Source organism: Candidatus Ozemobacteraceae bacterium (assembly GCA_035373905.1).
Lineage (GTDB): Bacteria > Muiribacteriota > Ozemobacteria > Ozemobacterales > Ozemobacteraceae > MWAR01.
The window spans coordinates 1-95,434 of the sequence record DAOSOK010000018.1 but is presented as its reverse complement, the minus strand read 5'-3'; the positions used below and the strand labels follow the sequence as shown (position 1 = coordinate 95,434).

The following is a 95,434-nucleotide window of genomic DNA, read 5'->3' as shown; positions in this document are numbered from 1 at the left end:
GGGCCCCCGTCAATTCCTTTGAGTTTTAATCTTGCGACCGTACTCCCCAGGCGGAGTGCTTAATGCGTTTGCTGCGGCACAGAGGGAGTCGATACCCCCTACACCTAGCACTCATCGTTTACAGCGTGGACTACCAGGGTATCTAATCCTGTTTGCTCCCCACGCTTTCGCGTCTCAGCGTCAGTTGCAGGCCAGTCACCCGCCTTCGCCACAGGTGTTCCCCCCGATATCTACACATTTCACCGTTACACCGGGGATTCCAGTGACCCCTCCTGCACTCCAGTCAGGCAGTTTCCAGCGCAGTGCCACGGTTGAGCCGTAGCATTTCACACCAGACTTACCCAACAGCCTACACGCCCTTTACGCCCAGTAATTCCGGACAACGCTCGCCCCCTACGTATTACCGCGGCTGCTGGCACGTAGTTAGCCGGGGCTTATTCGCTTAGTACCATCAAATCCACGTGGTATGAGCACGCGGACCTTTTTCCCAAACAAAAGAGGTTTACAACCCGAAAGCCTTCATCCCTCACGCGGCGTCGCTCCGTCAGGCTTGCGCCCATTGCGGAAAATTCCTCACTGCTGCCTCCCGTAGGAGTCTGGGCCGTGTCTCAGTCCCAGTGTGGCCGTTCGCCCTCTCAGGCCGGCTACCCGTCTTCGCCTTGGTGGGCCTTTACCCCGCCAACTAGCTGATAGGCCGCAGGCTCATCCATTGGCGCGAGACTTTCGCCCCGCCTTTGGCCCCATCCCTCCCGGGACGTGGTCTCATTGGGCATTAGCTCAAGTTTCCCTGAGTTGTTCCCATCCAAAGGGTAGATTACCTACGTGTTACTCACCCGTTCGCCACTATCCTGTCCACAATATTGCTATCACGAACAGAACCGTTCGACTTGCATGTGTTAGGCACGCCGCCAGCGTTAGTCCTGAGCCAGGATCAAACTCTCCACGAAAATTATTCAAAAGCGTTTCTTTGCAGATCCGCCTTCTATCAACTCATGGAGTTTTTATCCCGAATTACTTCGGTCTAACAAACTCAACTTCCTCGGCGCAATCTTGCGACCACGCCCGGAAGCCCACTTGGCGTCTTCCTTGGTCCCTCGATCTTATTCTCAATGAGCCCCGGTCTTTCGATCGGTACCTCGGGGGGTGCGCCCCGTTGGTAGGGTCTATAGTAACACCTTCGGGTCTTCGAGTCAACACCCTTTTTCAAAAAAAGTTTTTCACCCCATCAAACCCTGTGTTCAAGGCCTTCCGCAGGTCTGACGAAACAGGAACACGTTCGATTTTGTGTACCGCCCGTTCAACCTCCCGGCTGGTTTCTGATTCAGGCTTCCGGCATGGCCGGTGGAGCCTCCCTGTATTTGATCATGACGACAGAGGTGCTCTTCTCAGGATGGAAGAAGTAGTACACTTCATCCATCAGGCGCTTCAGCAGGAAAATGCCTCGCCCGCCCTTACCCCATTCTTTCACTTCGGCGAGCTTCTCGAAATACTCCGGGTTGAAGGTGATGCCGCCGAAATCGGTGACCTGGAGGATGCAGCATTGGGCGTTGACGGTCGAGCCGACCTCGATGACCGGCTGACCGCGGAGGCTGCCATGATCGATTGCGTTCATCATCGCCTCTTCGAGGCCAAGCGCAATGTTCATTTTCACGCGGGGGCTGTATCCGAGAGTCTCGAGCTTGCTCCCGATCCGGTCGCGGACCTTCCCGACTTCGCTCAGCAGGCAGGGTACGCGCACGACCTCGTCGAAAGCGTATCTTCTGATGCGGGTTGAATCGTTGAGCGGAATCATCTCATATTACCCCAGGGGAAGCGCGACTTTGATCGACGTCTCGTCGTCGCTGTCGCGGCAGATCGTGATCGTACCCTTATGGGCATGAACCATGTGTCCGAGGAAGGCGAGGTCGAGGTCGAGCGATGTGCTTTCCCCCGAAATGATGCGGTCGACCTGAGCGTTCCAGTCGAGAGCGTCCTGACGGATATGTTCGGAAATGCCCGCGCCCTGCATGCCAACGAATAGGTCGATACGTCCGACGGACGGCAGGGCATTCCAGATGAATTTCTCGCCATTTTTCAAGGTGCGCTTCGCCTGCATGAACAGTGTCTTGAACATCAGGGTCATGCGGGAGCTGTCGAAGCGCCCTGCGATCTGGCCATGGGAAAGCAGTCCCGAATCTTCGAGGCGGATTCCGATGCGCTGGAAGCCGCGCTCGAACCTGGCTTTCACCTTGCTGTAGATGTCGGTAAGGCTGCAGTTTCCCCGTTCGAGCCTCAGAGGGCCGCTCTTCAGTTCTGTCAGCGAGATGAGATGCCGCATCGATTCTTTCTGGCGGCGCAGCAGTTTTCGCGATTGAACCGGATCCTTCTGCTTCCAGGCTCGTCGAATCAGCTTCGCATGCTTATGGAGCATCAGGGCGTAGAACTGGGAAAACCGCCGGTCGATCGCGCGCTGATCAGAGATGTTGCGGATCGATACGATCACTTCCGCAGGGTTGCCGGCCGTTCCCGGGATCGTGACAAAGCGGTTCGAAAGAATCATCTCGTGCGGTTTGAGCAGAACCACTTCGGAGGAACCGGAGGTTTCGCCGCTCCGGATGACGTTGCTGACGTAGGTGGCGAGCGCGTAGTTCTGTCTGCCGTCGGGGAAGAAGAGGCTTTCGACCGCCTGGTTGTACAAAACCGGGTTGCCGGACATATCGACGACCATGATGCCGTCGGTAAGAGCCTGAAAGATTCCACGCACCCGACTGGACTCGATCAGCAGGTTTTTCTGGAGGCGCAGCCGTTCGACGGTGACCGACGAATGGTCGGCGAGCACCTGGAGCGCTTCGAGATCGGTCTCGTCGAATTTGGGGGCGCCGACGCGGTTGTACACCTGGAGGGTTCCGATGATCTCTTCGCGAACCTTCAGCGGCACGCAGGCCAGGGAGCGATGCTCGAGGTTATGGACAGGCGGGGCGTTGATGCGCGTAACCGGGCTCACGTAATCGCCGCATTCTATACGGCGCCCTATACCGTCTTGGGCGACTTTGCCGGGGATCCCGGCGCCGAGGGGGACGACGACGTTCCCACGGGCAGCCTGGTCTTCGCGCGTCGAGCCGACGAACCGCAGTTTCGAGCCCTCGATGAGAGCGATCGAGGCGTGCTCGGCGTCGGTCAGGCGTCTCGCGGAATCGACCAGCAGGGCGAAGACGCCCTCGAGGTGCTCCTCGACGCAGATCTGCCGCCAGGTATAGATGAGAATATCCACCTGCGCGGGCGTCAGGGCCGCACCGTTCTTCCTGTCGACAGCTTCCTGTGTCATGGCCGGCCATCGGTTCCTTTATGTATAGCTCTCACTATTACCGAATCTCTCTCGGGATATCCTGCCAGCGTTCGCGTCGAGGAAAGACAGGTCATGCAACGACGGCCCTGCCTGCCGGCGGGGCCGCCCGTCACGTCATTTCTGCGCCAGAAGTTCCTTGATCTTGTCTTCGAACAGCTTCAGGTCCTGGGGACGATAGCCGGCGTGAACCATCGCGATCTTCCCGGCCTTGTCGATAACGACGGAACTGGGCGTGAAGGAGAAGCCGTATTTCTCGGGCACCGAGAAGATCGGGTCGAGAAGCACAGGGTAATTGATGTTGTTGTGGGCAGCCCAGGAGACCAGCATCGGTTTTCCGAGGAGATCAACGCCGATCGCGATGATTTCGATGCCGGGGTATTGCTCCTTGAGGGTTTTGAGCGCTTTGGCTTCCTGGAGGCAGGAGTAGCAGGCGCTCTGAATGAAGAACAAAATGATGGGTTTGCCGGAGTAATCCTTCAGGCTTTCCATCTTGTCGGTGACGAGGTTCGGAAGCGAAAATTCCGGAGCGGGGTCGCCGACCTTCAGTTCGATCTCGGGTTCGATCGCGGCACCGGCGTCTCCGCCGATGTTGACCATGCTGGAAGGATCCTTGCTCTCGGCGGCGTTCACCGCGAGAGGGCCACTCATCATCATGCCGGCAGCGATTCCCGCGCCGAGAAAAGCTCGAATGATCCGCTTCTTCATCTTCTCTGCTGCTCCTTGAACCGATTGTTGGGCGAAGTCTAGCACAAGCACCCACCCCGGTCAATCCCGGCGGGGACAAATCGGACACCGGAACAGGAACCGGTCCGCAGATGGCGCAGATGAAATTCCGTTCAGTGATTCAGCGAATCTCCCGTTCGCCCTGAGCTTGTCGAAGGACGAGGGTCTCTCGTGCTTCGCGACAGGCTCAGCACGAACGGGAACGCGAAACTGGCATTTTGTTATACAGGGCTCAATAATGCGGATGCACTTGCCCTGCGACGAGGGCATCGTGCGATTTTGCCCTTTGTTGTGGTAATATGTGCCGTTGAGAAAAATACCTCCGGAGGAATGGAATGAACCTCTTCATCAGGAATATCAGCTACTTCTGGGCCGGTGGTGACGAACCTGTCCTGGAAAACGTCTCGCTGCTCGTCGAAGGCTCGAAGATCGCCGCCGTCGGATCCGCATCGGAGCTTGCGGAGAAGGCCGGCACCGCCAGAAGCATCTCCGGCGAAGGAATGATCGTGATTCCCGGCCTCGTGAACACGCATCATCACTTTTATCAGACGCTGACCCGCAATTTTCCGAAAGTTCAGGACGCCGAGCTGTTCGAGTGGCTCGTCAACCTGTATCCGCTCTGGGCGAAGCTGACGGCCGACGATTTTCACCTGTCAACGACGGTCGCGGCACTCGAACTCCTCAAGAGCGGCTGCACCACGGCCGTCGACCATTCGTATCTGGTTCCCGCGGGCCAGTCCCATCTGTTCGAGAGCCAAGTCACGGCTGCGAAGCGCGCCGGCCTCCGGTTTCACCTGTGCCGCGGCAGCATGTCGCGCTCGAAGAAGGACGGCGGCCTGCCGCCCGATTCCGTCGTGCAGACCGAAGCCGTCATCATGGAGGAGACCGACCGGCTGGTGAAGAAGGTTCACGAGGCGCAGTCGGGCGGGATGACGCGCATCGTCGTGGCGCCCTGCTCCCCGTTCTCTGTGACGAAGGAGCTGATGGTCGAGGCCAAGCGGTATGCCAACAGGAACGGCCTCAAATGTCACACGCACCTGGCGGAGACCCATGACGAGGACGACTTCTGCATCAAGATGTACGGCTGCCGCCCCTTCGAGCTGATGGAACAGCTGGAATGGATGGACAACAACTCGTTCTACGCGCACTGCGTCCATATTTCCGGCACCGAGATCCCACGCATGGCGAAGGCGCAGGGCGGCGTCGCCCATTGCCCGACCAGCAACATGCGACTCGGCTCGGGCATCGCGCCGATCGTCGAGTATCAGAAGGCCGGGGTTCCCGTCAGCATCGCGGTCGACGGCTCGGCCAGCAACGACTGTTCGAACATGATGCTGGAAGTTCGGAACGCCCTTCTGTTGCAGCGCGTGAAGAACGGCGCCAAGTGCATCACGGCGAAGGACGTGCTGAAGATGGCCACGCTCGGCGGTGCGAAGGTGCTCGGCCGTGATGACATCGGGTTTCTGAAGGCCGGCATGGAAGCCGACTTCGTCGGTTTCAGGCTCGACTCGCTTCGGCAGGCCGGCAGCTCGACCGACCCGCTGGCGGCGCTGGTCTTCTGCGCGGTCGATAACGTCGATCTCTCGGTCGTCCACGGCGAGCTGCTCATCAACGCCGGCAAGTTCACCCGCTTCAGCGACGACGAGTTGTCCGAAATCGTTCGTCTGCAGAACCGCCGCAGCCGCGAGCTGTATTTCGGCAAAGCGTAAAATGCTGGTGTCGGGGCGGGATTCAAACCCGCCTCGACGGAAACACGTGGCGTTTTCCGAAACCCATAGTTTTTGACAATGGGCGGGGGGTGTGGTAGATTTCGGCCGTTCCTCTCTTGAGAAACGAGAGAACGGTACGATAAGGAACGGGATGACGGTGTCGGGCTTCCACACCATATTCTCCATGCTATGAACAGGAGCGGCGAACGTCTGTGACGGATCGCCGTTTATCGTTGTTACGAGGGATACTTTTACCCGAGGTGAACGGATGAAGATCATCGGACATGCTACGGTAGCGACGCTCGGCACCAACCACCAGGTGATCGAGGACGGCGCGGTCGCTTTCGACGAGAAGAAGATCCACGGCGTTGGAACGACGGACGAGCTGAAGAAGCGCTTTCCCAAGGCGAAATTCGAAAGCGCGAACGGGCTGCTGCTGACGCCCGGCCTGATCAACGCGCATATGCACCTGTATTCGACGTTCGCGCGAGGTATCGCCCTGAAGGACGCCCCGCCCGAGAACTTCGTGCAGATCCTCGAGCGGCTCTGGTGGCGGCTCGACAAGGCCCTCAAACCCGACGATCTGTATCTGACCGCGATGATCCCGCTTCTCGAAGCGGTTCGCTCCGGCGTCACGACCCTGATCGATCATCACGCCAGCCCTCACGCGATCGGCGGCTCGCTGAACACGCTTCAGCAGGCGTTTCGGAAGTGCGGCGTCCGCGGCTGTCTCTGTTACGAGGTTTCCGACCGCGATGGCGCTTCGCGGCGTGACGCGGGCCTCGAGGAGAACGCGAACTTCATCCGGGGCATCAAGCTCGACAGCGAGCCCGACATGGCCGCGATGATGGGCCTGCACGCGAGCATGACCATCGAGGATTCGACGCTGGCCCGGGCCGCCGAACTGGCCAAGGGGCTCAAGGTCGGGTGTCACATCCACGTCTGCGAAGACAAGGCCGACCTCGAGGATGCCCGCCGGCGCGGCTTCCGTTCGGTCGTCGACCGTCTGCACCGGGTCGGCCTCACCGGCCCCGACAGCATTTTCGCGCACTGCGTCCACGTCGACGAGATGGACATCCACACGCTGGCGCTCACGCGCACCAACGTGGCGCACAACCCGCGCTCGAACATGAACAACGCGGTCGGCTGCGCAAACATCGAGTTGATGATGCGGGAAAAAGTGCCGGTCATGATGGGCACGGACGGCATGTCCCCGTCCCCGCTGCCGGATTTCGCCCTGGCGAACATCCTGCACAAGCACCAGGCCGGTGACCCGCGCAAAGCATACGGGGAAGTATGGAAAATGTATTCCCAGAACAACCCGGCCCTGGCCTCGAACATCTTCAAGACGCCGATCGGCGTGCTTGAGGAAGGCGCCGCCAGCGACATGGTCATCTGGAACTACCTGCCTCCGACCCCGATCAACGCCGGCAACACGCTGGGCCACATGCTGTTCGGCCTCACCAGCGCTACGGTCAACACGACGATCTGTCGCGGCAAAAAAATCTACGACGACGGCAAACTCACCTTCCTGGCCGACGGCGAGGAAGCCGAGATGTGCGCAAAGTCGCGCGAACTGGCCCGTTCCCTGTGGGAACGGTTCTGAATACACCAAGACAAGGAAAGCGAGCACCACATGAAGATCGACAAGGGCATGATTGAAAAGATCCAGGCCGAAGTCAAGAAGCATGAGCCGGCGATGGTCCAGTTCATGCGCGACATCTGCGCGATTCCGAGCTACGAATCGAAGATCGGCGATGTCGTGAAGCGCATCAACGACGAGATGAAGAAGCTCGGGTTCGACGAGGTGTTCGTCGACAAGATGGGCAACTCGGTCGGACGCGTGGGCAACGGCCCCGTCAAGATCGTGTTCGACAGCCACATCGACACCGTCGGTATCGCCGACCCGACCCAGTGGAAATGGGACCCCTTCAAGGGCAAGGTCGAGAACGGCATCCTGTATGCGCTCGGCGCCTGCGACGAGAAGGGCTCGACCCCCGGCATGGTCTACGCGCTCAAGATCCTGAAGGACCTGAACCTGCTCGACGGCTATAGCCTGTACTATTTCGGCAACATGGAAGAGGAGTGCGATGGCATCGCCCCGCATTCGCTGGTCGAGACCGAGAAGATCAAGCCGGATTTCGTCGTCATCGGCGAGCCGACCTGCATGCGCATCTACCGCGGTCACCGCGGCCGCGTCGAGCTGAAGGTGACGACCAAGGGGCGCACCTGCCACGCATCGGCTCCGGAACGGGGCGACAACGCGATCTACAAGATGACCCCGATCATCGACGAGATCAGCAAGATGTCGCACATGTTCAAGGACGACCCGTTCCTGGGCAAGGGCTCGGTCGTGGTTTCGAAGATCGAGTGCAAGACTCCCAGCCTGAACGCCGTTCCCGACGAGTGCACGATCTACCTCGACCGGCGCCTGACCTTCGGCGAGAACGAAGAGTCGTCGATCAAGGAGCTCGAGTCGCTGCCCAGCATGAAGAACGGCAAGGTCGAAGAGCTGTTCTACGATACGCCCAGCTATACCGGCTTCGTCTTCCCGGTCAGCAAGTATTATCCGCCGTGGGCCCTGGATCCGAAGCATCCGCTCGTCCGCGCGGGCATCGAAGCCTACAAGGCCTGCCACGACGACAAGGAACCGGTCGTCGACAAGTGGGTCTTCTCGACCAACGGCACCTACTGGATGGGCAAGGCGAACATCCCGTCGATCGGCTTCGGCCCCGGCAACGAGGTGCATGCGCACACCGTCAACGACCAGGTGCCGCTCGCCGAGGTGGTGAAGTGCGCCGAGTTCTACGCCATGCTGCCGCTGGCGCTCAAGAAGTGACGTCTTTATAGCCATAGATATCTTTCTATGACACCGAAAGGAAAACAGGAACCCATGACCGAACAACCGAAGACCAGCAAACTGGCCGTCGTCGCCGTCGGCGGCAATTCCCTGATTCAGGACGAGAAGCGCCAGAGCGTTCCCGATCAGTATCAGGCCGCGTGCAATACGATGGTTCACATCGCCGACATGATCGAGGCCGGGTACAACGTCGTCGTCACGCACGGCAACGGGCCGCAGGTCGGCTTCATCCTGCTGCGCAGCGATCTGTCGATCTCCCAGATCCATCCGGTTCCGCTCGATTCCTGCGTGGCCGACACCCAGGGCGCGATCGGGTACAATTTCCAGATGGCGCTGGCGAACGAGTTCAAGAAGCGCGGCATCAAGAAGGACGTCGTGACGGTCGTCACGCAAGTCGTCGTCGACAAGGACGACCCCTCCTTCCTCAAGCCCACGAAGCCGATCGGCAAGTTCTACAGCGAGGCCGAGGCTAAGTCGCGCAAGGAGAAGGAAGGCTGGGACATCATGGAAGACGCGGGCCGCGGCTGGCGGCGCGTCGTTGCCTCCCCCCTGCCCCAGGAAATCGTGGAGGAAGACTCGATCAAGGCGTTGGCCGACCGCGGCTTCGTGGTCGTGGCGGTCGGCGGCGGTGGCATCCCGGTCGTTCGCGACGAGAAAGGCATGCTCAAGGGCGTTGCTGCGGTCATCGACAAGGATTACGCATCGGGCCTGCTCGCCAAGAATCTGAAAGCCGATGCGTTCATCATCTCGACGGCCGTCGAGAAGGTGTATCTAAACTTCGGCAAGCCCGACCAGAAGGCTCTCGACAAGTGCACCGCGCTCGAACTCGAGAAATACATCGCGGAAGGTCACTTCAAGCCGGGCTCGATGCTTCCCAAGTGCAAGGCGGTCCTGAACTTCCTGCGCGCGGGCGGCAAGCACGCGATCATCACGAACCCCGAAAACCTGGCCCGGGCCGTCAAGGGCCAGGCCGGGACGCACATCTACCCGTAATCCGCTTCCAGTCCGGCCGGGGGAAGCCCCGGCCGGCTTTCTTTCCAGACATCGAGGAGAACACCATGTCGAAATACGCAAAGAAGTTCGAACTCAAGATGCGCAAGGACGTGCTTGCCAATACCGTGAAGCGATGCCATGAGAAGCACATCCTGATCCCGACCTACGCCCAGATGAAGAACCCGAAGCTGATTCCCGAGAAGGTGCTGAAAAAGCTGAACGGCGTCGGCCTGTGGGACGTGAACCCGATCAACCTGTTCCGCATCAACTGGCACAACGACGTGAACAGCGGCACGTTCGGCGGCGTGAATTATTTCGAGCTGCCCTCGAAGATCACCGGCGTGAAGGCCCGCATCGTCGGCCTGATCGGCAAGTATTTCCCGACCGGGGCCCACAAGGTCGGCGCGGCGTTCAGTTGTCTCGTTCCGCGGCTCGTCAGCGGCGAGTTCGACCCGACAACCCAGAAGGCCGTCTGGCCCAGCACCGGCAACTACTGCCGCGGCGGCGCCTACGACTGCGCCCTGCTCGACACGCCCGCGATCGCCATCCTGCCCGAGAACATGAGCAAGGAGCGGTTCGACTGGCTGCGCAAGATCGGCACCAGCGAGGTCATCGCGACCCCCGGCTGCGAGTCGAACGTGAAGGAGATCTACGACAAGTGCTGGGAGCTGATCAAGACCCGCGGCGACAAGGTCGTCATCTTCAACCAGTTCGCCGAGTTCGGCAACTATAACTGGCACTATCATGTCACCGGCGCCGCCGTCGAAGAGGCGTTCAAGGCGATTGCGAAGCCCGGCAACAGGCTTGCCGCCTGGGTTTCCGCGACCGGCTCGGCCGGGACGATCGCGGCCGGCGATTACCTGAAGACCGTCTTTCCGCACAGCAAGATCATCGCTTCCGAGGCGCTCCAGTGCCCAACCCTGCTCTGGAACGGGTTCGGCGATCACCGCATCGAAGGCATCGGCGACAAGCACGTACCGTGGGTCCACAACGTCCGCAACACCGACGGCGTCGTGGCCGTCGACGACGAGAACTGCATGCGCATCCTGCGCCTGTTCAACGAGCCGGAAGGCCACAAGGCGCTTCGCGATGCGGGCGTTTCCGAGGACGTCATCAAGATGCTGCCTCTGATGGGCATCAGCAGCATCAGCAACATGCTCTCGGCCATCAAGACCGCGAAGTTCTTCGAGATGGACGAGAATGACGTGCTGTTCATGCCGTTCACGGACGCCGCCGAGATGTATGCCTCGCGCGTGACCGAGCTGCAGCAGTCGCACGGGAAATACAGTTCCACCCAGGCGGTCATCGACTGGGAGCGGTATCTGCTCGGGGAGAGCATCCAGCACGTGCATGAGCTCGGCTACCACGACCGCAAGAAACTGCACAACCTCAAGTATTACACCTGGGTCGAGCAGCAAGGGAAGACGTTCGAAGAAATCAACCAGCTATGGGATCCCGAGTTCTGGGTCGAAGCCGCTGCCCAGGCCCCGAAGTGGGACAAGCTGATCGAGGAGTTCAACGCCCAGACCAAGGTTCTCGACACACTCTAATCGCATCTGTTACCATGAAAGCCCCGGAATCATCCGGGGCTTTCTTGGTAACAGATGAAGTTTGAAGTTCGAAGAGTGAAGTTTGAAACGATGGTGGCAAGCCGGTTTTGCGACCGGAAATTTTCAAGCATACAAATATAATAAAGATATATATCATGGACAACAGGGGATGCAGGTTGCCGTATACGCTGGCGTTCAGGCTGCCGGCGGAGAGCAGGCGGCTGATCGCGACGTGGCACCGCCGGCTGAACGGGCTATGCGTGAAGTTCGACCCGATCGACCTGTCGCACCTGACGATCAAGTATCTCGCGTATCCGAACGAAGGCATGACGGAGCAGGATGTTCGCCACCTTCTGCCGCGCATCGCCGAGATCGCCAGGCCGTTTCTTCCCATGAAGGTGTTCGTGCGGGGGCTGGGCCTGTTTTCCTATGCCGCCGAAAAGTCTCCGCTCGTCTATCTCAAGGTGCTTCCGAGCAGGGAGTTGCAGGAGTTTCATGAGGCCGTCAGGCTGGGGCTCGGAAAGGCGATCGACCCGTTTCCCCACGCCGACGCCGAGAACTTCAAGCCGCACATCACGCTCTCAAAGCAGGTCGGGAACGGCGATCTCGACCAGCTGAACCAGCTCATTCACCGGTCGCACAAATCCGCGAAACGCATGTTCAAGCTGAGCGACCTTGTCGTTTTCACGCCGAACGACGTCTACCAGGTTCTTCCAAAGCTCTCCCTGCCGAAATTCGACCGGCGAAATTATTGACCCCGTCTTTTTTACCCCGCCAGGACAAAGCGCCGTCCGTCATCTGTGTCTCATCGGCATCGGGGGGATGTTCGGCATATTCAGCCTGTTGAGCCGCTTCAAAGCTTCGGCGTGCCCCTGGCTTGCGGCCTTTCTGTACCAGTCTGCAGCGATGAAGATATTCTGTGGAAAGCCGTCGCCCCGCTCGTACATCATCCCGAGGTTCATCTGGGCATCGGCATTTCCCTGCTCGGCGGCGCTCCGAAACAGCTCGGCGGCCTTGCGGAAATCTCTTCTGACACCGAGGCCGTTCGCATACATGGCCCCGAGCCTGTAGCGGGCGATCGCAGATCCCTGATTCGCGGCCAGCTGATACAGCTCGCGGGCCTTTGCGAAATCTTGCGGAACCCCGTCTCCAAGCTCGTACATGAAACCGAGATTTGTCTGGCCCATGGGATTCCCCTCTTCCGCGGCGCCTCGAAAGAGCTCGAACGCCTTCGCGGTGTTCTTCGGGACACCGTTCCCATCTGCGTACAAGACGCCGAGTTTGACCCGACCACCCACGTTGCCCTGTGCCGCGGCTTGCTGATACAGGGTGAATGCCTTTGAATAATCCTGCGGCATGCCGTCCCCGAGTTCGTACATCTGGCCGAGATTCACCTGCCCGTCGGCATCTCCCTGGTCCGCTGCCTGCTGAAACAGGCGCGCGGCCTTGGCCAGGTCCTTGCCGACCCCGGTCCCGTTCGCATACAGAACGCCCAGCTTCGACAACGCATGAACCACCCCATTGTCTGCCGCCTGCTGGAACAGTTCGATCGCCCTGCCGAAATTCTGCGGCACGCCGTTTCCGGTTTCATACATCACACCAAGATTTTCGAGAGCGACGGCATGCCCTTTCGCCGCCGCCCGTTCCAAACATTCCTTCGCTTTCGCGGGATCCCCGGGTATTCCAAAGACTCCGCTATATAATACTCCCAGTTTTCCCCAGGCTTCCGGCAGGTCCTGGTCAGCGGCTTTCCGATACCATTCGAGGGCCTTGGACATATTGCGAGGCATTCCGTCGCCACGCTCACACATCAATCCCATGTTCATCTGGGCATACGGATGGCCTGCCAGCGCGGCACGTTGATATAACTCCGCGGCGGCGGCGAAGTCCTGTTTTACGCCTTCCCCATATACATACATGCCGCCAAGACTGACCTGAGCATCTCTTTCGCCCTGTTGAGACGCCTTCTCATACCATTCGGCTGCGCTGGAGAAATTCTTCGCGACTCCGAATCCGTCGTGATAGCAGTTTCCAAGCCGATACTGTGCCCTGGCCAGGCCCTGAGCCGCAGCTTTCCGGTACCATTCGAAAGCCCTGGCGGGATTCCTTGCCACCCCATCGCCATTTTCATACCTGTTCCCAAGTTGTTCCTGAGCTCGGGCGTCCCCCCGTTCAGCCGCTTTTTCCAGGGCGCTTATCGATCCTCCGGTCAGATCCTCCGTCGCAGGCTGTTCCCCCGCGGGATTTGCGGAAACAGGCTCTTCGGGCGGGCGCCGGGAAGGCGCGGTTCCGGGGACGAAACTGAACGAGTCGACCAGGCTCGTATGTTCCCACGGTTTCTGCATGTTCCCGGTGTCGCGCAGGACGCCCCGGCGCACGTTCCGGAACATGGATTCGATTTCCTGGCCGGGCACCGTCAACTGCTTCACCAGGTTCGCGAGATACGGGGAGTTCCCGCCCTGGCTGCCGTCCTGCGCGACGTCGCCAGGCGAGGTCGAGTAGGCGATGATCATCTGGTCGCCGGCCTCCATTTTCGCGAGGCCGCCGCTGATCGAGCGCGAACTCCTGACGATCGGATTGTTCCGGCACGCATCGAGGATGATGATGTTCACCCGCGCCCGGGCCGCCTGCATCGCGTCGATGACCCGGCGCGCCTCGAAGCACTCGTAGGAAATCTGGGACTCGGTCGAGGCCTCGGCATCGACGGGAACCAGGAAATTCTCGCCCTTGATCTGCAACCCGTGGCCAGAAAAGTAGAACAGGCCGGCGTCCTTGCCGGCGAGATTTTCCTCGAACGCCTTCAGGGCCTCGATCATCCCCTTTCGTGACTGGTTCTCGAGCAGCTGCACGTCAAACCCACACGATTTCAGGGTCGCAGCCAGCAGCCGCACATCGTTCAGCGGATTCGCCAGCGGCGCAAAGCGATACGCCGCGTTCCCGATCAGCAATGCGACGCGACGCATCTGCCCCGTTTGGGCGAGGTCCGGTTGCGACGAGGCGGATGGCGTGACCCACCGGCGCGTTGGTTTCGAAGCTGCCGCGGGTTGTTTCGCGAACGCGCCGTCGACGGCGAGCAGGACGCAGAAAGCAGTCAGAAGAATTCCTGCCAGGATGGAACGGTTCATCGTCATTTCGCCTCGAGAGCGACTTCGACGCGGCGATTCTTCTGGTGATCAGCCTCGGTGCGGGCATCCGGCACGACGGGCCGTTCGAAGCCGAATCCGTTCGTCCGGAAGCGGCCCGCGGGGAAGCCGGTGGCTTTCATCAGGCGCCGCTTCACCGATTCGGCCCTGCGCCTCGACAGCCTCAGGTTGTATTCCGGATCGCCCCGGGAATCGCAGTGGCCGTTGATGACGATGATGCCCAGCGCAAGCGTCTTCACCGCCTCTTCCAGCGCGGCCATCTGCAGTTCCGCTTCCGTCGAGATTCCGTCGCTGTCGTATTCGAAGGGAATCGGCAGATCGACGCCGTCAGACCGAGGAACGACCCCCGTGCCGCGCTTCAACTGCAGGCCGGCGGCGATCTGATCCCGGTCTTTGAACAGGAACTCGCCGTCGGAGGTGAAATATTGGGGCATATTTTTTTTCAGCGTCGCGATCCGGCTCTTCGTCTCGGGATCGCCGGGACTGTGAACAAGCCCTTTCCGGTAGTATTCCCAGGCGGTTCCGTACCGTCTTCCTTCATAGGCGACATCGCCGAGGCCGAACAGCGCCTGTGCGGCTGCCGGAGCGTCGCCCGCCGCTTCCGCGATCTCGAGCGCGGCCTGGAACAGGCGGACGGCGTCATCGGTTTTTCCCTTCTTCTGATAGGCCGTCGCCAGATTGATCGCGGCAACCGCATAGGTCTCATCCGCCTCCCAGGCTTGCGTGAAACACCGGATTTTCGCATCGACATCCGCCGCCCGCAGACCCTGTTCGACGAACGAGATCGCCATTGTGCGATCGGCGCTCACAGGAGTCGATGCAATACTTATCAATATACATACGACCATCGGTCGCACGAAACGGCACGACATGGCTCCTCCCCGGCTCTCCGTTCCCTGCGCGGATCACCCCGACTGCGACCTTCGTCATCTTCGGGCCGAAGGCGGTACGGCGCAAAGGACGTGTGGTGTTTTCCTCTCGAACGAATGCGTCTGTGTACGATCAGGGTAACAAACCCGGAAAATCGTGACAAGAGCACCGAGGGGGCGAATTTCTGGTAGACTCTTCGCAAGAACAGAGATTTCGGGAGTGAGACGATGAGAGATTTCCGCCTTCCTGCGCTTGCGAGGATCTGCGCATTCATTGCTCTTTTTCTGAGCCTTTCGGGCATCGCCCAGGGTGCCCGTCTCAAGGCTCTTCTCGTGGGCATCAACGCGTATCCGTCATCCCGAGACCGTCTCGAGGGCTGCGTGAACGACTGCCTATTCCTGAAAAAAATCCTCATCGGCAGGTATGGATTCCGGGATGCGGACATCGTCACCCTCCTCGATGCCGAAGCGACGGGAAGAAAGATTCTCGAAACATTCGCAGTGCATCTGGCGAAAGGCACGGATCCAGGAGACACGGTTCTGTTCTATTTCTGCGGGCACGGATTCCGTGTCGCGGACCGTGACGGCGACGAACCGGACGGGCAGGACGAGAGCATCGCCCCCTGGGATTACGAGCGAAACGGGCTCCTGACAGACGATCTCCTCGACCGGTATTTCGCCACGCTCCAGGGGCGGAAATTCTTCTGCGTCATCGACTCCTGCTTTTCCGGATCGGCAAACCGCAGTCTGAGCTTTTCGGATCAACCCGCCGGGCTGACCAGGGTGCTGAAAGCGCCGGTCCTGCCCCCGTCCTCCGCGGAGAATGCGTTGCAACCACAGGCTTTCGGGCTGGAGCCGCCGGCGGGGAAAGGACCCTGGCCGGGACACGTCTTTTTCGGAGCGGCACGCGATTTCGAGCCCTGCGCGGAATGCCTCGACGTCGAGGAGGCTCCGGCGGGAGTTCCCTCCGGGCTGTTTTCGGCCATGCTGCGCTCAGGTCTGAAAGGACCCGCCGACGCCGACACGAACGGCATCATTACATATCGAGAACTCTATTTTTACGCCAAAAACCGCCTGAACGCGGCCGGGTTCAAGCAGATTCCACAATGTTCTCCGGCCCCGGAGGACGGCACGTCGACGATCCTGGACACTCCCGTTCCGGGCTCGAAGCGCGCCCCCGAAGGGAAGCCGCCTGTCGTGCGGGGAACGACGGTTTCATACGCGCGCATCTGCAAGCCGTATGACCGGGCGAAGCTGAATCTCTTTCTCGCCGGGGGGCAGTCCGCCCTGCTCGCGGGCGAACTCTCACGTCTCGATTTTCTCAATTTCGTGGGGCCCGATTCGACGCGTGATCTGATCGGTCTTGTCGACCGTTCCAGGCGCGGTCAGCGAGTGATCTTCGCCGATTCCGCCGGTCTGGAAGTGTTGAAGGCGGACGCGCAAACCGTCGAGCAGCTTGCAAGCGAACTTGGCAAGCCTCTCAAGGCCGCTCTGCTTCAGAAAAGCCTGTTCGACCTGTCGGTTCCGGAAACCCCCTTCCAGGTCAATCTTCGCACCAAGGGCGGCAAAACGACCTTCAGGAACCGGGAAAAGCTTGTCTACTCCTTCGCGGTTTCGCATGACTGCTATATTTTTATCGTCGGCATCTCCCCGGACGGCTCGGTCAACATGCTGTTCCCCAATCCCTATTCGGGCGGGAACCATGTCACGGCCGGCACCTACGACCTGCCTGGGCCGTCAGACTCTTTCGATTTTCAGGCCCAGCCCCCTTTTGGGCGCGACGTGATCAAGGCGATCGCCGTCCGAACCGAGGCTGACGCGCGCAGAATCGGACTTCCCGTCAAGCCGGGTGCGTTCGTTTCGGAAACGGCGCGGTCGCGGGAACTTATCGCCAGTCTTTCCGGCGAGATCGTCGGGATCGGCCGCGGCAACTCCGGCGACCACCCCGGAGGCATCGCCGTCGCCGACCTCAGCTACCTCACCATCCCCTGACGTCCGTTTCCTCGCCGCGTTGCGAAAGAGGCCGGGATATACTACCTTGGAAAAAACCCATCATCAGAGGATCAGGCCATGAAATCACTGGTTCGCGAGTTTTCACCGGGCGCGTTGATATTCAGGGAGGGCGAGGTCGGCAATACCGCGTATCTGCTGACCGAAGGTCAGGTCGAGATTTCGGTTCAGCAGGGCGAAAAGAAGTCGATCCTGGCCATCCTGAAGCCGGTGACCGTGTTCGGCGAGATGGCGCTTCTATCGAAGGACCAGAAGCGAACGGCTTCGGCGACGGCCGTCGGTGCGACCAGGGTCGCCGAGATCGGGCGCAAAGATTTCGAGGATTTCATGGAGCAGTCTCCGAAGCTCGTCAACGCCGTTCTCACGAACCTGGTCGAGCGGCTGAAGAAGACCTCCGACCTGGTCAGCCGAACGCCCGATCTCTTCGTCGGGGTCGCCGAGATTCTGCACCTTCTGATGCAGCACTCTGTGAGGGGCGTCAAATACATGCCCAGCATCGCGATGATGCGGCTTCCGGACGTGGTCAAATCCTGTGCCGAAGCGTTCGTGGTTCCTCAGGATGAGATCAGGAAGATACTCAAACAGATGGAAACCCTTGCGCTGATCGAGTTCAAGATCGAAAACGACCAGCACTACATCGATATCCTGCCCAAGACGGATTTCCTGGAGCGTTGCCGCAAGATCAGCGAGACATTCCTGCAGATCGCCGCATCTCATCGATAAGGCTTTTCCCAGGCCAGGAACGGCATGAGCCAGCAGATTGCCTACGCCTTGTTTTCGGACCTGCGTTCGCCGGATCCGGCAATCCGGTTCGCCGTTCTGACGCGCATCGAAAGCATCTCCTGGACGGACGAACTGAAAGTGGCCTTCTCGGTTCTGGCAGAAGCCGAGTCCGACCCGGCAACCAGGCTCCACATGCATCTGATCCTGGCCCGCGTCTCTCCAGACCGCGCGAAAAGGATTCCTCCTGACCGCATCCAGGCTGAACTCGAGCGGCTTGCCGGGGATCCCGGCCAGGATCCGATCCGGTTCGTCCTGCTGCTGGAAAGCCTGCCGCGGGAACAGGGCCCGGCCACCGTTTTCACATTGAAGGATCACCATTGGGAAACCTATCCCGTCGAGGTTCTTCCCTTCGTGCTGCGATTTCTGCGCACATTTGGCACTCCCGACCTGGTGAAGGACATCGAGGATCTCTGCCGCCATCCCAATCCGCGCGTTCTGGCGGCGGCCGTCGAGACACTCGAGCGTCTGGCTCCTGAAAACCTGCAAAGCCTGATCGTTCCATTGCTCACCAATCCCAATTACGAGATCCGGTCGCGCGCGATCAAGGTCCTGTACAAATGGGATCCCGAAGAGGCACTCCGCCACTTCGAAGGCATGCTGTTCTCGGATGATCCGCAGGATCGGCACGCGGCCATGTTCCATGCCTATTTTTTCCCCTTCGATCGCATCGAGCCGCTGCTGCTGAGGTTTCTCGGGGCCGAAGATGACCCGACGCTGCTGACGCGGGCGGGGTATCTCTTCCAGGTGAACCCGACGTCCGACCCGCCCATCGCCCTTCTCGAGGTCATGGAAGGCTGTCTGGGCGACAAGCGGCAGATCATCGGAAGTATTCTGAAAGGCGTTCTGGAAGCCCAGGGCAAGTTCCTCCAGGCAAATCCGCAGGATCTTCTCGAGCAGCTCAAGACGAACTATCGCGCCAAGAAGGCCCGGGAGCTGATCGAGCAATGCCGCCTGAAGTGGCCCTCCGCTGACAACGCCCGGCGGGAAGACATTCTCGGCCGTCTCCGCGATCTTCACCGGAAGGGCTACGAGGAAGCGGCCGCCCTGTTGAAAACCCTGACCGACCAGGCGGCGCCGCCCTCCCCGCCCCACGCTCCGGAACCAGACCTTGCGAAAATCCCTCTTTCCGCTCTCGCCCCGGAACGCCGCCAGGAGCTGTTCAAAGCCTCACCCGACCTCGTCGTTACGAGACTTTCGGAAATCGAGAGCGCCTGGAACTCCCTGACCGCGCCGGAGAAAGTGCTTGTCCTGCGAGAACTGGTTTCCCGGATCGATGGCAAGCACCTGCTCCCAGCGCCGGGCCGCTTCCGCCGCCTGCCCGTTCTTGGAATGCAGAAGAGCAAGCAGGTTCAGCAAGCCGACGTCTCGCGGCGCGGCTTCCAGAGACGGCTGAAGCAGACTGATGCCGAGCTCGTATCGTTTCATTTTGCCGCAGAGGGCAGCCGCGGCTATTGCCAGCTCGCGATTCGCCCCTCGATCGAGCGCACGCTGGTAGACTGCGAGCGCCTCGGCGGCCTTCCCGGCCTTCTCGAGACGTCGGCCTTCCTCGAGCCCGCTGGAATCAGCGGCCAAAAGGACGCCGGCCCAGACCGAAATGGCCAAGACAGCCGGGAGGAGAAGGATCCGTCTCATGACTCTGCCTCCACCGCTGGGGCTGATATCGCACAATCAAGAACCCCAGGCTTTGATGCTTTTCTTTCAGGATATCAGATAGAACGCCGGGATTCACGCCGTCGCGAGGAGGGCGTCGAGTTTCCTGATCTGTTCAGGGAGGTTGAAACGTCTGTCGTTGGAAACCTGGGAGTCGAGAATCATGACCGTGATGGTTCCGCCGGACCCAGGCGTTCCGTGCACGGCAACTCTGGCGGGGAGGTCCAGAAGGGTCACGTCCCCAGGCTGCTGGAGGTCGGGAACGCCCTCGATCTCGAAGATGGTGTTCTTCAGGGACGCCTGGTTCTCGCGGGGGACCGTCTCCAGACGGATTCCGAGATGCTCCATGATCTTCAGCAGGTGCTGCTTGTCGCGGTAGGAGAGCCGGGCCTCGTAGCGGTCTTCTTCCATGGAAAGGTGAGACGTGCCGCCGGGTTGATCGGCGGCGATGATGTGTCTGAAAAAGGCTTTCTTCGCTTTCACGGGCGCCGCGGCCGCCTGCGGCGAGAACCGGCTGATGAAATCCCGGATATGTGCCGACGAGCGCAGGGCATCGAGAATCTTCGCCTCGTCGTACGAACGTTCGTGGCCGAGCGGCGTGGCTTCACTTCCCTCATACAACAGGGACAAGATAGCAGGGAACGCTTCCGCCAGCCGCTCGAAATCGCTCATCTCCACGAAGAGCCCGGAACCCTCGGCGACGATCAGGCGAAAGACCGGTATCTCCTGCGAAGAAAACGCGCGTTCCATCTTCGTCTGGACGGCTTCGAGCCTCTTCCTCCGCTTGTTCGATGTCGCCAACTTCTGCAACTCGGGCCAGAGAACGATCCCGTCATGCGATGCGGTCATATATAATTAACGCTTTGTTATTCCCGGGCCGGCGTCATGAAAAGAGTTCGATGCCGCGGTCGAGGAACCTGAGCTTTTCGCGAAGCTGTTCCACGACCTCGGGGTCGGCGTTTTCGTCGGCTTCGACCTGGTCGAGCGTCGCCTTCAGCCGGTCGCGGCTGCGGATCATGGCCTTGAGAAGGGCGCCGTCGGCCTTGATTTTCACGGGCTTCACGACCTTCTTCCGGGCGAACGACACGACCTTGCACACGTCGTTCGGGTTGTCAGGCGGAACAACAACCAGATCGACCTCCTGGCCTTCCCGCGGGTCGGCCAGGTCCTTCTCGGAAATATACAGTTCGCGGGAACCGTCGTCCGGCACGATGGCCGCCACGCCTCCGGTAATGCGATCGATCACCCCGGTCAACTTGAAAAGTTTCATGGATTCCCCCCCATGAGTCGTTTTCTTCAAGATACTCCGACCAGCCATGAAATGTCATTCCCCACGGGTTCTGCGTTTGCCCTCCCCGCATCGGCATTCCTCCCTCCCGGCTGCCGGCACGTTCTGTTCGCGCAACGGGCATGGTATAATCCTTGCTGTAAAATCCGAAGAACTCCAAAGGGCATCTGCTCCGCCTGGCATCCTATCGAATCGAGGGCATGAATGATGAATCGCACGGACAAATTGTTCTATGCGGGAGCAACGATCCCCCTCTTCATGCTGGCATTCAATTTCCTCGCCGGCCTTCTGGGAAAGACCGACGACTGGTGTTACACCAATGTGGGACTGTCACCTCAGTCCCTGCTTCTGCTGACGGCCGTGTTCATCGCGTTCCTGCCGCGTCTGGGACGTTTTTGCATCATCATGCTGAAAAGGTTCTATTCCGAGAGCTATCTCCTGATCAAGGCGATTGCCGTCGTCTTCTTCCTCGCCTGCCTCGTTGCGGCCTCCATCCCGAATTTCCGGAAAGCGCGCGAAGGGGGATTCGCCGTCGGCGGCGCCAAGGATATCAACACGTTCCGACAAAACGTGTCCTACGGGAATCTGCCGAACGAAACCGACATCACGTATGAAGGTCTGTTCTACGACTATTCCTTCAATACCCTCGAGGGCTCCCAGGCATCCGCGACCTCGGAATCGGCCGCCAGCGGCACGCCCGAGGGCCTTTTCAAGCCGTCCTGCTCCTGGGCCGTGCTCAGGAATCCGCTGACGGAAAGTCTCGACAGCTTCGTCTCGGTCGGCCTGCGCGCGAATCTCGACACTTCGAGCATCAAGCGGAAAAAACTGAACCTCGTCGTGGTGCTCGACATCAGCGGCTCGATGAGCTCCGGATTCCATTCCTACTACTACGACCAGTCGCTTCCCGAAAACGAGCGGAACCGCATCATGGAAGATCCGGATCGGAACGCCACCAAGATGCAGATTGCCGCGAAGTCGCTCGTCGAGATGCTCGGACACCTGAAGGACGACGACCGCTTCGGCATGGTCCTGTTCAACAGCGGAAGCTTCGTCGCGAAGCCCCTCCGCGCGGTCGGGCAGACCAACATGCCGGCCATCAAGCGCCATATCCTTGATATCGTGCCGTGGGGTGGTACTTTCATGGAAGCCGGGATGCGCCTGGGCCGCAGCCTGCTGGCGGGGGTCGAAAACGCCGATCCCGAGCAGTATGAGAATCGTATCATCTTCCTGACCGACGCCATGCCCAATATCGGCATGATCAGCCGCGACAGCCTGCTCGAGCTCGCACAGACGTATGCCGCCGAGCGGGTCTATACGACGTTCATCGGGGTCGGCATCGATTTCCAGACGGAGCTGGTCGAGCACATCACCAAAATCCGCGGCGCCAACTACTACGCCATTCACAGCCCGTGGGAATTCAAGAAGCGCCTCGCGAAAGAGTTTGATTACATGGTCACGCCGCTGCTGTTCAATCTTCGCGTAACCCTGCATTCCGACTCGTTCAGCATCGACGAGGTCTACGGCTCACCGGAGGCGGACCAGGCCACGGGCCTGCTGATGAAGGTGAACACGCTGTTTCCCGCCCCGCTCGAAGATGACTCGGTGAAGGGCGGCATCATCCTGCTCAAACTCAAGCGAACCAGCCCGGGCAGCGATCTTCGACTGACCGCTTCGTATGAGGATCGCTCCGGAAAGGTCTATCAGACGACCGTGTCGGCGCCGGCCCCGGCGGATGATGGGGAGTGGTGCGCCGCGCGGGACGTTCGCAAGGCCGTCGTCCTGACCCGTCTTGTCACCCTCATGAAAGACTGGATCCGCACCGAGCGCGGGCAGCTCGACGGGCGTCCAGAAAACGAGGCCCGTTCCCCAAATTATTGGGAACACACCTCGTCCACGCTGCGTGTTTCACCGCAAAAGCTCGGTGAGATGAAGCGATTCAAAGAGTATTTCGTCCAGCAGTCGCAATTGATCGGCGATCCGGCCCTCGATCGCGAGAAAGAACTCCTGGAACGGATCATAGATCAGGGGCAGTCAGCCGCCGACAAAACCAAACGGTAAGAGCAGCATCCGCTGATTGACCTGGCGCTTCGGGATGGATACCATTGCCGTATGAAGCCTTCCGCTGTATCCTTTCCCTTCGAACACACGCCGATCCGCTCGATCCCCTACGTCGTGCTCGATCTCGAGACGACCGGTTTCGCGCCGCCCATGGCCCAGGTGACGGAAGTCGCGATGATCTCGATCACGGGAGACGCCGAGGAGCGGTTCGAGACGCTGGTCGACCCGGGGGTGCCGATTCCCCAGAAAATCATCGAACTGACCGGCATCACCAACGAGATGGTCCGCGGCAAGCCCACCATGCGGGAAGTCGTGCCGATCATCGCCGGAATCCTCCAGGGAAGCGTGTTCGTCGCGCACAACGCCCCGTTCGACTGGGCGTTCATCAGTCACGCCTGGCGCGAGTATTACCAGGTGCCGCTCCAGATGCCGTCGCTGTGCACCCTTCGCCTGTCGCGCCAGTTTCTCGGGCTCGCGACGAACAAGCTCGGCATCGTCGCCCAGCATTTCGGCGTGAAGCTGAACGACGCGCACCGCGCCATGGGTGACACGCTCGCCCTGAAAGGCGTCCTGAAAGAGTTTCTGACGCTCCTCGAGCGGAAAGGCATGCAGACGGGAGGCGATCTGCTCCGCGCCGGGCTGATCTTCCCGACGACGCCGCCTGCTCGCTGAGTCGGGCCCCGCTCCGACGCCCGATGAACGTCAATCCGTTCCCGCGTCATGCCTGGCTTCTCGCCGTGTCGTTTCTGACGCACCCAGAGGGGCAACCTTGTCCGCCATGGCCGGAACTCGGCTCCAAGTGGCCGTTCATGCTGCATCTCGCTACTGGCACGAGGATTGCTCAACACCAGTGTGCCCCGCATTCGAAGCGATCGATCGGTACCCCGCAGACGCCTCTTCATATTGAACTTATTCCGACCTCACATTATTCGTTCTCCGTCTCGCGGGTGGCGGCCTGATCGCAGACTTCGACGGCGGGAGAGACACCAGGAGGAAAGGCCATGATACGCACGATATCGCTCTTGATGATGCTGGTCACGCTTGCGTTCACAACGGTTCCCGCCACGGCGCTGCACCTGTATGGCCCGCAGGGTCAGCTTCCCATGCTCGAACAGCGCGTCAAGGTGACGATCGACAACCAGGTCGCCGTCACGAAGCTGGAGCAGAGCTTCATCAACACATCCGACGTCACCCAGGAGACGAGCTACCGGTTTCCGCTGAACGAGAAGGCGTCGGTGCAGGAGTTCGGCCTGACCGGCCCGAACGGCATCCGGCAAGTCGGCGCCATCGAGGAGAAACAGGACGCCCAGCAGATCTACCAGAACGCCCAGAGCACCGGCATGATGCCGGCAATGGCGCAGCAGGCCGATCCGAACAGTTTCGAGACGAAGGTCGGCGCCGTCCCCGCCGGCGGCAGGGCGAAGATCGACCTGACCTACAGCGAGGTGCTCGACTACTCGAACGGTATCATCACGTATAATATACCTATGAATATTTCCAGAATCCAGCAGCAGAACCTCGACCTGGTTTCGGTCGTGATCGACATCCGCGACCAGAAGAAGATCGTCGGCGTCAAGACCCCCTCGCACCCGGCCCAGGCACGGCGCATCGACGACAATCACTGGCAGGTGACGTTCGAGCGTTCGAAAGAGCTGCCGGCGGCCGATTTCCAGATACAGTACGAAGTCACGGCCCAGCGGATGGGCTTCAACTTCCTTTCGACCCAGCCCGACAAGGGCGACAAGGGCTTCTTCATGATGATGCTCGCCCCGCAGGAAGTCGTCGACGCCGGCGACATCGTCGCCCGCGACATCGTGTTCGTGCTCGACGTGTCGGGCAGCATGAGCGGCTACAAGATCAAGCAGACGAAGGCCGCCTACAACTTTTTCATCGACCACCTGAACGCCGACGACCGGTTCAGCGTGATCTCCTTCTCGGATACGACAAGCGTCTGGAAAGACACGCTCGTCAGCGCCGACCCGTCGAACAGGGCTGACGCCAAGCGGTTCGTGTCCGACCTCGACACAACGGGCGGAACGAACATCGATGAGGCCCTGAGATCCGCCGTGAGCTTGTTCGGCACGACCAAGTCCACGAAGGCCATTGTCTTCCTGACCGATGGCGAGCCCACGGTCGGCATCACCAATCTCAACGCCATCGCCGCGAACATGAAGGACCGGAATACCGCCGGCATACGCACCTTCGCGCTCGGCGTGGGTGATAACGTCTCCACGCAACTTCTCGACCAACTCGCCCTCGAGAATCGCGGCGAGGCGCTCTACGTGCACGAAAACGACACTCTCGAAGCGAAGCTGACGGGGTTCTACGAGACGATCAGCAAGCCCCTGCTCGTGGACCTCGGCATCGACTGGGGCGGTATCAAGGTGTCGGAGCTGTATCCCAAGACGATTCCGAACATCTACAAGGGCTCCCAGGTCGTGATCGTCGGCCGGTATGAGGGAGACGGCATCGCGAGCCTGACGCTGAAGGGCACGCTCAACGGCTCCCTGCAGAGCTATCCCGTTTCCGCCGAGTTCGTGAAAGAGAGCGATGCCAATAAATTCGTCGCCCGCGTCTGGGCGAAGACCAAGGCCGACGATCTCATCAGGGAGATGCGCGCCTACGGCGAAAATCCCGAGAAGAAGGCCGAAGTGATCCGCCTCAGCAAGACCTACCAGTTCACCACCAGCTACACCTCGTTCGTCTCCGTCTCCCCCGAACAGGTCGCCGCCGCGAAACCCGCGCACCAGCCCTGGCAGCAACAGCAGGCGAACGCCTGGAACCGCCAGTCCCGCGTCACGCCGTCCCAGGCGCCTGCCCCGGTCTCGATGCCCAGCTACGCCGCGACGCCGGTCATGCCTCCCCATGCAAATCAGGCCCGGCCTCCCGTCACGGTCGTCTCGCGCCAGGAAGCCAAGCCGATCGGCACATGGGGCGTCTCTGGCTTCTTCCCGGCCGCGGTGCTCGTCCCCAACTTCCGGAAAGCCCGCGAGCAGAGCCGCGAAAAGGCGTGCTACGCAAACATGCGCGTCATTCTCGGCGCCGTCGAGATGTATAACATGGACCACGACCCGATGCTTTGCATGGTCGATGACCAGGTCATCGACGGTCTCCAGCAGAGTAACTATCTGAAGGGCGGCATCAACAGGCCGGAAGCCGGCTGCGCTTACCTGAGTTCCGGCGACCTGACGGGCGGCGGCGTCATCTACTGCGCCATCCACGGAACCGTCGAACCCTCGAACCTGGGAAACATCAACATCAATTACCAGGACGGGACTCCCTGGGAAACGAAACTGTGGAACAATGTCCTGCAGCCCATCGTCAGCCTCGCCATCAACATTCCGATCTTCCTCATCGGCCTGTGGCTCACCTGGAAGATCATCACCCTCCCGTTCGTGTTCCTGAAACTCCTCATCTGGGGCCCCGACGCGGAAGAACCGGCCACGGAACCGGCCTCCAGCATCCCGGTCAGTCGCACGGGGCCGGTGAACGCCGAACCACTTGATTATGACGCCGTTTCCAGCCATGATGAAAACGCTGGGGAAACCCCCTGGGAATTGTCTGAAATCGAAGACCGTGATCCCGACGAGGGAAAGAAGAAGGAATGACCTTCTCCTGACGGCCGCCATCGGAGGTTCGCATGCCACAGAATGACCGACACCCATCCCGGACACCAACCAGGAACGCCGGGACAACCGCCACGCCCACGTCCGCTCCGATTGCGGCCGTTCATCCCGCCCCGCGGTCTCCCGCGAAAACCGCGACGGTTCCGACCGTCGCGGTTTCGCCCATCCGCGAACATCGCAACGCCGTGGCCGGAACGCTCGTGTCGCTGGCGGGATTCCTGGTGAACCTTTATATAATATTCAAAATATATGGCGGCACCATCGACGACCCCGAGCGGAGTCTGGTGTTCATCGTCTTCCTGACGACGCTGCTCGTCTCGCTGCACCAGCGCGATCCCGGCTGGTTCTTCGGCGGCCTCGCGGTGTTCTACGTTCCCCTGATCGCTCTCAAGGCCGGAATCGCGATTCCGACGCTGGTTTCCGCCGGAGCGGCCTTCGTGGCGGCCGCCGCCATGGGCTGGATCCCGACCCACCGCCTGTTCACCGTCGCCGGCGCGGCGGGGCAGAACCTGGGCGCCGTCGTCGACCGGAGCAGGGTCGTGAAGCGCCTTCTCCAGGCCGCCGGCGGAAAATCCGGCGGGGAATCCCTCACCGACGCCGATCTTTCCGAGTTCACGAAAGTCGAAGCAGACGCGGCGCGGGTCCGGGGCTTTTTCAACGGCTCCGACCCCTCTCTCGAGAAGATGCTCGGCGGCACGGCCGAGCAGATCGACGGCCTCCTCGGCGACCATGCGCGCCTTCTGCTTCGCTCGGCCCACCTGTGTTCCGTCATCGCCCAGACCGACCTCCCCGGGCTCGAACGCGAGCGCGACGATCTCGAGAAGGAAGCCGCCTCCGCAACCGACGAGGTCGTGCGCGCCCAACTGAACGAGGCCGTCGAGATGAAGCGCCAGCGCATCGCCGAACTCGGCAAACTCGATGTCTGCCGCCAGCGGATCAAGGTCCAGCGGCTCCAGATCATCGAGACGATCCGGGGCACGTTCGACCGTCTCAACGCCCTGAAATTCTCCGACATCCAGACCCTCCAGTCGTCATCGGACGCGATCTACGCAGGAATCAAAAACGTGCGTCAGGACCTCGCCGCCCTCGAAAGCGGAATGCAGGAAGCCGAACTCTTCTCCAGAGGCGATCAGCAGCCCTGAGGCAGGATCCCCGGAATCGTTCCGCCCGTGGTATACTGGATGCCGCCATACTCTGACAGAGAGGGGATTTCCTACGGTGTCTGCGCCTTCCGCGGCGGGAAAACTACCGTGGTATCGCCGGCTGGCGGCTCGCGTCGTCCTGACGGCGATTCTGGCCGGCCTCGTTCCGATGCTGCTCGTCGGCGGGGCGCTCGTCTGGCGCCTCCATGACGAACTGGTCGAGCAGGCGATCAGGACGATGCAGACCCGAACGGCCGCCATCAGGAACGGCATCGAATCCGTCATCGGCGGCTACGAACGGCAAGCCGCCCTCCTGGCCCAGACCCCTGAAATCCAGCGGTTCGACAGAGCCGGCCAGATGGATTCCCTGTACCGGTTTCTCGACCTGAACCCGGTCCTGTACAGCATTTTCGTCTACGACGCGAGCGGCACCATCACGAACCTCGCGTTCCGGAACCGCGACCAGGCCCTCGACGAGCATTTCATCGGCAGGACGCTCGTCGGCGCGAAAAGCCCCTCGCTTCTCGCCGCCCAGGAAGCGTTTCTCACCGCCGTCCGGACGGGAAAAACCTCGTTCGCCGGGCAAATCGTCACCTCTTCGGGCGCCGATTCCCTCGTCATGCAGGTTCCGATCTTCGATTTCGCGACCCTGCGGCGCGTCATCGGCGTGCTCAGCTGCGCGATCAACCTCGACAGCCCCGAACTCATCGACATCTTCAAGAACTACCCCCTCGCGTCGGGCGACGTTCTTCTGCTCTGCGACCGCACCGGCAGACTCATCACGTCTCGCGGACAGCATCTTCCCGAAGGCCTGACCGGCATCGCCACTGGAGCAAGCCCGGCTTTTTCCGACGCCCCCGTCGACATCACCCTGGAGCTCGACGGCCGCCCCTATCTCGGGGTCGTCACCCCGATGAACGTGCTTCACGGCTATCTTCTCGCGGCCCGGCCGCGCGAAGAAGTGCTCGGACCCCTCAGGCACCTTCTGGGCGACCTTGCCGTCCTGCTCAGTCTCGGCCTCGTTCTGGCGGCCGGGTTCGGCGCCGCTCTGGCCTTCCCGCTCGCCGGCCATCTGAACCGGCTGTTCGTCGGCATCCGCGAGGTGGGCAACGGGGCCGTCACCCACCGGCTCCCGGTCGAAGGGAACGACGAGCTCGCGGAAACGTGTCAGGCATTCAACGACATGACCGCGACGCTCGAAAAGCACCGGCTCATGGATGAAATATGGCACCGCGAATGGAACGGGCCGGGAAACGGGACGAACACGCCGTGACCTCGCCGGCCCCCGCGCAGGCGGCTCACCCCGCGCCGCCCCCTTCCCGCTCGCGTCTGGTCTGGCTGCTCGCCGTGTTTTTCCTCGTCCAGAAGGGGACGAACAACGTCCTCTACCTGACCTGGCTCGCGGGACTGCTGAAGCATCTCGGCTCCGCGATGCTTCCCTGGGCCTACCTGGCCGGCAACGTCTCCTTCATCGCCCTGCAGTATTCGTTCGTTCGCCGCATGGCGGGCCGCGAAGGTCACTGGATGCTCTCGGCCCTCTCCCTGCCCGTCATCGGCTTTTCCGTCGTCACCGCCCTGGTGGCCGGCTCCGACGCAGGGCCGGTGCTTCTCGCCGGCGTGGTGGGGGGCATGGTCGTCGATCTTCTGACCAACCAGGCGTTCGCCGCCATGGCGAACCAGCTTCTCACCCTCCAGGAGGCGAAGCGCCGCCTGCCGGCCATCTACGGCGCCGGCAGCATAGGCTATATATTGAGTGGTATTATAATGAAGACAGTACTCGATTTCGCCGGAATCGAACCACTCGTCTGGCTGAACACGGCCGTCCTCTGCATCGGAGCGTTCGTCCTGCAGCAGATCGGGCGGCACGATCACGGCCGCCCCACCGCCGAACACCCCGCCGCCGGACATTCCGCTCCGGAAGCGGACGCGCCGCCCCCCGCCCCGTCGTTCCGCCAGCCGCTCGCCGCGCTGCTCCTGGTTTCCTCGGTCCTGATCGTCTTCAACCGGTTTCTGATCGATTACCTGTTCTCCGCCTCGGTGACCGCTCACTTCGGCGACGCGACCGCCATCGCGTCGTTCCTCGGCCTGTTCGGGGCCGCCGCCGACTTCACCGTCGTCATCCTCCAGATGACGGTGATGAACTGGGTCTTCGCCTCGATGCCGATCGGCCGCATCCTTCTCCTGACGCCGTTTCTTCTTACGGGACTGTGTCTCGCCGCCTCGGTTCACCCGGCTCTTCCCGTCGTCGCGGTCACCCAGTTCGTCGTCCTGCTCAACAGCAAGAATTTCACGGTTCCCGCGACGACCCTTCTGCTCGGCGCCTTCCCCGCAAACGCGCGCGGCAGCTACCGACGCGACATATCGACCGTCTCCTCGGCGGCGAGCATCGCCGCGTCCGTCGTCCTTCTGGTCGCCAGAGATCTCGTGCCGATCGGCGGCCTGTTCGTGCTCGCGGCTCTCTGTTACGGCGGCCTCCTTCTTGTACACCTCCGCCTGGATCACGGATATGCGGCGACCCTGCGGGAGACGCTCGCAGGCACGGGAGCCGCGCCCGACGACGAAACCCTTCGTTCGATCGGGTTCCTGCCTGAAGACGAACGCCTGCTCCGCCTCCGGGAACTCCTCGTCCACGACGACCCGCAGGTCCGCTTCGAAGCGGTCCAGGAAATCGAGCGCCTCCCGGACGATCCGCTCCGCCAGCTCGTGTTTCCACGCCTCTCCGGTGAAACGAACCCCCGCTGTCTGACGGCACTGGCGCGGCTTGCCGTCGACCGTTTCGGTCCCGAGGCCGTGTCACATACCGCGCGCCTCCTCCAGACGGTCGACGACCCGCGTCTCCAGGCCGACCTGCTCGAGGCTCTCGGCCGGACGAACGGGGGGCTTCCCGTCGAGGAACTCGCCGCCATGTATCTCGAACACGACCACCACCGGGTCCGCGGAAGCGCCGTTCTCGCCCTCCTCCGGCTCGCCCGCGACGCGAGCGGCATTGAAGCGGCGCTCGGAACGCTTTCCCGCATGGCCCGCGCACAGGAACCGCCGTCCAGAGCGGCCGCAGCAGCCGTCATGGGGGAAACCGCCCTGCCTCTCTTTCTCGATTCGATCGAAACGCTCGCGAACGACCCCGACCGCGACGTTGCCCTGATCGCCATCCGCTCGCTGGGCAGGCTTCCGACTTCGGGCGGACTCGCGGCGCTCGGCAGGCTGAGCGGTCACGCAGACCCGGCCCGGGCCGGTCTCGCGAAACGATTCATCGAAAATTCCTCGCGCGAGCGGCTTGCCCGCATACGCTCTCTCATGGACGGCCTCACCGCCGCCGAGCGGCAGAAACTGTCCCACACGATCCGCTCGATCGGCGCAACCGCCGGGCTCGACATCGTCGGCCGAATCCTTCGCCTCGACCAGCCCGAAGCGCGGGAAGGCCTCATGCGCCTGCTCGACCAGGCGTCTCCCGACACCCTCGAGATGTTGCGTGCCACGCTCATCGGCCGCGCACAGCCGGACGAGACGCCGTCCCTCGAGCCTGTCTGGAACTGGTGCCGCGTGCCGCAAGCCGACGAACTCCCCGGATGGGCAGCGGCGATTCCTTTGCTGAACCGCGTCATCACCTCCACCCAACCGGATACGCCCGGACGCAGAGCCGATCCGGGCGCTCTCACGCTCCTGCACCTGATTCTCCGAGAAGCCGAGCTGCTCGTTTGCATCCGAAGAGGCGACAAAGCCGGCTGGTCTCCTTCCGATGCCGAAACGGCGGTTTCCCGATGGAGCGATCGGGCATTGATGTGCTGCCGCATGGTTCTCCTGGCAACTCCGAGACCGGAAACGATCCTCTCAGCGTTCGACCGGCTTCGCAGTTCTGATCCGTTCACGAGCTCGGTCGCCCAGGAGCTTCTCGAGACGAATCTGCCCCACGAAATAAGCGAACCGCTCCTCCGGATCCATCTCCGCCTGAAAGAGCTCGGCGGAGTCCCGGGCCCGGCACTGGAGGGGCAGGCGGCTTCGCCCCTCTCTTGCGAAGAGGAATCCCTCCTTTTCGCCTATCTGCGACCGCAGGAGAACCCGACATGACTTCGCCTCCGATGAAGCTCCCCTTCCAATCGAAACTTCCGACGTTCAGCCGCTCCTGGCGATCGCGCCTCTGGCTGCTGATCGTACTGCTGGTCGCCGCGGCGGGATTTTTCGCCTCGAGCCCGAAGCGTCCTCTCGTTCCGGTGACCCTCCTCGTGAATCCCAACCCGCCTCTCGTGTTCGGCGTGATCCCGTTTCTCGGTCCCCGCGCCTTGAAGACCCGCATGGAACCCCTGCTCACGTATCTTTCGAGAAAACTCGGCCGCCCCGTCGAGCTGAACGTCGCTCCCGATTACGAGGCCCTCGCCCGGCTGATGGACGAGGAGCGCGTCTCGATCGCCTGGTTCTCGCACGCTTCATACGAGCATCTGGGGTTCGGCAAGCCGTGGAAGGTGATCTGCCGGCCAGTACAGAACGACAGCGTGGAGTATTTCGGGAAAATCATCGTCCGCGCCGACAGCCCGTTCCGGACGATCGGGGACCTTGAGGGCCGTACGTTCGCCTATGTCGAGCGCAACTCCGGGTCGGGCTTTTTTTTCCCGAACAAGCTTTTCACATCACTCAATATAGATCCGCTCCGGTTTTTCGGAAAGGTCGTTTTCACCCACAGCCACGTGACCAGCATCGAAGGCGTCGTCCGGGGGGTGTACGACGCGGCCGCCGTGTACACGATCACGCCCGACAGCGGCACCGCCTCCATGGCCGAACGGGTGCGGTATATCGCCACGACGGGCCCGATCCCCTACGATCCGCTCGTGGCGCGCGCCAACCTGCCGCCCCACCTGGCCGCATCGATTACCTCCGCCCTGCTCTCGATGCACCTCGACCCCTCCGCATCAGGGGAAGTCGCTCAACTCCACCAGTGGCGGGGACTCAACCGCTTCGCATCGGAAGAGGAAGTCCAGTCGCTTCTTTCAAGGCCCCCGGCGCCGGCCGGCGGCGCCTCCGGACCGCTCCTCCCCTCATCACCATCCTTCGCATCGGAGACACGGCATGACTGAACACCGACACGCATACGACTCGCTCGCCGAGATGCTCGCCCGCTGCGAAGAGGACCGAATCAGGGGCCGGCACGACGGATGGGGCCAGGCCTGCATCGCGATTGACCACCCGCAGGACCAGAAGAACATCGGAAGCGCGCTCCGGGCCGCAGGCTGTTACGGCGTCTGCCTCGTCGCCATCTGCGGAGCCCATTACAAGAAGGCGTCGACCGACGTCGGCCACCAGTATCGCCGAACCCCCCTCCTGGAAGTCGACGACCTGCGGATGACGGTGCCCTATCACTTCGTGCCGGTCGCCGTCGAACTGGTCGAAGGCGCGGTTCCCCTGCCCGAATACCGGCACCCCGAGCTCGCCTACTACGTGTTCGGCGGCGAGCACATGACGCTCGGGAAGCGCACCCTCTCCTGGTGCCGCGACACGATCTACATCCCGACGAGGGCGAGTCTGAATCTCGCCGCATGCATCAACGTCGTGCTGTACGACCGCCTGTGCAAGTGCGCGAACGGCGCTCAGCCGTGGCTTGCCCCGAAACCCGGGAAGGGAAAGGACGTTCCGCCGTCGACCTGAACCGGTCCGCGCCGCGTCAGTTCCCGAGCGCCTTCATCCGCTGCGGGAAGTCCGTGAAGATTCCGTCCACGCCAGCGCGTATCAGTGCCATCATCTCGACCGGGTCGTTCACCGTCCAGACGCAGACCTTCAGCCCCGCCTCGCGGGCGGCACGGATGACGTCTTCGCGCACGGCCCCGGTCCGATGCCAGGCGAGACTGCCGATGCCCACCACGTCGGAACCGGGATTGAAGCCATCGGCGCCGATCTGCCCCACGAGGTAGCCCGCGAGCGGAAACACGGGCTGATCGCACAGCGCCGCAATTTCAATATCAGGAGCTATTGTTTTTACGTGAGCCAGGAGTTCGTGATCGAACGACGAAAGAACCGTCGTGTCGGCGATACCGGCGGCGCGCACCTCGGCGATGACTTTTTCGGCGAGCTCATCGTAGAACATCGGAAAATTCTTCAACTCGACGTTCACCCGCACGCGCCTCGCGGCCGCGAACCCGAGCACCTGCCTCAGCGTCGGGATATGTACCCGGCCGCTTCCGAACCGCTTCAGGTCGGCGGCGGGAACGGCGCCGGCGGCGATCTGCCCGAACGGGTCCTTCTCGACGAACCAGCTTCCCGCGTCGAGCGTCAGCAGCTCCGCTGCCGTGAAATCCCCCACCCGCCACGGTTTCCGATCGGGGAACCACGTCGCGACATCGCTGCATCGTTCCAACGTGTCGTCATGCACCACGACCGGCACGCCGTCCCTGCTCAGATGCACGTCGAGTTCGATCATGTCGGCGCCGAACCGCTCGATGCCGATCCTGAACGCATCGAGCGTGTTTTCCGGCGCAACGCTCCTGGCTCCCCGATGGGCGATGCAAAGCACGGGCCGTTCCTGCGCCGTCTGGGCGAAACAGACGCCCGATAAGGCGATCGAAAGCAGGCACCCGGCAAGAAGACGAATCATCATCGTGGCCTCCCTGAACGTCGTTCGAACTTGGCCCAAGTATACTACTCCTCGTCTCACATAATGCGACAATCACTCGCATACTCGATACCGTTCGTGCTGAGCTTGTCGAAGCACGAATGCACTCGCCCTTCGACAAGCTCAGGGCGTACGGCTGTGCCATGTCGGTCTGGAGAAATTATATTTTACTCGTGATAGCTGTTGCCCGACATATGAGACGAGTAGTCTCGCATAAGGAATGCGACTCAAATCGATACCGTGTTACCTGAATCCTGCAGATGCAAATCGATGTTCCGTTCGCCCTGAGGCGTCGAAATGCGAGAGGGTTATGTCGAACGGGCGGTTATGTTCACACGAACTGCTATACAATAAATCATCGGATATACGCGCTGCCGAAGACGGCCGCGGTCATGGCCAGGCCGACGGCGTAATCCGCTGCGGACAGCCGATAGACGCGGTATTTCGTCCGGCGGCCGGTCAGGCGGTACCCGCGCGACTCCATGGCGACGGCGAGCATGTGCGCCCGGCGGATCGCCACCGTGAGGGTCGGCACGAGAAGCGGGAGAATGGCCACGACAGCCCCGCGCCAACCGACGTCGAACCGGGCGCCGCGAGCCCTCTGCGCAAGCCTGATCCGCTCGATCTCCTCGAGCATGACGGGAAGGAACCGCACGGCAACGACCATGACGAGGGCCGGCTCGCGCACGCTGACGCCCAACAGCGCCAGGGGCGTGAAGCAAGTCTCCCAGAAGGACATCAGTTCCGCCTGCGTCGATATCGCGACGTAGATCGTCGCGAACACGCAGACGCCACACAGCCGCAGGATGTTCTCGGCCGCCGTTGCGAGGGCATCCTCGCCACCGGTAGCAACGTTGAGCGCCCCCACGAGAAACACGAGGAACCAGATTCGGCGAAGATCCCTGAGTGCGTCACCAACCGGGGCGCCACCGACAAGGGCGATCAACAGCGGGCCGGTAAGCCAGAGCCACGTCAGGCCGATATTGCCTGGAACGACCGAGAGCATCAGGATGATTCCCAGCGCGACGCATCCCTTCACGATGGGATGGAGCCGATAGAGCCAGGTGTTTCCGGTTTCCGAAAGGACTGAGCTCGGTTCCTGTCGATCCGGAATCGACGCTTCCGGCTCGGTCGTATTCCCCTGCCGTGTCATTCCATCGCTTGTTTCCGATACGAGACCTGGCAGGGGAAAACGTCCCGGCGCCGAGCGCATCGCCTCGATGAACGCGGCTCCGCTCCCGAACCAGTCAGCCGCAGAGCCATGCAGGAACAGCACGGAAGCGGCGTCGGCAAGCAGTTCCTCAGGATCGTGGGTGACGCAGATCACGATCCGTTCGCGCGCGAGCCGGGCGATGATCCCGCTGACCCGGCGCCGCCCTGCGGCGTCCAGCCCTGCGAGAGGCTCGTCGAGCAGCAATAGGTCCGGGTTTGCGATCGTGCATGCCGCGAGGGCGACCCGGCGCATCTCCCCGCCGGATAGCTGCAGGGGCGACCTGTGCCAGAAGATGTCTGACGAGATCCCCCACTCCTCAAGCCACGCCCTGCCCACATCTGCGGCACGTGTCACCTCGACGCCTTTCTGGCGCAGGGCAAAACAGACCTCCTCGCCGACGGTTTCACAGAAAAACAGCCGTTCGGGGTTCTGAAACGCAAGCCCGATGCGCCCTTCCGGGCTCCACGCTGAATCGCCTCCCGCCGTGATTTTCCCTTCGAGCGGCCGAAGAAACCCCGCGAGAGTCATCAGCAACGTGGTTTTCCCGCTTCCGGACGGACCGACGACGAGGTTCACGCCGCCGGACGGAAACGTTCCGCCCAGTCCTTTCCGGACGACGTTCCGAGCGTATCCGATGGAAAGCCCGGCACAAGAGAGTCCGTCGAGTTTGTTTCCACCTCCGGAAGGAATCTCGGGCCGATCGGCGGGCGGCGCCGCCGCAATGTTTCCATCCCTCCGCCCCTCGCGAAAGATGAGAAAAGGGTCATCATCGGCCGGGGCGGCGTCTGCTGATATACTTGCAATAATATTATTTAGAGTATCGTTTGCAACGACCCTGCCTGCTGCGAGAACCATGACGCGGTCCGACCGTTCGATATCGGAACGGTGCTGAGATATGACGAGAAGGCCTATCCCCCTCTGCGACCTGATTTCATCGAGATGCCGCCAGAGCGATTCCCGGGCCCAGGGGTCCAGCTGTGAGGTCGGCTCGTCGAGGACGATGAAGCTGGGCCCGGAGGCGAGAACGGCCGCGAGAGCCGCCTTCTGACGCGTTCCGCCGGAAAGGGTATGCACTGGCTGGTCCAGATACGCGGTGAGACCGAGCCTCTCCGCTTCCGTCGTGATCCGCCGCTCGATCTCCCCCGGCTCGAGGCCGATGTTCTCGAGCCCGAACGCGATATCCTCACGGATCGTCGTACCGACGATTTGATGATCGGGGTCCTGGAAGAGCAGCCCCACCCGCGTCTTCTGCTCTTCCGTCTGGTCCCGCGTGTCGGTCCCGTCGACCGTGACGCTTCCGCTGAGCGGCAGCAGCAGTCCTTTCGCGAGGAGAGCGACCGTCGATTTGCCCGAGCCGTTGTTCCCCGCGAGCCCGACGCATTCTCCGGGGCGCAGACAAAACGAAACCTCCCCGACGATGATCGGGGAGGCTTGTTCGTCAGTTCCGTAACGGAAGCTGACCTGCTCGAAGCGGATCATTCAGAGGTCCGCCAGGAGGCCGGTCAGGCGTTCTCCCGCTTGGTGAACTCGATGATGCACATCTCGGCCGCGTCGCCGCGCCGGTAGCCGGTCTTGTAGATGCGGGTGTAACCGCCGTTCACGTCCTTGAACCGGGGGGCGATGCGCTTGACGAGCTTGCTCAGCAGACCTTCGAGACGAAGGATGCGGGGACCCTTGGCGCGGTCGCCTTCGGAAGCGAGATATTCGGTGATGATCTCAGGCTTCGGATTGGCCTTCGGATCGGCGAGGTATTTCTCGACCCTTTCGCGGGTCTCCTTGTTCAGGTTGGAGATGAACTTCTTGATCGCATCGCGACCGATCAGTTCCTTGTCGTGCCAGCTGTGGAAGAACTTGAGAAGCTCGGGGTTCTTCTCGGCGTTCTCGCCCTTCGCCATGGTCACGGCGCGCTCGATGACGCGCTTCATGTCCTTGGCCTTCTGCAGGGTGGTTTCAATGCGCTCGTATTTCACGAGCGAAGAGCAGAGCGAGCGCAGCAGCGCAGTTCGCTGATGGGACTCGCGCCCGAATTTGCGTCCGATTTTACTGTGTCTCATTCGTCGGTTCCTCCGCCGTTTTCGTCACCGGGAAGCTGAAGGTTGAACTGGGAGAGTTTCTCGCGAACTTCCTTCAGGGATTTCTTCCCGAAATTCTTGATCTCGAGAAGTTCGGTCGTCTTCTTCATGACCAGGTCGCCCAGCGTGTTGATGCCGGCCTTCTTCAGGCAGTTGCGGGACCTGACAGAGAACTCGAGATCCTTGATGAGTATGTCATGGTGCCCCTTCTGCGGGGTTTCCTTCTTCTGGGAAGAAACCATGACGAGGTCTTCCTTCTTGCCGGGCTTCTCGTCTTCGTCGCCCTGTTCCTCCTCGACCTCTTCCTCAAGTTCGATGTCGGTGAAGAGATCGATGTGGGCCTTCAGGAACTTGGCGGCGAGCTCGATGCACTCGGAGGGCTCCATGCTGCCGTTGGTCCAGACCTGAAGGGTCAGTTTGTCGAAGTTGATGTCCTGTCCAACGCGGGCGTCATCGACGTTATACATCACCTTCGTGACCGGCGAATACTGGGAATCGACCAGGATCAGGCCGATCGGCTGGTTGTTTTCCTTGTGCTGATCGGCCAGATGATAGCCGCGGCCGCGCTTGAAGGTGATATCCATACCAAGGGTTATATTTCCCGTGACATGGGCGATGTGGACGTCCTTGTCGATGATGGTCAGGTTGTCGTTCTCGGCGATGTCGGCCGCGGTGACCTGGCAGGGCCCCTTCACTTCGAGCCGCACGGTCAGCGGTTCATCCTGTTCCAGGTTCACGACGAGCTTCTTGAGGTTGAGAACGATCTCGGTGACATCCTCGACCACGCCCGGAATGCTGCAAAACTCGTGCAACACGCCGTCGATCTTGACGGAGGAGACGGCCGAGCCGGGCAGCGAAGCCAACAACACGCGCCGGAACGAGTTTCCGAGCGTCTGGCCGTATCCGCGCTCCAGGGGCTCGAGAACGAGCGTGCCGTGGTTCTCGTTGTCCGGATCGGTCGTGTACGTTACCTTGGGACGATTGATTTCGATCACGCAGGTGCCTCCTTGAGCCGTTACCGCGAGTAGTACTCGATGATGAGCGATTCCTGAATCTTCGGATCGAGCTGAGCGCGCTCGGGCAGAGAAACGAACTTGCCCTTGCAGTTCTCGCGGTCGACGTCGAGCCAGGGGCTGGTTTCGCGGCTGATCGAGGCTTCCATGATGTCCTTGATGGTCTTGCGCAGCGAGCTGTTCTCGCGAAGGGCGATGACGTCGCCGGGGCGCAGCTGGTAGCTGGGGATGTTCACGCTGCGGTTGTTGACCGTGAAGTGGCCCTGGGTGACCCACATGCGGGCCTGGGCGCGGGAAATGCCGAAGCCCATGCGAAACACGACGTTGTCCAGGCGGGTTTCGAGCTCGTGCAGCAGGTTCACGCCGGTGTTGCCCGACTTGCGGCTGGCGATCTCGTAATACTTCTGGAACTGGCGCTCGAGAATCCCGTACATCTTGCGGACGCGCTGCTTCGCGCGCAGCTGGATCTCGTAGCCGGTCTGCTTCTTGTTGCCCATGCGGTCGGAACCGTGCTGGCCGGGAATCTTGGCGCGGCGCTTGATGGAACATTTGTCCGTGAAGCAGCGGGCGCCCTTGAGGAACAACGCGTCGCCTTCGCGGCGACAAATGCGGCAACTGGGTCCTGAATAGCGAGCCATATCGTTCTCCTTCTCAGACGCGGCGCCGCTTCGGAGGGCGGCAGCCATTGTGCGGAATGCCGGAGACATCCTTGATGAGGGTGACGTTCAGTCCGACAGTCTGAAGTGCGCGCACGGCGGATTCGCGGCTCATGCCGGGGCCGGCGACGTACACTTCGATCTCGCGCATGCCGAATTCGAGGGCCTTGCGTCCGACCACTTCGGAGGCGACCTGTGCCGCATACGGAGTTGACTTGCGGGAGCCGTGGAAATTGTTCGCGCCCGCGCTCGACCAGGCAAGCACGTTGCCGGTCATATCGGTGATCGAGATGATCGTGTTGTTGAAAGTCGACTGGATGTGCGCCTGGCCCTTGGCGACGATCTTTTTCTCACGCCGCTTGGCCCGGGACTTTACTTTGGGTCCGGTTTTAGCCATATCTGCTAACGCTCCTTGTGGATCCTATGAAGATTACTTGTTCTTGACGATGGACCGGCGGGGGCCCTTGCGCGTGCGGGCATTGGTGTGGGTGCGCTGACCGCGGACCGGAAGGCCCTTGCGGTGGCGGAGGCCACGATAGCAACCAATATCCATCAGGCGCTTGATCGACATCGACACTTCGCGGCGGAGGTCGCCCTCGACGCGGTAGTTCTGTTCGATGGCCTGCTTGATGAGACTGATCTCTTCTTCGGTGAGATCCTTCACGCGCTTGTCAGGACTGATCTTCGTCTTCTTGAGAATCTCACGGGACCGGGTCAGGCCGATTCCGTAGATATAGGGAAGAGCTGCTTCGATGCGCTTTTCCCGGGGCAGATCAACGCCGGCGATACGAGCCATTCTGATTTCCTCCTGTCAGCTCAACCCTGGCGCTGCTTGTGCCGGGGATTCTCGCAGATGACGCGGATGATTCCGCGCCGCTTGATGATTTTGCACTTTTCACAAATTTTCTTAACCGATGCCCGAACTCTCATGACTGCCTCCTGCAACAGTACGAAACGATGACGTGGGGAGTTTATTTGAACCGGTATACAATGCGTCCGCGCGACAGGTCGTAGGGCGTCAGCTCCACCGTCACCTTGTCGCCCGGCAGAATACGGATGTAGTGCATCCGCATCTTCCCGGAGATGTGGGCCAGAACGACGTGACCGTTCTCCAGCTCCACTTTGAACATGGCATTGGGAAGAGGCTCCAGCACCTTCCCGCCGACCTGAATGGTATCCGCTTTGGTCATTCCAATGACTTCCTCCAAGATTACCTGACCGGCAGATTGGTCAGCACGCGGGGGCCATCGCTGGTCACCGCAACCGAGTGTTCAAAGTGAGCCGAAAGACTTCCGTCTGCGGTCACAACGGTCCACCCGTCGTCCAGGACTCGAACCGCATAGGCGCCCATATTCACCATGGGTTCGATCGCCAGCACCATCCCCACTTCCAGCCGCGGTCCGACATGGGGAGGACCGAAGTTCGGGAGCGCCGGTTCTTCATGGAGCCGATGTCCGATGCCATGCCCGACGTAATCGCGCACCACGGAAAAACCGCGATGCTCGACATACGACTGGATGGCGTTCGAGATGTCGCCGAGCCTGTTCCCGGGGCGGGCCTGCTTGATGCCCTCCCACAGGGACTTCTCCGTGATCTCGAGGAATCGAGTGACGGCGTCGCTCGTCTTCCCGACCGGCAGGGTCACCGCCATGTCGGAAAACAGCCCGCCGCGCTTCAATCCGATGTCAAGGCTGATGATGTCGCCGTCCTGCAGCTTGCGCTTCTTCGAGGGAAATCCGTGTACCACCTGCTCGTTGACGCTGCAGCACAACGTCGACGGGTAACCGCGGTACCCCTTGAACGCAGGAACGGCGCCGGCCTTGCGTATCGCATCTTCGGCGAATCGGTCCAGTTCATAGGTGGTAACACCGGGATTGACCAGTAGTTTCACACCTTCGAGAACGGTGGCAAGGATGCCCCCGTTCTCCTGCATCACCCCGAGTTCCGCAGGGGTTTTCAGCGGAATCAAGGCTGTTTGAGAGAGTCAATTATACCACGAATCTTCGAAAAAATCATCTCGATTTTCCCGCTTCCTTCAACTTTGTGAAGGAGCTTGCGAGATCCGTAGTATTCGATCAGCGGCGACGTCTGGTCGTGATAGACCTTCAGCCGGTTCGAGATAACCTCGACCGTGTCATCCTTCCGCTGGATGAGCTCGCCGCCGCACTTGTCGCAGACGCCTTCCCGTTTCGAAGGCGTGAACTTCACGTGGTAGGGGGCCGAGCACCCCTTGCAGGTACGCCGCCCTGTCAGACGCTCGATGAGATCTTCGTCGGGAACGGTGATGGCGATCACGCCCGTGACGCCGCCGATCGTTGCAAGGGCCTTGTCGAGCTCCTGCGCCTGGCCGACCGTTCTCGGAAACCCGTCGAGGATGAACCCCTTCGCACAGTCCGCGTCCTCGATGCGCTTGAGCAGCACCGAAAGGACGAGCTCGTCGGGAACGAGGCCGCCCGATGTCACGAACGACTGCACTTTCTTTCCGAGTTCGGATCCGCTCGCGATCGCCGCGCGGAGCATGTCGCCGGTTGACACCTGCGGAACACCGTAGGTGTCAACCATCATCTTCGCCTGCGTGCCCTTCCCGGCGCCCGGAGGCCCCAGGAAGATCAGGTTCAGCCGCTTGCTCACCGCAGGCCCCGCTTCTTCATGAAGCCCTCGTAGTGTCGGGTGACGAGGTGCGATTCGAGCTGGCGCATGGTGTCCATCGCGACGCCGACAACGATCAGCAGCGCGGTTCCGCCGAAGTAGAACTGGACGTTCATGACCTTGATCAGGATGTTCGGGATCACGGCAATGATCGCGAGGAAGATACCGCCCGCCAGCGTGATGCGGGACAGGGTCTTTTCGAGATAATCGACGGTCGGCCGGCCAGCGCGGATGCCGGGAATGAAGCCGCCGTATTTCTTCATGTTGTCCGAGAGATCCTGGACGTTGAAGGTGATCGCGGTGTAGAAGTAGGTGAAGAACAGGATCAGCGCCGCGTAGATCACGAGGTAGCTGTAACTGTTATAGTTGAAAATATTCAACAACCAGAACACGATCGGATTCTTCACGATCTCCTGCATCGAGTCGAGACTCTGCACCCAGTTCGCGATCATCGAGGGGAACAGCAGGATCGAGCTCGCGAAGATGACCGGAATGACGCCGGCCTGGATGACGCGCAGCGGGATGAAGGTGTTCTGCCCGCCGTAGACGCGGCGGCCGACGACGCGCTTCGCATACTGGACCGGGATCTTCCGGACGCCGTCCTGGACCGTGACGATCGCCATGATGACCGAAACGATGATGATCAGCAGGAAAATCATCTTCACGACGTCATGGGCGTTTCCGGTGAACAGGGCGAACTGGTGAACGATGGCCTCGGGCAGCGAGGCGAGAATGCCGGCCGTGATCAGGATCGAGATGCCGTTCCCGATGCCACGGCTCGTCATCTGCTCGCCAAGCCACATGATGAAGGCGGTACCGGCCGTCAGCGTCGTCACGGCCATAATCTTGAACCCGAAGCCGGGATTTGAGACGACCTGGTACCGCTCCAGCATGAAGCTGATGCCGAACGCCTGCAGAGCGCCTATCAAAACCGTGCCGTAACGCGTATACTGGCTGATCAGCTTACGGCCCTCTTCGCCCTCTTCCTTGGCCAGGTGCTCGAGATACGGAATGACGTAGATCAGGAGCTGCATGATGATCGAGGCGTTGATGTAGGGCGCGATACCCAGGGCGAACACGGAGAACCGGCGCAGAGCACCGCCGGAGAACATGTTCAGGAAGCTCATCAGCTCAGACGTCGGAAGATTCTGGGTGAGCAGCTTCGCATCGATGCCGGGAGTCGGGATGTGCGTCCCGATCCGGAACACCACGATCATGCCGAGAGTGAAAAGGATGCGATTCCGGAGTTCCGGAATCTTCATCGAGTTTGCTAGGCTCTGGAACACGTTCAGATCACCTCGGCCTTGCCACCGGCCTTCTCGATCTTGGCCTTGGCGGATTCGGAGAACTGGTGAGCCTGGACGGTGAGCGACTTGGTGATCTCACCACGGGCAAGGATCTTGACGGGGGCCGTCAGGTTCTTCACGAGGCCCTTGTCGCACAGCAGCTCGGGGGTGACCTTCGTCCCGGCCTCGAAGATGTCGAGGGAGGCGAGGTTCACGACCGAGAAGACCACGCGGTGCGGGCTGTTGAAACCGCGCTTGGGCAGAAGGCGGGTGAGACGCATCTGGCCGCCTTCGAATCCGGCGTACGGATGCGGTTTGCCCGAGCGGGCGGTCTGGCCCTTGCCGCCGCGGGTGGATTCATTACCGTGGCCCGAACCCTTGCCGCGACCGATGCGCTTGCGTTTGTGGGTCGAACCAGCTGCTTTTTTCAGATTGGCGAGACTCAACATGGTGACGATCTCTCCTTACTTTACTTCAAGCCAGCGCTGCATCGCAGTGATCATTCCGAGAACCGCCTCGTTGGCGGGCAGAGTGACTTCCTGCTGGACGTGGCGAAGGCCAAGCGCCTTGATGGTGGCTTTCTGGCGCACGGTTGCCCCGATGGGGCTCTTGATGAGTTTGACGGTTACGTTCTTGTTCGCCATGATGCTGTCTCCTTACCCCTGAATGACCTGGGTCGGGGTGACGCCGCGCATCTTCGCGACATCCGGCACGCTGCGCATCGACTTGAGAGCCTGAAGCGCGGCCTTGGCGACGTTCACCGGGTTGTTCGAACCCACGCGCTTGGAAAGCATGTCCTTCACGCCGAGAGCTTCGGCAATGGCGCGGACGGCTCCGCCGGCGATGACGCCGGTTCCGGGGGCGGCGGGCTTCATGATGACGGAGGAAGCACCGAACTTGCCGATGTAGGGATGAGTCAGCGTGCCCTTGTTGAGCGGCACGTTGATCAGGTGCTTCTTCGCCTGCTCGAGGCCTTTGCGCACGGCATCCGGAACGGCTTTCGCCTTGCCCAGAGCGATGCCCACGCGGCCCTTCTGGTCACCGACGCAGACAAGAACCGAGAAGCCGAAATGCCGGCCGCCCTTGACGGTCTTGCTGACGCGGTTCACAGCGATGATCTTTTCTACGAACTCGTTCTCGACCTGCTCGCGGTCTCGGTCGCGGCGGGGACCGCGGTGATCGCGGTCGCGGCGCTCGCGGGGTTCGCGGGTCTCACGAGGATTAGCGGGGGTGTTGATCGTCATTTCATCTGCTCCTTAGAACTTCAGGCCGCCCGCCCTGGCACTCTCTGCCAGTTCCTTCACGCGACCGTGATAGCGGAATCCACCCTTGTCGAAAACCACGGCGGTGATGCCCTTGGCCTTCGCGCGCTCGGCGATCTTCTCACCGACGGCCTTGGCGCCGGTCTTGTTCCCGCCGTTTACCTTCTTCTCGCGCATCTCCTTCTCGTTCGAGCTGGCGGCGACCAGGGTCGTGCCTTTCTCGTCGTCGATGATCTGCGCGTAGATGTGGTTGATGCTGCGGAAAATGGCCAGTCGAGGCCGTTCCGCCGTGCCGGAGAAGTAAAAGCGGCTGCGCTTGTGGCGCCGTTCCCGCATTTCAGTCTTGTGGCTGACGCTACTCATCGTTCCCTGACTCCTTCAGTATGCTGCGGCATTACGCTGCGAGCTTCTTGCCTTCCTTGATCCGGACGACTTCGCCGGCGTATTTGATGCCGGTGCCCTTGTAGTGCTCGGGCGGTCTGATGTTCCGGATGTCGGCGGCGACCTGTCCGACGATCTCCTTGTCGGGGCCGGAGACGACGATCTTGTTCTGGCCTTCGACCTTCAGGGTGACTTCCTTCGGAGACTCGAAATCGACCGAGTGCGAATACCCGACGTTCAGGGTGACCTTGTGAGCACCCTCGGACTTCGCCTTGTAGCCGACGCCGACGATCTCCAGCTCCTTGTTGAAGCCGGTGTGACAACCGGTCACCATGTTCTGGAGAAGGCTGCGGACAAGCCCGAACTTCGCGCGAACGGCCTTTTCGCTGTTCTCGGGAATCGAGCAGATCAGATGGTCTTTCTCTTTCGCGATCGCGACTTCCGGGCACAACTCGCGCTTGAGGGTGCCCAGCTTGCCTTTGACCGTGACCACGTGGCCGTTGATGGTGACATCAACGCCCTGCGGGATGATAACGGGTTTCTTGCCAATGCGTGACATTCGTCTTCCTCCTGCTTACCAGACCTCGCAAAGGACTTCGCCGCCGACGCCGAGCTTGCGGGCTTCTTTGTCGGTCATGATGCCTTTGGAAGTGGAAAGAATGGCGACGCCGAGACCGCCCAGAACCTTCGGGACGGTGGCGACAGGCGAGTAGATCCGGCGGCCGGGCTTGGAAACGCGGCGCACGCCCTGCAGAATGCGGGCCTGCTTTTCGCCGAACTTGAGGAAGATCTTCAGATTGAACTTGTTCTGGAACTTGTAATACCTGAAGTCCCGGATGTAGCCTTCGCGCTTGAGCAGCTTCGCGATCTCGATCTTCATCTTGGAAGAAGGCATCTCGACGCTTTCCTGCTTCACGACATTGGCGTTCCGGATGCGGGTCAGCATGTCGCCGATAGGATCAGTCATGCTCATGATTCCGTCTCCTTACCAACTGGATTTCGTAATGCCCGGAATCTGACCCTTGGAAGCCAGGACCCGGAAGCAGATGCGGCACATCTGGAAATCACGCATGTAGCCGCGCGGGCGGCCGCAGATGTGGCAGCGATTGTAGTGACGCGTGGAAAACTTCGGTTCTCTCATCCATTTCTGGACCAACGAGGTCTTCGCCATATGGAACTCCTAACTCCTCAGCTCTTCTGTGCCTTGCGGAACGGCATGCCCAGCAGAGTGAGAAGCTCTCTGGCGTCGCCGTCGGTGCGGGCGGATGTGACGATCGTGATGTTCATGCCCTGGACCTTCTCGACGGAGTCGTACTTGATCTCAGGGAAAACCAGCTGCTCCTGCAGCCCCATGCTGTAGTTGCCGCGGCCGTCAAACGCCTTCGGCGACAGTCCGCGGAAGTCGCGGATGCGGGGGGTGACGATGGTGAACAGCTTGTCGAGGAAATAGAACGCGCGATCGCCGCGCAGCGTTACGCAGCATCCGATCGGCACGCCCTCGCGCAGCTTGAAGTTCGAGATCGACTTGCGCGCGCGGGTGACGACGGGTTTCTGGCCTGCAATCTGGGTCAACTCCGCCACGGCAGCATCCAGAAGCTTGCCGTTCTGGGTGGCGGCTCCGACGCCCATGTTGAGAACTACCTTGGTGATCCGCGGTACGGCCATCGGATTCTTGTGCTGCTCCAGAAGCTTCGGAGCAACTTCCTTCAGATACTTCTCTTTCAGCCTTGGAATCGACTTGGTCCCCGAAGCGGGGGCACCTGAACTGGTCTTTGCCATGCCGAACAACTCCTTTGTGTGACTATATTTTCAAAGACGCGACTTACTTGCGGCCGATGGGCTCGTTGCAGAGCTTGCAGATGCGGGAAGTCTCGCCGTTCTGAACCACGATGGTGGCCCGGGTGACCTTGTTGCACTTCGAGCAGACGAGCCCGACGCGGGACAAAGTGACAGGTCCTTCTTTCTGGATGATGCCGCCCTTGCCGATCTTCTTGCTGGGCTTCTGATGCCGTTTCGTGTAGTTCACGCCCTCGACATACGCTTGGCCCTTCGACGGATTGACCTGCAGGACGCGGCCCTTCTTGCCGGCATCGTCGCCGGTCAGAATGACGACCGTGTCATCCTTCTTGATGTGCGGCTTCTCGACCGCGCGCTTTGCCTTGACAGTCTTCAACATGATATGTCCGTCCTCCGCGCTCAGATGACCTCAGGGGCGAGCGAGACGATCTTCATGAACTGCTTCTCGCGAAGTTCACGAGCGACCGGCCCGAAAATGCGGGTGCCCTTGGGGTTGTTGTCGTTGGCGATAATGACGGCCGCGTTGTCATCGAACCGGATGTAGCTGCCATCGGCGCGCCTGTACTCTTTTTTCGTGCGAACGACGACCGCGCGCACGACTTCCTTCTTCTTCACGGTACCGTCGGGAAGAGCGTCCTTCACCGAGGCGATGATGATGTCGCCCAGGCTCCCGAAAGTTCTCGTCGAGCCGCCCATGACGCGGATGCACAGGAGTTCCTTGGCACCCGTGTTGTCAGCAACACGAAGTCTTGATTCTGCGCAAATCATTCTCCACTCTCCTTGGCTTCCTCGACATCAGCGGCCTGACCGTGGGCGATCACCTCGCGGACGATCCAGTGCTTGGTCTTGCTGACCGGCCGGCACTCTTCGACACGAACCATATCGCCTACTTTACAAATGCTTTCCTCGTCGTGGGCGAGGAAGGTGGTGCTGCGCTTGATGTACTTTTTGTACCGGGGATGCTGAACCATGCCCTCGATCCGTACTTTCACGGTCTTCGCGGTGTGTCCCGCGACGACGCGACCTACGCGGCTCCGGCGGTGTGACTTGTTGTTTTCCATTGTACCCTCCTGCTATTAGAACGGCAGCCGGCCGGCGTTCAGCTCGCGCTGTAGAGCCTGGATCCGCTCGAGTTCGTTCAGCTTCGTGCGCTTGGTTTCCTTGAGAGAGGCGATTTGAGAAGCTTCATTTAACCCCATGGAGACGAGTTTGTCAAGGAACTTCTTCCTGATCTGGAAGTTCTCGTTCCGGAGGCGCTGGTTGGAAGCGCGCAACGCGGCTTCGTCTTTCGCCCCGCGGCTGGTCTTGATGCGCTCGGAAAGCTTATTGCGGATCGTCTTGAGAAGCTCGCTAACCTTCTGGTCGACATCGGCGCGGATCTCGCGCTTCACCTGATTCGCCTTGCCCGACAGGGTCTGCTTGAGCATGGCGATCTTATCGGCGAGCGTGTGGGCGCGCGAATCGATGCCCTTCTTCTGGAGCATCGCCTGATACTCGTCGGCCAGCTGCTTCTTGATCGCATCGGTGCGGAGCTTATTGATGAAGGTCTGCACGCGGGCGATGTTGCGGCGGACGAGCTTGATTCTTGACGGATTGGCCAGCTGACCGGTCACGACCTGGAAGCGCAGGTTGAACAGTTCTTCCTTGAAGTGGCGGTACTTTTCCTCGAGTTCGTGCTCGCTGAGCTGGGTGAAATCTTCACGATTCTTCATGGCGTATCACCTTTTCACTTACTTACTGGTTGGACACGACGTGCGTGCGGATCGGCAGCTTGTGGCCGGCCTGGGACAGAGATTCGATGGCGATGTTCGCGGGAACGCCTTCGAGCTCGAACAGAATGCGGCCGGGCTTCACGACGGCGACCCAGAACTCGGGGGCGCCTTTTCCCTTGCCCATGCGGGTTTCGAGGGGTTTCTTCGAAACCGGCTTGTCGGGGAACACGCGGATCCACATCTTGCCCGCGCGCTTGACGGTGCGGGTGATGACCTTACGGGCCGCTTCGATCTGGGCGGCGGTCATCCAGCAGCACTCCAGGGCCTGAAGGCCGAACGTGCCGAACGCCAGATAGCTTCCGCCCTTGCTCATGCCGCACATGCGGCCGCGCTGTTGCTTGCGGTATTTCGTACGAGCCGGGATCAACATGGTTCTTCAGCTCCTTCGTCGACTCAGAACGTGTTCTCGCGGGCCGGTGCGGCTTCGACCGGAGCGGTCCGGCCAAGCTTCTCGCCCTTGAACACCCACACCTTGACGCCCACGCACCCGAAGGTGGTGATGGCGGTTTCGGTGGCGTAATCGATGTCGGCACGCAGAGTGTGCAGAGGCACGCGGCCTTCGCGAACCCATTCCACGCGGCTGATTTCAGCGCCGCCGAGGCGGCCCGAGCAGGTGATCTTGATGCCTTCCGCGCCGGAGCGCAGGCAGCGGCCGATGACCTGGCGCATCGCGCGGCGATGCGAAATGCGCTTTTCGAGTTGCATCGCAACGTTCTCGGCGATGAGCTTGGCTTCGCTGTCAGGATGCTTGATCTCCTGGATCGCCAGGAACACCGACTTGTTGGTGAGCTTCTCGAGTTCCTTCTTCAGGATCTCGACGCGCTCGCCGCCGCGGCCGATGATGACGCCGGGCTTGGCGGTGAAGATCGTGACCTTCACCTTGGTGTTCGACTTGCGCTCGATCTCGATGCGGCCGATGCCCTCGCGGGGAAACTGCTTCTTGTCGATGAAGTTGCGGATCTTCACATCCTCGTGGAGGAAGTTCGCGTAATCACTGCGCTTGGCGAACCACCTGGAGTCCCAGGTGCGGGTGATGCCGAGCCGGATGCTGATAGGATTGATTTTCTGTCCCATTGTCAGTTTCCTCCCTGGGCCTTCGGGGTCTTCGGAGTCTTGGCCTTGGCGGCGGTCTTGGTTCCGGCCGACTTGGTCGATTTCGCCTTCTTTTCGCCGGCTTCAGCCTTGGCTTCCTTGGTGGCGGCGGTTTGCGTAGCCTTGATGATCTTGCTCATCTGGACCTTCTCGCGAAGGACGATGACGGCATGGGCCGTCCGCTTGCGGATGCGGCAGGCGCGGCCGCGGGCGCGGGCCATGAAGCGGCGCATGGTGGGGCCGCCGTCGACGAGCACCTTAGCGACGAACAGGCTGTCGGCCTTCAGCTCGTGGTTGTTGCTCGCGTTCGCGATGGCGGACTCGAGCAGCTTCTTGAGGATCGGGGCGCCGCTCTTGGGCATGAAGCTCAGGATGCCGAGCGCTTCGTCCACGCTCTTGCCGCGGATCTCGTCGGCGATCAACCGGAGCTTGCGCGGGCTGATGCGTACGTTGCTGATGCGGGCGCGGGGAATGTCGACGAGGTCGATCAGCCGCTTCTTCTCGGCCCAGGTCAGCTTCCCGACCAGCGGGTATTCCTTGACGTAGCGGATCTTGGCGTCTTTGTCCTTGCCGTGGGGATGCGTGATCTCCTGCTTCTTGCTGTAGAGGCCGGCCTGGGTCAGAATGCGCTCGATCTTGGCGTGGCTGTTCTTGGTTTCCAGCCCCTTGATCATGCGCATGCCGTTGAAGACGTCAACGTTATCTGGAATCGTGACTCCAACAATTCGCAACATGTCTGTGGATCTCCTTCGATTACTTCGGGGCCGCAGCCTTTTCGCCGGACGAGTGACTCTTGAATGTCCTGGTGGCGGCGAATTCGCCGAGCTTGTGGCCGACCATGTTCTCGGTGATGAACACCGGAACGTGCTTGCGGCCGTTGTGAACCGCGATCGTGTGTCCGACCATGGTCGGGTAGATGGTGGAGGAGCGCGACCAGGTCCGGATCTGCCGCTTCTCGTTGGCGCGGTTCATGGTCTCGATGCGCTTCATCAGGCGTTCTTCAACAAACGGGGGCTTCTTGCTCATGGTCGTTCTCCCTTATTTCTTCCGGCGAGAGATGATGTACTTGTTGGAGGCGTTCTTGCGCTTGCGGGTCTTCATGCCCTTTGCGGGCTGGCCCCACAGGGACACCGGAACGCGACCGCGGCTGTTCTTGCCTTCACCGCCGCCGTGCGGGTGATCGCAGGGGTTCATGACCGCGCCGCGGACGAACGGGCGCCAGCCCTTCCAGCGGTTACGGCCGGCTTTTCCCATGCTGATGTTCATGTGATCCTGGTTGCCGACGGTTCCGACAACGGCGCGGCACTCGAGCGGGATCTTGCGCATTTCACCGGAGGGCATGATGATCTGGGCGAAACCGCCTTCCTTGCCGGCCAGCTGGCAGTGGGCGCCGGCCGAGCGGGCGATCTGGGCGCCCTTGCCAGGCTTCATCTCAATGTGGTGAAGGGTCGAACCGAGGGGGATGTCCTTCAGTTGCAGGCAGTTGCCCAGAACGATGTCCGAGTGCTTGCCGTTCTCGATGATCTGGCCGACCTTGAGGCCCTCGGGGGCGATGATATAGCACTTCTCGCCGTCCTTGTAGCTGATCAGCGCGATGCGGGCGGTGCGGTTCGGATCGTATTCGATCGTCTCGACCCGGCCGGGGATCCCGTCCTTGGTCCGCTTGAAGTCGATGATGCGGTAGAACCGCTTGCTGCCGCCGCCGCGATGTCGCTGCGTCACGTGACCGTGATGGTTGCGGCCGGCCGCTTTCTCGAGCCTCTCGGTGAGGGGCTTGTAGGGTTTGTCAGTGGTGATTTCCTCGAACCCGTAGCCTTCCATGACGCGGCGGGACGGGGTCATCGGGCGATATGTCTTGATGCTCATTGTTGGCTCCTCTTACTCGTCCGCCGTCAGGCGATTCCTTCGAAGAAGGCGATCGAATCAGCCGGATTCAGCGTGACGACGGCCTTCTTCCAGGAGGAGGTGAAGCCGGTGCTCATGCCGCGGCGCTTCGCCTTCGGATGCACGTTCACGGTGTTCACCTTCTCGACGCGCACCTTGAACAGGACTTCGATAGCGTCCTTGATCTGGTGCTTGTTGGCGGTCTTGGCGACGCGGAACTGGTAAATCTTCTCACCCATGCGTTCGTAGCTCTTCTCAGAGACGATGGGCTGCAAAATGATGTCCTGCGGGGTCTTCATTTGTTCAGCGCCTCCTCGAGGGTCTTGAGGGCCGCGTCGCTGATCGCGACATGGCCGTATTTGAGCAGATCGACCACGTTCACCTGCAGCGGCGTGACGGCCTTCACGTTCTTCATGTTGCGCACGGCGCGGCGGGTGGCTTCCGTCATCTCGGCGACGACGAGCAGCGTGTTCTCGATCTTGTGGCTCTCCATGAACTTCACGACGTCGGCGGTCTTGCCGCTGTCGAACGTCAGGCCCTTCACGATCCGGACGCGGTCATTCGCGGCCAGCTCGGTGAGAACGCCGCAGAGAGCGCGATCAACGGTCTTGCGAGTCGGGCGGATGTCGAACGCGTGCGGCCGGGGGCCGAACGTGCAGCCGCCGCCAGGCCACAGCGGAGAGCGGGTGCTGCCCACGCGGGCGCGGGCGGTGCCCTTCTGGCGCCACGGCTTGCGACCGCCGCCGCTGACTTCGCTGCGGGTCTTCGTGTTCGTGGTTCCCTGGCGCTCGTTGTTGAGCTGGGCCTTCACGACGTCGTTGATGGTCTGGGGATGCGACTTGTTGGCGAACACGGCATCGCTCAGCGTGACGGAGCCCGCCGACGTCCCCTGCATGTTATACAATTTGGCTTCCATGATGTCCTCCGTTACTGCGCGCGCCGGATGATGACGAGGCCGTTGCTGGCGCCCGGGATCGAGCCCTTCACCAGTAGCAGATTCTTCTGCTCGTCGACCTTGACGATCTTGAGGTCCTTGACGGTGCGGCGGACGTTGCCCATCTGACCGGGAAGCTTCTTTCCCTTCCAGGTGCGGCTGGCTTCCTGGCCCGAACCGGTCGAACCGGTGGCGCGGGAGCGATCCGATGCGCCGTGGGTGATCGGCTGTCCATTGAAGTTGTGGCGCTCCATCGCGCCGGAAAAACCCTTGCCCTTGCTGGTGCCGGTAACGTGAACCGTCTCGCCTTCCTTGAACATCGAAACGTTGATCTCGGTGTTCGGCATGATGGCTTCGATCTCGTCGGCAGGCAGGCTGCGGACGAACCGGAACGGTTTGACCTCGGCCTTTTCGAACATACCCCGGAGAGGTTTGTTCAGCAGGCGGGCCACGGCTTCCTTGCGGATCTCGCGGTAACCGACCTGAACGTTCTTCTCACCCTTGCGGATGACGGTGCAGGGACCGGCACTGATGACGGTCACTGGCACGACATCACCATTATCCGTGAAAATTTGGGTCATACCCAGTTTGGTTCCCAATATTGCCTTGACGCCCATTGCTTTCCTCCTTTTCCTCAGGAATTACAGCATCTTGATCTCGATGTTGACGCCCGAGGGCAGGTCCATGTTCATCAGAGAATCGACCGTCTGGGAGGACGGACTATACAGGTCGATATTGCGCTTGTGAATGCGCATTTCGAACTGCTCGCGCGAATCCTTGTTGACGAAGGGCGACCGCAGGACCGTATACTTACGGATTTCGGTGGGCATCGGGATGGGGCCGGAGATCCGGGTCCCGGTGCGGCGAACCGTGTCGCAGATCCTTGCGACCGACTGGTCCAGCAGGCGATGATCGAACGCCTTCAGGGACAGCCGCATCTTCTGTTTGGCCATATCGTGATATCCTCCTTGGATATTTTTCCATCATTAAACCGTGGGTAAGAAGTTTCAGTATACCAGAAAAATCAACCTGCCGCCAGTTGTTGGGGCTGAAGCCGTCGCCCGGTCATTCCGAGAATTTTCTCGGCGACCGAGTCGGGGACCAGATCGTAATGGGAGATTTCCATCGTGAACGTCGCGCGGCCTTGTGAGAGCGACCGAAGCTGCGTCGAGTATCCGAACATGTCCGACAGGGGGGTCTGGCAATCGATGACACGAACATCTTCTCGCATCTCGACATTCAGGACCTTGCCGCGACGAGCGTTGATATTGCCGATGATATCGCCCATATACTGGTCGGGCGTCTCGATCTCCACCTTCATGAACGGCTCGAGAAGCACCGGTGAAGCCTTGACGAGCGCATCCTTCGTGGCCTCGAACGCGGCATTGCGGAACGCGAGATCCGAGCTGTCGACCGCGTGATACGAACCGTCGAGCAGCGTCGCCTTCACATCGACCATCGGGAAGCCGGCGATCACGCCGTCCGCCAGCGCATCCTTGACGCCCTGTTCGACGCCCTTGATGTATTCGCGGGGAATCACGCCGCCGACCGTCGCGTTGATGAACTCGAAGCCCTTACCGCGCTCAATCGGCTCGATAGTCAGGACGACATGACCATACTGGCCGCGACCGCCCGTCTGTTTGACGTACCGACATTCGCCCTTCGCGGATCGGCGGATGCCCTCCTTGTATGCGACCTGCGGCCTGCCGATGCTCGCCTGGACCTTGAACTCGCGGATGATGCGATCGACGATGATCTCGAGGTGAAGTTCTCCCATTCCGGCGATGATCGTCTGGCCAGTATCCTGGTCGATTTTCGCCTTGAAGGTCGGGTCTTCCTCCATGAGGGCGTTGAGCACCATTCCGAGCTTGGCAAGGTCGGCCTGGGTCTTCGGTTCAATAGCGACAGATATGACGGTTTCGGGGAACTTGATCGACTCCATCAGAACCTGGAAGTCGCCGCTGGCGATGGTATCGCCGGTGCCGACCCGTTTGAGGCCGACCGCTGCGACGATGTCGCCGGCCTTCGCGGACGCGAGGTCCTGGCGCTGGTTGGCGTGCATCTGGAGCAGGCGGCCGATACGGTCTTTCTGGCTTCTCGTAACGTTCATGACCTGCGTCCCTGCGTCGAGCGTGCCTGAATATACCCGGAGATATACCAGCTTGCCGATGTGGGGGTCAGTCATGATCTTGAACACGAGAGCCGCGAACGGGGCCTCGGGATCGGCCGGAACTTCGATCTCTTCGCCGGTTCTGGCGTCGGTGCCGCGAGCGGCCGGAATGTCGAGGGGAGACGGCAGGTAGTCGACGACGGCGTCGAGAAGGGCCTGAACGCCCTTGTTCTTGAACGCCGAGCCGCAGATGACGGGGAACAGCTTACCCTTGATCGTGGCTTCGCGAAGCGTCGCCTTGACGATGGCCGGGTCTATCGGCTGGTCCTCGAGATACTTCTCGAGAATCTCGTCGTTGTAGGTCGAAAGACACTCGAGAAGGTACCCACGAGCCTCTTCGGCCTGGTGTTTCAGACTCTCCGGGATCGGCTGAATCTCGAACTCCGTTCCCTTGTTTTCAGGGTCCTCGGGCCACACATGGGCTTCCATCGTGACCAGATCGACGTGACCGATAAACTTGGCCTCTGCACCGATCGGAATAACGATCGGCACAGGGCGGGCCATCAACCGTTCCTTGATCTGTTTCACGACCTTGGCGAAGTTGGCGCCGACCCGATCCATCTTGTTGACGAAAGCGATGCGGGGAACACCGTATTTATTGGCCTGCCGCCAGACGGTTTCGGACTGCGGCTGTACGCCTCCGACGGCGCAGAACACCACGACACCGCCGTCCAGGACACGCAGCGACCGCTCAACTTCGGCGGTGAAATCCACGTGCCCGGGTGTGTCTATGATGTTGATGTCACAATCCTGCCAATGGCACTTCGTGGCGGCGCTCGTGATGGTAATGCCGCGCTCCTGCTCCTGGACCATCCAGTCCATGGTGGCTGTGCCTTCATGGACTTCGCCCAGCTTGTAGCTCCGACCCGTGTAGTAGAGAATGCGTTCGGACGTGGTCGTCTTGCCGGCATCGATATGTGCTATGATGCCGATGTTGCGCACCTTTTTCATTGATTCACGGGCGGTCATGATGGATTTCCTTCAGCCGGAGCAGCGGCTTTACCAGACACGGTTCACACGCGATAATGCGCAAAAGCCTTGTTGGCTTCGGCCATGCGGTGAACTTCATCGCGCTTCTTCATAGTAGCGCCGGTATTTTTGACGATTTCGACGAACTCGCCGGCCAGACGGTCGGCCATCGACTTTTCCTTGCGGGCCCGGCTGAAGCCGAGGATCCAGCGGAAAGCGAGAGCGATCGCGCGGTCCTGCTTCACTTCGACCGGCACCTGGTAGTTGGCGCCGCCGATGCGCTTGCTGCGGACTTCGACGATCGGTTTGGCCATGTCGATGGTCTTCTTGAACAGCTCGAGAGGATTCTCGTTGTTGTTCGCCTTAGACAGCTTCTCGACGGCGGTGTAGAAAATGCGGGTGGCGATGCTGCGCTTCCCGCGCTCCATCAGATTGTTGATGAAGCGGGTAACGAGCTTGGAGTTGTAGACGGAATCAGGCGTCAGATCACGCTTGACAACATGTCCTCGACGAGGCATCTTCTGTTCTCCTTACTTCTTGGGCCGCTTGGCGCCGTATTTCGAACGAGCCTGCTTGCGATTTGCAACACCGGCGCAGTCGAGAGTTCCGCGAATGATGTGGAAGCGCACGCCGGGGAGATCCTTGACGCGGCCGCCGCGAATCATCACAACGGAGTGCTCCTGCAGATTGTGACCGATACCGGGGATGTACGCCGTCACTTCCACCTTGTTGGTGAGGCGGACGCGGGCGATTTTGCGCAGAGCGGAGTTCGGCTTCTTGGGCGTCGTGGTCTTGACGACGGTGCAGACGCCGCGCCGCTGCGGACAACAGGACAGGGCCGGCGACGATGACTTGTAACGCACAGCCTGCCGCGCCTTCCGGATGAGTTGGTTGATGGTCGGCACGATGAACACCTTCCTTCTAGAGTATTTCCCAGTTTTTACCCGAGAAACCGATGATTTCTCCACTAATGATGGAGGTAAGTGCTGATATTATCACACCTCAAACGGCATGTCAATGCTCTTTTTCTCGTTCCCGTTCATCTCGGGCCTTTCGCAGGCCCCCTCCATCCCGCCGTTTCAGAGTTGATCAGTGTTTTGCCCGGTACCCGAAATCCGTACCCCGGAAGCGAAGCGGCGGGTCCGCCAGAACGCGAACCCGCCGCTTGGAATCATGCCGGGATCAGCTTTCGTCTCTCGACTCTTCCGCCTCGGGCTTCTGGAGGAACAGATCCTGTTCGAGCTGCTCGAGGCCCTCTTCGCCGAACATCTCCTCGGGTGCCGTCTCGGCCTTCTCGATCTCGACCGGGAGATTCTTGAAGGTGATGTTCTTGAACGCGGAGATGCCTGTACCGGCCGGGATCAGCTTGCCGATGATCAGGTTCTCCTTCAGGCCGCGCAGGCAGTCGACCTTCGACTTGATGGCGGCCTTGGTCAGAACGCGGGTCGTTTCCTGGAACGACGCGGCGGAGATGAAGCTGTCCGTCGTCAGCGAGGCCTTCGTGATGCCCTGGATCATCGGGTATCCCATCGGCGGCCGCTTCTTGGCCTGGTTCATGGTGTGAACCAGCTCTTCGAACACCTTCACGTGGATCGTTTCGTTCGGCAGATACTCGGAGTCGCCCGGATCGGTGACGACGACCTTGCGGAGCATCTGGCGCACGATGATCTCGATGTGCTTGTCGTTGATGCTGACGCCCTGGTCGCGGTACACGCGTTGGATCTCGTCCATCAGGTAGCGGCGAACGACGGGCAGTCCGACCACCTTGACCAGCTTCTTCGGGAACACCTTGCCTTCGGTCATCGAGTCGCCGGCTTCGATATACTCGCCGTCGTGAACGACCAGCCCAGTGACGCCGTGCTGGACGCGGACGGGCTTCTCGACGCCGGTGATCGGATCCTTGATGGTGATCGAGTTGCCGGTGATGTTGACCACGCCAGACTCTTCGGAGAGAACGGCTTCCTTCTTCGGGCGCCGCACTTCAAACAGCTCGGCAACGCGCGGCAGACCCTGGATGATGTCCGTCGTTTTCCGGAGGGCCAGACCCCACTTGGCCAGGATCTCGCCCCTCTTGACCTTGTCGCCGTCCTCGATGCGCAGTTCGGCGCTTTCGAGGATCTGGTGTGCTTCGCCGGGCTGGACGATGATGCGCTCGATCGTGCTCTTGGACTTGCCTTCCTTGGAGACCTTGCGTTCGAGCATCGCGACGCCCTTGTTCGTCGCGGTCATCGCGGCGAGTGTCTGGCCTTCGCGAATCTTGTCGCCGTCCTTCACGAGAACGGACATGGCGCTCGCCATCTCCTTGGTGATCTTGTAATTCTTCTCGCGCGGCACGCGCTGGCGGATCCGAATGCCTTCGCCGCCGCCGGTTTCCTCGGCGGAAAGCGATTCGTAGCTCTCGAACGGGATCGGAACGATCGTCAGCTCGCCGTCCTTCACGACGGTGCGCGGGAACTTCAGGTTGAGCGTGGCCGGGAAACTGAACTCGACACCCGAATATACCAGGATCTTCTCGATGATCTCCTCGCAGATGACCTTGTTATATCCGTAGATGTAGTTCACCTTGCCGGTGATCTCGCTGACGATCGGTTCGATGTCGGTGATCAGCTTGTCGCCCGCCTTGATCGGCTGGCCGTGCTCGACGACGATGTTGCCGCCTTCAGGGACCGGGTAGGTCAGGGTCTGCTCTTCGCCCTTCAGGATGATCGCTTCCTGCTCGCCGGAGGTGATGTACACTTCGCGGATGCCGTCGCGGTTGTCGTCGATGATGCCCATCAGGTCCTCGTCGATCTCCGTGCCGGCAGCGGCGAGAACCACGTTGGTGTCGCGGTTGAGCAGTTCGCGGGCCAGTGTCGCCGATTTGAGCAGCGACAGGTCGTCGCTGATCAGGTTCACGCGGCGCTCGCCACTGACCTGGCGGATGTCCACGACGCCGTCGATTTCAGCCTGGACGACGAGCTTGGTGGTGAGTTCGGCGCCCTCGTTGACATCCTGGCCGTTCGGAATCTTGCAATTCTCTTTCGGGCGGAGGATGACGCCGCGAGGAACGAGATACTCGACTTCGTTCTTGACGATGACGCGCTTGCGGTCGAGCGTCTTGTTGGCGGCGCTCTTCTCGTTGATCACGCGCACGACGCCCGAGATCGGGGCGATCAGGCTGAGGCTCTTGTTTTTCTCGTCGATGGCCGCGGCCATCTCGCCCTTGAACTCGTACTCCTCGACCACGTCGCGCGAGATCTTGATCTGGGTCCCGTTGTTGCTGATCGCGCAGATGCCGTCGAGTTCGGAGACGACGGAGAGCAGACGCTCGCCCGGCATCACGTTATCACCGTTCTTCACGTTCAGGATCATGCCGCCGGACTTCTCCGTCACATCCTTCGGGCTCTTCGTTTCCTTGACACCCTTCGGAAGCGGATATTCCTTGATGTCGCCCTTCTTCACATCATCGGGATAGATGAAGATCATGCCGTTGTCGTTGATGACCTGCTTGTTCTTCACGCGGATGTTGTCGTAGCGGGCAACACCTTCGATGCGAGCGATGGCGGCGTGCTGTTCGGCGGAGCGCTCGGCCAGCACGTTTCCGGCGTGGATGATCTCGTTGTCTTCGACCTTGAGGGTCGAGCCCTGCGGGATCTTGTAGTCCTCGATGATGAAGTCCTTGCGCTCCTGGTCGAACTCCTGGGTCAGGATGCGGATGACGGCGTTCTCGGACACGACCATGCCGTCCTTGACTTCGACGTCCTCGAAGATGACTTCGCCGGTGTACCCGGATACGAAGTTGTTCGGATTGTATTCGGCGACAGGCTTTCCGGCCGTGACCTTGTCGCCGTTCTCGATGCGCATCTCGGCGCCGATCGGGATCTGCAGCCGATCTTTGCGGCCGCCCTTCCCTTCGATCGTGAGGTGGCCGCCGACGACGACCGTGCGGATATTGCTTCCGAACTCGGTCTTGTCGAAGGTCTCTGTGCCGGAGCCAATCTCGAACTTGGTGCGATCGGAAACCTTGGCCAGGCGGAGGGTATCGAACCTGGCTGTGCCGGCGGTGCGCGACTTGACGTAGGAGCGCTGTGCAAGAGCGACGCCGCCAAGGTGGAAGGTGCGCATCGTGAGCTGCGTGCCGGGTTCGCCGATCGACTGGGCCGCGATGATGCCGACGGCTTCGCCGACATCGACCAGGCGACCGGTCGCAAGGTCGGCGCCGTAGCATGCCTGGCAGATGCCGCTCTTCGCGCGACAGGTGAGCGGCGAGCGGATCGTCATGGTCGCGCGGACCTTCAGTTCGGTGATGCCGGCATCCTCGACGCGCCGCAGGACATACTCGGTGATCGGGCGATCGGGCCGCAGGATGATGCGGGTCGTCTTCGGATCGATGACCTGGTCGGCAACGATCATGCCGGGCTTGATCTTCGAAAGCGGGACGAGATACTCGACATGGTTTTCGATTTCGGCCGCGATCTCGTCGGTGCAATAGAGGCCGCCCTCGAGCTTGACACGCTCGCCGGCGAGCTCGAAGCTGATGACCTCGTTCGTGACCGGATGGCAGATCGGCTTGGCCAGCACGCGGCCGGCAAGGCGATAGCGGATCGGCACCATGATGTCGTCGACCATGATGTTGTTCGACGTGCGGGTCTGCCGGATCGGCCCGATGTCGACGCCGTGCGAGGTGCGGCAGTCGAGAATCGTGATGACGACGTCCTGAGCGACATCGACGAGACGGCGGGTGAGGTATCCCGAGTCGGCGGTGCGGAGAGCCGTATCGACCAGACCCTTGCGGGCGCCGTATGTCGAGATGAAGTATTCGGACTGGTTCAGGCCTTCGCGGAAGTTCGATTTGATCGGGAAGGCAAGAATGTCGCCGCGCGGATTCGACATAAGGCCGCGCATGGCGGCCAGCTGACGGATCTGCTGCATGTTGCCGCGGGCTCCGGAGAACGCCATCATGTAGACGGGGTTGAACTCGCCGATGTTGGCGGTCGATTCGAACGTCTGGAGCAGATCGTCGGAAACGTCTTCCGTGGCTTTCGTCCAGATGTTGACTTCGGCCTGCTTGCGTTCGTCGCGGCTGATCTCGCCCCGGTCGAAGCGTTCGCGAACCTTCTCGGCCTTCTTGTCGGCCTGGTCGAGAATTTCCTTTTTCTTCGGCGGGTTGACCATGTCGACGATCGAGATGGTCAGACCGGACCAGGTGGCGTATTTGAAGCCGAGGGCCTTCAACTGATCGAGGGTCACGCCGACGACATCGAGCGGATACTCGATGAACAGGCGCTTGATCAGGTTGCTGACTGTTTCCTTCTTGACCTGGACGTTCTGGAACTGGAACAGTTTCGGCAGGGCATCGTTGAAGATGACACGGCCGATCGTGGTGCGGAGGTAATTATTCTGCTTTCCTTCGGACTTCGCGAGCACGGGATCGATCTTTTCGGCCGGGAATGCGCCGCGATGGATATAGATCGGATACTGAAGGTTGAACTGGCTGTCATGGCAGGTCGAAGCCGCGTTCATGGCTTCGGCGGTGCTGAAGAACACCGGCGCATTGTAGACCATGATCGTATCGACATCGCACTTCTCGATCTTTTCGACCACTTCCTTGGTGTCGAGAATCGTTCCGACGTCGAGAACCGTGGTCTGACCCTTCTTGATTTCTGCAGCGAGGCGCAGATTGAACGGACGGCCCGGGTTGAGCAGCGTCTTTTCCCATGTCGTCCCCTTCTCGCGGCGAATCTCCATGGTCGGGTAGCCAGGGCAGGCGTGCTCTGGCTTCTCGATGGTCAGATAGAACAGACCGATCGTCATGTCCTGTGTCGGGTGGCAGATCGGGCGGCCGTCGGCGGGCTTGAGGATGTTGTTGCTCGACAGCATGAGCATGCGGGCTTCGATCTGCGCATCGAGCAGCAACGGCACGTGAACGGCCATCTGATCGCCGTCGAAGTCGGCGTTGTAGGCGGTACAGACGAGGGGGTGAATCTGGATGGCCTTGCCTTCGATCAGGACGGGCTCGAACGCCTGAATGCCTAGGCGGTGCAGGGTCGGAGCGCGGTTCAGCAGGATGGGATGATGCTTGATGACGTCTTCGAGGACGTCCCACACTTCGAACTTCTCGCGCTCGATCATCTTTTTGGCGCTCTTGATGTTGTGCGCGATGCCCTTCTGGACCAGGCGGTGCATGACGAACGGCTTGAACAGCTCGAGAGCCATCTTCTTGGGAAGACCGGCCTGGTGGGTCTTGAGGTTCGGGCCGACGACGATGACGGAGCGGCCCGAGTAGTCGACGCGCTTGCCGAGGAGGTTCTGGCGGAAGCGGCCCTGCTTGCCCTTGAGCATGTCCGTGAGGGACTTGAGCGGGCGATTGTTCGGGCCGGTCACCAGCTTGCCGCGGCGTCCGTTGTCGATCAGGGCGTTGACGGCCTCCTGCAGCATGCGCTTCTCGTTCTTGATGATGATGTCGGGGGCCTGGAGCTTGACGAGGCGCTTGAGGCGGTTGTTGCGGTTGATGACGCGCCGGTACAGGTCGTTCAGATCGCTGGTGGCGAAGCGGCCGCCGTCGAGCTGGACCATCGGGCGCAGGTCGGGCGGAATGACCGGGATGACGTCGACGATCATCCACTCGGGGCGGCTGATCGAGCCGACGAACCACTTCACGAGCTCCATGCGCTTGAGCAGGTGGGTCTTCTTGGTTCCCGTGGAGGTCTTGAGCTGGCTCGCGAGTTCTTTCTCGAGCTTCTTGAGATCGATCTCGGCCAGAAGCTCCTTGATCGCCTCGGCACCCATCTTCGCGGTGAACATGTCGCCGTATTTCTCGCGCAGTTCGCGGAAGCCCATCTCGCCGCCGACGCCTTCCTCGGCGAGCAGCTGCTTCTTCGAGAGAGGCAGGTTGCCCGGATCGATGACGATATAGCTCTGGAAATATAACACTTTCTCGAGATCGCGGGCGGTGATGTCGAGCAGCAGAGCGATGTAGTTAGGGCTGCCCTTCGAATACCAGATGTGACCGACCGGGGTCACGAGCTGGATGTGGCCCATGCGTTCGCGACGCACGGCGGCCTTGGTGATCTCGACGTTACAGCGTTCGCAGATGATGCCGCGATACCGGATGCTCTTGTATTTGCCGCAGAAGCACTCCCAGTCTTTCTGGGGGCCGAAGATACGCTCGCAGAACAAGCCGTCGCGCTCGGGTTTGTGGGTCCGGTAGTTGATGGTCTCGGGCTTCTTTACCTCGCCGTAGGACCAGGACCGGATCTTTTCCGGGGACGCAATGCTGATCTGAATGGCATCGAATTTATCCATTTCCAACATGAGGCTGATTCTCCTTTATACGCTTGCCTGACCGGAAAGGTCCGTCTTACTCGCTCTCGATGTCGTCGTCGTCGGAGCTGTCGGAATCGTCGTCGTCGTCGGTGTCGGTGCCAACATCGTCGATGTCCTCAGCCTCTTCGCGCTCGGCTTCGTCTTCCCAGTCGTCGGCTTCGGCTTCCTGCATCAGCAGCGGCCGTTCGCCGCCTTCCGCGAGAGAAACACCGCTCGTCCCCTTCTTCAGGTCGACCTGGAGACCCAGGCTCTGAAGTTCGGAAACGACGACCTTGAAGGATTCCGGGATGCCGGGTTTCATGATGTTCTTGCCCTTGATGATCGTCTCGTAGACCTGGACGCGGCCTTCGACGTCGTCGGACTTGACCGTCAGCAGTTCCTGCAGGACGTGCGCGGCGCCGTAGGCTTCGAGGGCCCAGACTTCCATTTCTCCGAAGCGCTGGCCGCCGAACTGCGCCTTGCCGCCGAGAGGCTGCTGGGTGACGAGGCTGTACGGGCCGGTCGAGCGGGCGTGCATCTTGTCGTCGACGAGGTGGGCCAGCTTGAGGATATAGATCATGCCCACCATGATCGGCTTGTGGAACGGATCTCCGGTGCGGCCGTCGAACAGCTGCGCCTTGCCCTGCTGGTCGACCAAGTGGTGCGGATCGCTGTCATACGCCTTCTTCAGCTCGTTCATGACGTAGTCTTCGTTCTTGAGGGCGCGGCCGGCGTTGAAGATCGAGGTGCCGTAGCACTTGTTGAGCTTTTCGGCGGCCCAGCCGAGGTGCGTCTCGAGAACCTGTCCGACGTTCATGCGGGAGGGAACGCCCAGGGGGTTCAGGATGATGTCGATCGAGCGGCCGTCGGCCAGATACGGCATGTCTTCGACCGGCACGATGCGGGAAATGACGCCCTTGTTGCCGTGCCGTCCGGCCATCTTGTCGCCGACCGTGATCTTGCGTTTCTGCGCGACGAACGCGCGGACCAGCTTGTTCACGCCATACTGGAGTTCGTCGCCGTTGTCGCGCGAGAACACCATGACGTCGACGATCTTGCCCTTCTCGCCGTGCGGGACGGTGAGGGAGGTGTTGCGGACTTCGCGGGCCTTCTCGCCGAAGATCGCGCGGAGCAGCTTGTCTTCTGCCGTCAGTTCGGTCTCGCCCTTCGGGGTGACCTTGCCGACGAGGATGTCGCCCGATTCGACTTCGGCGCCGATGCGGATGATGCCCTCGTCATCGAGGTTCTTGAGGGCGTCCTCGCCGACGTTCGGGATGTCGCGGGTGATTTCTTCCGGCCCGAGCTTGGTGTCGCGGGCGTCGATTTCATACTCTTCGATATGGATCGACGTGAACACGTCGTCCTTCACCAGGCGCTCGGAAAGGATGATGGCATCTTCGAAGTTGTAGCCTTCCCAAGGCATGAATGCGACCAGAACGTTGCGACCGAGGGCCAGCTCGCCGTTCGCGGTGGCCGGGCCGTCGGCGATGACGTCGCCGGGGCGGACCTTGTCGCCGATCTTGACCGAGGTCTTCTGGTTGATGCAGGTTCCCTGGTTGGAGCGCATGAACTTCTGGAGGCGGTAGGTGTCGATGGATTCCTGCTGCAGGCGGACTTCGCTGCAGAGGGAGGCAAGCCGCGACAGGTAGGTGATGTCGAGGGGCTGGCCGGCTTCGATTATGATCTCGCCGGTGAGCGGGTCGACGATCGTGTCCATGATCTTGCGACCCTGGATCTTGCGGAATGCCTGTTCGGTCAGGGCGATCTTCTCGTCGTCCTTGCGGCGGCTGGCGCGGCGGATGCGGATCTCGTTGGCGTCGATGTATTCGACGGTGCCGGCGCTGCGGGCGAGAACCATGGCGCCAGAGTCGTGCGCGGCGCGTGATTCGAGGCCGGTTCCTACCAGCGGTGGCTCGGTCTGGATCAGCGGAACGGCTTGGCGCTGCATGTTCGTGCCCATCAGGGCGCGGTTGGCGTCATCGTGTTCGAGGAACGGAATGAGGGCCGAGGCGACGCTGACCATCTGGAGAGGCGAGAATTTAACGTATTCGACCTCGCTGCGATCGGCGAACTCGAACTCGTAGTCGTCGCGGAAATACTTGACCGGCACGACGTCGCCGACCATTTTCCCGTATCCGCTCTTGCGGTCATACTCGAGGCGCACGTCGGGCTGCCCGATGATGAACCGGTCTTCGTCATACGCATCTTTGTATTCGAGCTTCTTGAAATTGATACGGCCGGTTTCCTCCTCGACCTGGCAGAGGGGCGTGGTGATGAAACCATACTCGTCCACCTTGGCGTAGACGGCCAGGCTGGCGATGAGGCCGGCGTTCGGACCTTCAGGCGTCTCGATCGGGCAGATGCGGCCGTCGTGGGTCGGATGGACGTCGCGGACTTCGAAGCCGGCGCGCTCGCGCTTGAGACCGCCCGGCCCGAGGGCCGAGAGGCGACGCTTGTGGGTCAGCTCGGCGAGGGGGTTCGTCTGGTCCATGAACTGGGAGAGCTGCGAACTGCCGAAGAACTCGTCGACCACCGCCGAAACCGGCCGGGTGTTGATGAGCAGCTGCGGCGTGTAGCTGTCGAGATCGTGGATCGTCATGCGTTCCTTGATCACGCGCTCCATGCGGGAGAGGGAAATGCGGAACTGGTTCTGGAGCAGCTCACCGCAGCAGCGGATGCGGCGGTTCGACAGGTGGTCGATGTCGTCGAGGCGGCCGATACCGTTCGAGAGGTCGATCAGATATCGGATGACGCCGATGATGTCCTCGTAGCACAGAACGCGGTCTTTCACGACCGGCACGGAGGAGACGCCCAGATCCTGGAGTTGTTTCTCGGCATCCTCGGTGATCGTCGTGTTCTTCTCGATGACGATCTCGCCGCTTTTCTTGTCGATGACGGACTCGTAGGCGGTGCGGCCGGCAAGCATCGTGAGGCTTCCGGTGACGTCGCGGAGGCGGACATCGGTATAGCCCATGTTATACATGATGCGATATCCCTTGAGGGCGTCGCCGAGTTCGATGAAGATCGGCAGCATCATGGTTTCGAGCATGTCGGCAAGGCGCTTCGAGACCTTCTCGCCGGCCTTCACGATGATTTCCTTGTTCGCCGGGTTCACGACATCCTTGAACGCGATCTGCTCGGACAGGCGATCGGCGAGGCGGAGCTTCTTGTCCATCTTGTAGCGGCCGACGAAGCCCAGGTCGTATTTCTTCGGATCGAAGAACAAGCTGCGGATGAGGGTGCGGGCGTTTTCCTCGACGAACAGGTCGCCCTGGCGGAGCTTCGAGAAGATGACCTTGAGCGATTCCGTGACGGCCTTGGCGACTTTGTCGGGGCCTTCGGAGCCGCCGATCGCCTGCTTGTCGAACTTGAGGGAGCTGGCGATCGTCTCGTTCCGGTCGAACAGGTCGAGAATCTCCTCGTCGGTGCTGAAACCGAGAGCTCGCAGGAAGGTGGTGATCGGGATCTTGCGCTTCCGGTCGAGGCGAACGAAGATCGCGTCCTTCATCAGGTCGAGTTCGAACTCCATCCAGGCGCCGCGATACGGCACGATCTTGGCGGAGTAGATCTTCTTGGCGCGGTTGAAGCTGAAATACACGCCGGGAGAACGATGCAGCTGGCTGACCACGACGCGCTCGGCGCCGTTGATGATGAAGGTGCCGCGCTCGGTCATGCAAGGGAGATTGACCAGGAAGATCTCCTGCTCCTTCACCTCGCCCGTCTGCTGCATGATCAGCTGGACCTTGATGTTCAGCGGGATCGAGTAGGTCAGATCGCGCTTGCGGCACTGGTCGGGGCTGTGCTTGACGCGGAACGGCGTGTCGCCGATGAACGCGATCTCGCAGTCCTTTTCCGTGAAGCTGCAGTCGTCGTAGAGGCACTTCTTGTTGAGCTTGAGCTGGGGACAGTTCTTGCACATCGGCAAGCCCAGGCCGTATTCGCTGTACTCAAGGCAGAGATTTCCGACGTAATCCTGGATGGGGAACACCTCGAGGAAAACCTCCTGGAGACCGTGATTCTTGCGGTCCGCGGGAGAAACGCCGGGCTGGAGAAACCACTCGAACGACTTCAACTGGATGTCGATCAGGTTCGGGATGTCCCGGAACGTCCGATCTTCAGCCATCAGAATTCGCTCGGCTCCCATTGTCTGCGTAGTGACCATTGTCTGCCTTACTCCTTCCCAGATCAAGCAAATATCCCGCCAACGCATTCAGCGCCGACGGGACGTGTCAAAATATACGCGGAAAAATAAAATTGGGGCGGGCACGGAACGCAATGCGCGTGACGGGGATCGACGCAGGGTTGCACCCAACGTTCGAATCTTCTTTGGTTCCGCGGGCTCGATTCACCAATGTCTGCAGAACTCCCCACCAATCCGTGCGTTTCGCCATCTTCCCCCAACCCAGTAAAACGGGTTTTGCATTATAACACCGGGGAGGGGGTACGTCAACGCCTTTAGCATAAAAATTGCTTATAGCCGTACAATCATCCCTGGAACCGGGTTTCACCAATCCCCGACGACGCTCCGTTCGCCTTCCTTCTTGCCGAACATGCGGCCCGAACAATTTCTGCCAGAGCCTTTCACAGGAAGGGCGATCTATCAATTTTTCGTTGCATCCGTGAAACGGTCTGGTATAATAGGCGCCCATGCAACTCACGATTCAGCTTGCGGAAGCCTTTCTCGATCAGCCGTCCGGGGTGTTGTCGATCCACCAGATCGCCAAGAAGCTCGGTCTTCCCTACGGCACGGCTTACAACCGGGTTCATCAGATGGGGGAGCTCGGCCTGATCGACATCGTTCCGCAGGGCAAGGCCAAGCTCTGTGCGCTGAATGCAGCCAATCCGATGACGGCCACCCTGCTGGCGACGGGATCGGCGCAGGCCACGCACCGGTTCCTCGGCGAGGACTCCCTCCCCTCCCGCATCGCGGCCAGCACGCGACTGCTGTTCGAGGAAACGCTCGGCGAACACCTCCACAGCGCAATCCTTCTGAATCTGCAGGCGTTTTCCCGGCTCAAGGCCCCCGAAGAAGGCGAGATCCCGGTTCCGGAGACGATTCCAGACGATGACGATCCGGCGTCGCCGTCTTTGGACATGTTTCTGATCCTGTCTCCCTGTGATTTTCCCGAAAGCCGCATCAAAACGGCTCTTCAGACCTATTTTCCGCCGGCGATGCAGCCGCGGGTCACGCACATGGTGGTCACGCCCGCCACGCTACTTGGGATGCTCCACGAACGGGAAAACGAAGCCGGTCAGTCGGCATTCCAGATGCTCCGCAGGGGCCTGATTCTCTCGGGGTTCGAGCGGTTCTTTTCGATCGTTCTGAAAGCATTCGCCGCCAGAAGATTCTAATCTTCCCTCCCCGTTCTGCCGATATCTGATTCCATATGAGTCGTTATCGTCCATGGCTGCTTTCCGGCCTGCTCATCGGCTGCATCACCTTCACCGTGATGGGCCAGAATCCGCCCGCCCCCCAGCGCACGTCTCCGGCCGTCCCCCAGCGGACCTCTCCCCTCGCCCGGCTTTCCGGCCTCCAGGAGGACTGGAATCCCCAGTCGCCGGGCCCCACGGGAAAACCCGCAGATTCCGGCGCCCAGGCGTTTCTCACGCAAGCCAAGGCCATGCTGGCCGATGGTCGGCCAGCCGAAGCAAAAGAAGCGCTGAAAACTGCAATCCGGCTCGAACCGATGAATATCGAAGGGTGGAATCTGTACGACCGGGCCGTCGAGGCGGAATACCTGCTCCGTGCGCGCGAGGAAAAAGTCAGCCCCGTCATCGAGCGCGATCTGAAGCCTGTTTTCGCCATCGACCGGGTCGAAAGCTACACTGAGTATAATTCCCTCTATGTCGTGGGGGAGCTGCGCAACGTCTCAGACGCCATGCGTCAGCGCATCGAGCTTTCAGCGGAACTGTTCGACGAAAACAAACAGGAACTCCGGCGGGAAAGCGGAAGGCTGCGATTGAAGGATCGCGGCCTCTTTCCCAGCGAGAGTTCCCTGTTCGAGATCGAGTTTCCGAACCCGCCTCCTGGCGTCAAATCATACCGGGTGCGGGTCACGAACTACGAGTAACCGGTCCGCTCAGTCCTCGGGGGCGCTCAGCTGTACGAGCGTATGCTTGCTGTCGAAGAACTTGACCAGATGGACCATGGCGAACACGAACCCCACGAAGCCGATCCAGCGGAGCCAGCTGTTCTCGACCATGTCGACGAGGTCCTTCTTGAACTCCTTCATTTCCTCGGGGAAGGCGAACATCAGAACACCCATGAGGGCGATGAAGGGGAGGGTGAACAACCAGAACAGTTTTTTAATGAACCACACGGCTTTTCTCCCGGATACGGTGGATTGGTACGCGTATGTTATCAGAGCGACCGGGCAAATGCAAACACCAGCTCTGTCGAAATGTGCTAGACTTTATCGATGTTTGCTCCAAACACCGCTGACGCCCCCCTTCTCGACCATCTCGCCGAACTGAGGCGCCGGATCATCATTGCCGTCGTCTCGGCGTTCGCCGGCTTTCTCGCCGCGTGGGCGGCATCGGACAGCCTGGTGCCGTTGGCGCTTCACCCCCTGAGACAGGCGGCCCCGGGGCTGCGACTGGTGACGCTCTCGGTCACCGAAGGGTTCGTCACGACCATCAAACTGTCGGCCTGGGCCGGAATCACCCTCGCTTTTCCCGTGATCGTCTGGCAGGTCTGGGCGTTCGTCGCCCCCGCCCTGACACCGGCCGAGCGACCATGGGCCGTCGTCCTGCTCATTCCGGCGCTGTTGTGTTTCGCCGCCGGGGCCTTCTTCTGCTGGGCGATCATACTTCCGCCGGCGCTGGGCTTTTTGATCGCCGCGAACGGAGCCGATTTCCTTCCGTCGATTTCATACGGCGCCTACATCGATTTCGTCGTCGTCTTCATGCTCGTGACCGGAATTCTGTTCGAACTGCCCCTTCTTCTCGCCTTTCTCGACGCGATCGGCATTCTCCCCGTCGAGCGGCTCCGGTCACACCGACGCCATTGCATCGTGATAGCTTTTATCATTGGCGCTATATTTTCACCTCCCGACGTCGTCTCACAGGTTCTCGTCTCGGTGCCGATCGTCCTTCTGACGGAAGCGGGAATCTGGCTTTCCGTCCTGCGGCGGCACATTTCCCGCCCTTCCTGAAGTCGGGAAAACTCTGACGCTCTCACGTTCCCGGCGAACGGTCCTTCCCGGTTCATGAAAACGCGTGAATTGAAGAATTGCGCTCGGACGCTGTTTATACTATCATCCCTCCCGGGGGAGGAATTCTCCCCTCAGTGAGATTCGGAAATCCCGAATGAATCCCGCGAACAGAGAACAGAAACGCTAGGATGAGCTGGTTCACGCGAAAGATCACAGATCCGCTCGAGACGTTCGAGCGCCTCCAGTCACCCGACACGAGCGTGTCACAGGGTGCCTTCGATGATTTCGTCGCGAATCTCAACCACTTCTTCGTCGAGTTTTTGTGCGAGAAGTTCGAGGAGAACAAGAACCAGCAGTTGCGGCTCCGTATCCTCGGGATCTTCGCCGCGAGACACGAAACGCTCTCGCTCGAGGATTACCAGTCCATCCTCAAGCTGATCAACTATCCCGACCAGGTCTTTCGCGAGGTGTTCAAGGAGATCCTCCAGAGCGTGGACGAGCCAAGGCTCAAGCCACTCGTGAACATCCTCTGCACCACCGGCGATTCTGGCATCCGGGCCGTTATCCAGTTCGCGATCGAAAAATCCGGCATCGTCTCGAAGTTCCTGCAGAAATGGTCGGCCTATACGCCCAAGGAGAAAATCCTCTATCTCGAGGAAATGGTCAACCTGCAGAACCCGCAGCTGTACCCGATCTTCATCGATATCCTCAAGGAGGACTCGCTCGAGGCCTCCCGCGAAGACAAGAAAATCATCCAGGTCGAGTTCAGCAAGCATATCGAGAAAATCAAGGGCCACACCTTCCTCGAGCTGTGTATCAAAAATATGCAGAACATCGACCAGTCGATGCGCTACTCGGTGTTCAAGTGTCTCCAGTTCCACCAGGACGCGTTTTTCAGCAAGCTGTTCGACAACTTCGGCAAGAAGAGCGAGTCATACCGCCTGAAGATCATGCAGATCCTCGAGCAGATCGCCGATCCCAATTCCTACAAGTATCTGTTCCCGCATCTGCTGGACAAGGCGAAGTCCATCCCCCCCGTCGTCACGAGCACCATCCAGTCGATCGTCAAACACTTCGCCGACGAACTCGACGGCATGACCCCCGAAGCGATAGGCACCCCGGAGATGCTCGAAAAGATCGCGATGTATGTGAAACCCCTCGAAGAGCATCTTTCCGACACGTATGTCCAGGCAAGCATGGTCCTGTCGGAATGTCTTCTCCGAATCGGCCGCCATCACGAGGACACCATTCTCAAGAACCTTCCAAAGATTCACAAATATAATGATAGCTATCTCAACGGTTTCCTCAAGGGCCTCGACGTCGAAGACCGGAAGACCCTTCTGATAAAGGCCTGCTGTTACAAGGAACTCGATACGGGCCGGACCGCACTGGCACTTCTCGGCAATCCGACGGAAAATTTCATCATCGAAACACTAAACTCGCTCCTGCTCGAACATTTCATGGAAGTCCCCCCGCAGATCCAGAGCGAGATCATCAACCTGATGATGGACCCGCGACTCAAGCGGTTCATCGAAGAAGTCCTGTATCACAACGATGCCACCCTCCGGTCCCGCATCCTCCAGATCCTCGCCGAAAGCGGTTCTCCGAACGCGCTCACCGTGCTCGTGTCGAAGATGCGCGACCCCGACTTCACCGTTCGCAAGACGATCCTGGACCTGCTCACCCTGAAGCACTTCCAGAGCGAAGCCGGCACGGAAGTGATCATCAACTTTCTGAAGGACACCGAGCCGAAGATCGTCTTCCAGGCCATCGAGCTTCTGAAGGACCGCGATCATCCCCAGATCCTGGCCGCCCTGACCAAGCTCCTGGGCGTGAACGACACGCGCATCAAGCAGGCGGCTCAGGCGGCGATCGCCTACATCACACGTCGCAAGTTCCTGACCGGCTTCGACAAGATGCCACCCGAGGCGAAGCTCGCCATCGGCCTCTCCCTGATCAAAATGGACCCCGGCTTCCTCGAGGACATGACCCGCGACCTCTCCTCATCCGACCAACGAACGCGCGTGCTCGCCGCGAAAGTGCTCGAGGTGCTGTGCGAGCAGATTCCGCCCGAGCTGAAACCGAACCTGATCGTCGCGATCCAGGATCCCGACCCCATCGTCCGGTCCGTCGTCATCATGGGCCTTGGAAAAATCGGCGGTCCCTCGGTCTCCCAGATGTTGATCGGATTCCTGAAAGACCAGGACGATCGCGTCCGGGCGAACGCGGTCGAGGCCCTCGCGAACGTCGGCGAACTCACAGACGCCGAAGCGATCATTCCCTGCCTCTACGACAAAAACAATCGGGTCCGGGCGAACACCGTCATCACTCTTTGGAGACTCGGTTATTACCAGATCTACGAGCCCGTTCTCGAGATGCTCCGCCACCCCGACAAATGGATGCGCGCATCCGCGGCGTTCGCCCTCGGGGAGATCAAGGACAGCCGCTTCATGCCGGTCCTCATCCAGTGCCTGCGCGATCCCGATGCGGATGTCAGGCGGAACGTCATCCAGAGCCTCGGAAAAATTTCGGACGCGTTATCGCTGGCCCCCTATATCAAACCGCTCAGATTCGATCCGGATGAAGGCGTGCGCAGAGCCGTCTCGGATATCCTGGCAGCCGCGATCAAGGCAAAGTCAAAGGCATGATTCGATGATCTGGCCCTTTTCAGCTTCGGAACCACCGCAGGAACTCATCACCAAGCTCGCCGATCCCGACCAGAACGTCAGGAAGTCGGCTTTCGCCCGGCTCGAAGAGCACGATGCCCCCGAAACCGACTCGCTGATTCTCGCGGCGATGTCCGATGCGATAGTCGGCACGCGCGATCTCCTCATTCCCCTCGTCGAGCTGTCCGGAAAACGCGGTATCGAAGGCGCGGTGGACAAGCTCGCCACGATTCTCGACGATGACGACAACGCGGTCCGCGTCGCCGCCGTCCAGGCGCTTCTGAAAATCGCCACCCAGTCGAGTCTCGACGTCCTGATCCCCCTGCTTTCCGACGCTGACCTGACGATCCGTCGCGATGTGCGGAACGGCATCGCCAGATTCTACGGCGAGAAGGCGCTGGGCGCACTCGTGCGAGCGGTCCCCGCCGATCACAACTCGACCCTGTATTTCGAGATCGTCTCGCTTTTCGACGATCTGGGCCTGTTCGAGCTCGTCCAAGAGCAGTTCCGCCACCCCGACCCCGACGTCAAGCGATTCCATTTCGAAACGCTGGTCAAGTTTCATCGGCCGGACTTCGTCCCCCTCTACATGGAAATGGCCGAGGACACGGACCCCTCCATCCGTCGGCGCCTTCGCGAAGCCCTTTCCGAATACACGCCCGACGAGCTGATGCCCGCCTTCCGGGACAAATTGATGGAGAACGTCGAAACCGGACTTCTCCAGCTGACCGACGACGTCCTCATCAAGCGGTTCGCCGAAGCGCGTCGGTTTCTGCTCGACCTTGCGCTGAAAATGCCCACAGGGGAAGGCCGAGACATGCTCCTCGCGCGGCTTCTCAAACGTCTCGACCCGGCGCTGTTCGAACATGCCCTCCGGCTGTTCGACACCGACTCGGTCAGGGCGCGGGCGATGACTGCCGACGCGCTGGCGGCGCTGGCCGACTCGGTCATAGAGAAGATCCAGACGAGCAGCGACGAGCGGAAAGCTTCGTTCGAAGCGCTGGTCGAGACGTGGCGGCAGTCCCTGCATTCCAAGATCACCTCCGACGAGCGGATTTCGCCGGAAATGATGCGCCTCTTCTTCCACCTTGCCAGATCCGCGCCGGACATGCTCCGCCCCGTGCTTTCACGCCTCCTCTCGAACAGTTTCGCCGATACGGTCCGCGTGCTGTCCGACTGGCCGTTCGAAGAGGTCTCCTCTCTCGTACGGACCGCCCTCCAGGACGACCCCTCGCTCGCCGCCCTCCTGATCTCCGGCCAGAGCAAACAGCCGTCCCTGCTTCTGCTGCGGGTTCTGCTCAAGAATTCCTGCGTGCTCGATCCGGCCGACCGCACCGCCTTTTTCCGGAAACAGATGGGCTCCCGATCCTTCTCGATCAAACTCGCCGAACTGCTCGAGGACGAGGATCCCGAGGTCCGGGCCTCGGCGCTGGAATTCATGGGAGAGGCCGGCGGAGACCAGCTTTCCAAGATCGTCGAAGCGAGGTTCCATGACACGGCTCCGGTCGTCAGACTCATGGCTGTCCGTATCGCCCTGAAAAGCAGGCATCCCCGCGTTCTCGGAATGCTCGACGAAGCCGTCGCCGACCCTTCCCCGAAAGTCGCGGCGGAGGCGCTTCGCGGCCTGAAACAGATGCTCCCGTCCGAACGGCTCGCCCCCTACCTGACGCGGCTTGTCCACAGCCCCGACGAGGAGCTGCGCAACACCGCCCTGCAGGAAGTCGCGAAGGTGACCCAGAAGCGATATCTCGACAACTTCAACACCCTCTCTCCCGAAGTCCGTAAACTCGCCGGCACGGCACTCCTGAAGCTCGACACCAGCTTCATCGATCAGCTCATCGTCGAACTCAAATCCCTCGACCCCGAGCTTCGCCTTCGCGCGGCCCGCATCATGGAAAACCTCCAGGTGAACAACAAGGGCAAGGATGCCCTCCTAGGGGCGATGAAAGACCCCTCCCGAAAAGTCCGTGCGGCCGTGATCAAGACGCTCGGCGTGATCGGCGACCGTGAACTGCTCGGCAACCTGATCGAGTTCTTCAACGATCCCGACGAGCGTGTCCGCGCCAACGCCATCGAAGCCATCGCGAGCATCGGGGACGCACGCGCGCTCCAGATCCTGTTCCCCTTCCTAGAAGACGCGAACAACCGCATCCGCGCCAACGCCGCCATCGCGGTCTGGCAGATCGGAAAAGTCAACGTCGTCCCCGTCCTCCAGAAGATGCTCTCGATGCGTGAGCCCCTGATGCGCGCCAGCGGCCTGTGGGCGCTCGGAGAGATCAAGCAGGAGATGTCCCTGCCGATCATCCTGGCACACCTGCGCGACAAAGAAGAGATCGTCCGCGTCAACGCCGTTCGATCGGCCGTCAAGATTTCTCCGGCCGCCATCAAGCCCTTCATGCCGTATCTGAGGAAGGATTCCTCCGAGGAGATCCGGAAAATCGTCACCGAGTTGAGCTACAAGGTTCTCTGATGGATCAGACCGAAGGCTACAAGATTTTTGCAAAAGCCCTTCGGGAGCAGTTTTCTTCGCATCCGTACGAAAACGAAGTCCTGCTGATGCTGCTGATCCCGACGTTCCTCATCCTGGTCTGGCTGTATATGACGATGAGTCCCTCGAGCCGCCGGAAGATCACCTCGTCGTCGAAGCGCGACATCGAGTTTTTCGAGACGGCCGCCCTCCAGAAAGGTCTCGAATCGTTCGATCGCGAACTCCTCCGTTCCCTGGCGGAAACGTCGAATATCCATCCGATCTACCGGGTGATCCTCGAACGCCGCTCGTTCGAGAAGGCGCTTCGCCTCGCCGAAGAGGCGATTGCCGAAGGGCATCCCGATGCGCCGGAGCGGAAAACGCTCGATTATCTGCGACGTCTCGAGCGACGCCTTTTCATGCCGTCATCGGAGGAGTAGAGCGCTTTCACGCAGATCAGGCGCCGGAGCGGCCGTCCCGAGAATCGAGCAGGATCGTGACGGGGCCGCGATTACACTGGTCGATCGTCATATCCGCACCGAAGACGCCGCCGGCAACGACGGGCACGCCATATTCGCGCAGTTTTGACATGAACGATTCGTACATGCCCTGTGCCTTCGCGGGATCCTCCGCTGTCGAAAAGCCCGGCCGGTATCCGTTCCTGATGTCGCCGTAAAGCGTGAACTGCGAAACGACCAGTACGGCCAGGCCCTCGTCGACCGCCGAAAGGTTCATCCGTCCCTCGCCATCGGGGAAGATTCGCAGCCTGGCCGTTTTTTTCGCCAGCCAGTCCAGGTCCTTTTCCTCGTCTCCCCGGCCGACGCCGAGGTAACAGACGAGCCCGCGGCCGATTCGGGACACTTCCTTTCCATCGACGCTGAGAACGGCTTCCGACACACGCTGAACGACGGCTTTCATGAACGACTCCGTATATATCGATTAAAATAGAAACGCCCCGGCGAACCGGGGCGTGGTTAGCGGAACGAACCGGGCTCAGGCGCCGCGGCGGTTGAGTTTGTTGCCGCTCAGCAGCAGGAGGACGGGACTGGCGATGAAGACCGACGAGTAGGTTCCGAAGATGAGGCCGAAGGTAAGGACCAGAGCGAAGTTGAAGAGGGTCTGGCCCCCGAGGAACATCAGGGCGCAGGTGGCGAAGAGCGTCGGCATGCCTGTATTGATGGTTCTGCCAAGCGTCTGGTTGATCGAATCGTTGATCAGGGTCACGAAATCCGTTTCCTTGGTGATGCGCCTGTTCTCGCGAATCCGGTCGAGGACGACGATGGAGTCGTTGACCGAGTAGCCGAGAAGCGTCATAAGCGCGGCCAACACGGTGATGTCGAACTCGATTTTGAAAAGACTGATGAACCCGAGGATGATGACGAGATCATGAACAAGAGAGATGACGGCACCGGTCGAAGACTGAAGTTCGAACTGCCATCCGAGATAGAGGAGGATTCCGATCACGGCAAGGATGGATGCGTAAATAGCCTGACGCTTCATATCATCGCCGACGGTTGGTCCGACATTGGCCACTTCGAGCGAATCGTCCCTGAACGGAATATTCGCCTTGAGTTCCTTCAGGATTTCACCGTGAAGCTTGCCAGTTTCAACCGTATCCATGAGGGGAGCCGGATACTGAATGATGAACTCGGCACCCTTGGCTTCGGCAACAGCCTGGATGACAAGCTGATCGCCCTTGAAATACAGGCCGGGCATCTTGTCGAACACCTCGCGAATCTTGCCTTCTGTCGTCTGCTGATCGAAGCGAACGCGAATGATGTTGCCGCCCTTGAAATCGATGCCGTATTCGAAGCCTCTGGCAAGCATCAGCACGAGTGACAACACCATCAACGTGATTGAAAATGCAAAGCAGTGGTTCCGGTATCCCATGAAGTTATATTTCATAGTATTTTCCCTTCTTTATTTGGCGATGCGGCTCAGATGCTCAGCGTCGTAGCTTTGGACCGGACGTAAATCAGATCGAGAGCCAGTTTCACGCCAATGACCGCGGTATAGATATTGGCGATCAGACCGAAGCCGAGAGTGGTCGCGAATCCGCGAATGGGCCCGCTGCCGAACGCATACAGGATGGCCACGGTGAGAATCGTGGTGACGTTCGAATCGATGATGCAAGCCATCGCTCGATCAAAGCCGGATTCGATCGAGGCACGAACGGTCTTGCCCGTTCGCATCTCTTCCTTGATGCGTTCGAAAATGATGACGTTCGCATCGACGGCCATACCGACGCTCAGAATCAGACCTGCGATACCAGGCAGCGTCAAGGTTCCGCCGAAGAAGACCATGAGGGAGAAAACGATCAGGGTGTTGAATACCATGGCCATGGCAGCCAGGAATCCGCAGAACTTGTACAGCATGATCATGAACGCGACAACCATGATGGCGCTGAGAACACCGGCTCGAATGCCGGCTCGGATAGATTCCGCCCCAAGGGTCGGACCGACCACGCGGCTCTCGAGGAGAATCAGGTTTGCCGGCAGAGCGCCGGCGCGAAGCACGATCGCCAGATTCTGGGCTTCCTCGAGGGAGAAGCGCCCGGTGATCTGTGCATTGCCGCCAGTGATACGGGTCTGGATGACCGGAGCGCTGTGCACTTTGTTGTCGAGAACGATGGCGAGCTGCTCACCGACGTGCTGGCCGGTGCTGTTCGCGAACTTGGCGGCGCCTTCCGGGTTGAATTCGAGGTGAACCGTGGGAACGCCCATTTCGTCGAAAGCGACCTTGGCGTATCTGAGATCGCGGCCGGTGACTTCGGGAGTGCGCTTGAGCTTGTACCAGCGGGCAGTGGCGTTGCGCGACGCGGGCTCGATCAGCACGAGTTCGCTGGTCGGGTCGACCGGCTCGAGCTGGGTCGCCGTGACCGCCTGGTCTTTCACCAGGTGGAACTTGAGCATGGCCGTCGACTGGATCAGGCTCTTCACGCGCTCGGGATCCTTCACGCCGGGGAGCTGAATGCGGATCCGGTTGTTTTCCTGGGCCTTGATGCTGGGCTCGGCGATGCCGTACATGTCGATGCGGTTGCGGATGATCTCGACGGAGCGACTGACCGCGTCCTTCGGGTTGTCGGTGCTTTCGAGCGACTGCATGTCGACCTGGTAGACGAGATCGATGCCACCCTTGAGATCGAGGCCGAGGGTGATCTTCGACCGCGGGAAAACCTTGGCGAGAAAGGTCGGCATCATCGCGTAGAAGTTCAGCTTATCGAACGCCTGGCGGAACTCGGCGGCGGTCTTCTCGGCGACCCGGATCGTCGCTTTTCCCGACGAGTAATCGGGATTGATGACCGAAGCGGAAAGGCCGTCTTCGACCAGCTTGAGGCGGATGGTCTCGGCGACGCTGTTGAGCACGTCTTCCTGCTTCACGTTCGGGTTCGACGCGAAGACCGAGGAGGCGGAATCGACCTTCAGGTCGACCTGGGCGGCCTTGCCTTCCGGGGCGTCCTTGAACTCGAGCGAGCGGACCGGGACCGCAAGCTGCTCGTCGATGGTCAGGACTCCGAAGCACTTCGTCCACAGATTCGTCGATGGGAACGTGTAGACGAGCGTAAAAGCGAAGATCAGGAGCATGACCGTTAAGTTGAACCGATGCTGACTTCTCATTTGACGACTACTCCCTGTATGGATAAGGTCACCAGCATAAGCGGCAATTATACTAGGGGCATCCACCCAAGTCAAACATTATTCGGGAACGCACGATTCCCGTCGGAAGTTGACCTGTTGCGGCAATGCGTGATAGTACATGCCATGATGTTTCCCTTTGTTCCGGCGATGTGCCGTCACAGAATTCCGATGCGAACCATTCCCGTCGGAATCTTTTTCTGTCTTTGTATATCATCAACAATTTTTGCAGGCCCGGCCGAGACATATCTGAAGAAGGGAAAGGACTATTATGGCCTTTTCCAGTATCAGCAGGCGGCGGAGAACCTCGAAAAGGCGGTCTCTCTCGACGCATCGGGGTTCGAGGCCCAGTATTATCTCGGGTTGTCCCTGCGGAAGCTGAACCAGCTCGACAGGGCCGCCCAGGTCCTCGAGAAAGCCCTGAAACTCGGCCCCGACGAGGACGACTGCCGCAAGGCGCTCGGCTCGATCTACCTCCAGTTCGCCAAGGACCAGAAGCAGGCGGGCAATCGCGAACGGATGCTCGCATTCCTGGAAAAGGCCTGCATCGCCTATCCACAGAACTCACCCGTCTGGGTGTCCCTGTATGAACTCTGGACCGCCGACCGGCGCTGGCAGGCCATCGCCGACACCGTGAAACATCTCAAGCAGCACAATCAGGCCGCTCTCGATGCGGGTGACGACACGAACCTCCAGAAAGCCTTCATCCTCGCGGCAAAGGCGTTCATCGCTCTCCGCGACCACGGCTCGGCGCGCGACTGCATCACCCAGGCAGGCCGCATTCATGTCACCAACGACGAGCTCCTGAGGCTGAAGTCTTCGCTCACCCAGCAGTCGACCCAGGTCGCCACCGACCTCATCGGCGAAGGGCGGGCGGCTCTCGAGGCCGGCAAATTCAAACAGGCGATCGAACTCCTGAAGAAGGCCCAGAGCGCCGAGCCCGCCAACGGCGAGATCGCCGGCCTGATCGACCAGGCACAGAAGCGTCAGACCATCCTCGACTTCACCAGCTCCGCTGATGCCGCCGAGAAGAAGGGCGACTGGGATAACGCCCTCGCCCAGCTCTACCGGGCTATCGAGTTCGCCGAAGGCGACAAGCAGCTCGAAGACCGCGCCGCCTCGATCTCCGCCTTCATCGACCGACGAAACGAGGCGGCGGAAAAAGCCCGCACCCAGGCCATCGCCCGGAAACAGGCCATGATCGACCAGAACCAGAAGCTTGCCGCCATGCTGAAGGCCGCGGAAGAAAGCGAAAAGAAAGGCGCTTTCGAGGCGGCTGCCCTGAGTTACCAGCAGGCTCTCGCCATATCCAAGGGCGACCCGGACATCTCCGCGGCCATCGAGCGTGTTCAGAAGGCCGCTTCCGAAGAAAAGCGAAGGCTCGAAGCCTACAAGACCCGCTTCGCCGAAGCCGTGCGCAAACTCGACGAGGTCGACAAGCCCGATGAAGCCTTTGCCCTGTTCAAGGAGCTCGCCGACGATCCCCGGAACCCGCGTCCGGATCTTCTGCCGTATCTTCTGAAGGCCGCCATGGCGCTCCAGAAGCTCGATGACGCGGGCGCGTATCTCGCGGAACTGTCGTCGATCGCGTCGGAAAGCGATCACGTCGATTACTACTCCGCCCTGCTCGCCTTTCAGAAAGGCGAATTCCAAAACGCCAGAGAGCCTCTCGAAGCTCTGCAGAAGCGCAATTCAGCCTACGCTCCCGACATCGGGAGCATGCTCTGGAAAATCCGGTATGAAAAGTACAAGTCGGGAATCTATCTCAGCCTGTTTTTCCTGCTGTGCTGGCTTTACAGACCGATCGTGAACTTTTTCCGGAATCTCAGGGAAGCCCGCATCGATGCCGCGATCGAAGCGGCTCTCGCCCGTGGGAAATACGCCGACGTCATTCCCCTTCTGGAAGCCCGCCTCGCGGATTCTGGCTACACGAGCAACCGGAAACAACTGACCGTCTCCCTCGCCGATGCCTACCTGCGCCAGGGCCGGCCGGCCGAGGCCGCCACCCAGGCCGCCATCGTCGTTGCGAAAGATCCCAGGAATCCGAACGCGCAACGAATCCTCGGGGAGGCGACCTTTCAGCTCGGAGATCGGAGCGCCGAAGGCCTCGAGCGCATCATGGGCCTGTTCAAACTCGATGAAAACAGGAAGGATGTCTTGGCATTCCTGGCCGCCCAATATCGGGCCGGGAAACACGAAAGCAAAACCGCCATCGACATTCTGACCCGCCAGCTCCAACTCGCCCCCGACGATCGGGAAACCCTCTTCTACCTTGCCGACATGTACGAGAGGCGTCAGAATTTCTCGGCGGCAGGTCTGAAAGTGTTCGAACGAGCCGTCCGCTTCGCGCCGGACAAGGTTCAGTATCATGCGAGCCTCGCCGCGTGTCTCATGCAGGCAGGCAAGCAGGATGAGGCCGCACGGGTCATCGCAAAGGCCCTGGAAAAATGGCCTGATCATCCCGACCTGAGACGCCTTGGCTCGTCTGCCTCCGCACCGCTCAGCGAGGAGCTCCGGGCGTCGGACACCCCATCCGGAACCCGAGTGCCTCTCCCGGCTGCCGGCACTCTTTCAGGCGACCAGATCACCTGCCCCCACTGCGGCAAGCCCAATCCCCCCAGGGAGTATTATTGCGGCTCCTGCGGCAAGCCGATCCGCTGACAGCCGCACCGCACCTCACGGCGCGCCCCCGATCCCATCCCGCTTTTCATCCTGCGGGCGACGTTTCGTTCGTCCGGCGAAGGGGCGTGAAGAACGCGGCATGTTCCGGCCGGGGCAGTCCGCCTGAAAAAATCACCGGGAACTCCCGAACGGGAATTCCCGGTGATATATATTTATCTATTTATTACTTCTTGGAGCTTTTGAGAAGCTTGTGCTTGATCGCGAACTCGCGGATCAGGTGGTCCATGTTGGGCTCGCCGATTTCCTGGAGCTCGTAGCGGACGCGCAGATGCGGCTTCTTGATCTTGATGACGCGGGTCAGGTCGATCGGGGTGGCAGAGATGACCAGGTCGCAGTCGACCGAGTTTACGGTCTTCTCGAGGTCAGCGACTTCCTTGCCGCTGTAGCCGAGAGCCGGGATGATCGCCCCGATGTCGGGATACTTCCGAAGGGCCTTGGCCATCTCGCCGACGAACTTGTCGCGCGGATCGACGATTTCACCGGCGCCGTAGCGCTGGGCGGCGACGTAACCGGCGCCGAACTGCATCTCGCCGTGGGTCAGGGTCGGGCCGTCTTCGATAACAACGACGCGCTTGCCGCGGATTCTCTCGCCGTGGTCGACGTAGATCGGGCTGGCGCCGTGAACGAGGACCGCCTCAGGATTCATCATCATGATGTTCTCGCGGACGACGTGGAGATCGTCGGGGTAGCACGAGTCGATCTTATTGAGGACGACGACGTCGGCGATGTAGCAGTTGGCTTCGCCGGGATAATAGCCGCGCTCGTGGCCGGGGCGGTGCGGGTCGGCGACAACGACCTTGAGATCAGCCTTGAAGAAGGGGAAATCATTGTTTCCGCCGTCCCAGACGATGACGTCGGCTTCTTTTTCGGCTTCGGCGCCGATTTTGCCGTAGTCGACGCCGGAATAGATGACGGCGCCCATGTCGATATGCGGCTCGTATTCCTCGCGCTCCTCGATGGTGCAGTCGTGCTTGTCGAGGTCTTTATAGTCGGCAAAGCGCTGGCAGATTTGCTTCTCGAGATTGCCGTACGGCATCGGATGACGGATCGAGACGACCCTGAGGCCCATCTTTTTGAGAGCGGTGACGACACGGCGGGTCGTCTGAGACTTGCCGGAGCCGGTGCGGACGGCGCAGACGGAAACGACCGGCACATCGAGCTTGATCGCGGTCTGGTCGTAGCCGAGCAGCTTGAAGCTGGCGCCGGCGGCGGTCACCTGGCTGGCGTGGTGCATGATGTATTCATGGCTGACATCGCTGTAGGAGAACACGACTTCGGCGATCTTTTCCTTGCGGATCAGGTCGATGAGGTCTTTCTCGGGGCGGATCGGAATGCCCTTCGGATACAGTTTGCCGGCGAGCTTCGCCGGGTACACGCGCCCTTCGATGTTCGGAATCTGGGTCGCGGTGAACGCCACAACCTGGTAGGCAGGATTGTCGCGGTACACGACGTTGAAATTGTGGAAATCCCGGCCGGCCGCGCCCATGATGATGGTTTTGATCGGTGCCATTGCTGCTCCCTTTCCTGTGCTTTTGATTCCCGGTCTTGCCGGGTTGGTTCCCGTGTTGAAGGCCCTGCCGCTCAATGCCCGCAGCTTCCGCAAGAGTGCGACGAACAGCTTCCGCAGCTGTGACCGCCGCCACCGCCGCCGCTTCCGAGATCCAGCGTTTTCGTGCCGCCGGACGTGGCGAAGCTCGAGACCTTTTTACTGACGTTTTTCCCGTGACAAGTGTCGCAGGCGATGGTGCTCAAATCCGTTTTCATCGAGCAAAGAACGTCAAAGGCCTTGTTGCAGTCGGAACAGTAAAATTCGTAGATCGGCATAGAAAGCCCTCTTCAACTTGCAGTGCCGGGATTCGCGTACCCCGGTCGTGGCAAATCCTAGCACATGGGTCAATGTGAGTCAAACAGTATGACCGGTCCAGTTTTCCTTTTGACACTGATATGTTCCCTTGTATACACTGACCACGATATGACAGACCAACCCTCCGTCACCCTCGACCAAATCCGCCAGGCCCTTGCACAACCGAACCAGGCTATTTGGAAGCGGGCGCTCGCACTCATCCACAACGAGGCGAAGGTCGAAGCCGGTCCCATCCTCGAGGAATACCTCGGCCGGGAACAGGATGCCTCCCTGCAGGCCCTCGCGCTCAAGGTCCTCGAGAAGCTCAAATCCTTCCGGGAATGCGCCGGCCAGGTCCCGACGGAGCGCCTCACCCCCCTGCTGCAGAATCCCGATCCACAGGCACGCCTGATGGGACTCAGAGCGGCAGCAACCCGCAACGACGCGGATCTCGCGAAAATGGTCGTCCGCCACTGCGCTGGCGACGTATCTCCGGAAGCGCGCCAGCTCATCGCCCAGATTCTGCGGACAAATCCTCTCCCCGAGGGTATTCCCATCCTCCTCGACCTGGTAAGCGAAGAAAGCGAGAAAATTCGCGAAGACGCGATCGAAGGAATCCTTCAGGTCATCACCCGCCGCCTGTATCCCGAAGTCCTCAAGACTCTCCTCGATCCGTCGCCGGCGCTCAAAATGCGCGCGTATCAGCTGATCAGCCGCATCAGCCGGCAGAACCTGCTCGAGGCGCTTGAGTCCATGCTCGGCGATGCTGATCCGGCGATTAGCAGGCTCGGCGGGAAACTCCTCCCGAGTTTTTTGAATCCTGATCTGATCTCCCTTCTGGCGAGGCACGTCGATCACCGTGATGCCGAAACGGCGGCCCTGTGCAAACGATCCCTGGTCCTTCTCGCCCAGAAAGGCCATTTCGAGGCAGCGCAACTGGTCGAGAAGTTCACAGCCAGAGACAAACCATGCGCTTCTCCGGCCGGCGCCTCGAGCCAGGTCTCCGGCACGTGCGCCGACGCCATCAGAGGCTTGAAGGACCTGCTCATCCGGTTTCCCTTCTTTCTCCAGGCGCCGTTCCTGGATCTCCCCTCCAATGCCGACATCTCTCAAACCATCCTGCGAATCCGCGACCTCCACTCGAGAATCCGAACCTTGATCGCCGGCCCGCTTCTGACGACCTATTTCGGGCAGGGTCGTCGAAGCCAGGCCTGCGACCGAATCGCATTCAAGGCCCTCCAGCAGGGAACGAGGAACGCGGATCTGCCGGCCCTCATCACGGGGCTCGCGCCTGCCTTCGATACGATTCCGGACGAAACGGATCTGTATCCCATCATGATCGTCGTCCGCTCGAAAACTCCCCCGGTCTTTCCGCTCTACGAACGGCTTGTCTTTTTCCAGAAGACGATCCCGGCCATGAATTCGGGATCAGCCGATCCGTCCGCCCTGTTTACATCGCTGGTCCAGGGCGCCGTCGAGCTGCTGAAGTCCTTGGAAATCATGCTTCCCAACCGAATGGTCGTGAAATGCAGCGATGCGGCCGGCATCCGGGTGCTCGACTTCATGAAAAACCCTCCCGTGGCCGTCGATCCGCGGCTTCTCGTCAACTTCGACCTCCCCCTCCACGATCCGACGCTCATCAGCGGGAACTCATCGTGCGCGATGAGCCTGTCTCCATTCCTGAAATACGCCCCGGAAACCCGCATACTCGTAGCGAACGATCCGGGCGAGCACGATCTGTGGGAGTATCTGATGAAGCTGAAGATCCTCGATTCGTATCTCGCCTACCTGAAAGAAAAGACTGCCTGACGGTACGATCTGCCGACCCCGAACACGCCGAGGAGGTTCCGATGTCGAAACCAACGATCGCCTGTGTCATAGCCCCGGAAAAGTTCCGTGACGAAGAGTTGTTCGTTCCGAAAGCGGCTTTCGAAAAAGCCGGGTATCAGACTGTCATCGCGAGCACCCGCATCGGGACCGCCTCCGGCATGCTCGGCGGGTTTGCCATCGCCACATGCCCGATCTCCGACCTGAAAGCGGCCGACCTCGCCGCCCTGGTCGTCGTCGGAGGCGCGGGGTCGCACGCCTACCTCTGGGGCCACGCCGACCTGCACGCACTCGTTCGGGCAATGGCGACCGCCGGCAAACCCGTGGCTGCCATCTGCATTTCTCCCGCGGTGCTCGCCAGGGCGGGCGTCCTGAAGGGCAGAAAGGCCACCGTCTTCAAGGATCGGGCCTCGATCGCCGAACTTGAAAAGGCGGAAGCGGCATACGAACCCCGGGCCTGCGTCGTCGACGGAAATATCATCACCGCCAGCGGCCCCGAAGCCGCCGCCGAATTCGCCGACGAGATCCTTCGCCTCCTCAAAGCACCCCCACGTTGATCCCCATGGATATCCCCCGTCTCCCGCCTCTGCTCGAGCGGGTCCTGTTGGATGCCGGAAGCTCGCTTCTCGACACTCTGCGGGCGATCGACGATTCCGCCCTCGAGATCGCACTGATCGTCGACGACGGCCGCCGCCTGCTCGGCACGGTTACCGACGGCGACATCCGGCGCGGCCTGCTGCGAGGCACCCCGCTTGACGCGCCCGTCAGTCTCCTGATGAATCCGAAACCCGTCACGGCTGCAGCCTCGACGCCGGACGACGAGCTTCTCTACCTCATGTCGCAGCGCTCGATCAAGCATCTTCCGCTCGTCGACGCGCACAACCGCGTCATGGGCCTGAAACGGCTGCAGGATCTGATCGCGAAACGGCCGCGGCCGAACTGGGCGGTCGTGATGGCGGGGGGCCGCGGGAAACGTCTCGGAGTGCTGACGGACACCACTCCCAAACCGCTTCTCCCCGTCGGCGACCAACCCCTTCTCGGCACGATCATCCGGCAGATACAGCGGTCGGGCATAAATACAATATTTGTCACTGTACATTACAGGGCCGGGATGATCATCTCGTATCTCCGCTCCCTCGCGGCGGAAGGGCTCGATCTGCGCATCATCGAAGAGCGCGAATCCCTCGGAACCGCCGGCGGACTGAGGCTCCTTCCCGAAATTCCCGGCCATCCCGTCCTCCTGATGAACGGCGATCTCCTGACCTCGGTGAACCTGGGAAACCTTCTCGAGTATCATGCGGCATCAGGCCGCCGCCTGACGGTCTGCACGCGGGAATTCAATTTCCAGATTCCCTACGGGGTCCTCTCCATGAACGGCGCCGCCCTGGCCGGCATCGAGGAAAAACCCTCCCAGAAGCTCGTGATCAACGCCGGCATCTACGTTCTCGAACCGGATGTCATCCGAACGATCTCCGGCGAAGGGCCGATCGACATGCCCGACGTCATCAGGCATGCGCTCCAGGATCCGGCCGGGGTCGGCTGTTTCCCGTTGTCCGAATTCTGGCTCGATATCGGCAGTCCGTCTGAATACCAGCGGGCACAGACGGAATACGCCGCCCGGTTCTCCCCTTCCCCCGGCGCCTGAAGTCCCGACCCTCGCGAATGAACGCCTCAGTCACGGCATCTTCCGAAGAATGGAACGCGCATCTTGCCGGCTTTTCGCCGCAGTATCGCGACATCTATTTCACCTACGGCTGGCATGACCTGTTCGCCAGGGACATCGGGGCCGCGCCAAGGGCCTTTCTCTTCGAAGGAGCCCGCGGAACCCGCGTGCTCTACCCGTTCCTTCTGCGAAAAATTCCGGAACGCTTTTCCCCGTCCCCGCTCTTCGCCTGCGAATCCGCCTATGGATACGGCGGCCCCCTGACGGAAGCCCCGGACCCTGCCGACCTGGCCATGGCCGACGACGCTTTCTGCGACTGGGCCCGAACGAGCGGCATCGTCGCCGAATTCCTGAGATTCCATCCGCTCCTCGACACCCATCGCTGGTTTCGGCGAGACGTGCTGATCGAAGAAAACAGGCCCACGGTGACCGTCCCTCTGGATGCCCCATACGAACAGCTCTTCCAGCGATTTTCCCCGGCAAAGCGGAGAAACATCCGCAAAGCGGACAAGGCCGGCATTGTCGTCAGACGCGGAGAGGATTTCGACGGTTTCTGGCGGCTGTACGAAGCCACGATGAGCAGGCTCGCCGCCGCCAGGTTCTATCGTTTTTCGGAAGAACACAGGGCGCGTCTCGAACGGCTGGTGCGGTCGTCCGGTTTCCTTTTGGAGGCGCGCATCTCCGGTCGTCTGGTCGGGGCGGCCGTGTTCCTGAGGTCCGCCGGGTTTCTGCATTTTCACCTTGGCGGAAGCGACGAAGCCTTCCTCGGTGCGGCTCCCAACGACCGGTTGATGGCGGAAGCAGTCAGGCTCGGCCTTGAAACGGGGGCCGGGGCCGTCCACCTCGGTGGCGGGGCGACGACGGATGCCGGCGACACCCTGCTGCGCTTCAAAAAAGGATTTTCCCCCACCCTGACCCTCTTCCGAACCGGAAAACGGGTTCACCAGCCGGCCCTCCACGACCTGTTCCTGAATCTCCGGCGGGAGGAGACCGGCGCACGTCCGTCCAGGTTTCTCGAGTATCTCGACGATATATAATGCAATGTTTATAAACCGACCGGCCCTCCCGAAGGAAGGCCGGTCGTTCGTGCCTGAACCAGGAATGAAACCTCGGATTACTCCTCGGTTTCCGAGGGCGGCGTGGTGACTTCGGAATCGTTCGCACCCGACTCGTCGCCGGTCGGAGCGGTGGTATCGCCGCCGGTTTCGCTCGCTTCGTCACTTCCCGACTCGCCGCTCCCGGACGATCCTTCCGTCAGGGAAATGTTGCAGGCAGGACAGTCGCCCGGGCCGTCGGAGGTAAAGCCGCACTTCGGACACGCATACACCTTGTTCTCATCGGGCGGCTGTTCTTCGGAAGAAGGAGATTCGCCGGACGGCTCGCCTGAGCCTTCATTTACGCTCTGCTCCTGTCCGTTCGAGGCCTCGTCCTCGGCGAAACCAGGGTTGTAATACCCATACAGGCCGACCAGAAGAGCAACTGCGAGGACAACATTGATCAGACGCTTCATGCGCGCCTCCTCATGATGTTTGAAATACCGGTGGTCTTCCGATTATACTGCGAGTCGGACCGGTACTGCAAGATGACACACGCCGCAAGGGGAAACAATCTGAATCGCGAGGGCGCGCCGTTGCGCGTCGCCCTCGTGATGCCGGACATACCTCAGAATACCGGCAATATCGCACGCCTGTGCATGGCCACCGGCTCCGAGCTGGTTCTGGTAAGGCCATTGGGATTCCGGCTCACCGACACGCACCTGTTGCGGGCCGGCATGGATTACTGGAAACAACTCTCCCCGCTCGTTCTTGATGATCTCGAGGCGTTCGAGCGATGGGCCGCCGACAAGCGCGTCTGGTTCCTTTCCGCGCACGGAAGCAGGCTCTGGGCCGAAGTCGCCTGGCAACCCGGCGACGTCCTCGTTTTCGGTTCAGAGGCGGAAGGTCTTCCCAGGCAAGTCTACGACCGGGCGAGAGACGCCGGCAGGCTCGTGACGCTCCCCATGATCGAGGGCGCCCGATGCATCAACGTGTCGTCGGCGGCTGCGGCGGTCGTATACGAGGCCCTGCGCCAGATCAACGGCTGGCAGGCGATTCCGGAATAAGCGGCGGCGTCACTCCCCGTCGGAGGAAGGCAGGGGCGGGGGTGCGGGCATCCCCGCATCGTCGGCGCCGGCAGCATCGCCGGCTTCTCCCTTTCCGGCTTTCGCGAGCTCCTCTTCGGCCATCGCCTCGATCTCGTCGCCCATGTCCTCGCCCATCTCCCTGGCCATTTTTTTCGCCCAACGCGCGATGGAGCGAGGGTCGTTCTCGTCGATGCCCGAGAGGGCGCTCGGGTCGGCCATGGATTCGAGGATCTGGTCTTCGGAACGGATCGTCCGGAATTTCGAGACCAGCCGGCGGGTTCTGGTCGAGGAGCAGTGCTCGCACGGAGGCTGCTCGACGAGTTCTGAAATCCTGCAGAGCAGGGAAAATGTTTTTCGGCAGTCGCCGCAGCGGTATTCGTACATCGGCATAGAAACTCTCCTGTTTCCGGGCTTGTTTCACTGGATTATACGAAGAGATTATTGTAAGATCAACTGACCGGGAGAGGGAAAAACGAAAGACGCACATCCTGACAGAACCGCGCCATGGAAAAATCACCATACGAACTGATCAACAGTTTTGACGAGACGCTCTGGCGGCAGGGGCTCGAAGCCCTGGTCGTCGAGCACACCCCCGCCGCGGTCGAAGCGATTTTTCATCTGCTGTCCGACAAGGCATGGCGGAAACGCGAAGCCGCGGCGAAAGCCCTGATCGAATGGGGCCCGGACATCGTCGCGATGCTGGTTCCCCGTCTGAACCTCCAGAACCCCGACGAATTCTACTGGATCCTTCACGTCATCGGCCATTTCGACAACCAGCAGGGCCGAGATACCCTGCGGGGCTTTCTGTCGAGCGAAGACGCCGAGGTTCGCGGCTACGCGATCAGGGCTCTCTCCATCTGCACCTCGCTTTCAAACGCCCAGTTGCTGTATCCCCTTCTGAACGATCAGAACTGGGCCGTCCGCAAGCTCGCCTTCGAACGCCTCCTGGGATTCGGGGAACTCATCCTTGACGACCTCCGCACCCTCCTCGCAACGACGCGCGAAGACCCCAACCACCCGGTCGTCGCGCTCTTCGTCAAACTGGGAAAAGAAGCCGTCATCCCCGAGCTGACTACGTATTACCAGTCCGGCTCGTTTTCGATGCGCTATTCGATCATCTCCGCCCTCGGCGAAGACGCTTCATCGCCGGCGGCGGCAGACTTCCTCATCACCGGTCTTTCCGATCCGTCCTGGGTCATCCGGAAACGCGCCGCGGAACTGCTGACGGCGATCGGCCCGCGCATTTTCGACCGCCTCTCCGCCTGGTTCGGGCGCGGCGACTCGCTGATGAAGCACCAGATCGTGAACATCATCGTGGACCTCCTCGGCGAGCGCTCGCTCCCGTTGATCCGCAGGCTTCTCAGCAGCAACGAGCAGGAATACCGGATTCTCGCCGTCGAGAGCCTCAGCCGACTTCCCGGCGACGAGCCCGCGCAACTGCTCCTGCGGTGTCTGAGCGATCCGCACCGGATCGTCTCGGATTACGCGTCCGAATGTCTCGCCCGCAAGCAGAACCTGAACCTGGACCTCCTGCTCGAGCATCTCTCGACCGACGACGAGAACCTCCGCTTCCTTGTCATCAAGACCATCGGAAGCATCGGCGGCCTCGCGCTGAATCCCATCATTCGCATCCTCGAGAACGGCAACAAACAGGAACGCCTGTTCCTGCTCGGCGTCCTGCAGCGCATCACACCGAACCCCAAGCTGATCGACGTGCTCATCTCCCTCCTCGGTGACCCCAACTGGCCGGTCAGAAACGCCACCGCAAACTGCCTGCGCTCGTACGGAGAAGTCGCGGTTCCGGCTGTCGTGCGAATGTTGAACGCCCCAAGCGAGGATATCCAGTATTGGTCGAAGCGGATTCTCCTCCTGATGGGGCCCGCCGCCGTGACCGTCCTGACGAACATTCTCGAAGAGGGAACCGACGGTTCGATCATTCCCCACATCATCGCCGCGCTCCTGGCCATGAACAGCGCCGAAGCGGTCCCGGCGGTGACCAAGTTTTTGCAGCAGAGCGACGACAACCGTGTCAACTCGGTCTTTGCCGGTATCGGCGAGATCACCTCGCGGGAAGTGGTCGAGAACATCCTCAATCTGCTGACGCATCCTGAGGAGCGCATCGCCCGATGGCTGGCCGTCCTCCTGAGCAAGGTCCGAAAGCCGCATCTGAAGAGATCCGTGCTGCTGGGACTCAATCACTCGAATGAAACATGCCGATTCTACGTGCTCGATGCTCTGAAGCACTGGGGCAACCTGACGGAAGTCGAGTTGAAAGGCATCATCAGACAGCTCGAGCTCGAAAAAACGCGTCGGAACATTCTGGCCGTCGCCGAAGTGCTGGCCGGGTATCCACTGCCCTTCGTGATCTTCGCGGTCAAGGAGTATCTGAAGATCTGCAACGCCGACCTGATGCTCGACCTGATGCTCGTTTTCGTGAGCGCCGATCATCAGGGATTCGGGCCGATGCTCGCCGAACTGTTGAAAATGCGCTCGGAACTCATCCAGATCGAGCACATCGAGCGGGTGGGAAAGGTTCTCGGCCTTATCTTCAAGGCCCGGCCCGAAGGCATCCTGCAGGGGCTCTCCTCGCCGACGATGGCGTTTCGCCTCTGCTGCATCGTTGCCCTCGAGCAGATCGAGGACAAGCGCGTCGCATTCGCCCTCATGGACAACCTGAATACGCGCGACACGCCGGAGATCCTCGAGCGGGCCGTGAAAATCCTCGCACGCTACTTCTTCTCCGAGGATTTCCGGCTGAAGGGCGCCGTCACCGATTTTCTCCTGTCTCTCGGCATGGTCATCGTCAACCCGCTCTCCGAATTCATCGAAACAATAGAGAACGATATAGACCGGAAGGCCATCGTCGACCTGATCGAGAGCGTCGGCGGCAAGGTGGAGCAGAGCCTCCTAAGGAAAAAGGGCGAACAGAAGGTGGTCCTGTCGGACGACCATCTCGACAGCGTGCTCGAGCGACGCAAGCAGGCCATGGCCGAACTGGAGAAATACGACCGGATCATCCAGGAAGCCCACACGCTCGAGCTCACCATCATGTTCACCGACGTCAAGGGCTATACCGCGTTCAGCGCGAAGGCCTCCCTGTCCGAAGTCATGACGATGCTCAAGCAACACGACGAAATCATGCTGCCGATCTTCGAGAAACATAGCGGCAAAGTCGTAAAGAAGATCGGCGACGCATTCCTGATCGTGTTCGAACAGCCGGCCAAGGCACTCCTGGCGGCGATCGCCATCCAGAGACGCCTGCAGGAATACAACTCGTCCACCTCCGAGGACCATCGACTCGCGCTTCGGATCGCCATCAATACCGGCTCGGTCATCTGCCGCGAGAATGACGTGTTCGGCGACGCCGTCAACATCGCCTCTCGCCTGGAGGGTGTTGCGGATGCCGGTGAAATCGTGATTTCAGAAGCGACTTCGTCAAAAGTCGACGCCACGATTTTCGAGCTGATCCCGCACGGCGAGCACAAGCTCAAAGGTATCGAAAAGCCGGTGAAAACCTTCCGCGTCGGCTGGTAACCCTCTCCCGCTCTGTCGCCCCCAGCCTTCGGCGCCTCGCGAATGGGGTGCATGCGGAGTTTTGCTCCTCCAACCGCCGGGCATCGCCCCTTTTCGGAACTCTCTCCGCTCGGGCGCGACCTCACGGAAATTCAGGAGGCTCTCAGGAGGCGGGTTTCGGGGCGAACGGCGGCTTGTGGGTGGGGGCCGCGGCCGGTTTGGTCGAAGCCGCAGGCTTTTCCGCGGCTGCCGGGGCGGTATGAGGACTGCCGCCGACGTTGAATCCGCGCTCCTTGAGGTGCGCCTCGAACGTCTTCTTGTCTTCGGCGTTTTTGATCCCGTCCTCGTAGGTGATCCGGCGGCGAACGACGAGATCCTCGAGGCACTGGTCCATGGTTACCATGCCTTCGTTCCGGCCGGTCTGCATGATCGAGAGGATCTGGTCGATCTTGTCCTCCTTGATGCACCGGCGAACCGGCATGTTGCCGACCAGCACCTCGTAGGCGAGCACGCGGCCCGACGAGAGGTAGGCGGGAATGAGCCGCTGGGAAACGATGGCGCGAAGGGTTCCCGCCATCTGCATGCGAATCGTCTGCTGCTGGTCGCCGGGAAACGAACCGATGACGCGGTGGATCGACTCGTAGGCATTGATGGTATGCAGGGTCGAGAAGACCAGGTGGCCGGTTTCGGCGGCCGAGATCGCCAGATGCATCGTTTCGGTGTCGCGCATTTCGCCGACGAGAATGACGTCGGGGTCTTCGCGCAGCGCGCTTCTGAGCGCGTTGGTGAAGTTCAGGGTGTTGGTGCCGAGTTCGCGCTGGGTGACGGCGCACCGCTTGTGCGGATGGACGAATTCGATCGGGTCTTCGATCGTGATGATGTGGTCGTACCGGGAGCGGTTGATCTGGTCGATCATGGCCGCCAGCGTCGTCGATTTTCCCGAGCCCGTGGCGCCCGTGACGAGAATCAGGCCCGACCGGTGGTTGCAGATTTTGAGCATGATGTCACGGTCGATCGACAACTCCTCGAACGTCGGTACCACGTTGGGAATGATGCGGAACACGGCCGCCATGCCGTTCTTCTGGACGAACATGTTGGCGCGGAAACGCGCGCAGTCGTGGATCTCGAAGGAGAAGTCCAGCTCCATGCGCTCGTTGAACACGGCCTTCTGGGGCTCGGTCAGCAGCGAGAACAGCAGGTATCTGCTCTTTTCGGGCGTGATCGTCTCGAACGTCGTCCGCACGAGCTCGCCGTGGATGCGGATGCTCGGCGGCAGGCCGATGTTGATGTGGAGATCCGAGCCGCCCTCTTCGTGCAGGTAGTAGAGGAGCTCCTTGACGTCCGTAATATTTTCCTTATTATATTTTCTCGACAACACTCTCGTTTCGACGTTTTCGGGCTGCAGACTCTCGATCGTGATCTTCTCTTTCTTGAGGACCGCGTCGATCTGGTCGCCGGACAACTTCGAGCTCAGCGAGATGATCTTGTCCTTCTCGAAATCGGTGCTGGTTTCGTAGAGGGAGAGGAACGAGGGAATGCCCGGGTAGTCTCGCCGCTTGAGAATTTCCTTCGACCACCAGGCGACGTCGGCGTTCCGATCCATGGTCGCAAGGAGGAGATCCTTGATGAAGGCGTTCCTCGGGTGTTTCGACAGGTTCTCGACGATGGTGTGACGGATCGAGAGATCCTTGTCGTCGAGCTTGAGCAGCAACAGCCCCGCGACGAGTTCGAACTTCTGGAGCTTGGAAATCGACTCGACGCCGCAGGTGCGGATGAGCGTGTTGCGGTTGTTGTCGATCATGAACAGAAGCGGCCGCAGGGCGTCCTTCGAGCCGATCTCGCCGATGACCCGCAGGACGGGCAGCAGCAACTGCTCGTCTTCGCTGTCGAGGCAGGCGAGCAGAGGATCGAGCACATGCACGCCGAGCCGGGCGAGAATCTTCATCGCGTAGTCCTGGATGAAAACCGAGTCGTCCTTGAGGAACGGCAGGAGGTCCTGCACGATGAGCGGATCGCGAACTTCGGCCATCGCCGTGAGCAGGAAGTATTTCGACTCCTGCGTCAGGGGGCCGAAGAAAGCCTGCAGTTCCTTCATCGCGTCGAGACCGAGCACGCGGCCCATGAGGACCATGATCGAAATACGCGTCTCCTGGCTTGCCGACGGGAAGATGCCGAGCAGCGGCATGACGATCTCTCGCCCCCAGTTCGTCAACGCCTTGATCGCCTCTTCCCGGACGAGCATCGACGGGTCTTCGAGCAGGCGCAGAAGCGTCTGCAGGGAGGCCTCGCTGCGGATTTCGCCGAGACCGGCGCAGATGTACGGTTTCACAACGGCGCTTCGGTCGGCTTCGAGCATGCGCTGGAACAGCGTGAACGTCTTGTCCTTGAGGATCAGCGGGATGAGCTTGATGCAGTCGTATTTCTGCCGACTCGGGCAGGTCATGAAGAATTCCTGGATGATCTGGTAGATACCGTCTCCCAGGCCGATCAGCAGGTTCTTCGCCTGTTTGCGGATGATCCAGCTCGGATCGCTGATCTTGTCGAGCATCAACAGGACCATCTCCTTGCTGGGCTTTTTTCCGAGGGCTTCGAGCGCCAGGCGCCTGATCTCGTCGTTCTCGCGGCTGTTGACGACCTCGACGAGCTCCTCCTGCGCGATGAGGGAGAGTTCGACGAGCATGAAATACGTCCAGAAGCGGACGGTCGTGTCTGACGAGAGGCGCAGGGCGGGGAGAACGTCTTTGAGGACGGTCGGGTAGTTGCACACGACCTGGACGGTCTTTTTCTGGATCGTCTCGAACTTCGACGACAGGGCGAGCGGCAAGATCGTCGAGATGATCTTGCGCTGCTTCTCGGTATTCTGCGACTGGAGCAGCGAGCCGAACTTGTCGATCGCCGTCTCGTTGTCCAGGTAATCGGTGCTGCGAAGCTTGTCCTGCAGGCTTATCAGGATTTCTTCAATCATCGTCCAAAGTCCATGTCCTCAGGGTGACGTTAGAGGGATTATACCAGCCATGATACGAGAACACCACAAGTATCGTCACGCGAGACAGCAATTCTCACTATGCGTTCTAGAGCGAGTTTGCGCTTGACACCGGATCGAT

General features: G+C 60.6%; 81 protein-coding genes, 1 rRNA gene and 3 pseudogenes. 30 read left to right on the top strand and 55 right to left on the bottom strand.

Annotated elements, in window-relative coordinates:
- From PLU72_10810 to PLU72_10795, 4 genes are all read right to left on the bottom strand, one after another.
- A 16S ribosomal RNA gene (locus PLU72_10810) occupies positions 1 to 947 on the bottom strand; the annotation flags it as partial.
- Between the two features lie 374 nt (positions 948 to 1,321).
- Positions 1,322 to 1,792, bottom strand: coding sequence for an ATP-binding protein (locus PLU72_10805; GenBank protein ID HOT28669.1), 471 nt, complete (start codon positions 1,790 to 1,792; stop codon positions 1,322 to 1,324).
- 6 nt (positions 1,793 to 1,798) lie between these two features.
- A complete protein-coding gene (locus PLU72_10800) occupies positions 1,799 to 3,304 on the bottom strand; it encodes a GAF domain-containing protein (protein ID HOT28668.1) in 1,506 nt (501 codons plus the stop codon).
- Positions 3,305 to 3,439: 135 nt separating this feature from the next.
- On the bottom strand, positions 3,440 to 4,030 hold the full coding sequence (locus PLU72_10795) for a TlpA disulfide reductase family protein (GenBank protein ID HOT28667.1): 591 nt from the start codon (positions 4,028 to 4,030) through the stop codon (positions 3,440 to 3,442).
- 353 nt (positions 4,031 to 4,383) lie between these two features.
- Between PLU72_10795 and PLU72_10790 the strand changes: the two genes are divergently transcribed.
- The 6 genes from PLU72_10790 to PLU72_10765 all read left to right on the top strand — a co-directional run bounded on the left by PLU72_10790 (position 4,384) and on the right by PLU72_10765 (position 11,915).
- Complete coding sequence (locus PLU72_10790) at positions 4,384 to 5,757, top strand: 8-oxoguanine deaminase (GenBank protein ID HOT28666.1); 1,374 nt, start codon at positions 4,384 to 4,386, stop codon at positions 5,755 to 5,757.
- A 268-nt stretch (positions 5,758 to 6,025) separates the two neighbouring features.
- Positions 6,026 to 7,363 carry a putative aminohydrolase SsnA gene (gene ssnA, locus PLU72_10785; protein ID HOT28665.1) on the top strand — a complete coding sequence of 446 codons (1,338 nt, stop codon included), beginning with the start codon at positions 6,026 to 6,028 and terminating at the stop codon, positions 7,361 to 7,363.
- Between the two features lie 30 nt (positions 7,364 to 7,393).
- Positions 7,394 to 8,596 (top strand): YgeY family selenium metabolism-linked hydrolase, encoded by a 1,203-nt coding sequence (locus tag PLU72_10780; GenBank protein HOT28664.1) that lies wholly within the window; start codon positions 7,394 to 7,396, stop codon positions 8,594 to 8,596.
- Between the two features lie 54 nt (positions 8,597 to 8,650).
- Positions 8,651 to 9,610 (top strand): carbamate kinase, encoded by a 960-nt coding sequence (gene arcC, locus PLU72_10775; protein ID HOT28663.1) that lies wholly within the window; start codon positions 8,651 to 8,653, stop codon positions 9,608 to 9,610.
- A gap of 65 nt (positions 9,611 to 9,675) precedes the next feature.
- Positions 9,676 to 11,160, top strand: a complete 1,485-nt coding sequence (locus PLU72_10770; protein ID HOT28662.1) for a pyridoxal-phosphate dependent enzyme — start codon at positions 9,676 to 9,678, stop codon at positions 11,158 to 11,160.
- Positions 11,161 to 11,315: 155 nt separating this feature from the next.
- A complete protein-coding gene (locus PLU72_10765; protein ID HOT28661.1) occupies positions 11,316 to 11,915 on the top strand; it encodes a 2'-5' RNA ligase family protein in 600 nt (199 codons plus the stop codon).
- 39 nt (positions 11,916 to 11,954) lie between these two features.
- On the opposite strand, the gene PLU72_10760 is transcribed toward PLU72_10765, so the two are convergent.
- Positions 11,955 to 14,285, bottom strand: coding sequence for a caspase family protein (locus PLU72_10760; protein ID HOT28660.1), 2,331 nt, complete (start codon positions 14,283 to 14,285; stop codon positions 11,955 to 11,957).
- A gap of 2 nt (positions 14,286 to 14,287) precedes the next feature.
- Complete coding sequence (locus PLU72_10755) at positions 14,288 to 15,175, bottom strand: OmpA family protein (protein HOT28659.1); 888 nt, start codon at positions 15,173 to 15,175, stop codon at positions 14,288 to 14,290.
- Between the two features lie 225 nt (positions 15,176 to 15,400).
- Here PLU72_10755 and PLU72_10750 point away from each other — a divergent pair, with 225 nt between their 5' ends.
- The 3 genes from PLU72_10750 to PLU72_10740 all read left to right on the top strand — a co-directional run bounded on the left by PLU72_10750 (position 15,401) and on the right by PLU72_10740 (position 20,470).
- Positions 15,401 to 17,164 carry a caspase family protein gene (locus PLU72_10750; protein ID HOT28658.1) on the top strand — a complete coding sequence of 588 codons (1,764 nt, stop codon included), beginning with the start codon at positions 15,401 to 15,403 and terminating at the stop codon, positions 17,162 to 17,164.
- A 78-nt stretch (positions 17,165 to 17,242) separates the two neighbouring features.
- Positions 17,243 to 17,905, top strand: coding sequence for a cyclic nucleotide-binding domain-containing protein (locus PLU72_10745; GenBank protein ID HOT28657.1), 663 nt, complete (start codon positions 17,243 to 17,245; stop codon positions 17,903 to 17,905).
- A 24-nt stretch (positions 17,906 to 17,929) separates the two neighbouring features.
- Positions 17,930 to 20,470 carry a HEAT repeat domain-containing protein gene (locus PLU72_10740; GenBank protein HOT28656.1) on the top strand — a complete coding sequence of 847 codons (2,541 nt, stop codon included), beginning with the start codon at positions 17,930 to 17,932 and terminating at the stop codon, positions 20,468 to 20,470.
- Between the two features lie 28 nt (positions 20,471 to 20,498).
- Here PLU72_10740 and PLU72_10735 read toward each other — a convergent pair whose 3' ends face one another.
- A complete protein-coding gene (locus tag PLU72_10735) occupies positions 20,499 to 20,885 on the bottom strand; it encodes a hypothetical protein (GenBank protein HOT28655.1) in 387 nt (128 codons plus the stop codon).
- A 222-nt stretch (positions 20,886 to 21,107) separates the two neighbouring features.
- Between PLU72_10735 and PLU72_10730 the strand changes: the two genes are divergently transcribed.
- From PLU72_10730 to PLU72_10695, 8 genes are all read left to right on the top strand, one after another.
- A complete protein-coding gene (locus PLU72_10730) occupies positions 21,108 to 22,961 on the top strand; it encodes a VWA domain-containing protein (protein ID HOT28654.1) in 1,854 nt (617 codons plus the stop codon).
- 51 nt (positions 22,962 to 23,012) lie between these two features.
- Positions 23,013 to 23,633 carry a 3'-5' exonuclease gene (locus PLU72_10725; GenBank protein ID HOT28653.1) on the top strand — a complete coding sequence of 207 codons (621 nt, stop codon included), beginning with the start codon at positions 23,013 to 23,015 and terminating at the stop codon, positions 23,631 to 23,633.
- 329 nt (positions 23,634 to 23,962) lie between these two features.
- Complete coding sequence (locus PLU72_10720) at positions 23,963 to 26,569, top strand: VIT domain-containing protein (GenBank protein HOT28652.1); 2,607 nt, start codon at positions 23,963 to 23,965, stop codon at positions 26,567 to 26,569.
- A gap of 32 nt (positions 26,570 to 26,601) precedes the next feature.
- Positions 26,602 to 27,729, top strand: a complete 1,128-nt coding sequence (locus tag PLU72_10715) for a hypothetical protein (protein HOT28651.1) — start codon at positions 26,602 to 26,604, stop codon at positions 27,727 to 27,729.
- Positions 27,730 to 27,805: 76 nt separating this feature from the next.
- Complete coding sequence (locus tag PLU72_10710; GenBank protein ID HOT28650.1) at positions 27,806 to 29,002, top strand: cache domain-containing protein; 1,197 nt, start codon at positions 27,806 to 27,808, stop codon at positions 29,000 to 29,002.
- Entirely contained in the window at positions 28,954 to 31,794 is a 2,841-nt protein-coding gene (locus PLU72_10705; protein ID HOT28649.1) for a hypothetical protein, read from the top strand. Before PLU72_10710 ends, PLU72_10705 begins: the two co-directional genes overlap by 49 nt.
- A complete protein-coding gene (locus tag PLU72_10700) occupies positions 31,791 to 32,795 on the top strand; it encodes a phosphate/phosphite/phosphonate ABC transporter substrate-binding protein (protein ID HOT28648.1) in 1,005 nt (334 codons plus the stop codon). Before PLU72_10705 ends, PLU72_10700 begins: the two co-directional genes overlap by 4 nt.
- Positions 32,788 to 33,363 carry a TrmH family RNA methyltransferase gene (locus PLU72_10695; GenBank protein ID HOT28647.1) on the top strand — a complete coding sequence of 192 codons (576 nt, stop codon included), beginning with the start codon at positions 32,788 to 32,790 and terminating at the stop codon, positions 33,361 to 33,363. The genes PLU72_10700 and PLU72_10695 overlap by 8 nt, the downstream gene beginning before the upstream one ends.
- 16 nt (positions 33,364 to 33,379) lie before the next feature.
- Here the strand turns inward: PLU72_10695 and PLU72_10690 are convergent, their stop codons facing one another.
- The 39 genes and pseudogenes from PLU72_10690 to PLU72_10500 all read right to left on the bottom strand — a co-directional run bounded on the left by PLU72_10690 (position 33,380) and on the right by PLU72_10500 (position 66,881).
- Positions 33,380 to 34,309 (bottom strand): glycerophosphodiester phosphodiesterase family protein, encoded by a 930-nt coding sequence (locus tag PLU72_10690; GenBank protein HOT28646.1) that lies wholly within the window; start codon positions 34,307 to 34,309, stop codon positions 33,380 to 33,382.
- Between the two features lie 370 nt (positions 34,310 to 34,679).
- Positions 34,680 to 37,016 (bottom strand): ATP-binding cassette domain-containing protein, encoded by a 2,337-nt coding sequence (locus PLU72_10685; protein ID HOT28645.1) that lies wholly within the window; start codon positions 37,014 to 37,016, stop codon positions 34,680 to 34,682.
- A 23-nt stretch (positions 37,017 to 37,039) separates the two neighbouring features.
- Entirely contained in the window at positions 37,040 to 37,591 is a 552-nt protein-coding gene (locus tag PLU72_10680; GenBank protein HOT28644.1) for a L17 family ribosomal protein, read from the bottom strand.
- Complete coding sequence (locus PLU72_10675; GenBank protein HOT28643.1) at positions 37,588 to 38,604, bottom strand: DNA-directed RNA polymerase subunit alpha; 1,017 nt, start codon at positions 38,602 to 38,604, stop codon at positions 37,588 to 37,590. Before PLU72_10675 ends, PLU72_10680 begins: the two co-directional genes overlap by 4 nt.
- A gap of 20 nt (positions 38,605 to 38,624) precedes the next feature.
- Entirely contained in the window at positions 38,625 to 39,260 is a 636-nt protein-coding gene (rpsD, locus tag PLU72_10670; GenBank protein HOT28642.1) for a 30S ribosomal protein S4, read from the bottom strand.
- A gap of 13 nt (positions 39,261 to 39,273) precedes the next feature.
- The gene (gene rpsK, locus PLU72_10665; protein HOT28641.1) at positions 39,274 to 39,675 is read right to left on the bottom strand and encodes a 30S ribosomal protein S11; all 402 of its coding nucleotides are present in this window, start codon (positions 39,673 to 39,675) and stop codon (positions 39,274 to 39,276) included.
- 33 nt (positions 39,676 to 39,708) lie between these two features.
- The gene (gene rpsM, locus PLU72_10660) at positions 39,709 to 40,074 is read right to left on the bottom strand and encodes a 30S ribosomal protein S13 (GenBank protein HOT28640.1); all 366 of its coding nucleotides are present in this window, start codon (positions 40,072 to 40,074) and stop codon (positions 39,709 to 39,711) included.
- Between the two features lie 20 nt (positions 40,075 to 40,094).
- Positions 40,095 to 40,208, bottom strand: a complete 114-nt coding sequence (rpmJ, locus tag PLU72_10655; GenBank protein HOT28639.1) for a 50S ribosomal protein L36 — start codon at positions 40,206 to 40,208, stop codon at positions 40,095 to 40,097.
- 41 nt (positions 40,209 to 40,249) lie between these two features.
- Positions 40,250 to 40,468 carry a translation initiation factor IF-1 gene (gene infA, locus PLU72_10650; protein ID HOT28638.1) on the bottom strand — a complete coding sequence of 73 codons (219 nt, stop codon included), beginning with the start codon at positions 40,466 to 40,468 and terminating at the stop codon, positions 40,250 to 40,252.
- Positions 40,469 to 40,488: 20 nt separating this feature from the next.
- Complete coding sequence (map, locus tag PLU72_10645; protein HOT28637.1) at positions 40,489 to 41,247, bottom strand: type I methionyl aminopeptidase; 759 nt, start codon at positions 41,245 to 41,247, stop codon at positions 40,489 to 40,491.
- Positions 41,244 to 41,897, bottom strand: a complete 654-nt coding sequence (locus PLU72_10640) for an adenylate kinase (GenBank protein HOT28636.1) — start codon at positions 41,895 to 41,897, stop codon at positions 41,244 to 41,246. Before PLU72_10640 ends, map begins: the two co-directional genes overlap by 4 nt.
- Before the next feature lie 8 nt (positions 41,898 to 41,905).
- Positions 41,906 to 43,189 (bottom strand): preprotein translocase subunit SecY, encoded by a 1,284-nt coding sequence (gene secY / locus PLU72_10635; GenBank protein HOT28635.1) that lies wholly within the window; start codon positions 43,187 to 43,189, stop codon positions 41,906 to 41,908.
- A 26-nt stretch (positions 43,190 to 43,215) separates the two neighbouring features.
- Positions 43,216 to 43,659, bottom strand: a complete 444-nt coding sequence (gene rplO, locus PLU72_10630; protein ID HOT28634.1) for a 50S ribosomal protein L15 — start codon at positions 43,657 to 43,659, stop codon at positions 43,216 to 43,218.
- An 18-nt stretch (positions 43,660 to 43,677) separates the two neighbouring features.
- The gene (gene rpmD / locus PLU72_10625) at positions 43,678 to 43,857 is read right to left on the bottom strand and encodes a 50S ribosomal protein L30 (protein ID HOT28633.1); all 180 of its coding nucleotides are present in this window, start codon (positions 43,855 to 43,857) and stop codon (positions 43,678 to 43,680) included.
- Positions 43,858 to 43,869: 12 nt separating this feature from the next.
- Positions 43,870 to 44,457 (bottom strand): 30S ribosomal protein S5, encoded by a 588-nt coding sequence (rpsE, locus tag PLU72_10620; GenBank protein ID HOT28632.1) that lies wholly within the window; start codon positions 44,455 to 44,457, stop codon positions 43,870 to 43,872.
- 12 nt (positions 44,458 to 44,469) lie between these two features.
- Positions 44,470 to 44,838, bottom strand: a complete 369-nt coding sequence (gene rplR / locus PLU72_10615) for a 50S ribosomal protein L18 (GenBank protein HOT28631.1) — start codon at positions 44,836 to 44,838, stop codon at positions 44,470 to 44,472.
- Positions 44,839 to 44,869: 31 nt separating this feature from the next.
- The gene (gene rplF, locus PLU72_10610) at positions 44,870 to 45,415 is read right to left on the bottom strand and encodes a 50S ribosomal protein L6 (protein ID HOT28630.1); all 546 of its coding nucleotides are present in this window, start codon (positions 45,413 to 45,415) and stop codon (positions 44,870 to 44,872) included.
- 15 nt (positions 45,416 to 45,430) lie between these two features.
- The gene (gene rpsH, locus PLU72_10605) at positions 45,431 to 45,829 is read right to left on the bottom strand and encodes a 30S ribosomal protein S8 (protein HOT28629.1); all 399 of its coding nucleotides are present in this window, start codon (positions 45,827 to 45,829) and stop codon (positions 45,431 to 45,433) included.
- 12 nt (positions 45,830 to 45,841) lie between these two features.
- On the bottom strand, positions 45,842 to 46,027 hold the full coding sequence (locus PLU72_10600; protein ID HOT28628.1) for a type Z 30S ribosomal protein S14: 186 nt from the start codon (positions 46,025 to 46,027) through the stop codon (positions 45,842 to 45,844).
- Between the two features lie 17 nt (positions 46,028 to 46,044).
- Positions 46,045 to 46,590, bottom strand: coding sequence for a 50S ribosomal protein L5 (rplE, locus tag PLU72_10595; protein ID HOT28627.1), 546 nt, complete (start codon positions 46,588 to 46,590; stop codon positions 46,045 to 46,047).
- 88 nt (positions 46,591 to 46,678) lie between these two features.
- Positions 46,679 to 47,032: a 50S ribosomal protein L24 gene (gene rplX / locus PLU72_10590; GenBank protein ID HOT28626.1), complete on the bottom strand. Its 354-nt coding sequence runs from the start codon at positions 47,030 to 47,032 to the stop codon at positions 46,679 to 46,681.
- A 20-nt stretch (positions 47,033 to 47,052) separates the two neighbouring features.
- Positions 47,053 to 47,421, bottom strand: a complete 369-nt coding sequence (gene rplN / locus PLU72_10585) for a 50S ribosomal protein L14 (GenBank protein ID HOT28625.1) — start codon at positions 47,419 to 47,421, stop codon at positions 47,053 to 47,055.
- On the bottom strand, positions 47,418 to 47,714 hold the full coding sequence (gene rpsQ, locus PLU72_10580) for a 30S ribosomal protein S17 (GenBank protein ID HOT28624.1): 297 nt from the start codon (positions 47,712 to 47,714) through the stop codon (positions 47,418 to 47,420). Before rpsQ ends, rplN begins: the two co-directional genes overlap by 4 nt.
- A gap of 471 nt (positions 47,715 to 48,185) precedes the next feature.
- Positions 48,186 to 48,365: pseudogene (gene rpmC / locus PLU72_10575) on the bottom strand (50S ribosomal protein L29).
- A gap of 22 nt (positions 48,366 to 48,387) precedes the next feature.
- Positions 48,388 to 48,795 carry a 50S ribosomal protein L16 gene (rplP, locus tag PLU72_10570; GenBank protein ID HOT28623.1) on the bottom strand — a complete coding sequence of 136 codons (408 nt, stop codon included), beginning with the start codon at positions 48,793 to 48,795 and terminating at the stop codon, positions 48,388 to 48,390.
- A 23-nt stretch (positions 48,796 to 48,818) separates the two neighbouring features.
- The gene (gene rpsC, locus PLU72_10565) at positions 48,819 to 49,499 is read right to left on the bottom strand and encodes a 30S ribosomal protein S3 (GenBank protein ID HOT28622.1); all 681 of its coding nucleotides are present in this window, start codon (positions 49,497 to 49,499) and stop codon (positions 48,819 to 48,821) included.
- 164 nt (positions 49,500 to 49,663) lie between these two features.
- Positions 49,664 to 49,990: pseudogene (gene rplV, locus PLU72_10560) on the bottom strand (50S ribosomal protein L22).
- A 280-nt stretch (positions 49,991 to 50,270) separates the two neighbouring features.
- Complete coding sequence (gene rpsS, locus PLU72_10555) at positions 50,271 to 50,543, bottom strand: 30S ribosomal protein S19 (GenBank protein ID HOT28621.1); 273 nt, start codon at positions 50,541 to 50,543, stop codon at positions 50,271 to 50,273.
- A gap of 12 nt (positions 50,544 to 50,555) precedes the next feature.
- Positions 50,556 to 51,383: a 50S ribosomal protein L2 gene (rplB, locus tag PLU72_10550; protein ID HOT28620.1), complete on the bottom strand. Its 828-nt coding sequence runs from the start codon at positions 51,381 to 51,383 to the stop codon at positions 50,556 to 50,558.
- Positions 51,384 to 51,409: 26 nt separating this feature from the next.
- A complete protein-coding gene (rplW, locus tag PLU72_10545; protein HOT28619.1) occupies positions 51,410 to 51,700 on the bottom strand; it encodes a 50S ribosomal protein L23 in 291 nt (96 codons plus the stop codon).
- Entirely contained in the window at positions 51,697 to 52,317 is a 621-nt protein-coding gene (gene rplD, locus PLU72_10540) for a 50S ribosomal protein L4 (protein ID HOT28618.1), read from the bottom strand. Before rplD ends, rplW begins: the two co-directional genes overlap by 4 nt.
- Before the next feature lie 11 nt (positions 52,318 to 52,328).
- Positions 52,329 to 52,952, bottom strand: a complete 624-nt coding sequence (rplC, locus tag PLU72_10535; GenBank protein ID HOT28617.1) for a 50S ribosomal protein L3 — start codon at positions 52,950 to 52,952, stop codon at positions 52,329 to 52,331.
- A gap of 24 nt (positions 52,953 to 52,976) precedes the next feature.
- Positions 52,977 to 53,288: a 30S ribosomal protein S10 gene (gene rpsJ, locus PLU72_10530; protein ID HOT28616.1), complete on the bottom strand. Its 312-nt coding sequence runs from the start codon at positions 53,286 to 53,288 to the stop codon at positions 52,977 to 52,979.
- Between the two features lie 71 nt (positions 53,289 to 53,359).
- Positions 53,360 to 55,474, bottom strand: a complete 2,115-nt coding sequence (gene fusA, locus PLU72_10525) for an elongation factor G (protein HOT28615.1) — start codon at positions 55,472 to 55,474, stop codon at positions 53,360 to 53,362.
- Between the two features lie 44 nt (positions 55,475 to 55,518).
- Complete coding sequence (gene rpsG / locus PLU72_10520; protein HOT28614.1) at positions 55,519 to 55,992, bottom strand: 30S ribosomal protein S7; 474 nt, start codon at positions 55,990 to 55,992, stop codon at positions 55,519 to 55,521.
- 12 nt (positions 55,993 to 56,004) lie between these two features.
- Positions 56,005 to 56,379 carry a 30S ribosomal protein S12 gene (gene rpsL / locus PLU72_10515; protein HOT28613.1) on the bottom strand — a complete coding sequence of 125 codons (375 nt, stop codon included), beginning with the start codon at positions 56,377 to 56,379 and terminating at the stop codon, positions 56,005 to 56,007.
- 277 nt (positions 56,380 to 56,656) lie between these two features.
- Positions 56,657 to 57,676 carry a hypothetical protein gene (locus tag PLU72_10510; protein ID HOT28612.1) on the bottom strand — a complete coding sequence of 340 codons (1,020 nt, stop codon included), beginning with the start codon at positions 57,674 to 57,676 and terminating at the stop codon, positions 56,657 to 56,659.
- Between the two features lie 1,287 nt (positions 57,677 to 58,963).
- Positions 58,964 to 62,767: pseudogene (gene rpoC, locus PLU72_10505) on the bottom strand (DNA-directed RNA polymerase subunit beta').
- A gap of 46 nt (positions 62,768 to 62,813) precedes the next feature.
- Positions 62,814 to 66,881, bottom strand: a complete 4,068-nt coding sequence (locus tag PLU72_10500; protein HOT28611.1) for a DNA-directed RNA polymerase subunit beta — start codon at positions 66,879 to 66,881, stop codon at positions 62,814 to 62,816.
- A 524-nt stretch (positions 66,882 to 67,405) separates the two neighbouring features.
- On the opposite strand from PLU72_10500, the gene PLU72_10495 reads away from it, so the two are divergent.
- Together PLU72_10495 and PLU72_10490 are read left to right on the top strand one after the other, a co-directional pair.
- Positions 67,406 to 68,110 carry a hypothetical protein gene (locus PLU72_10495; protein ID HOT28610.1) on the top strand — a complete coding sequence of 235 codons (705 nt, stop codon included), beginning with the start codon at positions 67,406 to 67,408 and terminating at the stop codon, positions 68,108 to 68,110.
- Between the two features lie 35 nt (positions 68,111 to 68,145).
- Positions 68,146 to 68,829, top strand: a complete 684-nt coding sequence (locus PLU72_10490; protein HOT28609.1) for an FxLYD domain-containing protein — start codon at positions 68,146 to 68,148, stop codon at positions 68,827 to 68,829.
- Positions 68,830 to 68,838: 9 nt separating this feature from the next.
- Here PLU72_10490 and PLU72_10485 read toward each other — a convergent pair whose 3' ends face one another.
- Positions 68,839 to 69,078: a hypothetical protein gene (locus PLU72_10485; protein HOT28608.1), complete on the bottom strand. Its 240-nt coding sequence runs from the start codon at positions 69,076 to 69,078 to the stop codon at positions 68,839 to 68,841.
- A gap of 99 nt (positions 69,079 to 69,177) precedes the next feature.
- Between PLU72_10485 and tatC the strand changes: the two genes are divergently transcribed.
- From tatC to PLU72_10465, 4 genes are all read left to right on the top strand, one after another.
- Entirely contained in the window at positions 69,178 to 69,912 is a 735-nt protein-coding gene (gene tatC / locus PLU72_10480; GenBank protein HOT28607.1) for a twin-arginine translocase subunit TatC, read from the top strand.
- 188 nt (positions 69,913 to 70,100) lie between these two features.
- Positions 70,101 to 72,560, top strand: a complete 2,460-nt coding sequence (locus tag PLU72_10475) for a HEAT repeat domain-containing protein (GenBank protein HOT28606.1) — start codon at positions 70,101 to 70,103, stop codon at positions 72,558 to 72,560.
- Between the two features lie 4 nt (positions 72,561 to 72,564).
- Complete coding sequence (locus tag PLU72_10470; GenBank protein HOT28605.1) at positions 72,565 to 75,048, top strand: HEAT repeat domain-containing protein; 2,484 nt, start codon at positions 72,565 to 72,567, stop codon at positions 75,046 to 75,048.
- On the top strand, positions 75,048 to 75,485 hold the full coding sequence (locus PLU72_10465; protein HOT28604.1) for a hypothetical protein: 438 nt from the start codon (positions 75,048 to 75,050) through the stop codon (positions 75,483 to 75,485). Before PLU72_10470 ends, PLU72_10465 begins: the two co-directional genes overlap by 1 nt.
- Positions 75,486 to 75,501: 16 nt before the next feature.
- Here PLU72_10465 and dtd read toward each other — a convergent pair whose 3' ends face one another.
- From dtd to secD, 3 genes are all read right to left on the bottom strand, one after another.
- Positions 75,502 to 75,963: a D-aminoacyl-tRNA deacylase gene (gene dtd / locus PLU72_10460; protein ID HOT28603.1), complete on the bottom strand. Its 462-nt coding sequence runs from the start codon at positions 75,961 to 75,963 to the stop codon at positions 75,502 to 75,504.
- A 75-nt stretch (positions 75,964 to 76,038) separates the two neighbouring features.
- Entirely contained in the window at positions 76,039 to 76,950 is a 912-nt protein-coding gene (gene secF, locus PLU72_10455) for a protein translocase subunit SecF (protein ID HOT28602.1), read from the bottom strand.
- A gap of 32 nt (positions 76,951 to 76,982) precedes the next feature.
- A complete protein-coding gene (gene secD, locus PLU72_10450) occupies positions 76,983 to 78,662 on the bottom strand; it encodes a protein translocase subunit SecD (GenBank protein HOT28601.1) in 1,680 nt (559 codons plus the stop codon).
- Between the two features lie 189 nt (positions 78,663 to 78,851).
- On the opposite strand from secD, the gene PLU72_10445 reads away from it, so the two are divergent.
- Positions 78,852 to 81,341, top strand: coding sequence for a tetratricopeptide repeat protein (locus tag PLU72_10445; protein HOT28600.1), 2,490 nt, complete (start codon positions 78,852 to 78,854; stop codon positions 81,339 to 81,341).
- 184 nt (positions 81,342 to 81,525) lie between these two features.
- On the opposite strand, the gene PLU72_10440 is transcribed toward PLU72_10445, so the two are convergent.
- Together PLU72_10440 and PLU72_10435 are read right to left on the bottom strand one after the other, a co-directional pair.
- Entirely contained in the window at positions 81,526 to 82,872 is a 1,347-nt protein-coding gene (locus PLU72_10440) for a cyclic 2,3-diphosphoglycerate synthase (protein ID HOT28599.1), read from the bottom strand.
- Positions 82,873 to 82,943: 71 nt separating this feature from the next.
- Positions 82,944 to 83,186, bottom strand: coding sequence for a zinc ribbon domain-containing protein (locus tag PLU72_10435; protein HOT28598.1), 243 nt, complete (start codon positions 83,184 to 83,186; stop codon positions 82,944 to 82,946).
- A 148-nt stretch (positions 83,187 to 83,334) separates the two neighbouring features.
- On the opposite strand from PLU72_10435, the gene PLU72_10430 reads away from it, so the two are divergent.
- The 4 genes from PLU72_10430 to PLU72_10415 are packed head-to-tail and all read left to right on the top strand — an operon-like array spanning position 83,335 to position 87,732.
- Positions 83,335 to 85,014, top strand: coding sequence for a hypothetical protein (locus PLU72_10430; GenBank protein HOT28597.1), 1,680 nt, complete (start codon positions 83,335 to 83,337; stop codon positions 85,012 to 85,014).
- Between the two features lie 41 nt (positions 85,015 to 85,055).
- Complete coding sequence (locus PLU72_10425) at positions 85,056 to 85,589, top strand: DJ-1/PfpI family protein (GenBank protein ID HOT28596.1); 534 nt, start codon at positions 85,056 to 85,058, stop codon at positions 85,587 to 85,589.
- 5 nt (positions 85,590 to 85,594) lie between these two features.
- On the top strand, positions 85,595 to 86,677 hold the full coding sequence (locus tag PLU72_10420; GenBank protein ID HOT28595.1) for a nucleotidyltransferase family protein: 1,083 nt from the start codon (positions 85,595 to 85,597) through the stop codon (positions 86,675 to 86,677).
- A 17-nt stretch (positions 86,678 to 86,694) separates the two neighbouring features.
- The gene (locus PLU72_10415; protein HOT28594.1) at positions 86,695 to 87,732 is read left to right on the top strand and encodes a GNAT family N-acetyltransferase; all 1,038 of its coding nucleotides are present in this window, start codon (positions 86,695 to 86,697) and stop codon (positions 87,730 to 87,732) included.
- A 77-nt stretch (positions 87,733 to 87,809) separates the two neighbouring features.
- Here PLU72_10415 and PLU72_10410 read toward each other — a convergent pair whose 3' ends face one another.
- A complete protein-coding gene (locus PLU72_10410) occupies positions 87,810 to 88,205 on the bottom strand; it encodes a hypothetical protein (protein HOT28593.1) in 396 nt (131 codons plus the stop codon).
- Positions 88,206 to 88,277: 72 nt separating this feature from the next.
- Between PLU72_10410 and PLU72_10405 the strand changes: the two genes are divergently transcribed.
- Positions 88,278 to 88,796 carry a tRNA (cytidine(34)-2'-O)-methyltransferase gene (locus PLU72_10405; protein HOT28592.1) on the top strand — a complete coding sequence of 173 codons (519 nt, stop codon included), beginning with the start codon at positions 88,278 to 88,280 and terminating at the stop codon, positions 88,794 to 88,796.
- A 9-nt stretch (positions 88,797 to 88,805) separates the two neighbouring features.
- Here the strand turns inward: PLU72_10405 and PLU72_10400 are convergent, their stop codons facing one another.
- Complete coding sequence (locus tag PLU72_10400) at positions 88,806 to 89,207, bottom strand: zinc ribbon domain-containing protein (GenBank protein ID HOT28591.1); 402 nt, start codon at positions 89,205 to 89,207, stop codon at positions 88,806 to 88,808.
- Positions 89,208 to 89,321: 114 nt separating this feature from the next.
- Between PLU72_10400 and PLU72_10395 the strand changes: the two genes are divergently transcribed.
- The gene (locus PLU72_10395; GenBank protein ID HOT28590.1) at positions 89,322 to 92,351 is read left to right on the top strand and encodes a HEAT repeat domain-containing protein; all 3,030 of its coding nucleotides are present in this window, start codon (positions 89,322 to 89,324) and stop codon (positions 92,349 to 92,351) included.
- A 142-nt stretch (positions 92,352 to 92,493) separates the two neighbouring features.
- On the opposite strand, the gene PLU72_10390 is transcribed toward PLU72_10395, so the two are convergent.
- Positions 92,494 to 95,295, bottom strand: a complete 2,802-nt coding sequence (locus tag PLU72_10390; GenBank protein ID HOT28589.1) for a PilT/PilU family type 4a pilus ATPase — start codon at positions 95,293 to 95,295, stop codon at positions 92,494 to 92,496.
- Positions 95,296 to 95,434: the final 139 nt, after the last annotated feature.

Excerpts from the sequence above, each read along its gene's own strand:
- rpsS (HOT28621.1), bottom strand. The coding sequence starts at position 50,543 with ATGAGCAAGAAGCCCCCGTTTGTTGAAGAACGCCTGATGAAGCGCATC.
- rpmD (HOT28633.1), bottom strand. The coding sequence starts at position 43,857 with ATGGCGAACAAGAACGTAACCGTCAAACTCATCAAGAGCCCCATCGGG.
- rplP (HOT28623.1), bottom strand. The coding sequence starts at position 48,795 with ATGTTGATCCCGGCTCGTACGAAATACCGCAAGCAACAGCGCGGCCGC.
- PLU72_10735 (HOT28655.1), bottom strand. The coding sequence starts at position 20,885 with ATGAAACTTTTCAAGTTGACCGGGGTGATCGATCGCATTACCGGAGGC.
- rpsE (HOT28632.1), bottom strand. The coding sequence starts at position 44,457 with ATGACGATCAACACCCCCGCTAATCCTCGTGAGACCCGCGAACCCCGC.
- PLU72_10490 (HOT28609.1), top strand. The coding sequence starts at position 68,146 with ATGAGTCGTTATCGTCCATGGCTGCTTTCCGGCCTGCTCATCGGCTGC.
- rpsG (HOT28614.1), bottom strand. The coding sequence starts at position 55,992 with ATGCCTCGTCGAGGACATGTTGTCAAGCGTGATCTGACGCCTGATTCC.
- secY (HOT28635.1), bottom strand. The coding sequence starts at position 43,189 with ATGAAGATTCCGGAACTCCGGAATCGCATCCTTTTCACTCTCGGCATG.
- PLU72_10430 (HOT28597.1), top strand. The coding sequence starts at position 83,335 with ATGACAGACCAACCCTCCGTCACCCTCGACCAAATCCGCCAGGCCCTT.
- PLU72_10750 (HOT28658.1), top strand. The coding sequence starts at position 15,401 with ATGAGAGATTTCCGCCTTCCTGCGCTTGCGAGGATCTGCGCATTCATT.
- PLU72_10765 (HOT28661.1), top strand. The coding sequence starts at position 11,316 with ATGGACAACAGGGGATGCAGGTTGCCGTATACGCTGGCGTTCAGGCTG.
- PLU72_10695 (HOT28647.1), top strand. The coding sequence starts at position 32,788 with ATGACTGAACACCGACACGCATACGACTCGCTCGCCGAGATGCTCGCC.
- PLU72_10600 (HOT28628.1), bottom strand. The coding sequence starts at position 46,027 with ATGGCGAAGACCTCGTTGGTCCAGAAATGGATGAGAGAACCGAAGTTT.
- PLU72_10445 (HOT28600.1), top strand. The coding sequence starts at position 78,852 with ATGCGAACCATTCCCGTCGGAATCTTTTTCTGTCTTTGTATATCATCA.
- PLU72_10510 (HOT28612.1), bottom strand. The coding sequence starts at position 57,676 with ATGCTCGAACGCAAGGTCTCCAAGGAAGGCAAGTCCAAGAGCACGATC.
- PLU72_10680 (HOT28644.1), bottom strand. The coding sequence starts at position 37,591 with ATGAGACACAGTAAAATCGGACGCAAATTCGGGCGCGAGTCCCATCAG.
- rpmJ (HOT28639.1), bottom strand. The coding sequence starts at position 40,208 with ATGAGAGTTCGGGCATCGGTTAAGAAAATTTGTGAAAAGTGCAAAATC.
- rplF (HOT28630.1), bottom strand. The coding sequence starts at position 45,415 with ATGTCACGCATTGGCAAGAAACCCGTTATCATCCCGCAGGGCGTTGAT.
- PLU72_10730 (HOT28654.1), top strand. The coding sequence starts at position 21,108 with ATGATGAATCGCACGGACAAATTGTTCTATGCGGGAGCAACGATCCCC.
- PLU72_10440 (HOT28599.1), bottom strand. The coding sequence starts at position 82,872 with ATGGCACCGATCAAAACCATCATCATGGGCGCGGCCGGCCGGGATTTC.
- fusA (HOT28615.1), bottom strand. The coding sequence starts at position 55,474 with ATGACCGCCCGTGAATCAATGAAAAAGGTGCGCAACATCGGCATCATA.
- ssnA (HOT28665.1), top strand. The coding sequence starts at position 6,026 with ATGAAGATCATCGGACATGCTACGGTAGCGACGCTCGGCACCAACCAC.
- PLU72_10410 (HOT28593.1), bottom strand. The coding sequence starts at position 88,205 with ATGAAGCGTCTGATCAATGTTGTCCTCGCAGTTGCTCTTCTGGTCGGC.
- PLU72_10755 (HOT28659.1), bottom strand. The coding sequence starts at position 15,175 with ATGTCGTGCCGTTTCGTGCGACCGATGGTCGTATGTATATTGATAAGT.
- PLU72_10690 (HOT28646.1), bottom strand. The coding sequence starts at position 34,309 with ATGATGATTCGTCTTCTTGCCGGGTGCCTGCTTTCGATCGCCTTATCG.
- tatC (HOT28607.1), top strand. The coding sequence starts at position 69,178 with ATGTTTGCTCCAAACACCGCTGACGCCCCCCTTCTCGACCATCTCGCC.
- rplX (HOT28626.1), bottom strand. The coding sequence starts at position 47,032 with ATGTTGAAGACTGTCAAGGCAAAGCGCGCGGTCGAGAAGCCGCACATC.
- rpsK (HOT28641.1), bottom strand. The coding sequence starts at position 39,675 with ATGGCTAAAACCGGACCCAAAGTAAAGTCCCGGGCCAAGCGGCGTGAG.
- PLU72_10715 (HOT28651.1), top strand. The coding sequence starts at position 26,602 with ATGCCACAGAATGACCGACACCCATCCCGGACACCAACCAGGAACGCC.
- PLU72_10465 (HOT28604.1), top strand. The coding sequence starts at position 75,048 with ATGGATCAGACCGAAGGCTACAAGATTTTTGCAAAAGCCCTTCGGGAG.
- PLU72_10685 (HOT28645.1), bottom strand. The coding sequence starts at position 37,016 with ATGATCCGCTTCGAGCAGGTCAGCTTCCGTTACGGAACTGACGAACAA.
- PLU72_10725 (HOT28653.1), top strand. The coding sequence starts at position 23,013 with ATGAAGCCTTCCGCTGTATCCTTTCCCTTCGAACACACGCCGATCCGC.
- PLU72_10800 (HOT28668.1), bottom strand. The coding sequence starts at position 3,304 with ATGACACAGGAAGCTGTCGACAGGAAGAACGGTGCGGCCCTGACGCCC.
- secF (HOT28602.1), bottom strand. The coding sequence starts at position 76,950 with ATGAAATATAACTTCATGGGATACCGGAACCACTGCTTTGCATTTTCA.
- secD (HOT28601.1), bottom strand. The coding sequence starts at position 78,662 with ATGAGAAGTCAGCATCGGTTCAACTTAACGGTCATGCTCCTGATCTTC.
- rpsH (HOT28629.1), bottom strand. The coding sequence starts at position 45,829 with ATGAGCATGACTGATCCTATCGGCGACATGCTGACCCGCATCCGGAAC.
- rpsJ (HOT28616.1), bottom strand. The coding sequence starts at position 53,288 with ATGGCCAAACAGAAGATGCGGCTGTCCCTGAAGGCGTTCGATCATCGC.
- rplD (HOT28618.1), bottom strand. The coding sequence starts at position 52,317 with ATGGAAGCCAAATTGTATAACATGCAGGGGACGTCGGCGGGCTCCGTC.
- rplW (HOT28619.1), bottom strand. The coding sequence starts at position 51,700 with ATGAAGACCCCGCAGGACATCATTTTGCAGCCCATCGTCTCTGAGAAG.
- PLU72_10705 (HOT28649.1), top strand. The coding sequence starts at position 28,954 with ATGGCACCGCGAATGGAACGGGCCGGGAAACGGGACGAACACGCCGTG.
- rplC (HOT28617.1), bottom strand. The coding sequence starts at position 52,952 with ATGGGCGTCAAGGCAATATTGGGAACCAAACTGGGTATGACCCAAATT.
- PLU72_10500 (HOT28611.1), bottom strand. The coding sequence starts at position 66,881 with ATGGCTGAAGATCGGACGTTCCGGGACATCCCGAACCTGATCGACATC.
- PLU72_10795 (HOT28667.1), bottom strand. The coding sequence starts at position 4,030 with ATGAAGAAGCGGATCATTCGAGCTTTTCTCGGCGCGGGAATCGCTGCC.
- PLU72_10420 (HOT28595.1), top strand. The coding sequence starts at position 85,595 with ATGGATATCCCCCGTCTCCCGCCTCTGCTCGAGCGGGTCCTGTTGGAT.
- PLU72_10415 (HOT28594.1), top strand. The coding sequence starts at position 86,695 with ATGAACGCCTCAGTCACGGCATCTTCCGAAGAATGGAACGCGCATCTT.
- PLU72_10400 (HOT28591.1), bottom strand. The coding sequence starts at position 89,207 with ATGCCGATGTACGAATACCGCTGCGGCGACTGCCGAAAAACATTTTCC.
- rplR (HOT28631.1), bottom strand. The coding sequence starts at position 44,838 with ATGAGTAGCGTCAGCCACAAGACTGAAATGCGGGAACGGCGCCACAAG.
- PLU72_10435 (HOT28598.1), bottom strand. The coding sequence starts at position 83,186 with ATGCCGATCTACGAATTTTACTGTTCCGACTGCAACAAGGCCTTTGAC.
- PLU72_10720 (HOT28652.1), top strand. The coding sequence starts at position 23,963 with ATGATACGCACGATATCGCTCTTGATGATGCTGGTCACGCTTGCGTTC.
- PLU72_10805 (HOT28669.1), bottom strand. The coding sequence starts at position 1,792 with ATGATTCCGCTCAACGATTCAACCCGCATCAGAAGATACGCTTTCGAC.
- PLU72_10495 (HOT28610.1), top strand. The coding sequence starts at position 67,406 with ATGCAACTCACGATTCAGCTTGCGGAAGCCTTTCTCGATCAGCCGTCC.
- PLU72_10740 (HOT28656.1), top strand. The coding sequence starts at position 17,930 with ATGAGCCAGCAGATTGCCTACGCCTTGTTTTCGGACCTGCGTTCGCCG.
- rpsD (HOT28642.1), bottom strand. The coding sequence starts at position 39,260 with ATGGCTCGCTATTCAGGACCCAGTTGCCGCATTTGTCGCCGCGAAGGC.
- infA (HOT28638.1), bottom strand. The coding sequence starts at position 40,468 with ATGACCAAAGCGGATACCATTCAGGTCGGCGGGAAGGTGCTGGAGCCT.
- PLU72_10405 (HOT28592.1), top strand. The coding sequence starts at position 88,278 with ATGACACACGCCGCAAGGGGAAACAATCTGAATCGCGAGGGCGCGCCG.
- PLU72_10475 (HOT28606.1), top strand. The coding sequence starts at position 70,101 with ATGAGCTGGTTCACGCGAAAGATCACAGATCCGCTCGAGACGTTCGAG.
- PLU72_10700 (HOT28648.1), top strand. The coding sequence starts at position 31,791 with ATGACTTCGCCTCCGATGAAGCTCCCCTTCCAATCGAAACTTCCGACG.
- PLU72_10425 (HOT28596.1), top strand. The coding sequence starts at position 85,056 with ATGTCGAAACCAACGATCGCCTGTGTCATAGCCCCGGAAAAGTTCCGT.
- rpsM (HOT28640.1), bottom strand. The coding sequence starts at position 40,074 with ATGGCTCGTATCGCCGGCGTTGATCTGCCCCGGGAAAAGCGCATCGAA.
- PLU72_10760 (HOT28660.1), bottom strand. The coding sequence starts at position 14,285 with ATGAACCGTTCCATCCTGGCAGGAATTCTTCTGACTGCTTTCTGCGTC.
- arcC (HOT28663.1), top strand. The coding sequence starts at position 8,651 with ATGACCGAACAACCGAAGACCAGCAAACTGGCCGTCGTCGCCGTCGGC.
- PLU72_10470 (HOT28605.1), top strand. The coding sequence starts at position 72,565 with ATGATCTGGCCCTTTTCAGCTTCGGAACCACCGCAGGAACTCATCACC.
- rpsQ (HOT28624.1), bottom strand. The coding sequence starts at position 47,714 with ATGGAAAACAACAAGTCACACCGCCGGAGCCGCGTAGGTCGCGTCGTC.
- rpsC (HOT28622.1), bottom strand. The coding sequence starts at position 49,499 with ATGGGACAGAAAATCAATCCTATCAGCATCCGGCTCGGCATCACCCGC.
- PLU72_10770 (HOT28662.1), top strand. The coding sequence starts at position 9,676 with ATGTCGAAATACGCAAAGAAGTTCGAACTCAAGATGCGCAAGGACGTG.
- rplB (HOT28620.1), bottom strand. The coding sequence starts at position 51,383 with ATGAGCATCAAGACATATCGCCCGATGACCCCGTCCCGCCGCGTCATG.
- PLU72_10745 (HOT28657.1), top strand. The coding sequence starts at position 17,243 with ATGAAATCACTGGTTCGCGAGTTTTCACCGGGCGCGTTGATATTCAGG.
- rplN (HOT28625.1), bottom strand. The coding sequence starts at position 47,421 with ATGATTTGCGCAGAATCAAGACTTCGTGTTGCTGACAACACGGGTGCC.
- dtd (HOT28603.1), bottom strand. The coding sequence starts at position 75,963 with ATGAAAGCCGTCGTTCAGCGTGTGTCGGAAGCCGTTCTCAGCGTCGAT.
- PLU72_10780 (HOT28664.1), top strand. The coding sequence starts at position 7,394 with ATGAAGATCGACAAGGGCATGATTGAAAAGATCCAGGCCGAAGTCAAG.
- PLU72_10790 (HOT28666.1), top strand. The coding sequence starts at position 4,384 with ATGAACCTCTTCATCAGGAATATCAGCTACTTCTGGGCCGGTGGTGAC.
- PLU72_10395 (HOT28590.1), top strand. The coding sequence starts at position 89,322 with ATGGAAAAATCACCATACGAACTGATCAACAGTTTTGACGAGACGCTC.
- PLU72_10390 (HOT28589.1), bottom strand. The coding sequence starts at position 95,295 with ATGATTGAAGAAATCCTGATAAGCCTGCAGGACAAGCTTCGCAGCACC.